This is a genomic window from Piscinibacter gummiphilus, from assembly GCF_032681285.1.
Lineage (GTDB): Bacteria > Pseudomonadota > Gammaproteobacteria > Burkholderiales > Burkholderiaceae_C > Rhizobacter > Rhizobacter gummiphilus_A.
On record NZ_CP136336.1, the window covers coordinates 2,002,902 to 2,115,802 of the forward strand.

A 112,901-nucleotide genomic window follows, 5' to 3' on the forward strand; every position below is an offset into this window, starting at 1 on the left:
CATCATGACCGTGGCGCGCTCCTTGGCGGTCTTGCTGCGCCAGAGCGGCCAGGCGGCGTTGGCCGCCTCCAGCGCCTTGCGGGTTTCGATGGCGCCGAGGTTCGCCACGTCGACCAGCTTCTGCCCCGTGGCCGGGTCCACCACGTCGAAACGGGCGTTGCCGCCGTCGACCCATTCGCCATTGATGAGGGCATTGCTCCTGAGCAGGCTCTGGTCGGCGAGCTGGGCGAGGGGTGAGGCGTTTCGGTCCATGGTTGATGTCTCCGGGTGAGGCTCGGACCATGATAAGGCGCACGGCCTGGCATCTCCCCGTGCGGGGCTTCGCCAGAGGGGCGCCACCTATAATCGCGACCCCCGGTAAATCAAGCACTTACCGCGGGTTCCTCCCCCGAGAAAGCGATTGGCATGAAAGCCTCTGAAATCCGTTCGCAGTTCCTGAAGTTCTTCGAGTCCAAGGGCCACACCATCGTGGGTTCCAGCCCCGTGGTCCCGGGCGACGACCCGACGCTGCTGTTCACCAACGCCGGGATGAACCAGTTCAAGGACGTCTTCCTCGGCTTCGACAAGCGCCCCTACACCCGCGCCACCACCTCGCAGAAGTGCATTCGCGCTGGCGGCAAGCACAACGACCTCGACAACGTGGGCTACACCGCACGCCACCACACGTTCTTCGAGATGCTGGGCAACTTCAGCTTCGGTGACTACTTCAAGCACGACGCCATCCAGTACGCCTGGGAGCTCCTGACCAAGGTCTACAAGCTGCCGGCCGAAAAACTCTGGGTCACCGTCTATGCCGAAGACGACGAGGCCTACGACATCTGGAACAAGGTGGTGGGCGTGCCGGCCGAGCGCATCGTGCGCATTGGCGACAACAAAGGCGCGCGCTACGCCTCCGACAACTTCTGGATGATGGGCGACACCGGCCCCTGCGGCCCGTGCACCGAGATCTTCTACGACCACGGCCCCGACGTGGCCGGCGGCCCCCCGGGCAGCCCCGATGAAGACGGCGACCGCTACATCGAGATCTGGAACAACGTCTTCATGCAGTTCAACCGCACCGAAGACGGCGTGATGCACAAGCTGCCTAAGCCGAGCGTCGACACCGGCATGGGCCTTGAGCGCATCACTGCGGTGCTGCAGCATGTGCACAGCAACTACGAGATCGACCTCTTCGTGGCGCTGCTCGCTGCCGCGCACAAGGCGGTCGAAGGCGCGGGCGGCAAGGACGTCGACCCGGCCTCGCCCAGCCTGAAGGTGATCGCCGACCACATCCGCGCCTGCACCTTCACCGTGGTCGACGGGGTGATCCCCGGCAACGCGGGCCGCGGCTATGTGCTGCGCCGCATTGCCCGCCGTGCCATCCGCCACGGCTACAAGCTGGGAGCGCGTAAGCCCTTCTTCTACTCGCTGGTGCCGGCGCTGGTCGAGCAGATGGGCGAGGCCTACCCTGAGCTGCGCGCCGGTGCCGCCCGCGCGACCGAAGTGCTGAAGCAGGAAGAAGAGCGCTTCTTCCAGACCATCGAGCGCGGCATGGAGATCCTCGAGACCGCGCTGGCCGCGAAGCCCGCCGTGCTCGATGGCGACACCGCCTTCAAGCTGCACGACACCTATGGCTTCCCGGTCGACCTGACCGGCGACGTGTGCCGTGAGCGCGGCCTGAAGGTCGACGAGGCGCGCTTCCACGTGCTGCTGGAAGAGCAGAAGCAACGCGCTCGCGAGGCCGGCAAGTTCAAGATGGCGCAGGGCCTCGAATACAAGGGCGCGCCCACCACCTTCCACGGCTACGAAGAACTGGCCCATGAAGGCGCGAAGGTCACGGCGGTCTACGTTGACGGCAGCGCCGTCGAGGTGGCCCGCGCGGGCGACGATGTGGTCATCGTGCTCGACCACACGCCGTTCTACGCCGAGAGCGGCGGCCAGGTGGGCGACGCGGGCGAGTTCCGCAACGCGACCACGCGCGTGGTCATCGACGACACGCTGAAGATCCAGGCCGACGTGTTCGGCCACCACGGCCGCATTGCCGAGGGCGAGGTCAAGGTGGGTGACGCCTTCACCGTCAAGGTGGATGTCGAGCGCCGTGCCAGGACCGTGCGCAACCACAGCGCCACCCACCTGATGCACAAGGCCCTGCGCGAGGTGCTGGGCGGCCACGTGCAGCAGAAGGGCTCGCTGGTCAACGCCGACCGCACTCGCTTCGATTTCGCGCACACCGGGCCGTTGACCGAGGAGCAGATCGCCAAGGTCGAGGCCATCGTCAATGCCGAGATCCTGGCCAATGCCGGCGCCAGCGCCGAGGTGATGGCGCTCGACGATGCGCAGAAGAGCGGGGCGATGATGCTCTTCGGCGAGAAGTACGGCGACACCGTGCGCGTGCTGAGCATCGGCAGCAGCAAGGAGCTGTGCGGCGGCACGCACGTGGGCCGCACCGGCGACATCGGCCTCTTCAAGATCGTGGGCGAGGGTGGCGTGGCCGCGGGGATCCGTCGTGTCGAGGCGGTGACCGGCGACAACGCACTGGCCTACCTGCGCAACCTCGAGCACACGGTGAACGGCCTGGCCGGCTCGCTGAAAGTCTCGCCGCAAGACGTGCCATCCCGCGTGGCCAGCGTGCTCGACCAGGTGCGCGCGCTCGAGAAGGAAGTGGCGGCGTTGAAGGGCAAGCTCGCTTCGTCCCAGGGCGATGAGCTGCTCGCCAAGGCCGTCGACGTGAAGGGCCTCAAGGTGCTGGCCGCCACGCTCGAAGGCGCTGACGCCAAGGCGCTGCGCGAGACGATGGACAAGCTGAAGGACAAGCTCAAGAGCGCGGCCATCGTGCTGGCGGCGGTCGAAGGCGGCAAGGTCCAGATCGCTGCGGGCGTCACGCCTGACAGCGTCGCGAAGGTCAAGGCTGGCGAGCTCGTCAACTTCGTCGCCCAGCAGGTGGGTGGCAAGGGCGGCGGCAAGCCCGACATGGCGATGGCCGGTGGCACCGACCCGAAGAACCTCGGGGCGGCATTGGCATCGGTGCAGGGCTGGGTGGCCGAGCGGATGTGAGACCGCGGCGTTTGACACCACCGCTTGCAAGCTGATGAAAACGCCCGCTCCATGAGCGGGCGTTTTCGTTTCATCATCGGAGCCAAAGGAGACTTGGCATGAGGTGTGTCATGGGTGTGATGGTGTGGGGCTGGGTGGGCGTGGTGTCGGCGCAGCAGAACCCCGAGCGTCTGTCGGCGTGGGCCACTCCGCAGGGCGCGGCACGCATCTTCGTGCAGGCGTGCGTGCAGACGAATGCGGAAGAGGGCGCCGCCGTCGACTGGGCGCTGTCGCAAGGTTTCGAGCCGGTGGACCCGATGCGCGGCAGCATGGATGGCTTGCTTGCCGGCCAACCGGGCAGCGTGTTGGCTGCCCCTGGCACTCGCGGCCAAGTGCTGCTGGCGGCGGCGACGGGCCGCCAGTGCACCGTGTGGGCCGAGCAGATGCCCGGGCCGCCGGTGCGCACGGCGATGCAAGAGGCTCTGGGCGTGCTGTCGACCCGCGGCGCCAAAGTGCAGCTCGGCGTCGACCGCAACTTCGAGCGGGCCGGGGCCTGGCGCAACCAGCTGCAATGGCGCTATCGGGCAGTCGGGGCCACTGGCGATCTCGGCATCGGCGCCATCACCACCCTGGGCGATGCGCCCGGCACGCAGGGCCTCAACGTGGCGCCTCTGCCGACCACGCCCGCCTTCGCCCCCGACGGAATTCCCGCGCGGTAGCCGCCCGCCATAATCTCGCCCACATGAGCACACCCCTCGACTTGCAAGGCCGACACATCGTTCTCGGCCTGAGCGGCGGCATCGCCTGCTACAAGAGCGCCGAGCTGGCGCGCGGCCTCGTCAAGGCCGGCGCGACGGTGCAGGTCGTGATGAGCGAAGCCGCGGAGCAGTTCATCACCGCTGTCACGATGCAGGCGCTGACGAATCGCCACGTCTACACCAGCCAGTGGGACACGCGCGAGCCCAATGCCATGGCGCACATCAACCTGACGCGCAATGCCGACGCGGTGCTGATCGCGCCGGCCAGCGCCGACCTGATGGCCAAGCTCGTGCAGGGCCGCGCCGACGAGCTGCTGAGCCTCATGTGCCTGGCGCGCCCCATCGAGCGCTGCCCCTTGCTGCTGGCCCCGGCGATGAACCGCGAGATGTGGGCGCACCCGGCCACGCAGCGCAACGCCGCGCAGCTTCGGGCCGACGGCGCCACCATCCTCGGGCCCGGCAACGGCGACCAGGCCTGCGGCGAGATCGGCGACGGCCGCATGCTCGAGCCCGACGAACTGGTGGCCGAACTGACGGCGTTCTTCGTGCCCAAGAATTTTCGCGGCCACCGATTGCTGATCACCGCCGGCCCGACCTTCGAGCCGATCGACCCCGTGCGCGGCATCACGAATCTGTCGAGCGGCAAGATGGGTTTTGCCATCGCACGCGCAGCCCAGGAAGCCGGTGCCGAGGTCACCCTGGTGGCCGGCCCGGTGCACCTGCCTACGCCGCGCGGCGTGCAGCGCATCGATGTGCAGACCGCGCAGCAGATGTACGACGTGGTGCTGCCGCAAGCGCCGCAGCACTCGGTGTTCATCGCCACCGCTGCCGTGGCCGACTGGCGGCCCGCAAGCCTCTCCGATCAGAAGATCAAGAAGAACGGCAACAAGGTCGCGCCGACCTTCGAGCTGACCGAGAACCCCGACATCCTGGCCGCTGTGGCCCGGCTGCCGAAGCGCCCTTATTGCGTGGGCTTTGCGGCCGAGAGCCACGACCTGCTCAAGCACGCCCGCGAGAAGCTCGAGCGCAAGAACGTGCCGCTGGTCGTGGGCAACCTCGGCCCGGCCACCTTCGGCCGCGACGACAACCAGCTCGTTCTCGTCGATGCACAAGGCCACCGCGAATTGCCACGCGCCGACAAACTTTCCCTCGCCCGTGCGCTGGTCAACGAGATTGCCCAGCGCCTCCACGCCAAATCCGCATGACCACGATCGACTTGAAAGTGCTCGACGCCCGCATGGCCGAGCAGCTGCCCGCCTATGCCACCGCCGGGAGTGCCGGTCTCGACCTGCGCGCCTGCCTCGATGCGCCCCTGGTGCTGGAGCCGGGCCAGACGCAACTGATTCCGACGGGCCTCGCCATCCACGTGGCCGACCCGGGCCTTGCGGCCATCATCCTTCCGCGCTCCGGCCTCGGCCACAAGCACGGCATCGTGCTCGGCAACCTGGTTGGCCTGATCGACTCCGACTACCAGGGCCAGTTGATGGTGAGCTGCTGGAACCGCGGCCACGCCACGTTCACCATCCAGCCGATGGAGCGCATCGCACAACTCGTGATCGTGCCGGTGGTGCAGGCGAAGTTCAACGTGGTCGACGAGTTCGGCGCGTCGGACCGTGGGACCGGTGGCTTCGGATCCACCGGCAAGCACTGACGGTCAGTGCAGGTCTGAGCCGCCCGGTGCGGAGTGCAGGATGCTGATGCCGGGCTCGCTCACGCTCCCGGCTTCAATCTCGTCTTCGGTCGCTTCGCGCACGTCGCGCACCGTCACGTCGAGCCGCAGCGCAATGCCGGCCAGCGGGTGGTTGCCGTCGAGCACCACGTGTTCGGGGTACACCTCGGTCACGGTGTAGATCGCGTCGGCCGGAAGGCCTTCGGTGGTGGCGCCTTCGGGCGGGCCTTCGAACTGCATGCCGGGCTGGAGCTTGTCGTCGAACACCGAGGCCGGCTCGAAGAACACGAGCTCAGGGTTGTACTCGCCGAACGCGTGTTCGGGCTCGAGGTGCAGCTGGGTCTGGAATCCGACTTCCTGCCCGTCGAGGGCTTCCTCGACCTTGGCGAGCAGGTCGTCGCCCCCGAAAAAGAACTCGACCGGCGCGGTGAGTTCGTCGATCAACTGGCCTTGGGCATCTTCGAGTCGCCACACGAGGCTGACGACGCAGGGGGCGGAAATGAGCATCGGGCAATGATCGCACAATGACCCCATGACCATCACCGAACCGATGACGCTGCTGGGCGGTTTGTCGCCCGCGAAATTCATGCGCCGCCACTGGCAAAAGCGGCCATTGCTGATCCGCCAGGCGGTGCCGAACCTCACCTCGTTCGTGAGCCGCGCCGAGCTGTTTGGGCTTGCCGGGCAGGAGGGCGTGGAGTCGCGTGTGATCGCGCACACGGGCAAGGCGTGGACGCTCAAGCACGGGCCATTTGCGCGCCGCGCGCTTCCCCCCGTGTCCCGGCCCGCGTGGACGCTGCTGGTCCAGGGTCTCGACACCCACCTCGATGCGGCGAACGAATTGCTCTTGCGTTTCCGCTTCGTGCCCGATGCGCGGCTCGACGACGTGATGGTGTCGTGGGCGAGCGACGGTGGCGGGGTCGGACCGCATGTCGATTCCTACGACGTGTTCCTGCTGCAGATCCACGGCAAGCGCCGCTGGCGCATCGCACCACCGGGGGACGCGACGCTGGTCGAGGGCGTGCCGCTCAAGATCCTCAAGCACTTTGCCCCGCAGGACGATTGGGTGCTCGAACCCGGCGACATGCTGTACCTGCCGCCCGGTTGGGGGCATGACGGAGTCGCGGTCGGCGAGTGCATGACCGCCTCGATCGGCTTTCGCGCCGCTGGCCGTGCCGAGCTGCGCGACGAGGTGCTGCAGCGCATGCTGGATGCCAGCGAGCGGCCCGACCCGGACCCGCTGTACCGCGACCCGAAGCAGCCGGCCACGCAGCAGCCGGCGCTCATTCCCGCCGCACTGCGCGATTTCGCCGCGCGCGAGGTCGCCCGCTGGCTCGCCGAGCCGCGCGCCCTGGCTTGCGCGCTGGGCGAAGTGCTGAGCGAGCCCAAGCCGTCGGTGTGGTTCGACGCGGGCCAGGCATTGGCCTCGGGGCAGGGCGTGCGCCTGGATCGCCGCACACGGATGTTGTATGACGAGCGTCATGTCTTCATCAACGGCGATGCCTTCCGCGCTGCCGGCCGTGATGCAACGCTGATGCGTCGCCTCGCCGACGAGCGCACCCTGCCGGCCGCCCGGGTTGCAGCCCTGAGCGACGACGCCCGAGAATTGCTCGACCAGTGGGCGCAAGCCGGCTGGCTGCATTCGCTTCCCGACTGAAAGGCCAGCCATGGACGACCTGCCGACCTCTCGCATCATCACGTCGCGATCGGAGTTTCACGACGCCTTGAAAGAGGCCTTCGCCTTCGTGGCGGACAAAGGGTGCCGCGAGGTGTTCATCGCCGACCCCAACTTCGCCGACTGGCCGCTGAGCGATCGTGCGGTGATCGAGAACCTCTCGCGCTGGGCCTTCACGCACCGCAAGCTCACGGTGCTGGCCGAGAGCTTCGACGAGTTCCCGCGGCGTCACCCGCGCTGGGTGGAGTGGCGGCGGCAGTGGGCGCACGTCGTCGAGTGCCGCGCGGTGGACGAGGCCGACATCGGCCAGATGAGCGGCCTCTTCCTCGCGCCGGGTCTCATGACGCTGCGTGTGCTCGACGCCGAGCACTACCGTGCGAGCCTGTCGTTCGACCCCACCGATGGCACCCGGATACGCGATGCGCTTGATGCGCTTTTGCAACGGTCCGAGGAGGCCTTTCCTGTCACCACTTTGGGGCTCTAGGGATGTCCCTAACAGCGGATATACTCATGGGCTGGCGTGGAGATGCTCGAGCGTTTCTCGCCTGATACGTTGGGGATCTGCCAGGACGGAGGGTTCCCACAATTACCGGTAATTGTTTGAACCTTTCACTGAGGACAAGTATGAAAAAGTCGCTTCTGATGGCTTCTCTGGTTGCTGCTGTTGCTCTGGCCGCTTGCGGCAAGAAGGAAGAGCCCGCTGCTGCTCCGGCCGCTCCGGCTGCTGCCCCTGCCACCCCGGCCCCGGCTGCTGCTGCTTCTGACGCTGCTTCGGCTGCTGCTACCGCTGCTGTTGCTGCTTCTGACGCTGCTTCGGCTGCCGCCACTGCTGCCAGCAAGTAATCGGTTCTCCGATTCTGAGAAAGCCGCCTTCGGGCGGCTTTTTCATGGCTGCGCAAGACTCAAAGCGCGAGCCAGTCGAACCCCAGCGCTGGATCGGCGACGACGATTTCCGCAGGCGTGCCGCCGAAGACCGCAGCCAGGGCCGCCTGCGCCAAGTCCGGCCGGTTGTTGCGCTCGCTGAGGTGTGCAGCCACCAGGTGCTTCAGGCCGGCGTGCATGCAACCGGCGAGGATCTCCGCCGAGGTGTCGTTGGCAAGATGACCCAACCGCCCGCCGATTCGGGCCTTCAGCGATGCGGGGTAGGCCGAGTTCGCCAGCAGCGTGCGGTCGTGGTTGCACTCGAGCAGCAGCGCCTCGCAACGTTGGAGCTGCGCCAGCAGATGTGGCGTGGCGCAACCGGCGTCGGTCAGCACCCCCAGGCACACCGCGCCATCGCTGGCGCGAAGCTGCAGCGGCTCGTGCGCATCATGCGGCACGGTGTAGGGCGTGAGTTCCAGGTCGCCCAGCCGGATCGGGCTCAGGTCGCGGGCGAAGTGGAGCAGGCCGTCGGGCAGCTCGGGCTGGCCGATGGCGCGCCAAGTGCCGCGGCTCGTCCACACCGGCACCTGGTGCTTGCGGGCGAGGTGGAAGGCGCAGCCAACATGATCGCCATGCTCATGGGTCACGAACACCGCATCGATGTCGCCTGCGGTGAGGCCGCGCACGGTCAGTCGGCGCTCCAGCTCACGCAGGGAAAAGCCGCAATCGACCAGCACCCGAGTGGTCGTGATGCCGGCACTGGCCTCGATCAGCGTCGCATTGCCCGAGCTGCCGCTGCCGAGGCTGCAGAAGCGCATCATCCCGGCACGCCTGCGACTGTCCCCGAGCGGCTTACTTCAGGTCGTCGACCAGCAGCTTGACGATGCGTTGGCCGGCGTCGCCGTTTTCCGGCTGGCCCTTGGCGTCGTACACCGACACGGTGCTGACCTCGCCTTCGGCCTTCACGTTGACGCGATAGCGGATGGGGCCGCTCAGCTTGGCATCGGTGAAGAGCCGGGCGAAGAAGCCGGGTTCCTCCTTGCCGGCCTGGGCCGGGTCGACGTAGCGCACGAAGTAGAGGCCTTGCGCACGGTCGCGGTCTTCCACCGTGAAGCCACTGCGGTCGAGCGCGAGGCCGACACGGCGCCAGGCGCGGTCGAAGCTCTCGTCGAGCTGTAGGGTGGCGGCCGGGCGGCCGGTCAGGGTGCGGGCGCGGGCGGCGGTGCTGGCGGTCGACGTCGCCGCAGCCTGCGCCATCGCGGCCTTGGCCACCTCAGCCTTGGCGCCGAGCTTGATCATCAGGCGCGACAGCATCTCGCCTTCGAGCGTGGGGTCGCTCGGGCGCGGCTTCCAGGTGGTCTGGTCCTTCAGCTGGCTGGAATAGACCTCTTCCATGCCGCGGTGGGAGATGTAGATGTCAGTGCCCCGCTCGCTGCGCTCGACGCGGGTGCGGTACTTGTCGCGCTCGCCGGTGTCGTAGAGCGAGTCGAACACCTTGCCGATGGTTTTGCGGATGATGTCGTCCGACAACTTCGCGCGGTTCTCGGCCCACACGGTTTCCATCACGCCAACATCGGGCTGGTCGACGGTGAGCGCGAGGCCACGTTCCTTCCAGAACTCCTGCAGCTGCGGCCAGAGCTGGTCGGTCGGGATGTTGGTGCTGAGGAAGCGCAGGTTGCCCTGGCGCTCCAGGCGCACGTCACCGAGCGCGGTGGGCGCCACCTGGTTCGTGACCGGGGCGGATGCGGCCACGCCGGGCGCCTGCAGCTGCGCGGCGCTGATGACGCCCGCGGTCGGGGCATAGCGCGGGTCGACGGCGAGCTGGGTCAGGTCGGGCGGGACTTCGAGCGGCGTGGCCTTGGTCTTGGCCGTGCGGTAGTCGACCTTGTCACCGGAGACTGCGCTGTCGAGCGCGGAGCAGGCGGTCAGGGTGCACAGCAGGGCTGTGGCGGTGGCCAGCGAACTGAGGGGAACACGAATCACGTTGAACATCTCCGTAGGGAGCGGGCCGGGCCGGTAGGGCCGTGGAGCCGTGGGTGACAGGGGAATGAATGCCGCGCCCGGGTCACAGGCGGCGGCCTCGGCTCACAACAGACCCGCTTCCCGCAGTGCTTGTTCCACGGCGGACTGGCCGGCCGGGCTCAAAGGCAGGATGGGCAGGCGCACGGTGGCCCCGCAGCGGCCCAGGCGCGACAAGGCCCACTTGGTGGGCGTCGGGCTGGATTCGACGAAAAGATTCTTGTGCAGGCCGAGCAGCTTGAGGTGGATGGCCGTGGCCTCGCGCACCTGGCCGGCCAGCGCCGCCTTGCAGAGCTCGTGCATCGCGCGCGGCGCCACGTTGGCGGTGACGCTCACGTTGCCGTGGCCGCCCAGCAGCATCAGCGCAACGGCGGTCGGGTCGTCGCCGGAATAGATCGAGAAGCCCTTCGGCGCATGCTTGATCAGCTGGCAGGCGCGCTCGATGTTGCCGGTCGCTTCCTTGATGCCGATGACGCCCGGCACCTGCGCCAGCTTGAGCGTGGTCTCGGGCAGCATGTCGGCCACCGTGCGGCCGGGCACGTTGTACAGCACCATCGGCACGTCGACCGCTTCGGCGATGGCCTTGAAGTGCGCGTAGATGCCGTCCTGCGAAGGCTTGTTGTAGTACGGCACGACCGAAAGCGTGCAATCGGCGCCCACCTCCTTGGCGAAGCGCGAGAGTTCGATCGCCTCACGGGTGGAGTTGCCGCCGGTGCCGGCCATGATGGGCACACGGCCCTTGGCGTGCTGAACGGCCACTCGGATGATCTCGCAATGCTCTTCGACCGACACCGTCGGCGATTCGCCGGTGGTGCCAACCACGCCGATGCAATCGGTGCCTTCGGCGATGTGCCAGTCGATCAGGCTGCGCAGGCCGTCGTAGTCGACGCTGCCGTCTTCCTGCATGGGCGTGACGAGCGCCACGATGCTGCCAACGATGGGTTTCATGGGGATTCCTCGGAATCCGGGGATTTTAGCCGCCCGACGCCCCCGGCCCGGACGTCAGCAGATGGCGTGGATGAGGGTCACTTGCGCTTGCCGACCGCAGGGCCGTGATGCGCTGCACGAAGCGCTCGGGGGCATCGAGAAAGCCGTCTTCATAGGCGACGACGCGCAGGCCGTTTGCGGCCCTCAGCAACTCGCCCGGCTGCAGCAGGAAATCGGGCCGTGACGGCTTGCCGACCGTCTGGTTGCCGTCGGCGAAAGTCTCGTAGATCAGCACGCCGCCTTCGGCCACGCTGCCGACAAGCGTGGGCAGGAGGGAGCGCCAGAGGTAGTTGGTGACGACGACGGCATCGAAGCGGCGGCCATCGAACGGCCACGGGCCATCTTCGATGTCTGCGACGACCACCTCGGCCATCGAACGCAAGGGTTCCACGGCGGCGGCATCGCGATCCACCGCGGTGACGCGACAAGCGCGCTGCGCGAACCAGCGCACATGCCGCCCCGAGCCGCACGCCACGTCGAGCACCGTGGCACCCGAAGGCAGCAGGTGCGACCAGCGCTGCACCCAGGGAGACACCGCCAGCGTCATTGCGGTCGGGCGTGCTGGTTCAGCGCCTTGAGCGCGAGCGAATCCACCAGGCCCGGCACCAGCAGCTTCAGCCAGCGGCCGAGCTTGCCCTTGGCCGTCATCACCACCTCGCGGCGGCGCGAGTCGGTGCCGTCGATGATGAGCCGGGCGCAGGTCTCGACGCTCATCGCGCCGCGCTCGTCGAGCCCGCTCTGGCCTGCCGCCTGGCCGTCGGCCTTGAAGCCGCGGTAGCGGATCTCGGTGGCCACGACGCCCGGGTAGGCGAGGGTGACGCTCACCCCGGCCGTGGACAGCTCGGTGCGCAGTGCCTCGAAGAAGCCGGTCATCGCAAACTTGGTCGAGCAATAGGCGGTGCGCCCCGGCACGCCCACCAGCCCGGCGAGGCTCGAGACGGCCACGATGCGCCCTTTCGCTGCCTTGAGATGCGGCAGCGCTGCGTGGGTGCACCACACGCTGCCCCAGTGGTTGATGCGCATCAGCGTCTCGTACCAGGCGAGGTCGGCCACCTCGCTGAGGAGCGCCTGCGCCGACATGCCGGCGTTGTTGACGAGTGTGTCGAGCCGGCCGAAGGTGTTGAGCGTGGCGGTGACGAGCGCCTCGCAGTCGGCCTGAACGCCCACGTCGCAGCGCTGCACCAGCACATGCGCGCTGTGCTGCCGGCATTGCGCCGCGACCTCGTTGAGCTTGTCGACGTTGCGCGCGGCCAGCACGAGCGCCTGTTGCGAGCCGCCGCGTTGCGCCCACTGGCGCGCCATCTCCGCGCCGATGCCCTCGGAGGCGCCGGTGATCACGATCACGTTCATGGTGTGTTCAGAAACAGTTCCAGAGCTGGTTCGCGAGTGTGAACGCGAGATCGGGCCGCAGGTAGGCGGCAAACACCGACAGCAGCACCACGGAGGCGGTGCCCCAGAGTGCGAGTCGCTTGCCGCGGGTCATGGCTCAGGCCGTGGCGGGCGCGCGGCGCACGATGGCCGACTCGCGCACCGGCAGGTTCACGATGGCCGCGAAGATGCCGAGTGCCACCGCGATCCACCACACCACGTCGTAGCTGCCGGTCGTGTCGTAGAGCTTGCCGCCCAGCCACACGCCGAGGAAGGAGCCGACCTGGTGGCTCAGGAAGACGAAGCCGCCCAGCATGGACATGTATTGCACGCCGAAGATCTGGGCAATCACCGCGTTGGTCGGTGGGACCGTCGACAACCAGAGGAAGCCCATGACGGAGGCGAAGATGTACACGCTCCACGGCGTGAGCGGCACGCTGAGGAAGATCACGATGGCCACCGAGCGCAGCGCATAGATCGACGAAAGGATGTACTTCTTCTGCATGCGCTGGCCCAGTGAGCCGGCGGCATAGGTGCCGAAGACGTTGAAGAGGCCGATGAGCGCGAGCGCGGTCGTCGCGACGTTGGGTGTGAGGCCGTTGTCTTTCAGGTAGCTCGGCATGTGCACACCGATGAACACCACCTGGAAGCCACACACGAAGTAGCCGGCCATCAACAACTGGAAGCTCGGGTAGCTGAACGCCTCGCGCAGCGCATGGCCGATGCTCTGGTGATGCGCGCCAGCCTGTGGCGTGGCCTTGGGTTCCTTCAGGCCGAAGGCCAGCGGCGCGATGGCCAGTGCCAGGCAGCCGAGCAGGAAGAGCGCGTTCTGCCAGCCAAAGCTGCCGATCAGCCAGTTCTCCACCGGCACCATCAGGAACTGGCCGAACGAGCCGGCCGCCGCGGCGACACCCATCGCCCAGCTGCGCTTTTCGGGCGCCACGTTGCGGCCGATCACGCCGTAGACCACCGCATAGGTGGTGCCCGACTGCGCCATGCCGAGGATGAGGCCTGCGCTGCCGGTGAAGGCCAGGCCCGAGGTCGACACCGCCATCAGCACCAGCCCCGCCGCGTAGAGCAAGCTCCCTACGATGAGCACTCGAAACGCGCCAAAGCGGTCGGCCAGCATGCCGGCGAACGGCCCGGCCAGGCCCCAGGCCAGGTTCTGGATGGCGAGCGCGAACGCGAAGGTCTCGCGCGACCAGCCGCGGTCCATCGTGATCGGCTGCAGCCACAGCCCGAAGCCGTGGCGGATGCCCATCGAGAGCGTGACGATCAGCGCGCCGCACAGCAGCACCTGTTTCATGGAGAGCGGGGCGGGCGGCGTGGCGGCAATGGCGGTCATCGGGGCACTGTAGCCATTTCAATGGGGCCTTGCTGGGGACACTCCTAGAATCCGCCGCCTATGGCCACCAAACCCAGCGACAACTACGGCGAAGCGTCGATCCGCGTGCTCAAGGGCCTGGAGCCCGTGAAGCAGCGGCCGGGCATGTACACCCGCACCGACAACCCGCTGCACATCATCCAGGAAGTCATCGACAACGCGGCCGACGAGGCGCTCGCCGGCTACGGCAAGCGGATCGACGTCACGCTGCACATCGACACCTCGGTCAGCGTGCAGGACGACGGCCGAGGCATCCCCTTCGGCAAGCACCCGGAAGAGAAGGTGCCGGTCGTCGAGATCGTGTTCACGCGGTTGCACGCCGGCGGCAAGTTCGACAAGGGCTCGGGCGGCGCCTACAGCTTCTCCGGCGGCTTGCACGGCGTGGGCGTGAGCGTGACCAACGCGCTCGCCAAGCGGCTCGAAGTGCACGTGTGGCGCGAAGGCCAGGTGGCCAGCATCACCTTCTCGGGTGGCGACGTGATCGAGCCGCTCAAGGTTCGCAAGGCCACGAACGCCGACCGCAAGTCGGGCACCACGGTGCGCGCCTGGCCCGATGCCAAGTATTTCGAGAGCGCCGACTTCCCCAAGCCCGAGCTGATTCACCTGCTGCGCAGCAAGGCGGTGCTGATGCCCGGCGTGACGGTCACGCTCACGATCGAAAAGACCGGCGAGGTGCTCACCTGGACGTACAAGGGCGGCCTGCGCGACTACCTGATGCAGACGCTGCCGGCCGACCCGGTGATCCCGCTCTTCGAAGGCGAGCACTACGCCGACAAGGGCGAGACCGAGAACTTCGCCGAAGGCGAGGGCGCCGCCTGGTGCGTGGCCTTCACCGAAGACGGCTCGCCGATGCGCGAGAGCTACGTCAACCTCATCCCCACGGTGAACGGCGGCACCCACGAGTCGGGCCTGAAGGACGGCCTCTTCGGCGCGGTGAAGGGCTTCATCGAGTTGCACAGCCTCCTGCCCAAGGGCGTGAAGCTGATGCCCGAAGACGTGTTCTCGCGGGCGAGCTTCGTGCTGAGCGCCAAGGTGCTCGACCCGCAGTTCCAGGGCCAGATCAAGGAGCGGCTCAACAGCCGCGACGCGCTGCGGCTCGTGTCCACCTATGTGAAGCCGGCGCTGGAGCTGTGGCTCAACCAGCACGTGGACCTTGGCAAGAAACTCGCCGAGCTCGTCATCAAGCAGGCGCAGACGCGCCAGCGAGCGAGCCAGAAGGTCGAGAAGCGCAAGGGCTCGGGCGTGGCCGTGCTGCCGGGCAAGCTCACCGATTGCGAGAACCGCGACCTCACGCTCAACGAACTCTTCCTCGTCGAGGGCGACTCGGCCGGCGGCAGCGCCAAGATGGGCCGCAACAAGGAGACCCAAGCCGTGCTGCCGCTGCGGGGCAAGGTGCTCAACGCGTGGGAAGTGGAGCGCGACCGCCTCTTCGCCAACAACGAGATCCACGACATCTCGGTCGCCGTCGGCGTCGACCCGCACGGGCCGAACGACGAGGTCGACCTCTCCGGCCTGCGCTACGGCAAGGTCTGCATCCTGTCGGACGCCGACGTCGACGGCTCGCACATCCAGGTGCTGCTGTTGACGCTCTTCTTCCGCCACTTTCCGAAGCTCATCGAAAAGGGCCATGTGTACGTGGCCAAGCCGCCGCTCTTCCGCGTCGATGCACCGGCCCGCGGCAAGAAGCCGGCTGCGAAGATCTATGCGCTCGACGAAGGCGAGCTCACCGCCACGCTCGACAAGCTGCGCAAGGAAGGCGCGAAGGAAAACAGCTGGACCATCGGCCGCTTCAAGGGCCTGGGCGAAATGAACGCCGAGCAGCTGTGGGACACCACGCTGAACCCCGACACCCGTCGCCTGCTGCAGGTGAACTACGGCGTACTCGACTTCGGCGCCACCACCGATTCGCTGACCAAGCTCATGGGCAAGGGTGAAGCCGCGGCGCGCCGCGAGCTGATGGAGCTGCATGGCGACGACGTCGAAGTCGACGTCTGACGCCCGCCGACAAGATTCCACAACAAAAGGGAGGGTGTCATGAACAAGGATGCGATCAAGCCGCTGCTGGGCACGGGCCTGCAGTACATCGGCGAGGTGGTGAAGTGCGGCGCTGCGGGCGTATTCGTGAGCGGTGCGGTGTTGCTCGGGCTCGTCATGGCGCTGCCCGCGGGTGCCGGCGTGAATGTGCTGGCGATCGTGGGCTGCCTGCTCGCGCTCGTGCTCTACGTCGTGGCCGGGCATCAGCGCGGCGTGATGCGCGTGCTGAGCCAGCTCACGCAGTCGCATGGTGGGCTGCTGTTCGACCAGACCCTGGGGCGTTTCATCCAGATCACCGAAAGCAAGCGCCCCGGCACCGTGGCCGGCCTGTTGGGTACGCCGGGCCGGCTGGCGGCGGCATTCCGCCAGTTCCTCGGCAACGACGAGTCGAAGATCCCGGGCCCGCTGCGCCGGCTGGGCGCACGCTATGTCGACAAGCTCGACCAGAGCCTCGCCGAAAGCGGCCCCAGCGATGCGGTGGTCGGCGGCCAGCTGCGCGAAGAAGCGCTGCGCTCCTGGGCGGTGCAGCGCATGAGCGAGCAGGTGGCGCCGGGCTGGACGCTCTTTTCCATCGTGGCCGTGGCCCAGCTCGTCTTCGCCGTCGGTCTGTGGTGGTGGGCCACACGGGCATGAGCCGATGAACCGCGCCTGGTGCTTCGCCGCGATGGTCAGCATGCCCCTGGCATGCCAGGCGGAGCTCTGGGGCTTTGTCGACGGCAACGGCGTGGCGCACGTGTCGCCGGTGCAGGTCGACTCGCGCTACCACCTCGTGCTGGGCAACGCCGCGAGTGGCGAGCGTGTGCCGGGCAAGAGCGATGGGGCCGGCGGCCTGCTCACCTGGCTCGACTTCGCGCCCGAGGTGAAGTCGCTGCAGGCCCTCTTGCGTGACGCCTCGAAGACGCACGGCGTCGACATCGAATTGCTGAAGGCCATCATCGCCGTCGAGTCGGGCTTCAAGCCGAACGCCGTCTCGCCGCGCGGCGCGGTTGGGCTGATGCAGATCATGCCGGTGGGCAGCACGCCCGCGGCGCGTGCCGAGGAAGCTCAGCGCCTGCTCGACCCGAAGCACAACATCCAGACCGGCGCGCGGATGCTGTCGAAGCTGATGCACCGCTTCGGCCGCATCGACGTGGCGCTCGCCGCGTGGAACGCGGGCGTCGGCACGGTGATGAAACATGGCGGCGGCATGCCGCCGATTGCCGAGACCCAGGCGCATGTGCACCTGGTGCTCGAACTCTATTGGGCGCTGCTGCAGAACAAGATGCCGCGCGGCGCCCGCGAATTGCAGATGCACGGGCCGGCCACCGCATCGGCCCCGACACCGAACTGACATGAGCCCAGACGACACCACCGCCAACCCCGATGCCATCACGCTCGCGCACTATGCCGAGCGGGCTTACCTCGAATACGCACTCAGCGTGGTGAAGGGCCGCGCGCTGCCCGACGTGTGTGACGGCCAGAAGCCCGTGCAGCGCCGCATCCTCTACGCGATGGAGCGCATGGGCCTGAGCTTCACCGGCACTGCCGGCGCGCGCCCCGTGAAGAGCGCGCGCGTGGTGGGCGATGTGCTCGGCAAGTACCACCCGCACGGCGACCAGGCGGCGTATGACGCGATGGTGCGCATGGCGCAGGACTTCTCGCAGCGCTATCCGCTGGTCGACGGCCAGGGCAACTTCGGTTCGCGCGACGGCGACGGCGCGGCGGCCATGCGCTACACCGAAGCGCGGCTCGCACCCATCTCGCGGCTGCTGCTCGACGAGCTGGATGAGGGCACCGTGGACTTCGCGCCCAACTACGACGGATCGGAGCAGGAGCCCAAGCAACTGCCGGCGCGCCTGCCGTTCGTGCTGCTCAACGGCGCGAGCGGCATCGCGGTGGGCCTTGCGACCGAAGTGCCCTCGCACAACCTGCGCGAAGTGGCGGCGGCGGCGGTCGCGATGATCCGCAACGACAAGCTCAACGACGATGAGCTGGCGGCCCTCATCCCCGGCCCCGACTACGCGGGCGGCGGCCAGATCATCAGTGACGCGGGTGACATCCGCGCCGCCTACGCCACCGGCCGCGGCAGCCTCAAGGTGCGGGCGCGCTGGAAGATCGAAGACCTCGCGCGCGGCCAGTGGCAGCTCGTGGTGACCGAGCTGCCGCCCGGCACCAGCAGCCAGAAGGTGCTCGAAGAGATCGAGGAGCTGACCAATCCGAAGGTCAAGGCCGGCAAGAAGGCGCTCGCCGCCGAGCAGGTGCAGCTCAAGACGACGGTGCTGTCGGTGCTCGACGCGGTGCGCGACGAAGCCAGCAAGGACGCCCCGGTGCGCCTCGTCTTCGAACCCAAGACCTCCCGCATCAGCCAGGAGGAATTGATCCAGACGCTGCTCGCCCACACGAGCCTGGAAACGTCTGCCCCCATCAACCTCACAATGATCGGCGCCGACGGCCGGCCCACGCAGAAGAGCCTGCGCCAGATGCTGGCCGAGTGGGTGGCCTTCCGCGCCGAGACGGTGCAGCGGCGCTCGCAGTTCCGGCTCGACAAGGTGCTGGCGCGCATCCACATCCTCGAGGGCCGGCAGCTCGTGCTGCTCAACATCGACGAGGTGATCCGCATCATTCGTCACTCGGACGAGCCGAAGCCGGCGCTGATCGAGCGTTTCAAGCTGAGCGAGATCCAGGCCGAAGACATCCTCGAAATCCGCCTGCGTCAATTGGCGCGGCTGGAGGCCATCAAGATCGAGCAGCAGCTGAAGGAGCTGCGCGAAGAGCAAGGCAAGCTCGAAGACATCCTCAACTCGCCGGCCACGCTCAAGCGCACGCTCATCAAGGAGATCGAGGGCGACGCCAAGCAATACGGCGACGACCGCCGGACGCTGATCCAGGCCGAGAAGAAGGCGGTCGCCGAGATCAAGGTGGTCGACGAGCCGGTGACGGTGGTGGTGAGCTTGAAGGGCTGGGTACGCGCGCTGAAGGGCCACGAGGTCGACGCGGCGGCGCTGGCGTTCAAGGCGGGCGATGGCTTGTATGGCGTGTTCCCGTGTCGCACGGTCGACTCGCTGCTGGTCTTCGGCAGCAATGGCCGTGTCTATTCCACGGCCGTGGCGCAACTGCCGGGCGGCCGCGGCGATGGCCAGCCGATCACGACGCTCATCGAACTCGAGTCGGGCACGCAGCCGCTGCACTACTTCGCGGCGGCGCCCGATACGACCTTGCTGCTGTCGAACACCGGTGGCTTCGGCTTGCTGGCGCAAGTGGGCGACATGGTGAGCCGCCAGCGTGGCGGCAAGAGCTTCCTCACGCTCGAAGCCGACGACAAGGTGTTGCCACCCGTGCCGCTGGTGACGGGGCACTCGCAGGTGGTGTGCCTGTCGATGAGCGGCCGCCTGCTGGCCTTCCCGCTGCAGGAGCTGAAGCTGCAACCCAAGGGCGGGCGCGGCCTCACGCTGATGGACGTGGATGCGAAAGACCCGCTGGTGTCGGTGGCGAGTTGCGCCAACGGCGTGAAGGTGCTGGGCACCGGCCGTGGCGGCAAGGCCAAGGAAGAAGAGCTGAAGGGCGCCTCGCTCGCCGTCTATGCCGGCAAGCGCGCACGCAAGGGCAAGACGCTCGACGCGGGGATGAAGCCGCATCGGGTATTGAGCCTGGGGTAAAAACGAGCCGATGCAGACAACGGCACAGCTCTCGCCCGAATCTCCCTGGGCGCCGCTGAGCCAGCCGGTGTTCCGCATGCTGTGGAGCGTGTGGCTCACGGCGAACATCTGCATGTGGATGAACGACGTGGCGGCGGCGTGGATGATGACCTCGCTGACCACCTCGCCCATCATGGTGGCGCTGGTCCAGTCGGCGTCCACCTTGCCGGTGTTCTTCCTTGGCGTGCCGAGCGGCGCGCTGGCCGACATCCTCGACCGGCGCAAGTACTTCATCTTCACGCAGTTCTGGGTGGCGGCGGTCGGCGTGCTGCTGTGCCTGGCCACTGCGAGCGGCCACATGGGTGCGCCGCTGCTGCTCCTGCTCACCTTTGCCAACGGCATCGGCTTCGCGATGCGCTGGCCGGTGTTCTCGGCGGTGATCCCCGATCTGATTCCGCGGCATCAGCTGCCCTCGGCGCTGGCGCTGAACGGCATCGCGATGAACACCTCGCGCATCTTCGGCCCAATCCTGGCGGGCGCCTTGATCGCGAGCCTGGGCAGTGCGTGGGTGTTTGCGCTGAACGCGGTGCTGTCGGTGATCTCGGGCTTCGTGATCATGCGCTGGAAGACCGAGCCGAAGGCGAGCGCCTTGCCTGCCGAGCGATTCTTCGGCGCGATCCGCGTGGGGCTGACCTACGTTCGGCAATCGCAGGCGATGCATGCGGTGCTGTTTCGCATCACCGCGTTCTTCCTGCAGGCCGTGGCGTTGACTTCGCTCTTGCCGCTGATCGCCAAGCACATGGTGGGCGGCGGGGCGGGCACCTTCACGCTGCTGCTGGCGTCGATGGGGTTCGGCGCGGTGGTCGCCGCGCTGATGATGCGCCGCATCCGCGCCGTGATGGACGGCGACGCCCTGGTGCGCAACGGCACGGTGCTGCAGGCCGTCTCGATGCTGGTCGTTGCCTTCGCCCCCAACATCTATGTCGCCGCGCCGGCCTTGATGGTCAATGGCATGACGGTGATCTCGGTCGCCAACTCGCTGGCGGTGTCGGCCCAGCTCGCCTTGCCCAACTGGGTGCGGGCGCGTGGCATGTCGGTGTACCAGATGGCCTTGATGGGCGGCGGTGGCATCGGGGCGGCGCTCTGGGGCCAGGTGGCCACCTTCAGCGACGTGCGCACGAGCCTCGTGATCTCCGCGGTCGGTGGAGTGGTGCTGATGCTCGCCGTCATCCGCTACCGCCCGCGCGCCGAGGCGGACATGGAAGACCTCACGCCCTCCAGCGCCTGGAAGGCGCCCGAGATGCCGCCCGGTGTGCAAGGCCATGACGGCCCGGTGATGACGACCATCGAGTACCTGATCGACCCCGCGCGTGCCGACGACTTCATGGCGGTGATGCGCGAGACGCGGAGCAGCCGCCTTCGCCAGGGCGCGCTCTCATGCGAGGTCTTCCGCGACGCCACCGTGCCCGGCCGCTACGTCGAGCACATGCTCGACGAATCGTGGATCGAGCACCTGCGCCGCTTCGACCGCGTGACCGCCTACGACGTGGCGCTGCGCGAGCGCCGCCTGTCGTTCCACATCGGCGCGGAGCCGCCGCGCTTGACGCGCAGCCTCGCCGAAGCGATGGATTGATCAGCGCTTGCGTGCGGGAGCGCGCTTGCGCGGCGCCGGCTTCGCGGGCTCGGCCTCGGCGGGCTTGGCCAGGGCCAGCGGTTCGGCGCCGGCCGTCGCGGCCTTCGTGTCGGCCGTGCCGCCGCTCCAGCTTGGCAAGGGCCAGCTGCTCGCGACGGGGAATGCCGACAGCATCATGGTCCACCACGAGTGCGTGGCGCTGAGCATCGCTTCCCAACTGCGGGCTTGCAAGGCGATGGCCTGCTCGGGCGTCCACGGCGCGCGCCACAGCGAAGGGTCGTCGATGGCGGGCGGGTCGCCCGGTGCCGGGGCCCAGAGCGAGTTCCAGTGCCACATCATGGTGCGTGCTCCTCGAGACAACGAATGAGGGCAGCTTACTTGGCGCTCGCGACAAGCGCCAGCATGACCTTGTGTCGCGCTATCGCTTGCGGATGACGGCCACGCTGACGACGGCCAGCACGACGAAGACCGCCAGGCTCCAGAAGTCGTAGGGAATCCCCATCAGCGAGACCGCCGCGTCGGCGCAGCTCGCGCGGGCGAGGAAGACGTCGGGCCAGAGGCTGTCGAGCTTCATCGCGATGACGATCCGGTCGGCCACCGTGAGGGCGCAGGACGACGAGGCTGCGGCCTGGAAGTGCTGCCACAGCGCCGCCGCGATGCCGCACAGCAAGAACACGAGCGCCAGCACCCCGGCGATGCGCGTCGACACGAAGCCCACCCCGCACACCAGCGCGACGGCCAGGAAGATCACCCGCTGCAGGATGCACCACGGGCACGGCTCCATGCCGTAGACGTGCTGCGACACGAGCGCCGCGCCCACGGCGGCGATGCTGAGCACGGCCATGCCGAGCAGCAACAGGCCTGGGCGTTGCAGCAGCGCTTTCATGCCGGGGCCTTCATTCAGCGACTTCGGCGATCAGCTCGATCTCGACGCACGCGCCGAGCGGGATCTGCGCCACGCCGAAGGCGGCCCGCGCATGCACGCCGGCCGGCCCGAACACCTCGCCCAGCAGCTCGCTGCACCCGTTGGTCACGAGGTGGTGCTCGGTGTAGTCGGGCGAGCTGTTGACAAGGCTCACCACCTTGACGATGCGCTTGACCTTGTTCAGATCGCCCACCGCGGCGTGCAGCGTGCCCATCAGGTCGATGGCCACGGCGCGTGCAGCCTCTTTGCCGGTGGCGGTGTCCATGTCGCGGCCGAGCTGGCCGACCCAGGGCTTGCCGTCGCGTTTGGCAATGTGGCCGGAGAGGAAGACGAGCGAGCCGGTGCGCACGAAAGGCACATAGGCGGCAACGGGCACGCCGACGGCGGGCAGCTCGATCCCGAGGGACTTCAGACGGTCGTAGGCGGACATCGCGGTGCAGGCATTCGTGGGGGTCGCAAATCCTACACTGCACCCATGGGAGGAAAACAAAGGGCCCGGCACGCCGCCGGCATGGGCTTGGCATGGCTTGCGGGCGTGGCGGCGCAGCTGCACGAACGCGCGTTGCTGCCGCTCGAGGCCTATCAGACTTTGGTGCTGGGGGCACTGCTCGGCATTGCCGTCGGGTGGCGCTGGCAGCGCCTGCGCGTCTTGTGGATCGTGGCGGCACTCGCCGCCGGCATGGGGGCGAGCGGCTGGCGGGCGACGCTGCGCCTGGCCGATGCCTTGCCGGCGGCGATCGAAGGGCACGACGTGGAGCTGGTCGGCGTGGTCGCGAGCCTGCCGCAGCGGTCGGCGGCGGGCCTGCGGTTTCGTTTCGACGTGGAGTCGGCCACGCTGCAGGGCCAGGCGGTACAGGTGCCGACGAAGGTCGCGCTCGGCTGGTATGTCGGCTGGCACGAAGACGGCGGCCTGAGCGATCCGCAGCTCTCGCTGCGGGCGGGCCAGCGCTGGCGCTTCGTGGCGCGCTTGCGCCAGCCGCACGGCAACGTGAACCCGCACGGGTTCGACTACGAGCTGTACCTCTTCGAACAAGGCCTGCGCGCAACAGGCTACGTGCGGGCGAACGACCGCGCCGCACCGCAGATGCTCGACGCGAGCGCCGGCCGCTGGGTCGACCGCCTGCGCCAGCGGGTGCGCGATGACATCGACGCCCAAGTGAGCGACCCTCGCTCCGCCGGGGTGCTGGCGGCGCTGGCGGTGGGCGACCAGTCGGCCATCGAGCGCGAGGATTGGCAGCTCTTCCGCAACACCGGCGTCGCGCACCTGATGTCGATCAGCGGCTTGCACGTGACGATGTTCGCGTGGCTGGCGGGCCTCGCCGTGGCGGCGGTGTGGCGGCGCAGCGCGCGTGCGGTGCACCTGTGGCCAGCGCCCTGGGCCGGGCGGGTCGGCGGGCTGCTGGCGGCCACGGCCTATGCGGTGTTCGCAGGGTGGGGCGTGCCGGCGCAGCGCACCGTGTGGATGCTTGCCACCGTGACCTTGCTGCACCTGAGCGGGCGGCGCTGGCCGTGGGCGATGGTGCTGCTGGTGGCGGCGGTGGTGGTGAGCGCGCTTGACCCGTGGGCCTTGTTGCAGCCGGGGTTCTGGCTGTCGTTCGTGGCCGTGGGGCTGCTGATGGCCTCGGAGCCGGTGCAGCGGGCCGCCGAGCGTGCCCCGGCGCAGCGCTGGTGGCCGCGGTTGTGGGAGGCGGCGCGAGGCGGCCTGCGCACGCAGCTCGTGGCCACGCTCGGCCTCACGCCGCTCAGCCTGGTGTTCTTCCAGCAGGTGTCGCTCGTGGGGTTCGTGGCCAACCTGGTGGCGATCCCGCTCGTCACGCTCGTCATCACGCCGCTTGCGCTGTTGGGTGTGGCCCTTGCGCCGCTGTGGCGGGTGGGGGCGCTGGTGCAGGAGGCCTTGAGCCAGGGCCTGGCGTGGCTGGGTGCGATGCCCGGCGCGGTGTGGCTGGTGCCGGCCGCGCCCCTGTGGGCGCAGGCCGCGGGGCTGGCCGGCGCGGCGCTCCTCGTGCTGCCGCTGCCGTGGCGCATGCGGCTTTTTGCGGTGCCGCTCGTGATGCCCTTGCTGCTGCCCGTGCCGGCGCGCCCCGAGGCCGGCCGCTACGAGATGCTGGCGGTCGACGTGGGACAGGGCACCGCGGTGCTGGTGCGCACTGCGAAGCACCTGCTGGTCTACGACGCCGGCCCGCAGTACTCGCGCGAAAGCGATGCCGGCGAGCGCGTGCTCCTGCCGCTCTTGCATGCGCGGGGCGAAACGCGCGTCGACCGCCTGGTGCTGAGCCACCGCGACCTCGACCACGTGGGCGGCGCCAGGCCCTTGCTGCACGGGCTGCCGGTCGACGAGCTGCTCAGCTCGCTCGAAGACGCCCACCCGATCCGGGCGCTGGCACGGCGGCCGGTGCGCTGTGCGGCCGGCCAGCGTTGGGCCTGGGACGGCGTGCAGTTCGAGGTGCTGCACCCGCGCGTGGACGACTACGAACGCTCGCTCAAGTCCAACGCGATGTCGTGCGTCGTCAAGGTAAGCGGGCCGCAGGGCACGCTGCTGCTGACGGGGGACATCGAGCGCCAGCAGGAGGGCGAGTTGCTCGCCACAGCCTCCGCCGGAGCCCTGCGCAGCGACGTGCTGCTGGTCCCGCACCACGGCAGCCGCACCTCGTCGACCGCGGCGTTCCTCGACGCGGTGGCGCCCAAGGTGGCGATCGTGCAGGCCGGCTACCGCAACCGCTTCGGCCACCCGGTCGACGAAGTGATCGGGCGGCTGAAGGCACGCGGCGTGCACATCGAGACGAGCGCCGCCTGCGGCGCCTGGCGGTGGAACGGCGCCGACAGCACCTGCGAGCGCGATCGGGCGCGGCGCTACTGGCACCACCCTCTCACCCGAGGCGAGTAACCTCCGGGCGAGCATCGGGCCGCGTGCGCGCCGGGATGGGTGCGAATGGCCTGCGCAATTGGCCTGCTTTTTGCTACCCTGCCTGCGAGGAGACCAAGACCCATGCGACCCAGCTTCGACGAGATGCAGGCCACCAGCACCAGCGTGCGAGACCACTACCGGGTCTACGACCGTTGGCTGGCGCAGCAGCCCCGCGATGTGATGCGCTCGCGGCGTGAAGAAGCCGAGATGATCTTCCGCCGCGTGGGCATCACCTTCGCGGTCTACGGCGCGAAAGACGAAGACGGCTCCGGCACCGAGCGGCTCATTCCCTTCGACCTGATTCCGCGCGTCATCCCCGCGGCCGAGTGGACCGAGATGGAGAAGGGCCTCACGCAGCGCGTGACCGCGCTCAACCGCTTCATCCACGACGTCTACCACGAGCAGGAGATCATCCGAGCCGGCATCGTGCCCGCCGACCAGATCTTCAAGAACGCGCAGTTCCGGCCCGAGATGATGGGCGTCGACGTACCCGGCGGCGTCTATTCGCACATCAGCGGCATCGACATCGTGCGTGCGGCCAATGCCGACGGCAGCGGCAGCTACTACGTGCTCGAAGACAACCTGCGGGTGCCCAGCGGCGTGAGCTACATGCTGGAGAACCGCAAGATGATGATGCGGCTCTTCCCCGAGCTCTTCAGCCAGCATCGCGTGGCGCCGGTCGCGCATTACCCCGACCTGCTGCTCGAGACGCTGCGGGGCGTGGCGCCCGCGGCCGTCAACGACCCGACGGTCGTCGTGCTCACCCCCGGCATGTACAACAGCGCGTACTTCGAGCACGCCTTCCTCGCCCAGCAGATGGGCGTGGAGCTGGTCGAGGGGCAAGACCTCTTCGTCAAGGACAACTTCGTCTACATGCGCACCACGCAGGGCCCGAAGCGGGTCGACGTGATCTACCGCCGTGTCGACGACGACTTCCTCGACCCGCTGGCCTTCCGCGCCGATTCCACGCTCGGCTGCGCGGGCCTGCTGAGTGTGTACCGCGCCGGCAACGTGACGCTGTCGAACGCCATCGGCACCGGCGTGGCCGACGACAAGTCGATCTACCCCTACGTGCCCAAGATGATCGAGTTCTACCTGGGCGAGAAACCAATCCTCAACAACGTGCCCACGCACCTGTGCCGCGAGGAAGAAGACCTCAAGTACGTGCTCGACCACCTGCCCGAACTCGTGGTGAAGGAAGTGCACGGCGCCGGCGGCTACGGCATGCTCGTCGGCCCCGCGGCCACCAAGGCCGAGATCGCCGACTTCCGCAAGGCGCTCGAAGCCAACCCCGCCGGCTACATCGCGCAGCCGACGCTGAGCCTGTCCACCTGCCCCACCTTCGTCGAAAGCGGCATCGCGCCGCGCCACATCGACCTGCGGCCCTTCGTGCTCTCGGGCAAGGAGGTGCAGATGGTGCCCGGCGGGCTCACGCGCGTGGCTCTGAAGGAAGGCTCCCTCGTCGTCAATTCGTCGCAGGGCGGTGGTACCAAGGACACATGGGTGTTGGAGGCCTGAAATGCTGTCAAGAACTGCTGACCACCTCTTCTGGATGGCGCGCTACATGGAGCGCGCCGAGAACACCGCACGCATGCTCGACGTCAACTACCAGACGTCGTTGCTGCCGCAGTCGGCCGACGCCGCCGAGAACGGCTGGCGCGGCCTCTTGAGCATCTCGGAACTGAGCCACGACTACACCACCCGCTATGGCGAGGTCGACGCCCGCAAGGTGATGAGCTACATGGTGAGCGACGAGAAGAACCCGTCGAGCATCTACAACTGCCTGCTCGCCGCCCGTGAGAACGCACGTGCCGTGCGGGGCACGCTCACCACCGAGGTATGGGAGACGCAGAACCAGACCTGGATCGAGTTCCAGCGCATGCTGCGCAACAAGGCCTTCGAACGCGACCCGGGCGATGCCTTCGAGTGGGTGAAGTTCCGCTCGCACCTCTCGCGCGGCGTGACGGTGGGCACCATGCTGCAGGACGAAGCCTTCCACTTCCTGCGCATCGGCAGCTTCCTTGAGCGCGCCGACAACACCGCCCGCATGCTCGACGTGAAGTTCCACGCGGTCGAGAGCGAGTTCTACGGCGCGGGCACCGGCAATGGCGCCGCCTCGCGCGACCAGGAGTACGACTTCTATCACTGGTCGGCGATCCTGCGCTCGGTGTCCGGCTTCGAGGTCTACCGCAAGGCGTATCGCAACGTGATCCGGCCCGAGAAGGTGGCGGAGCTTCTGATCCTGCGCGCCGACATGCCGCGCTCGCTTGCCTGCTGCATGGACGAGGTCGTTGCCAACCTCAAGCGGGTGGCCAACGAGCAATCGCACGAGACGCTGCGGCGCGCCGGCCGCCTGCAGTCTGACCTGCGCTTCGGCCGCATCGACGAGATCCTCGCGACCGGGCTGCACGCCTTCCTCAGCCAGTTCCTCGAACGCGTGGGCACGCTGGGGGTGGGCATCAGCCGTGACTTCCTCGTGCCCGTCGCCGCCTGACGTGAGACGTGCTGGATGAAACTCAGCATCCAACACGTCACGCACTACGACTACAGCGCGCCGCTGCAGTACGCCCTGCAGTCGCTGTGCCTCACACCGCAGGGGAGCGCGCACCAGACGGTGCACGAGTGGTCGGTGAGCGCGCCGGCACCGCTGCACGCGCAGCGCGACGGCTACGGCAACCTGGCCCACACCTGGAGCCTGGCGCGGCGCAGCTACGGCAGCGCGGTGCGCGCGGGCGGCACGGTGGAGACGCACGCCTCGCCCTGGCTGGTGGACCAGGCCACGCCCAGCCAGCTCTACCTGCGCAGCACGCCGCTCACCGCCGCCGACGAGCGGCTGAAGTCTCTCGGCCGTGTGCACCTCGCCGACGGGGTGAGCGAGGCCTCGGCGATGGCGCTGGCGCACGCCGTGCTGAAACGCGTGCGCTACCAGCCGGGCATGACCGATGTGCAGACCACGGCGCAGCAGGCCTGGGAGCAGGGCGTCGGCGTGTGCCAGGACCATGCCCACGTCTACCTCGCCGCCTGCCGTGCCAATGGCGTGGCCGCACGTTACGTGAGTGGCTATTTCTACGCGCCCGATGCGCCGCACCTCGCAAGCCATGCGTGGGTCGACGTGTGCGTCGACACCAATGCCTGCCGCTGGCTCAGCGTCGACATCACCCACGGCTGCCTGATGGACGAGCGCCACGTGCGCCTGGCCGTCGGCCTCGACTACGCCGCCTGTTCGCCCATCCGCGGCGTGCGCGAAGGTGGTGGTGACGAAACCATGCGCGTGCGCATCGACATCCGCCAAGCCGGCGAACCCGCCGCGCCTCCTTTTTCTCAGCAGCAGACCCAAGCCCCGGAGCCCTGAATGTCCATCCACGTCGCGCTCAACCACGTGACCCACTATCGGTACGACCGGCCGATCAACCTGGGGCCGCAGGTGGTGCGGCTGCGCCCGGCGCCGCACTCGCGCACGCGCATCCTCAGCTACTCGATGCGCGTCGAGCCCGCCACGCACTTCATCAACTGGCAGCAGGACCCGCAGAACAACTACCTCGCGCGCCTCGTCTTCCCTGACAAGACCACGAGCTTTTGCATCGAGATCGACCTCGTGGCCGAGATGTCGGTGCTCAACCCGTTCGATTTCTTCCTCGAACCGTCGGCCGAGAATTTCCCGTTCACGTATGACGAATCGCTCGCGCACGAGCTGGCGCCGTACCGGGTGAAGGGTGAGCTCACGCCGGCGCTCGCAAAGTACCTCGCGAGCATCCCGCGCGAGAAGAAGCAGACCACCAACTTCCTGGTCGAACTCAACCAGCGTCTGCAAGGCGACATCGGCTACCTCATCCGCATGGAGCCCGGCGTGCAGACGCCGGAGGAGACGCTCACCAAGAAGAGCGGCTCATGCCGCGATTCGGGCTGGCTGCTGGTGCAGATCCTGCGGCACCTGGGCCTCGCGGCGCGCTTCGTTTCGGGCTACCTGATCCAGCTCAAGAGCGACGTGAAGTCGCTCGACGGCCCGAGCGGCACCGAGGTCGACTTCACCGACCTGCACGCCTGGTGCGAGGTCTACCTGCCGGGCGCCGGCTGGATCGGCCTCGACCCGACTTCGGGCCTTCTCGCCGGCGAAGGCCACATCCCGCTCGCATGCTCGCCCGACCCCTCGTCGGCCGCGCCCGTGACGGGCGCGCTCGACGAATGCGAGACCGAGTTCGAGCACCACATGAAGGTCACCCGCGTTTGGGAAGCGCCGCGCGTGACGCTGCCCTACACCGACGCGCAGTGGGCCGACATCGAAGCCCTCGGCCACGAGGTCGACGCCGACCTGCGCCGCCACGACGTGCGCCTCACGCAGGGCGGCGAGCCCACCTTCGTCTCGGTCGACGACCGCGACGGCGCCGAATGGAACACCGAAGCCCTCGGCCCCACCAAGCGCGTGCTGGCCGCCGACCTGATGGACAAGCTGCGCGCCAAATACGGCGACGGCGGCCTGCTGCACTACGGGCAGGGCAAGTGGTACCCCGGCGAGCAGCTGCCGCGCTGGTCACTCAACCTCTTCTGGCGCAAGGACCGCGAGCCGATCTGGGCCAACCCCGAGCTTTTCGCGAGCGAGCACCACGACTACGGCATCACCGACGTCAAGGCGCAGCAGTTCCTCTCCGGTGTGGCCAAGCGGCTGGCCCTGGACCCGAAGTACGTGTTCCCGGCGTATGAAGACGTCTGGTACTACCTGTGGCGCGAGCGCAAGCTGCCGACCAACGTCGACCCTTTCGATGCGCGCCTGTCCGACGAGCTGGAGCGCGATCGCATCCGCAAGGTCTTCTCGCAAGGGCTCGACAAGGTCGTGGGCCACGTGCTCCCGGTGCTGCGCAACCCGACCGGCGCCACGCGCTGGCAGACGGGCCCCTGGTTCCTGCGCAGCGAGCGCTGCTACCTCGTGCCCGGCGATTCACCGCTCGGCTATCGGCTCCCGCTCGACTCGCAGCCCTGGGCTTCGTCGGCCGATTACCCGTGGACGCACCAGCCCGACCAGACGCAGCCTTTTGCGCCGTTGCCGCCGTACCGGCGCTTGCGCTATGCGATGGCCGATCAAGAGCCGGGCGCAACGGCTGCGTGGCAGGAGCCGGCGACCACGGGCTCGACCTTCGGTGAACGCTCGCGCGCAGCGCTGAACGGCAAGGCCGCCGGTGCCACCGCGACCACGGCCCAGGAGGCGCCTCGCGCGCCGACACGCTTCGAGTCGGCCGGCTGGATCACCCGCACCGCGATGTGCGCCGAGCCGCGCAACGGGCGGCTCTACGTCTTCATGCCGCCGACCTCGGCGCTGGAGGACTACCTCGAGCTCGTCGCCGCCATCGAAGACACCGCCGCCGAGATGAAGCTGCCGGTGATCCTCGAAGGCTACGAGCCGCCGAAGGACCCGCGCCTGTCGACGCTGCGCGTGACGCCCGACCCCGGCGTGATCGAAGTCAACATCCACCCGGCGCACAGCTGGGAAGAGCTCGTCGACCAGACGACGCACCTCTACCAGGCCGCACACGAAACGCGCCTGTCGACCGAGAAGTTCATGGTCGACGGCCGCCACACCGGCACCGGCGGCGGCAACCACTTCGTGCTCGGTGGCGCGACGGTGGCCGACTCGCCCTTCCTGCGCCGGCCCGACCTGCTCGCGAGCATGGTGGCCTACTGGCACAACCACCCAGCGCTGAGCTATCTCTTCTCGGGCCTCTTCATCGGCCCGACGAGCCAGGCGCCGCGCATCGACGAGGCGCGCAACGACTCGGTCTACGAGATCGAGATCGCCTTCGCCGAGTTGCAGCGCAAGACGGCCGAGGGGCCGGGCGCATGCCCGCCGTGGCTGATCGACCGCCTGCTGCGCAACCTCCTGATCGACGTCACCGGCAACACCCACCGTGCCGAGTTCTGCATCGACAAGCTCTACTCGCCCGACGGCCCCACCGGCCGACTGGGGCTGCTCGAGATGCGTGCCTTCGAGATGCCGCCGCATGCGCGCATGAGCCTCACGCAGCAGCTCCTGATGCGCTCGCTCGTGAGCCGCTTCTGGCAGCAGCCCTATCAGCCGCAGCGCCTGAAGCGCTGGGGCACCGAGTTGCACGACCGCTTCATGCTGCCGCACTTCGTGTGGCAAGACCTGTGCGACGTGGTCGAGGAGCTCAACCAGTTCGGCTACGCGATGAAGCCCGAGTGGTTTGCGCCGCACCTCAACTTCCGCTTCCCGCGCCTGGGTGACTTCAACGCGATGGGCGTCGACGTGGAGCTGCGCCTCGCGCTTGAACCCTGGCATGTGATGGGCGAGGAGGGCGCACCCGGCGGCACGGTGCGCTTCGTCGATTCGTCGGTGGAGCGCGTGCAGCTCAAGGCCACCGGGCTGGTGAGCGACCGCCACGTGCTCACCTGCAACGGCCGCGTGGTGCCGATGCAGCCCACCGGCAAGGTGGGGGAGTTCGTGGCTGCCGTCCGCTACCGGGCCTGGGCGCCGCCCTCGGCCCTGCACCCGACCATCGGCGTGCACGCGCCGCTCACCTTCGACCTCGTCGACAGCTGGATGGGCCGCTCGCTCGGCGGCTGCCAGTACCACGTGGCCCACCCGGGCGGGCGCAACTACGACACCGCGCCGGTCAACGCCTATGAGGCCGAGGCGCGGCGCCTGGCGCGCTTCTTCCGCATTGGCCACACGCCGGGCTCCATGCGCGTGCCGAAGGAAGAGCGCAACCCGAACTTCCCGTTCACGCTCGACCTGCGGCGCGCCGTGCACGAGTAGGCGGTACTGCGCTGCTGCACCGGCAGCGCCATCGTTCGATACCCCGGCCCGCCCCCCAAAGGCGGGCCTTTTTCATCGAGGCCCCACCTCCATAATCGGCCGCCAACAAGGCAGGGGGAGACACGATGATGTTCATCTTCGGTGTGATCGGTGCGGTGCTCGGTTTGCTGATGGGCGAACTGATCGGCGGGCTGATCGGGTTGGGCGTCGGCATCGGGATTGCGTCGATGCTGAAGAAGAGCGATGCGTCGGCATCTGCGAAAGACGCACCCCCTGCTGCCGTCAAACCACCCGCCCCCGCAGCCGTTCCGATGGAAACGCGGGTCGCGCGACTGGAGCAGGAGGTCGCCCTGCTGCGGGCCGAGGTGAAGCGCCTCTCCAGCGCGCCACCGGCTGCGGTGACGAGCAAGGTCGCCGAGCCGGCCGAGGAGCCGATGGCGTTCGACCTGCCCGATCTGGAACCCGCCGCACCTGCGCCGCTGCCGGCACCTGCACCCTTCGTGCTGCCACCGGCTCCGGTAGCCGCCCCCATCGCGCAGGCGGCCCCCGCGGTGGCGGCGGTGCCGGTTCCCGTTCCTGCTGCCGTGACCGCTCCCGTTCCCGCGGCTGCACTGGCGCCGGCACCACGGCCGGCCCCCAGCCCGCGGCCTGCACCCGCGCCGCAGCCCACGCTCGAAGAGCGCATGCCGCCGCTGCTGCGCAAGCTCGTCTTCGGTGGCAACACCATCGTCAAGGTGGGTGTGCTGATCCTTTTTCTCGGCCTGGCGTTCCTGCTGCGCTATGCGGCCGAGCGCGTCACCGTGCCGGTGGAGCTGCGCTATGCCGGCGTGGCGCTGCTCGGTGGCGTGCTGCTGGTGCTGGGCTGGCGCCTGCGTGAGCGCAAGGATGGCTATGGCCTGATCCTGCAAGGCGCGGGCATCGGCGTCTTCTACCTCACGACGCTCGCGGCCTTGAAGATCAGCCAGCTGCTGCCGCCCGAGCTGGCGTTCGGCTTCCTCTTCGCCGTGACGCTCCTGAGTGCCGTGCTCGCGATGGCGCAGAACGCGCCGTGGCTCGCCTACGTGGCGGCGGCCGAAGGCTTCGCGGCGCCGGTGCTGGTGTCGACGGGCAGCGGCAACCACATCGCGCTCTTCAGCTACCTTGCCATCCTCGACATCGGCATCTTCCTGATGGCGTGGTTCCGGGCATGGCGGCCGCTCAACCTCATCGGCGCGGTCGGCACCTTCACGCTGGCCGGTGCCTGGGCGCACAAGCACTACACCGACGCGCTCTACCCGAGCGTGCAGGGGTTCCTGTTGTTTTTCTTCGTGCTCTTCACGCTGGTAGGCGTGCTGTTCGCGCGCCGCGCGCTCGCGCTCGGCAGCGAGCCCGACCTGCGCCACCCGCTCGGGCAGCGCGCCGCGCAGACGCTGGCACAGGTGGGCCGTGTCGACAGCACGCTGGCCTTCGGCGTGCCGCTGGCGAGCTACGGTCTGCAATACCTGCTGGTGCGCGGCTGGGAGTTCGGCCCCGCGTGGGCGGCGCTCGGTTTCTCGCTCTTCTACCTGCTGCTCGGCGGCGTCTTGCTGCGCGGTGGGAACGTGCGCTACGCGCTGCTCGGCGAAGCCTATGTGATCGTCAGCGTGATCTTCGGCACGCTGGCCATTCCGCTGGCACTCGAAGGCGAGTGGACGGGGGCCACCTGGGCCGTGGAAGCCGCGGGCATGTACTGGCTCGGCGTGCGCCAGGCGCGCCGCTACGCGCGGGCCTTCGCGCTGCTGGTGCTGGGCGCGGCCACGGTGCGGCTCGTGAGCGCGCTCGGCTTCGACTTCACGCCCGGCACGCCGCTCTTCACCGGCTCGGTGCTGGGGGTGCTGCTGCTGGCGGTCAGCGCCGGGCTGATGTTCGTCTTGGGCCGCCGCGCCGGGGTCGACCGACAGGGCGACTGGGAGGCCGCCGGCGTGATCGGCCAGCTTTGGATTGGCCTGGCAGCGCTGGCGCTCTCGGCCTGGCTTGTGCTCGTGCCGCAGTGGGCCTGCGTCGCCACCTCGCTGCTGGCCTTCGCGTGTGCCTGGGTGCAGGCGCGCAAGCCCTTGCCGGCCCTGCAATGGGCCAGTGCCGTGCTGCATGCGGTGGCGCTGGCGGGCTTTGCCACCACGCTGCATGCCGTGCACGGCGAGGCCATGCTCAGCAATGGCTGGCAGGGCTTGGTCGCGGCCTGCGTGATCGGCGTGAGCCTCCTGGTCAGCACCTGGCTGCCGCTGAGCGCGGCATTGCGTGAAGCCGAGGCGCGGCAGACCACGCCGCAGTGGTCGCTGGGCAGCAGCATCGGCTTGCTGGCGGGCATCGCGGTGCTCGCGGGCAGCCTGCTCTTCGTGATGCCGGCCGACATCGCGGCGCGTGTCTGGCCTTGGTTGGGCGTGCTGGCGCTCTGGCTGGGCCTGCGCCTGCACCACCCGGCACTCGCCGTGGCGTGGGCGGCGTTGCAGGTCGCGGCCGCGCTCGCCTTCGGTGTCTATGGCCCTGAACTGTGGGCCGACACAGGGGCGGGCCTCACGCTGTGGACGCCGCTGATCCTGTCGCTCGCCGGCTTCATCTCGGGCGACGCCTTGCAGCGCTCGGCGCGTCAGCCGCGCGCCGCCGCGTGGCAGGGTGCCGTGGGCCTGCAATGGGGCGTGGTGGTGTGGAGCCTCGTGTGGTGGTTGCAGACACTGCTGCCCGATCTCTACCGCCACCTGCAGCACACGCAGAAGGCCTGGGTGTTGATGTGGCCGGCAGCGCTCACCGGCTGGGTGCTCGTCACCTCGCTGCTGATGACCGCCGTGGCCCGCTGGCGCGAGTGGCGCGTGCTCGGGCAGGCGGCGTGGGCCACCGTGCCGGGCTGGGCCATCACCGCGGCGCTGGGCGTCGGGCTGATCGGCTTTGCGCCGCACGAGCACCTGGGCTGGCTGGTGTGGCCGCTGGCACTGCTGTGGCATGTCGTGCTGCTGCGGGCGCTGTCGCGCTGGTGGCCCGAGCCTGTGATCGCGCCTTTGCACGTGGGCGGCTTCTGGCTCTTCCTGCTGCTGGCGGCGCGCGAGGCGCAGTGGCTCACCGCGGGCCTGGGCGATGCCGGTTCCGCCTGGCCGCTGCTGGGCTGGGTGATGGTGCCGGCGCTCGTGCTCTCGCTGATCACGCGGCCCTCGGTGCTGCAACGCTGGCCGCTCGCGAGCTTCCGCGTGCCCTACCTGCTGGTGGCCTGCGTGCCGGTGGCCGTGTACCTGCTGCTGTGGCTGTGGGCGAGCAACACGCGATCGGGTGAGGCCGCGCCGCTGCCGTATGTGCCGCTGCTCAACCCGCTGGAGATCGGCCACGGGCTCGTGCTGCTGGCGCTCTTCCTCTGGCACCGCGCCTTGCCGGCCGGCACGCAGCTGCCGCGCCAGGCACTGCTGGCCGGCCTGGGCGCCACCGCCTTCGCGCTCTACACCGGCATGGTGCTGCGCACCTGCCACCACTGGGGCGGCGTGCCGTGGGAGAGCGGGGCGCTGATGGCGTCGACGCTCACGCAAGCCGCGCTGTCGGTCGCCTGGGCGATCGTGGGTGTGGCGCTGATGATGCTGGGCCACAAGCGCGTCGAGCGCGCGGTGTGGGTCGTGGGCGCGGCGCTGCTGGGTGTGGTGGTGCTCAAGCTCTTCTTCGTGGAGCTGGCCGACAGCGGCGGCCTGTACCGCATCGTGTCGTTCATCGTCGTCGGGCTGTTGCTGCTGCTCGTGGGCTACTTCGCCCCGGTGCCGCCCAGCCGCAAGGAGGCTGCGCATGCGGCGTGAACTGATCGCGGCCGTGCTGGCCTGTGCGATGCCCGCCTGGGCCGGTGAAGCGCCGCTGGCCGTGCAGGGCCAGGCCGCCTACTACGGCGTGACGCTGCCCTTGGCGGTGCTCGCCCAAACGCGGCAGGCCGACCTGGTCGACATCCGCGTGCTCAACGCGCGCGGCGAGCCGGTCCCGCACGCGTGGGTCGAGGGGCCTGCACCGACCGTTGCCGAAGCGCAGCAGCACACCGTGCCGTTCTTCCAGGCGCCGGCCGCGGCCTCGGCCACCACCGCGTCGCAACAGGGCGGCTGGATCCTCGACCTGCGCAAGGTGACGGGCGCGATGCTCGAGCTGCGGCTGAGCGTGGCGCCCGGCACGCACGGTGTCTACAGCTTCGCCATCGAGGCCAGCGACGACCTGCAACGCTGGCGCGTGCTCGACGGTGCGGCGCAACTGCTCTCTTTGCAACACCAGGGCCGGCGCCTGGAGCACACGAGCTTCGACCTGGCCGGCGTGCATGCGCGGTACCTGCGCCTGCGCCCGCAGGCCGGAAGCCCCGTGCCGCCGCTGAACGGCGCACAGGTGCGCAGCGTCACCCATGACCAGCCGGTGCCGCCGTTGCAGTGGAGCGAGCCCATCGGGCCGACGCAATGCACCGCGCAGTACTGCGACTACGCCGTGCCGCGTCACCTGCCGCTGGAGCGGCTGGAGTGGCAGCTGTCGGCCGCCAACACGCTTGCGCCGGTCGACCTGCTGGTGCAGTACGAGCGAGGCGATGCCACCTCGACGCCACAGCATTCGCGCCGCCACCGTTTGCGCGACCAGCTGCGCGGCGTTCGCCACAAGGATGCGCCGGTCGATCCGGCCAGCACCTGGAGCCCGCTGCTGCGCACCACGGCGTACTGGCTGCGCCTGCCCGAGGGTGAGCTGCGCTCGCCGGCCCTGCGGCTCGATGCCGGCGCGGTGACGCAGCTGCGCGTGCAGCCGGTCGGCGGCATGGTGCAGCTGGGCTCGCAGCCGCCGACGATCCGCATCGGCGCGCAGGCGGCGCGGCTCGTGTTCCTGGCGCGCGAGCCCGCGCCGTACCGACTGGCCTGGGGTGGTGAGGCGGCCCCGGCAACCTCGCTCGGCCAGCTCATGCCCACGCGCAAGGCCCACGATCCACTGCCCGTCGACACGGCCACCGTGGTGATGACGCCAGCGCCCGCGGCGGCACCCGTCGCTCCGGAGGCCAGCGTGGCACCGGCGGCGCCTGCGCCGTCGCGCAAGCTGTGGCTGTGGGGCGTGCTGCTCGCCGCCTTGTCGGTGATGGGCGTCATGGCCTGGCAACTGCTGCGCCCCGCGAAGACCGGCTGAAGCTTGACGGCATGGGGTGCGTGGCAGACTCGCCCCATGCCCATTGCCGTTGCCCGCGTGCTGGCCGTCATCCCGCCGATGACGCAGCTCAACACGCCGTATCCGTCCACCGCTTACCTCACCGGCTTTCTGCGCTCGCGTGGCGTCGATGCGGTGCAGGAAGACCTCGCCTTGGCGCTCGTGCTCAAGCTACTGTCGGCCGAAGGGCTGGTGCAGGTCCGCGCCGAGATCGAGGCCATGCCGGCGTCGAAACGAACACGGCAGGTCCTGACATTCATCGAGCAGTTCGACCGCTACCGCACCACCATCGGGCCGACCATCGCCTTCCTGCAAGGCCGCGACCCGACGCTTGGCCACCGCATCGCGAGCCGCGGCTACCTGCCCGAAGGAGCACGCTTCGAGTCGCTCGACGTCTACATCGATGAAGACGGCGGCGACCCGCTCGCCTGGGCCTTCGGCGCGCTCGGCATGCAAGACCGCGCACGGCACCTCGCCACGCTGTACCTCAACGACCTGGCCGACGTGCTGCGCGATGCCATCGACCCACGCTTCGAGTTCGTGCGCTACGCCGAGTCGCTCGCGCAGAGCCAGCCGAGCTTCGACCCGCTGGCCGAGGCGCTGGCCCAGCCGCTCAACCTGGTCGACCGAACGCTGGTCGACCTGACCCTGGCCGCCGTGGCGCGGCACCAGCCGGATGTGCTGCTGCTGTCGGTGCCGTTCCCGGGCTCGGTGTACGCCGCCTTCCGCATCGCCCAGGCGGTGAAGGCACGGCACCCGCACATCACCACCGCACTCGGTGGCGGTTTCGTCAACACCGAGCTGCGCGAGCTGAGCGAGCCGCGGGTCTTCGACCATTTCGACTACGTCACGCTCGATGCCGGCGAGCGCCCCTTGCTCGCGCTGCTGGAGCACCTGCAAGGCAAACGATCACGGCAGCGCCTGGTGCGCACCTTCCTGCGCGAAGAAGGGGTGGTGCGCTACGTCAACATGATGGAGCCCGACATCGCCTTCGCCGAGGTCGGCACGCCCACGTGGGACGGGCTGCCGCTGCAGCATTACCTCTCGCTGCTCGACATGCTCAACCCGATGAACCGGCTGTGGAGCGACGGGCGCTGGAACAAGCTCACCGTGGCCCACGGCTGCTACTGGAAGAAGTGCAGCTTCTGCGACGTGAGCCTCGACTACATCTCGCGCTACGAGGGCGCTTCGGCCGCCCTGCTGGCCGACCGCATGGAAGCCATCGTGCGCGAGACCGGGCAGACCGGCTTCCACTTCGTCGACGAAGCCGCGCCACCCAAGGCGCTGAAGGCGCTCTCGGCCGAGCTCATCGCGCGCCAGCTGTCGGTCTCGTGGTGGGGCAACATCCGCTTCGAGAAATCGTTCAGCCCCGAGCTGTGCCAGCAGATGGCCGACAGTGGCTGCATCGCGATCTCGGGCGGCCTGGAGGTGGCGTCCGATCGGCTGCTCAAGTTGATGAAGAAGGGCGTGTCGGTCGAGCAGGTGGCGCGGGTCACCAAGTCGTTCACCGACGCGGGCATCCTGGTGCACGCGTACCTGATGTATGGCTTCCCCACGCAGACCGTGCAAGACACGGTCGACGCGCTCGAATACGTGCGCCAGCTCTTCGAGCAGGGTTGCATCCAGTCGGGCTTCTTCCATCGCTTCGCCTGCACCGTGCATTCGCCCGTCGGCCAGCACCCGGAGGAATACGGTGTGACGCTGCAGCCGCTGCCGCCCGTGAGCTTTGCCAAGAACGACATCGGGTTCATCGACCCCACCGGCACCGACCACGACGCCCTGGGCGTGGGGCTGAAGAAGGCGCTCTACAACTTCATGCACGGCATCGGGCTGGAAGACGACGTGCGCATGTGGTTCGACTTTCCGGTGCCCAAGCCCAAGGTGCCGCGGCACTACATCGCGCGCGCCTTGGCCCTGGCTTAGGCCTTTCGCTTCGGGGCGGCCTCGATGCCCTGCGTGGCGAATGCCATCGCGGCCTGGGCCGCATAGCCGGCCGGCATCACGTTGGCCGCGGCGCTCGACAGCTGGAAGCTGCCTTCCATCAAGGCCACCAGCCCGGCGGCGAGGGTGGGTGCTGGGTCGGTGCTGCGGCGTTTTTCGGCGAGGCAGGCTGACAGCAACCGCGTGAGCAGGGCGAGTTCCTGCGCGATGGCCTGCTCGTAGAGCACACGCACCTCGGGCTGGCGCACGGCCTCGGCGCCGATCATCACCCAGGCGGCCACCATGTCGGGCGCGGCGCCGGTGCCCAGCCCCAGCCGCGCCTGCACGTAGGCCTGCAATCGCTCCATCGGCTCGGCGGCGCTTGCCGATTGGCTTTCGAAGCGCGTGCGGGCGAACTCGACGACCGCCGCCACCAGCGAGACCAGGATCTCCTGCTTGCTCTTGAAGTGGTAGTGCAGGAGCCCCGGCGTCAGGCCCGCCTCGCGGGCGATGGCCTGGATGGTCGCCTTCTCGTAGCCGTGCCGGGCCATGACCGGCAGCATGGCCGCCACGATGGCGGCGCGCCGGCTCTCGGTGTTGGTGGTGCTGGGGGTGCGGGGCATGACGTCGATTAATTGGCTGAATGACCAAATTATCGTTGCAATCGGCGGAGGTGGCCGCTAGAGTGGCGATAAATTGGTTGCGTGACCAAATATGAGAGGGAAGGCGATGACGATTCTCGATGCCGGTGCCGGCTTCTGCGTGGTGATTCCCGACTTCCTGTCGGCGCAGGAGTGCCGCGAGCACATTGCGCGCAGCGAGGCACGCGGGTTCAACGCGGCGGCGAGCCACTACCCGCCCTCGTACCGCAACAACGACCGGCAGGTGGTCGACGACCCCGCGTTCGCGCGCCAGATGGGCGAGCGCCTGGCCGGACACGTGCCCGCACGCCTTGAACACGAGGGGGAGACCTGGGCCTTCGACGGCATCAACGAGCGCTTCCGCTTCTGCCGCTACCGCGCCGGCCAGCAGTTCAACCTGCATCAGGACGGGGTGCATCACCGCGGGCCTGGGTTGCAGTCGCGTCTCACCTTCATGGTCTACCTCACCGATGGCGACGCCTTCGACGGGGGCGACACGCTCTTCTACTCGGCTGGCCCCGCGGGCGACGCGAACGGTGCCCCGGCGCGGCTGATCGGCCGGGTGCGGCCGCGTGCGGGCAGCCTCATCCTCTTCGACCACCGCCTGTGGCATTCGGGCGAGACGGTGAGCCGCGGCGTGAAGCACATCCTGCGCAGCGACGTGATCTATCGCCGGCACGAGGCCGCCCCCGCGCCGAGCCCGCGCCCCTTCGAGCCGGGACACCAGGGCTACGTCTGGGCCCTGGCACGCCTGGGCGACGACCTGCTCGCCAGCAGCGGGCGCGACACCTCCATCCGCCTGTGGCGCGACGATGGCCGTGCCGCGGGCCAGCTTGTCGGGCATCGCCAATCGGTGCTGGGGCTCGCGGCCTTGCCCGGTGGCCGGCTGGCGTCGATCTCGCGGGACGGCGACCTGCGCTTGTGGTCGGTGGCCGACCGCGCCTGCATTCGCACGGTCCCGGCCCACGAGGGCAGCGGGCTCACGGTGGCCGCGCTGCCCGACGGCGCGCTTGCGAGCGGCGGTGCCGATGCGCAGGTGCGTCTCTGGCGTGCCGACGGCGAGCCGCTTGCCACGCTCAGTGGCCACACGGACTGGGTGTGGTCGGTCGCCGCCGTCGGCCGCGGACTCCTGGCCTCGGCCAGCGAAGACGGGACGGTGAGGCTGTGGGATCGTGCTTCCGGCCGTTGCGTGGGCACGCTGCCCGGCGCGTCGCCGTTGCGCGACCTGCTCGTGCTGCCCGGCGGCGATCAACTCATCTGCGCCGACATCGAAGGCCGCCTCGACACCTGGGCGCGCAGCGGCAGCACCTGGACGCAGACGCACACGATGCAGGCGCACGGCGCCGCCGTGCGGCGGCTGCGCTGGCTCGGCGACGGCATGCTCGCGAGCGCCGGTGAAGACAACCGCGTGCGCGTGTGGCGCCTGGCCGACCGCACCTTGCTGGCCGAGTCGTGCCACGACAATTTCGTGACCGACGTGCTGCCGCTGCCGGGCGCCTACCTCAGCTGCTCCTACGATGGCCGCATCGCACGGCACGCACCACCCGAGGTTCACGCATGAACGATCTCTTGTCTTCCTGGCAATCGGCCTGGGGCCTCGTCGGCCTGGTCGAGCCGCCCCGCAGCACGTTCGACGCGCTGTGCCGGGCCTACGCCGAGCCGCAGCGCCACTACCACACGCTGCAGCACCTGCGGGAGTGCCTGGCCCAGGACGGCGAGATCGAGCGGCTGGCCGAACGCCCGGGCGAGGTGCTGCTTGCACTGTGGTTCCACGACGCCGTGTACGACACGCATGCCCGCGGCAACGAGGCCGCCAGTGCCGAGTGGGCGCGCGACACCGTGGCCGCCGCTGGCAGCCGCGAAGCGGGCGACCGAGTGCATGCGCTCATCATGGCGACCGAGCACCACGCGGTGCCCTCGACTCGCGATGCCAAGGTCATGGTCGACGTGGACTTGTCGATCCTCGGCGCCGATGCCGCGCGCTTCGATGAATACGAGCGCCAGGTGCGCGAGGAGTACCGCCACGTGCCCGAGCTCCTCTTTCGCACCAAGCGGCGTTCGGTGCTGCAAGGCTTCCTCGCGCGGCCCAGGCTCTACAACACCGAGGCCTACGTCGACCGGCTGGAAGCGAAAGCTCGCGAGAACCTGCGCCGTTCCGTCGAGAGGCTTTGAGCGCGCCTGCTCCTGGGACTTGTTGAAGAGAGCCCTCGCGGCCCTCTGTCACACGCAGCTGCGTGCGACCAGTTGGCCCTTGAGGTAGGCCCGCCGCACGGTGCCGGCCGCGATGGCTGCGGCCACGTCCTTCGAGTAGCGCTCGGCACCGCTCAGCTTGCGCACCCACTTGCGATAGGGCACCACGCCTTCGGCGGCGCTGCGCACGCTGCCGATGGCTTCGTTGGTGGCGAGCGTGACGCCGCGTTCGATGAGGCTCGGGTTGGCAGCGGTGGGGGGTGTGTCGAGGTCGGCCCCGAGCAGTTCGTCGAGCGCCTTGATCTCCGCTGCGAGCGCGGTGCAGCTCGCGTCGATGGGCGGGGCATACGGGCGCGCCGCCACGGCCACCAGCAGCGGCGGGATGGGCGCCTGCACGAGGTTGAGGTCGTTGAGCGGCGTGATGGCCGCATCGGTCACCGGCTTGGTGTCGACCTGGGCGCAGGCGCCCAGCAGCAGGGTGATGGTGAGGGCGAGGGCGAGGGTGGGGCGTGGGGTGTTCATGCGGCGCAGGGTACCAGCGGCCCGCGTGCACGGCGAGCGTCGAAACCCCAGGGTGCCAGCGTCACACCGGCAGCAGCGAGACCTGGTCGCGGCCGGCTTTCTTGGCGCCGTGCAACTGCGCATCGGCCTGTGCGTAGAGCTGTTCGCGGCTCAGCGGCGAGCCGAGTGGCTGGCCCCACCATGCCACCCCGAAGCTGGCGGTGACGATCCCGGTCGGGCTGCCCGGGTGCGTGATGTGCAGCTGGCGGATGGCATGGCGCAGCCGCTCGACGAACTGCCGTGCGCCTTCCTTCGTGGTCGCGGTGAAGAGCAGCCCGAACTCCTCGCCGCCGAGGCGGAAGAGCAGGTCGCCCGAGCGGCGCAACTCGGCACGCACCGCACCCGAGACGGCGCGCAGGACCTGGTCGCCCGCAGCCTGGCCGAGCAGGTCGTTGAAGGCCTTGAAATGGTCGAGGTCGAAGATGCAGAACGCCAGCGGCTCCTGGCGTGGCGCGTAGTCGAGCAACTGGGCGCAGAAGTCGTTGAAGTGACGGCGGTTGAAGGCGCCGGTCAGCTCGTCGGTGACCGACACCTCGTACAGGCGGCGGTTGGCGGCATCGAGTGCTTGGGCACGCTCTTTCAGCTGGGCTTCGAGCTTGCCGACCAGCGCCTGCTGGGCCAGACGGGCGCGGCGCTCGACGGCCACCTTTTCGAGGCCCAGCGCGTCGAGCATGTCGGACAGGCCCAGCGCGAGCAGCAACATCGCGAAGGTGGCCCCGATCTCGATCCCCCAGGTGCTGAACCCGTTGATGGGCACGAGCGCGGTGACCTGCGCGAAGTAGCCCAGCGCGCCCAGGCACAGCAGCGCGAAGGCGGCGACGTAGAAGCGCGCCGGGCGATGGCCGTGCAGCGCCAGCCGCGTGGCGAGGGCCAGCGTCAGGCTGCTCAGCAGCAGGCTGGTGACCCAGCCGAGCATCACGGTGAGGGCGTGGTACCCGGTCAGCGCCAGCAGGGCAGCGCCCACGTTGAGCGCGACCAGCACCTGCACCGCCATCAGCCACGGCCGGATCAGGTGATCGCGCAAGCGCAGATACGAGAGGGCGAAAAGGCCCATCGCGGCGAAGGCGGCGCTGCTGGTGAGGGTCAGGAAGCCGTTGTTGAAGTCGGGTGCGCCGGGCCACACGTGCTGCCAGACCTTGCCGTGCGAGGTGAGGCTCCACAGCAGGAGCCAGCCGGCGCAGTGTGCGTAGTGGCCGATGGCCTTCTGGCGCGTGACGCCGAAGAGCAGCAGGTGAAAAAGGCCGAGCGCCAGCACGCTGCCGTGGAAGAGCGTGAGGAGGGTGTCTTCGCGCACCATCGCGGCGTCGAAGCTGCTGCGGCTGTGCAGTGTGATGGGCAAGGGCTCGAAGAGGCCGTCGTGCGTCGACAGGCGCAGCCACACTTCGACCGTTTCGCGCGGCGCGAGCTGCAAGGGCAGGGCGATGTGACGCTGCGGCAATGGTTGTTGAGCGAAGGGCAGGCGATCACCGCCATGCACCTGCTCGACCCGGCTGCCGCCCAGGCGCAGCACGTGCCAGTGCGCATGGTCGTGGCGGGGGTGGCCGAGGTCGATCACCGCATCGGCGGGCTGAGGGCTGGTGTTGGTGATGCGCCAGCGCACCCAGAAGGCCGAGGGCTTGTAGCCGAAGGCCAGTGCGTTGCCGCGGCCGTATTGCCAGCCGCCGGCGGCACGGGCGCCGTTCAGGTCGAGGCGGGTGCTACGGTCTTCCAGCCACTCCGCTTGCGGCACCAGGTTGAGCGCCGAGGCCTGGGGCTGCCAGGGCAGGGCTTCCAGAGCCTGGGCGCCGGCCAGGCCGACGAGCCCGGCCAGGCCGATGGCGAGTCGCGCCACGGCCCGACGCCAACCCCCAAGCCCAGGCACGCGTGCAGACATGACGGCTTATCGACCCGGCCCGGCCGCGGTTGAGCGCCCAGGCGCGCGCCGGGGTTGGGGCTGTGCGGTTCACCACGCGGGTATTGTTTTTGCACGACAGCCCCGGGTTACGGTGGCCCTGCCGCGCTGCACCAATCTAAGAGAATCGCCCATCCATGTTGAAGAGGCTGCTCTCCGCTTACTCCGCCCTCGAAGGCCGCTACGACGAGCTGCTGGCCGCCTCGGGTGACCCGCGTCCGCACTGGGATGCCTTCCTGCACGCGCTGGCCGAGCGCGAAGGCGCGGGCGTGAGCGACACCCTGGCGCTGATGGAGCGCCAGGTGCGCGAGAACGGCATCACCTACAACGTGTACGCCGACCCGAAGGGCGCCGACCGGCCCTGGGAAGTCGACCCGCTGCCGCTGCTGCTCTCGCCACGCGAGTGGGACGAGATCGAAGCCGGCATCGCGCAGCGCGCCGAACTGCTCAACCGCGTGCTGGCCGATGTGTACGGCGAGCAGTCGCTGCTCAGGAGCGGGGCGATCCCGCCTTCAGTGGTGTTCGGGCACGGCGGCTACCTGCACCAGGTGCAGGGCATCCGACCGCCCGGCGGCGTGCACCTCTTCCATTACGCCGCCGATCTCGCCCGCTCGCCCGATGGCCGCTGGTGGGTGGTGAGCGACCGCACGCAGGCACCCTCGGGCGTGGGCTATGCGCTGGAGAACCGGCTCGTCGTCTCGCGTGTGTTCCCGCAGCTCTTTCGCGACCTGCATGTGCAGCACCTGGCTTCGTACTTCTCGCACATGCGCGAGTCGCTGCTGCGCTGGGCGCCGAAGGGTGATGGCGCTCCGCTGATCGCGCTGCTCACGCCGGGCCCGTACAACGAGACCTACTTCGAGCATGCGCTGCTCGCACGCTACCTCGGCTTCGCGCTGGTGGAGGGCACCGACCTGACCGTGCGCGACGGCCGCGTGTGGATGAAGACGGTGGAAGGCCTCAAGCGCGTGCACGCCATCCTGCGCCGCCAGGACGACGACTACTGCGACCCACTGGAGCTGCGCTCCGATTCGGCCCTCGGCGTGGCCGGCCTCACCGACTGCGCTCGGCGAGGCACCGTGCTCGTCGCCAATGCGCTCGGCTCGGGCGTGCTGGAGTCGGGCGCCTTGCTCGGCTACCTGCCCAAGCTCAGCGAGCAACTGCTCGGCGAACCGCTCAAGCTGCCTTCGGTGGCCACCTGGTGGCTGGGCGAGCCGGCCGCGTTCGAAGACGCGTGGAAGCGGCTCGACCACATCCTCATCAAGCCGCTCGAACGGTCGGTGAAGGAGCCGGCTGTGTTTGGCGCCGACCTGTCGGCCGACGAACGCACCGTGCTCAAGGCGCGCGTGGCCGCACGCCCGCAGCGCTACGTCGCGCAGGAGTGGGTGCATGTGTCGCAGGCGCCGGTGCTGGAGCGCGGTGCCGCGCAGCAGGGCGATCACTTGAGCGCACGCACGGTGGGCCTGCGCGTTTTCGCGGTGGCCACGCCGCAGGGTTATCGCGTGATGCCTGGGGGCCTGACGCGCGTGGCCAACGACCGCAACTCGCGCGTTATCGCGATGCAGCGCGGCGGCGGGTCGAAAGACACCTGGGTGCTGTCCGACGGGCCGGTGAACGCGGCGTTCTCGCTCTTGTCGAGCACGGTCACGCCACAGGATCTCGTGACCTCGCGCGGCAACGTGCCCTCGCGCACGGCGGAAAACCTGTTCTGGTTCGGCCGTTATGGCGAGCGCTGCGATGACTCGGCACGTCTGCTGCGCGTGGCGATCGCCACCGTGCTCGGTGCGACCGATGCCAATGCCGATGGCCGCTCCGATGGGCTCGTGCCGGTGCTGGCGCTCGCGCAGCGTGCCGGCCTGATCGATGCGGCCGACAACCCCGGCACCGAGCTGCTGCGCGCCGCCACGCACCCTGACGAAGGCCTGAGCCAGCGGCTCAGGCAGCTCTCGCGCGTGGCGTTCAACCTGCGCGACCGCATGTCGGCCGACAACTGGCGCACGCTCAACCGGCTGATCGGCGACCCCGTGTTCCAGCGCGGAAGCTCGCTGCCGCTCGCCCTTGCCTGGCTCGACCGCGCGGTCACGACCATGATGACGCTCTCGGGCTACGTGCTCGACGGCATGACGCGCGGCACCGGCTGGCGCTTCCTCTCGATCGGCCGGCGCATCGAGCGCCTGTCGAACCTGTGCATGACGCTGCAGGTGGCCACGCACGAAGGCCGTGCCGACGGGCTCGACTGGCTGCTCGAGCTGGCCGATTCGACCGTCACCTACCGCTCGCGCTACCTCGTGGCGCCCGAGTGGCTGCCGGTGCTCGACCTGCTGGTGCGCGACGACACCAACCCCCGCTCGGTGGCCTTCCAGGTGAAAGGGTTGGTGGAGTACATCGACAAGCTCGAGCGCGCACACGGCCGTTTTGCCTCGGACGTGCTGGCCCCGGCGCAAGCGGCGCTGCAGGCCTTGCAGCCGGCCGACCTGCACCCCGAGAGCGAAGCGCTGGCGTCGGCGATCGAGCAGCTCCAGCGTGCGGCGCACACCGTGTCGGACGAACTCACGCTCAAGTTCTTCTCGCATGCGGCCTCGCGCAGCGTGCTGTCGTTGGTGGCCTGAAGCATGACGGCCGCGGAGCGCTACACCGTCGAGCACGAGACGCGCTACGTGTATGCCGCGCCGGTGTCTCAGTCGTGGCAGCTCGCCCGTCTCACGCCGCGCACGCTGCCGTGGCAAAAGCTGCTCGCCTGCGCGATCCAGATCGACCCGCCGCCCGACGAGCGCCACGAAGCGCCCGACAGCTTCGGCAACAGCGTCACCCACTTCGGCCTTCATGGCGCGCACCGCATGCTGCGTGTGCGCATGCAGTGCAGCGTGGAGGTGGGCGACCGGCCGGTGGCCGACGCCACGCCGTTCACGCCGTGGGAAAGCGTGCGCGACATGGTGCGCGAGCAGCCGCAGCTCGATGGCCTGGTGCCCGCGCGCATGGCCGAGCCGACCTCGCTCGTGCCGCTCTCCGAAGGGGCGCGCATGTACGCGCTGGAATCGCTCACGCCCGGGCGCGACTGGCTCGAAGCGGTGACCGACCTGATGCAGCGCATCCACGCCCACTTCGAGTTCGACCCCGGCGCCACGACCGTGAGCACCTCGGTCGACGAGGTGCTGTACCAGCGCCGCGGTGTCTGCCAGGACTTCGCGCACCTGATGCTCGCCTGCCTGCGCGGCCACGGCCTGCCTGCGCGATACGTGTCGGGCTACCTGCTGACCAACCCCCCCGAGGGCCAGCCGCGCCTGATGGGGGTGGACGCCTCGCATGCCTGGGTGGCGGCCTATTCGCCAGCCACGGGCTGGGTGGAGTTCGACCCCACGAACAACCAGCTGGCCGACCACCGCTACATCACGCTCGCGTGGGGCGCCGATTTCGCCGACGTGGTGCCATTGCGCGGCGTGATCCTCGGCGGCGGGGCGCAGGAGATGGACGTCTCGGTGAGCGTCATCCCGGCCTGAACGATGGGTTCAAGGCCCGCCCCCCTGAAAGCGGGCCCTCGGCCTGCGGGATTCTTCTGAGGGTCTCAGCTCACTATCTTTGCAGCCATAGGTGGGATGTTTTCGCGAACCCGGCTTGCGCACACTGCGGCCCAAGCAAAACAGAGGGAGCGAACATGACGACGGCGAGTGCTTGGATGAAGACGAGCGACGTGAGGCACGAGGTGCGGCGCACCGGGACGGGCGAATGGACCGGCGTGAGCTGGACCGATTCGAGCTGGGAGCTGGCGCACGGCCTGGAAGTGGTGGAAGACCTGCCGCCCGATGTGTGGCCCCCCGAATTCCCACCCGGCCAGTTGCCACTGGCGTCGCCACAAGAAAATTGACCGGGCTCAGCCCGGTCGATTCATGAAGCGCTGGAAAGCGCTGATGGTGTCAGCGGCGGAAGCTGCCGTCGTCGCCGATGTACGAGAGGTCGACGTAGTCCAGGCCCGAATGGTCGGTCGGGGTGTACGAGAGTTCGGTGCCGCCGACGCCGCCGCCGATGTCGACCCGGTTGAAGGACTCCAGCGCCTTTTTGAACGAAGCGCGGGTGATGTTGTCCTTGTCCTTCGCCGCGCGGCGCAGCGCCGTCACCAGCACCTTCGACGCGGCATAACCTTCGATCATTGCCGGCGTGAGCTGCTTGATGCCCTTGGTCTGCGCAAGGCGCGCGGCCTCGGCAATCATCGGCGAGGCGAGTCGGCGCTCGGAGGGGAACACCTGGCTCACAATCACGCCCGAGGCGTGCTCGCCCAGCGCATCGATGAAGCCCTTGGCCGCGTTGTTCGACAGCGTGGCCACGGTCACCTTGGAGCCGGCCGCACGCAGTGCCTTGACGCCGGTGGCGACCGATGCCGCGGTGCTGATCATCAGGATGCCCAGCGGCTTGGTCTCCAGCGCCTTGGCAACGCACTTGGAGTAGTCGGGCTTGAATTTGTCGAGCGCCTCGTTGAAGGCGGTCTGCTTGCCGGCGGTCTTGAAGACGTTGAGCGCGCCTTGCAGCGCGTCCTGGCCGAAGGAGTCGTCAACGTAGCAGATGCCCACGCGCTCCAGGCCACCCATGCCGAGGTGGCGGGTCACGTGTTCGGCTTCGCGCTGGTAGGTGGCGCGCACGTTGAACACATACGGGTGCACCGGCTTGTGCAAGGCGATGGCGCCCGTGGAGGGGGCAAGCAGCACGATCTTGGCCTCGCTCAGCAGCGGCATCATGGCTTGCGCATGGGGCGTGCCGCGATTGAGGAACAGCGCCACGACCTTCGGGTCGGCGATCAGCTGCTTGGTGTTCTCGACGGTGTTGGTGACCTGGTTCTTGTCATCCAGCGTCACCACTTCGATCTGCTGGCCGCCGATACCGCCTTCGGCGTTGACATGATCGATATAGAGCATCGCGCCCTGGTTGATCTCTTTCACCGGCCCGGCCGCCGGCCCGGTCACGCCAGTCGTCTGGCCGATGCGGATCTGTGCCGAGACCAGGGTACTGGCAAGCAGACCCATGGCCACCACGGCTGCGCGCAATGCGCTCGCTTTGAAATCCATCACTGAGGACCCCTAATTTTCAAGTTTTGGTCGTGAGACCACCCAACGAAATTTTTGATATTGCAACTCAGTTTATCCGTCGCATTCCACGGAATAGCCTGATTACAGAGTTCTTCTTCTTGAAAGTGTTCGGTAGTGCTATTTTTCCAGCGCGGGGGCATTCGGATAGAGAGTGCTTTCCGGGGGGGTGTCATCGCTGGTGGCGATGGGCTGGGGCACTACGACCTCTTGCACTGCGGGCTTGCGGATCATCAGCACGCAGCCGATGGACCCGAGCAGGGCAAGGGCGCTGGCGAGGAACAGGTGGTGGTAGGAGCTGAGATGGGGCGCTGCTGTGGCCATCAGGAAGCCACCGCCGGCCTGGGCGATCGAGAAGCTGAAGGTCGCCAGGCCCCAGGCGCGGCGGTGCAGCGTCGGGCCGACCGTCTCGAGCGCGTAGGCCGAGATCAGCGCCACGATGCCGGGCGTGAAGATGCCCATCAGGAGCGACGAGACGAAGAGGGCCGGCACGCTGCTGCTCCACCAGGGCATGGCGGCGGCCAGTGACTTCAAGGCGAAGCCGGCGATCAGGCAACGCTTGAGGCCGAACTTGTCGGCCAGGGTGCCGGTGAGCAGCGGGCCGATCGCCGCGCCCACGCCGAACATCGACCACATGAAGCCGCCCATCGCCAGCGAGCGGCCTTGCTCGCGCACGATGTAGTCGACCCAGAACATCGTGTGGGCGAGGTAGCCCATCGCGTTGAGCCCATGGGCGGCGAGGATCAGCCAGACGGTGAGCTTTGCGTCGGCGGGGATCTCGTCTTTCGCCGCCGGCGCGCCGTCGGCTCCGCCCGTGGGCGGCACGCTCGCCTCGGGCGGCCACTGGCGCCAAGCCGAGATGGTGAGCAGCAGGCACACCGCGCCCATGCCGAGCCAGGCCCCTTCGACGCCGCGGAAGGCCAGGGGCCAGACCGTGTCGCCCCAGATCACGCCCACGCCGACACCGGCAATCAGCACCGGCACCAAGAGGCCCGACAGCACCGCGCCGAGGCCGATGCCCGAGAACACGATGCCGCTCGCGCGCCCACGCACGGCGGGGTCGTGTTGAGGCAGCACCACCGGCGCAGGCAGTACCATCAGGATGGCCCCGGCAAAGCCGGCCGCGGTGCGCCAGAGGTAGTACCAGGCGAATGGCGAATCGCGGAAGGCGCAGGCGAAGAAGCTGACCGTGCAGACGAGCATCGACCAGCGCAGCAAGGTCGCCACCGCGTAGCGGCGCCCCAGCCAGTCGGAGACCCACGCGCCGAGCACGTAGCCCACGAGCGTGGCCACGCTCAGCTGCGAGGCTTCTCCCTTGGTGAACCAGCCCGCGTCGATCAGCGCGGGCATCAAGGCGATGAAGGCGAACCGGCCGATGCCGTTGCCGATCAGCGTGGCGGACAGACCGGCAAGGCTCAGGCGGTTCAGCGCGGCTTGCAGCATCGCGGCAAGCCGGTCGAGGTCAGGAAGTGGGGCCCAGGGTCAGGACAACGCGCCATACAGGGAAGCAAAGGCGGAGGCGTACTCCGTCGTCGGAACAGGGGCCTCGATGGGCTCTTCATGCGGTGCAGGCGCGTGGCCGGTGATCAGCGAGATCATCTTGCTGACCGCTCGACCGGCGTCGACGATCGCGGTGGAGTTGACGCCCGAGCGCGGCACCACGAAGGTGTAGAACTTGACGCCCTCGGTCGGAATGCCGAGTGCCCACGCGTTCTCCAGCGTCTGGCCGCTGGCCGTGACCCAGTTGAATTCGCGCGAGACCTCGATGCCGCCGGGGTGGAAACCGCCGTTGTGGAAGAGGCGCACGTAGCCGGCTTTCAACAGGCCGCGCAGCAGCGGAGACGCGTCGTCGGCCGGGCTGTGCATCGAGATGCGCGCCTTGACGAGCACGTCGACCGCCACGCTCCTGTCGGGCCACAGGCTGGAGGTGAGACGAATGCGCTCGCCCGGTCGGCCTGGCTTGCAGGCAGCACCGGGGCCGTAGCTCATCTCCAGCACGCCGGCTTCGACGAGCGCGAGCAGTTCGGCGATGCGCGATGCGGGTGGGCCCACCGCGATGCGGTTCATGATGGGGTTGAACTCCGACAGCAACCAGCGGTGCGAGGCCTCGGTGAGGCCGCCGTGGTCGATGGCGGCGCGCAGGTTGTCGCGCAAATCGCGCACCACGTCGCAGGCGGCCTTGAGCGGGCCTTGCACGTTGCCCTTGTAGGCCTCGCGCAGGTCTTGCCGCAGGTGGTCCATCAGCCACTCGTGGAAGTCTTCCGGGGTGGCGAGCGCGTCGTCGGTGATCGGGTTGACCAGACGATCCCACGAGAAACGGTCGGCTTCGGGCACGTACTGGCAAATCAGCGCCTCGCGGCCGGCCACGTCGGCGCACAGGAACTGGTTGCAGAAGAGCATCGAGGTCACCGGGTCGCGGCGCTCGCGCAGATAGGCCTCGTAGTACGCGAACTGCATGTCGGCCAGCAGCAGCGGGAAGACGTCGGTGACGAAGTCGAGCTTGCGGCCGGCGCGCATGGCGCGCACCTTGTCGGCTTGCAGGAAGCGCGCCTTGTATTGCACCGACACGCCCTTCTGGTTGATGGCGCGCGCGGTGAGCGGCAGGCCGGAGCGGGAATAGGTGACCAGCCGGGGTTCCTGGCCCGAAGGCAGGTAGCGCATGCGGCCGTCTTCGTCTTGGACGAATCGGCCACCGCGGCCGGTGGTGAGTGCGCCCAGCACATCGAACATGGTCAACCCCATGCCCTCGATGGCCACCGTCATGTCGGCCGTGATGGCCGCTGTGGTAGTTTTGATGGGGTATGGGTCGTCAATTACCAGCGTGGTTCCGGGCAGGGGGTTGTTTCCAGTTGCCGGTTTTCCAGCAGGTTTGGTATGCCCGGTGGTGAGAAACAGGTAGTTGACGCAGAAGGAGCCGCTCTTGGTGGAAAGCACCCAGGAATCTTCTGCCAGACGATCGGTGCTCAGGATGGATTCCTGCACCAGGTTTATCTGCACGTGCGACGGGGCCAACGCAGCCAGATAGTGATAAACCCAATACAGGTATCGGCCGAACAGGGCGCGCGAATAGTATTTGTCGGGTGAAACCGGCTGGCCCGCCCAACGGCCGAGCTTGCTGCTGCGCTGCTCTTCGAGCCACTGGTAGAAGGACGGGCCTTCCAGGATCGGGCCGGCACCCACGACCGAATGGTCGGAAAACTGGGTGATCTGGCCGGCCACGGTATTCACGAGCAGGTAATCTTCCTGCTCGGGATCGTGGCAACCCACGCCCGGCGGATGCGGGTCGAAGATGAAGATTTCAATATTGGCCGATTTTCTGACCCGCTCATTGGCGACTATGCGCTCAAGAACCGTCAGGCCACGTGGCCCCATCCCGATGATGCCAATACGCGCTGTTGTCATGGGTTCCTTCTCTCCGGGACCGGCAATTTAACTGAGCGCCGCGACAAATTGATGGCTATTGCTGGGTTGTATCGTTTCGACAACTCTCATCGCAGCCTTGCCAGGTCAGCTCCCGATTCATGACCTGGCTTCGACGGGGTGCACTACCCCCTTGAATAGGGGGTTGCGTGTCGATGATGCGGGTTTTCTCTAGCCTCTTGTGTTTCTTCTTGTAAGCGCGCCAGGCCTTGATCGGGGGCAAAGCAGCGCTGCGACTCGTGCCGGCCCCTCTAGCGGATGCAGATGCGCGGCGGATGGAGAGTCGACGGTCGTATCGCGGCGTGAACCGCCCACGGCGGTGGCGAGATGCCTCTGCCGGCGCTGGTCAGCGGTCGATCTTGTGCTTGATGAGCCCGATCGCTTCGCCGAGGTCGAGCACGGCCATCGCGTAGTAGCTCGACCAGTTGTAGCGGGTGACGGCGTAGAAGTTGGCCGTGCCCGCGACGTAGCTCGGCGGAGCGTCGCCGTTGAAGAGTTCCACCAGCGCGAGCAGGCCGGGGAACTCGCGGCCGGCGGCGGGCAGGCCGGCGCCTCGCTCGCTGAACTGCCGGGCGGTGAAGGTGGGCTTGATGTCGGGTTCGAGCAGGGCCGCCCGGTTCTCCGGATCGACCGGCGGGGCCACGTCGAAGCGGGGCGGCATGCCGCGCTGCCAGCCGAATTCGGCGAGGTAGCGCGCAATGCTGCCGATCACGTCGGCGGGACTGCCGTGCAGGTCGACATGCCCGTCGCCGTCGAAGTCGATGGCGTACTTGTTCCAGCTGCTGGGCATGAACTGGCCCATGCCCATCGCGCCGGCATAGCTGCCCTTCAACTCGCGCGGGTCGATCTTCTCGGCCTGGGCCAGCACGAAGAGCTGCTCCAGCTCGTCGCGGAAGAAGGCGCTGCGGTCCTTGCGGCCGGTGGGGAAGTCGAAGGAGAGCGTGGCCAGGGCGTCGAGCACGCGGAAGTTACCCATGTGCCGTCCGTACAGCGTCTCGACCCCCACCACGCCCACAATCACCTCGGGCGGCACGCCGTAAGTCTCTTCGGCACGCTGGAGCCACTTCTCGTTCTCGCGCCAGAAGGCAAGGCCGGTGCGAATGCGCAGCGGCTCGACGAAGCGCGCGCGGTAGGCCGCCCAGTTCTTCGCCGTGGCGGCGGGCGGCGGCATGATGAACTTGGCCACGTTGGGCACGTAGCGTGCCTCGGCCAGCGTCGCCTTCACCCAGGCCGCGTCGAGCCCACGCCTTTCGGCGAGCTCGGCGGCGAAGCGCATCACGTCGTCACGCTGGCCGTAGGTGACGAGGTCGGCCTCTGCGTCTGACTTGACCTGCATGCGGGGTTTTTTGGCCTCGGCATCGGGCGCCCATGTGCTGCCGATCAGGAGGGCGGCGAGGGCAGGAATCGTGCAGCGCAGGAAGGTCGAACCAGACGTGAGCAACATGCCGCGGATTATCGCGGCGCGTGTTGCGCGCTTCGTCGCAGCGCGCGCACTTCTCCCCGCAGGGCGCGCAGCCATTGCGCCGACGGGTGCGCAAGCGGTGTAGGGCCGTAGCGCTGCCGTTCGAGCGTCAGCAGGCAGCTGGCCACGGCGGCCCCGAGAGGACCGTAACGCTCCTGCACCTGCGACGCCAGCGCCCGCGGCGGGTCGTGCGGCAGGGCGGGCAGGCCGAGAGCCTGCAGGCTGCGGCGCATCTGCTGCGCCTGCCGCGCCCAGGGGTCCTGGCGGTGGCGGTCCCACCAGGCCCACACCGCGCCGAGCAGCGCCAGGCCGCTCAGGATGCCGATCAGCAGCAGGGCCACGTCCTGCCAGCTTGGCGAGTCGAAGCCGATGTTCTTCAGGAGGTCGAGTTGCTGCCCGCGCGAGTAGTTGAGCACCCACTGGTTCCAGCGGTTGTTGAGCAGCTCCCAGCTCGCGCGGAGTTGCGCCATGAGCTCCGGGTTCACATTGGCCATGGCGCCGGCCACGAGGCCGGGGGCGGGTACGAGGTTGCGGCTGCGCACGATGCGGTCCGGGGCGACGGCGGCCGTGGGGTCGGCGCGCACCCACCCCTGGCCTTCGACCCAATACTCGGCCCAGGCGTGCGCGTGGCTCTGGCGCACGATGTAGAAACCGTCGACCGGCGCGGCGTCGGCGCCCTGAAAGCCAGTCACCACGCGCGCGGGCACGCTGAGCGCGCGCATGATCACCACGAAGGCGGCGGCGAAGTGTTCGCAGAAGCCTTCCTTGCGGTCGAGCCAGAACTCGTCGAGTGAGGCCCGCTCGTTGGTCTCGCCGTAGACGCCGGGTGCCAGCGTGTAGGTGAAGCCCGCGGTCGCGATGTGCTGCATGACCGCACGCGCCAGCGCGGGTGCATCGGCGTTGGCCATGCGGGGGTGGTCGCCGAGTTCGCGCGCCCAGGCGAGGGTGCGCGGGTTGTAGCCGGGTGGCAGCTGCACGTTCTCGCGCAGACTGGTGTTGCGCTGGAGGGGACCGTGTTCGAAGCGGGTGTGCGCCGTCGCCTTGAAGCGCACGCGGCCCTGCACCAGGCGGTCGGTGCCCCAGCTCAGGTTGTCGCGGCGGTTGCTGTTCAGGCCGTCGATGGGCTCTATGGCGGTGGTGGCTTCGAGCGTGGGCAGCAGGAAGAGGCGCGTGGGTTCGGCCGTCAGCTCGTATTCGATGGGGGCGCCGTTCAGGCGCAGCGGCTCGCGTGCCGGCCCGCTCGCACCGTAGCCTGCCGTCCAGGTGCGTCCGTCGAAGTTGCTGAGCACCGGCCCCCGGAAGTACAGCGTCTCGGGGGCAGGGGCCGCGCCAAGGAAGCGCACGCGCAAGGCGATGCTGTCGTCGATGGCGATCTCGGCCACGCTGCCCATGCGCATCGTGTTCGACAGCCCGGTCTTCACGAGCCCGTCCTGCGGCACGCCCCACAGCGGCCCCATGCGCGGAAAGAGCACGAAGAGCAGCACCATCACCGGCGCGCCCAACAGGGCCGTGCGCAGCGCAAGCCGGCTGGCGTGTCGCAGGCTCGGCTGGCCCACCGGCATGTGCGCGAGCACGAGCGCGGTGAGCAGCCCCCACACCGACGCGAGCATCGCCACCGCCACCAGCAGCGATTGCGAGAAGAGGAAGTGCGTGAGCACGATGAAGAAGCCGAGGAAGAACACCACGAAGGCGTCGCGCCGGGCCCGCAGCTCCAGCGTCTTCAGCGCCATCAGCACCACCGCCAGCGTGACGCCCGGCTCCTTGCCGAAGATCGAACGGAAGGACCACAGCGTGAGGCCCGCCGCCAGCGCAAGCACCGCGATCAGCACCCAGCGGCCGGGCAGCGGGGCGTTGGTGAGGGCGAGCCGGGTGCGCCACAGCAGCACCGCCGCGGTGAGCACGGAGCACCACAGCGGCAGGTGGCTCACGTGCGGCAGCACGGTCCAGGCGATCACGCCCAGCAGGAAAAGCGTGTCGCGCGCCTCGCGCGGCAGGTGGCGCCAGCGCGCGGCCAAGCCGAGGCGGGGCGCTGTCATGTCCATAGCGCGAGCGCCTCCAGGCAGTGCTTGCGCTGCGCTTCGCCTTGCGCCGGCGCGATCTCGAAGCCCGGCAGGCGCAGGCCGTGCTCGGCTCCGGCGCGGTTGGCGGCGAGCACCCAGGTCGCCAGGCGCGAGAGGCGATCTTCCGGAGCGAGGCCGGCGCACTCTGCCCAGTCGAGCCAGAGCTGATGCTGCACCGACGCGCTGGTGTCGCGGGTCACGAGCTCGCCGGATGTCTCGAGCGTGCGTGCGGCCTTTTTCCACAGCACCATCTTCAGCGGGTCGCCGCGGCGGTAGCTACGCACGCCTTCCACTTCACCGCCGTCGCTGCTGCGGCGAGCGGCCGGGCCGCCGGGCACGGCGTGGGCGGGTGGCAGTGGCGCGGCGGGTTGTTCGAGCTTCGGGTAGACCAACACCTGCGCCGCCGGCCGCCAGACCGACCACGCGCGAAAGAGCCCGAGCGGGAAGCGTGTCTCGATCTGGATCGTCGGCACCGCATGGCGGCCGCGTTGCGCCGGCACGAAGCTCACCTGCGCGCTCGACTGGCCGCCTTCGGGCACGTCGGTCCAGGCCACCGCCTTGCCGGGCGACGACTCCAGCCCGAGCCCAATGCCGAAGCGCGCGCGGCCGGCGCTGGTGAGCGTCACGTCCAGGAGAGCCGGCGTGTTGGCGAACACGGCGGTGGGCGGCCGCAGGTGCAGCGTGAGCCCGCGCAGTGTGTTGTGCGTGATGTGCATCGACACCGCACCGCTGCCCGCCAGCAGGAAGGTCAGCACGTAGCCCAGGCTGAGCTGGTAGTTGATCGACGCCAGCAGCAGCACGATGAGCGTCACGCCGAACATGAGCCCCGCGCGTGTGGGCAGGATGTAGATGTTGCGCTGGGTCAGCAGCAGCGTGTCGGTGCGCGGCAGGCGCGCCTGCCACCAGGCGCGGAAGCGTTTGCGTACCGCCGCGGCGGGGTTCAGCTGGTCGTAGAGCCGAGATGCCGTGGGACTGCTGCTCATCGGGCCCCCGGCTCAGGCGACCGGCACCGCCTCGATCATCGCCCGCACCTGCTCGCGCGCGCCCCGGCCAGCGCCGGCCACCGGCACGAGTCGGTGCGCCACCGTCTGCACGAGGATGGCCTGCACGTCGTCTGGGGCCACGTAGTCGCGCTGGTCGAGCAGCGCATGGGCCTTGGCCGCGCGCAGGACGGCGATGCCGGCACGCGGGCTGAGGCCATCGACGAACCAGGCGCCGCTGCGGGTGGCGGCGATCAGCGCCTGCAGGTAGTCGAGCAGCGCGTCGCTCGCGTGCACCTTCAGCACCTCCTGCTGCGCGGCCATCAGCTCCTCGGGTGTCATCACCGCCTTGAGTTCGGCGATGGCCTCGCGGCGGTCGACGCCGGCCAGCAGCGCACGTTCGCTCGCCTTGTCGGGGTAGCCGAGCGTGAGGCACATGAGGAAACGGTCGAGCTGCGACTCGGGCAGCGGGTAGGTGCCGAGCTGGTCGGTCGGGTTTTGCGTGGCGATCACGAAGAAGGGGCGGGGCAGGGCGCGCGTTTCACCCTCGACCGTCACCTGGTGCTCCTCCATCGCCTCGAGCAGGGCGCTCTGCGTCTTGGGCCCGGCGCGGTTGATCTCGTCGGCCAGCAGCACCTGGGCGAACACCGGGCCCGGGTGGAAGACGAAGGCCTCCTTGCTGCGCTCGTAGACGCTCACGCCGATCAGGTCGGCCGGCATCAGGTCGGCGGTGAACTGGGTGCGCGAGAAGCGCAGCCCGAGCGACACGGCCAGGGCGTGCGCCAGGGTCGTCTTGCCGACGCCGGGCACGTCTTCGATGAGGAGGTGGCCGCCGGCCAGCAGGCAGGCCAGACAGTCGCGCACCTGGGGGCGCTTGCCGACGATGATCGTGCTAATCTGGTCTGTCAGTTGGGTGAGTCGTGTCGCCAGGCTCGTGTTCATGCGGCGCACGATACCCGAAACGATCACGCTGCGAGACATGTCCACCGCCCTCTACACCCACGCCGACTGCCACGCCCATGACATGGGCCACGGCCACCCCGAGTGCCCGCAGCGGCTCGATGCGATCCACGACCATCTGATCGCCTGTGGGCTCGACGTGGCCCTGGAGCACCGAGACGCGCCCTTGGTCGACCTGCGCGATGTGGAGCTGGCGCACAGCGCGCATTACGTGTCGGAGCTGAAAGACCGGCTGGAGCAACTCGCGCTCACCGGCGAATCGCGCGCCTTCGACCCCGACACCGCCGCCAACGCCGGCACCTGGGCCGCCACGCAGCGCGCGGCCGGTGCGGCCGTGGCCGCCACCGATGCGGTGATCGACGGCGAGATCGACAACGCCTTCTGCGCCGTCCGCCCGCCCGGTCACCACGCCACGCGCGACGAGACCATGGGGTTTTGCTTCTTCAACAACGTGGCCATCGCCGCACGCCATGCGCTCGACGTGCGCGGCCTCAAGCGCGTGGCCATCGTCGACTTCGACGTGCACCACGGCAACGGCACCGAAGACATCGTGGCCGGTGACGACCGCATCCTGATGGTCAGCTTCTTCCAGCACCCGCTGTACCCCTACAGCGGCGGCGTGCCCAAGGGCGAGAACATGATCAACCTGCCCATTCCGCCCTACACGCGCGGCATGGAGATCCGCGACATGATCGAGGCGATGTGGATGCCCCGTCTCGAAGCCTTCCAGCCGCAGATGGTCTTCATCTCGGCCGGCTTCGACGCCCACCGCGAAGACGACCTCGGCCAGCTCGGGCTGGTGGAGGCCGACTACGAGTGGATCACGCGGCGCGTGAAAGACGTGGCCGACCGCCATGCGCAAGGCCGCATCGTCTCGTGCCTCGAAGGTGGCTATGCGCTGAGCGCCCTGTCGCGCAGCGTGGCGACGCACCTGCGGGTGCTGGCCGACCTCTGAGCTCCTCTTTGCAAGGCGCAGGCCGGCGGCGCGTCGGCCTGCGGTGTTTGTTTGACAAACGATCAGAACAAGACATGAACGCCACCTACGACCTGCACGAGTTCCAGGACCTGCTGCGCAATCTCGGCACCCAGAGTGCGTTGACGGAGGCGGCGGTGCTGCTGGGTTGCCTCGGGGTGTCGTGGCTGCTGTGTGCGGCGTTGCGGCGCGTGCTGCACATCCAGGGGGCGGTGCTCTTCGGGCGCAGCGTGGTCGATGGCGTGCTGTTCCCGGTCTTCGCGCTGGTGCTGGCGCTGATCGCCAGGCAGTTGCTCGCCAGCGCGGTGACGGTGGCGGTGTTCAAGCTGGCGATTCCGATCCTCGTGTCGCTGGTGCTCATCCGCCTCACGGTGCGAGTTCTGTCGGCGGCCTTCCCGAACAGCCACTGGATGCGCGTCATCGAGCGCACCGTCTCCTGGATCGCCTGGATCGCGGTCGTGCTGTGGGTCACCGGCGTGATGCCGGCGGTGCTGGAGCAGCTCGACGGCGTGCGCTGGAAGGTCGGCGGCGCACAGATCTCGCTGCGCAACCTGATCGAGGGCACGCTCACGGCCGGCGTGGTGATGGTGCTGGCGCTGTGGCTCTCGGCCGCCGTCGAACGCAAGATCATCCGCGGCACCGGCGACGACCTCTCGATGCGCAAGATGGCGGCCAACGTGGTGCGCGCGGTGCTGCTCTTCGTCGGCCTGCTGTTCGCGATGTCGGCGGTGGGCATCGATCTCACCGCGCTCAGTGTGCTTGGCGGTGCGGTGGGCGTGGGCTTGGGCTTCGGCCTTCAGAAGATCGCGGCCAACTACGTGAGCGGCTTCGTGATCCTGGCGGAACGGTCGCTTCGAATCGGCGACATGGTCAAGGTCGACAACTTCGAAGGCCGCATCACCGACATCCGCACCCGCTACACCGTGATCCGCGCGCTCAACGGCCGCGAAGCCATCGTGCCGAACGAGATGCTGATCACACAGCGCGTCGAGAACTCGTCGCTCGCCGACCCACGCGTGCTGATCACGAGCGTCGTGTCGGTGGCCTACGGCACCGACATCCGTGCGCTGCAACCCAAGCTGATCGACGCGATCAAGACGGTGCAGCGCGTGATCGCCGACCCCGCCCCGGGGGTGCAGCTGTCGGCCTTCGGTGCCGATGGCATCGAGCTCACCTTGCAGTACTGGATCCGTGACCCCGAGAACGGGCAGGGTGCAGTGAAGTCGGAGGTGAACTTCGCCGTGCTGGCGGTGCTGGATGCCGAAGGCATCGAGATCCCGTTCCCGCAGCGGGTGGTGCACACCCGCGAAGTGCCCGCCGCAGCCCCCAACAAAAACGCCGGCTGAGCCGGCGTTTTTGTTGTTTCATCAGGCCACGGCGACGGGGATCTTCCCGATCTTGGCCTGCCACTCCTTCGGCCCGGTGATGTGGGCCGAGGTGCCGCCGGCGTCGACCGCCACGGTGACCGGCATGTCCTTCACGTCGAACTCGTAGATGGCTTCCATGCCGAGGTCGGCGAAGCCCACCACCTTGGCCGCCTTGATGGCCTTGGCCACGAGGTAGGCCGCGCCGCCCACGGCCATCAGGTAGGCGCTCTTGTGCTTCTTGATGGCCTCGATGGCGACCGGGCCACGCTCGGCCTTGCCGACCATCGCGATCAGGCCGGTCTGCGCCAGCATCATCTCGGTGAAGCCGTCCATGCGCGTGGCGGTGGTGGGGCCGGCGGGGCCGACCACTTCATCGCGCACCGGGTCGACCGGGCCCACGTAGTAGATGACGCGGTTGGTGAAGTCGACCGGGAGCTTCTCGCCCTTGGCGAGCATGTCCTGGATTCGCTTGTGCGCGGCATCGCGGCCGGTCAGCATCTTGCCGTTGAGCAGCAGCGTGTCGCCGGGCTTCCAGCTGGCCACTTCGGCCGGGGTGAGCGTGTTGAGGTCGACACGCTTGCTCTTGTTGTAGTCGGGCGCCCAATTCACGTCGGGCCAGAGGTCTAGGCTCGGGGCTTCGAGGTAGGCGGGGCCCGAGCCGTCGAGCACGAAGTGTGCGTGGCGGGTGGCGGCGCAGTTTGGGATCATCGCGACCGGCTTGCTGGCCGCGTGCGTCGGGTAGGTCTTGATCTTCACGTCGAGCACCGTGGTCAGGCCGCCCAGGCCCTGCGCGCCGATGCCGAGCGCGTTGACCTTCTCGTAGAGCTCGATGCGCAGTTCTTCGAGCTTGTTGCTCGGGCCGCGCTCCAGCAGCTCGTACATGTCGATGTCTTCCATCAACACTTCCTTGGCGAGCAGCACCGCCTTCTCGGCGGTGCCGCCGACGCCGATGCCCAGCATGCCCGGCGGGCACCAGCCCGCACCCATGGTCGGCACGGTCTTGAGCACCCAGTCGACCAGGCTGTCGTTGGGGTTCATCATGACCATCTTCGACTTGTTCTCGCTGCCACCGCCCTTGGCGGCCACGATCACGTCGACGGTGTTGCCCGGCACCACTTCCATGTGGATCACGGCGGGGGTGTTGTCCTTCGTGTTCTTGCGGGCGAAGAGCGGGTCGTCGAGCACGGACGCGCGCAGCACGTTGTCGGGGTTGAGGTAGCCCTTGCGCACGCCGTCGTTCACCGCATCGGCGATCGAGCCCTTGAAGCCTTCCCAGCGCACGTCCATGCCGATCTTCAGGAACACGTTGACGATGCCGGTGTCTTGGCAGATCGGGCGGCGCCCCTCGGCGCACATCTTCGAGTTGGTGAGGATCTGCGCAATGGCATCCTTGGCCGCAGGGCTCTGCTCGCGTTCGTATGCGCGCGCAAGGTGCTGGATATAGTCGGCCGGGTGGTAGTAGCTGATGTACTGCAGGGCTGCGGCGACGCTCTCGACGAGGTCTGCGTGGCGGATGGTGGTCATGGGGAGGCTCGCGTGGCGGGAGGCGCAGATTTTATCGAAGGGGAACTGCGGTGATCACGGATGCGCTGAAGCGATTCTTCGCGGCTGAATCGGCGAGCGGCATCGTGCTGGCCGTCGCCACCGTGGCGGCACTGCTGCTGAGCAACTCGCCCTGGGGCATCGACTACGAGGCCTTCCGCCAATTGCCCGGCGAGGTGCGCATCGGCAATGACGCGCTGGTGCTCTCCAAGTCGCTGATCCTGTGGGTCAACGACCTGTGGATGGCGGTGTTCTTCCTGCTCGTCGGCCTGGAGATCAAGCGCGAGCTGATGGTCGGAGAGCTCTCGACCTTCCGCCAGGCGCTGCTGCCCCTCGGGGCGGCGATCGGCGGCATGGCGCTGCCGGCCGGCATCTACGCGGCGATCAACTGGCACGACCCGGTGGCGCTGCGCGGCTGGGCCATCCCGGCGGCCACCGACATCGCATTCGCGCTCGGCATCCTGCTGCTGCTGGGCTCGCGTGTGCCGGCCTCGCTGAAGGTGTTCCTCACGGCCGTGGCCATCATCGACGACCTGGGCGCGATCGTCGTGATCGCGTTCTTCTACACCGCCAACCTGTCGTGGGCCATGTTGGCCTCGGCCGGCGTGGGCATCGCCGTGCTGTTCGCGCTCAACCGTTCGGGCGTGAAGAGCGTGCTGCCCTATCTGGCCGTGGGCACGGTGATCTGGCTGTGCGTGCTCAAGTCGGGCGTGCACGCCACGCTGGCCGGCGTGGTGACGGCATTTGCGATTCCCTTGCGCACCGAGGACGACGAGGCCCACTCGCCACTCGAATCGCTGGAGCACGCCTTGCACCCGTGGGTGGCATTCGCCGTGCTGCCGATGTTCGCGTTTGCCAATGCCGGTGTGGTGCTGCAAGGTCTGTCGCCCGACACCCTGACGCAGACCGTGCCGCTCGGCATCGCTGCCGGCCTGGTGCTGGGCAAGGCGGTCGGTGTGTTCGGCGCTTCGTGGCTGCTGGCCGTCACCGGGGCCGCCGAGCTGCCGGACGGGGCCAACCGCTGGCAGTTCTTCGGCGTGTGCGTGCTGTGCGGCGTGGGCTTCACCATGAGCCTCTTCATCGGCGGGCTGGCCTTCGAGGGCCAGGACCCCGCCTACGAGACGCAGGTCAAGCTGGGGGTGCTGGGCGGCTCACTGGTCGCCGGCGTGCTGGGCACCTACATCCTCATGCGCGCCGAGCGGCGCGGCCCGGCGCGGCGCCGGCAGCAGCACCTGCGCGAATCGAGCTTCCACCCGTCGAAGCTTCAGTGATCGCGGCCCGGGGGCGCCGAGAGGATGCGATCGGTCCACGCAATCGCCAGCGCCGAGAACAGGAAGGTCACATGGATGACCGTCTGCGCGATCAGCACCCGGTCGCTCAAGGCCCCGGCGTTGATGAAGGTCTTGAGCAGGTGGATCGACGAGATGCCGATGATGGCGGTCGCAAGCTTCACCTTCAGCACCGACGCATTCACGTGGCTCAGCCACTCGGGCTGGTCGGGGTGGCCTTCGAGGTCCATGCGCGAGACGAAGGTCTCGTAGCCGCCCACGATCACCATGATCAGCAGGTTGGAGATCATCACCACGTCGATCAGGCCCAGCACCACCAGCATGATGGTGGTTTCGGTGAGCTTGCCGCCGGCGGCGGCATCGCCGGTGATGCCCACCGAGGTGTAGATGGCCTGCAGCGCCGTCTTGTCGCCGACGGCGGCCTCGATCAAGTGGACGAGCTCGACCCAGAAGTGGAAGACGTAGACGCCTTGCGCGAGGATGAGTCCCAGATACAGCGGCAGCTGCAGCCATCGGCTGGCGAAGATCAACTGCGGCAGGGTGCGCAGGCGGCGGGAGACTTGGGCTTGAGCGGGCTTCTGGGCGGCCATGGTGCTTGTTCTGGAGCGATTCAGGGATTGTCCGATTGCCGGGGATTCTAGTTGTCACACCATGACTGGACGCCCGTGCGGCACGGGCCTTGCCCCGTCGAGTAAGCCCTTCGTAAGAGCGCCCCCCTATGGTGCTGCCTGCACACCATTCCAGGCCAGGAGACCGCCATGACCGACACCACCAAGCTTTATCTGCCACCCGCCGCCCTCGCCGAGAAGGCACACGTGTCGGGCATGGCCGCATACGACAAGCTGTGCGCCGAGGCTGCGTCCGACTACGAGGGCTACTGGTCGCGCCTGGCACGCGAGTTCGTGAGCTGGAAGAAGCCCTTCACCCAGGCGCTCAACAGCAGCGAGGCCCCGTTCTTCAAGTGGTTCGAAGACGGCACGCTGAACGTCTCGTACAACTGCCTCGACAAGCAGGTCGAAGCCGGCCTCGGCGACAAGGTCGCAATCATCTTCGAGGCCGACGACGGCAAGGTCACGCGGGTGACCTACCGCGAGCTGCTCGCCAAGACCTGCCGCATGGCCAATGTGCTGAAGGCCGAGGGCGTGAAGAAGGGCGACCGGGTCGTCATCTACATGCCGATGTCGGTGGAGGGCGTGGTCGCGATGCAGGCCTGCGCCCGCATCGGCGCCACGCACTCGGTCGTGTTCGGCGGCTTCTCGGCGCAGAGCCTGCGCGACCGCATCGAAGATGCCGGCGCGGTGATGGTGATCACCGCCGACGAGCAGCAGCGTGGCGGCAAGTCGCTGCCGCTCAAGGCCATCGTCGACGAGGCGCTGGGCCTCGGCGGCTGCGACAGCATCAAGAGCGTGATCGTCTACCAGCGCACCGCCGGCAAGATCAACTGGACGGCGCGCGACAAGTGGATGCACGAACTCACCGCCGCGCAGGCCGAGACCTGTGAGCCCGAGTGGGTGGGCGCCGAGCATCCGCTCTTCCTGCTCTACACCTCCGGTTCGACCGGCAAGCCCAAGGGCGTGCAGCACAGCACCGGCGGCTATCTGCTGCACGCGGCACTCACGACGAAGTGGACCTTCGACCTCAAGCCCGACGACGTCTTCTGGTGCACCGCCGACATCGGCTGGGTCACCGGCCACACCTACATCGCCTATGGGCCGCTCGCGCTCGGCGGCACCGAGATCGTGTTCGAAGGCGTGCCGACCTTCCCCGATGCGGGCCGCTTCTGGAAGATGATCCAGGACCACAAGGTCACGATCTTCTACACCGCGCCGACCGCGATCCGCTCGCTCATCAAGGCGGCCGAGTCGAACGAGGCCGTGCACCCGAAGAAGTACAACCTGTCGAGCCTGCGCATCCTCGGCTCGGTGGGCGAGCCCATCAACCCCGCCGCGTGGGAGTGGTACCACCAGCACGTGGGCGGCGGCCGCTGCCCCATCGTCGACACCTTCTGGCAGACCGAGACCGGCGGCCACGTGATCACGCCGCTGCCGGGTGCCACGCCGCTCGTGCCGGGCTCGTGCACGCTGCCGTTCCCGGGGATCATGGCCGCGGTGGTCGACGAGACCGGGAAAGACGTGCCCAATGGCCAAGGCGGCATCCTCGTCATCAAGAAGCCGTGGCCGTCGATGATCCGCACCATATGGGGCGACGCGCCGCGCTTCAAGAAGAGCTACTACCCGGAAGACTTCAAGGGCCAGTACTACCTGGCCGGCGACGGCGCCATCCGCGACGAGAAGACCGGCTACTTCACCATCACCGGCCGCATCGACGACGTGCTCAACGTCTCAGGTCACCGGATGGGCACGATGGAGATCGAATCGGCGCTGGTGTCATGCACCGACCTCGTGGCCGAAGCCGCGGTGGTGGGCCGCCCCGACGACACCACCGGCGAGGCGATCTGCGCCTTCGTCGTGCTCAAGCGCCCGCGCCCGACCGGCGACGAGGCCAAGGCGATCGCCAAGCAGCTGCGCGACTGGGTGGGCAAGGAGATCGGCCCGATCGCCAAGCCCAAGGACATCCGCTTCGGCGACAACCTGCCGAAGACGCGCAGCGGCAAGATCATGCGGCGCCTGTTGCGCTCGGTGGCGAAGGGCGAGGCGGTGACGCAGGACACCTCGACGCTCGAAAACCCCGCCATCCTCGAGCAGCTGGGCCAGGCGTACTGAGCGCTCAGTTGCGACGCGAAGCGAGCAGGTCGATGGCCTGCTCGCCTTCCAGCGGCACGATGCGGCGGGCAGTGAGATCGAACTCGGGCTGCTCGCCGCGCTCCACGCACAGCGCCACCGGGTGCTCCGGTGTGGCCCAAAGGTGGCGCAGCGCCCAGCGCTCGGCGGGGTCCTGCAGCTCGGGCAGCGTCTCGAGCGACACCGCGCCCGGCTCGCGCAGGTCGAACGCGAACTTGTGCAGCGGGATCGACAGGCCCATGCCGCGTGCCTTGATGTAGCTTTCCTTCAGCGTCCACAGCTCGAAGAAGCGGGCGGTGTGGTGTTCGGCCGGCAGGGCCCACAGGTGCTCGCATTCGCTGGGCGCGAAGAAGCGGTCGGCGACGTCGAGCAGCGCGCCGCGGGTGATGTTCTCGGTGTCGACACCGACGGCGCGCTGGCGCGTGACCGCCAGCACCACCAGGTCGCTCGTGTGCGTGAGGTTGAACGACAGGCTCTGTGCCTCGGGCTCCGGGTTCAGGATGACCGGCTGGCCGTAGGCCGTGGCATCGAAGCGCCAGTCGTGCGGCGCGATCGGCGCGTAGCGCGAGAGCACGCTGCGCACGAGCGCGCGTGTCACGCGGTAGCGGGCGCGGTCTTGCTCGAAATAGAAGCGGTCGCCGCGGGCGCGCTCTTCTGGCGTCATCAGCGCGCGGTAGCGCTCGTGCAGCAGTTCGCGGCCCGCATCGGCGCAGAAGGCCAGCCAGAGGTGGACGTCGGATCGGTCGAGCGCGAGGGTCATCGTTCGGCTAACTCTCGTAGACGCACACCAGCTCCTTGCGGGCGATGTGCGCTTCGTGCGGGTAGGCGAAGGCGTTGTTGACGAAGAGCGTGCCGTCGAGTTCCACACGCCGGTTCACGTGGCTGTGGCCGTAGACGTGCACCGCCGAGCCCAGCGCCTTCACCTGCTCGCCGAGCGCGGCACTGCCGAGCACCGGGTAGATGAAGCGCTTGTCGAGCGGGATGCGCGCCGGCATCACGTCGATGCGCGGCAGGAAGTGCGAGTACGACACGATCACCTCGTCGGCCGACTGGCGCCGGTAGCGGTTCATCGCCATGAAGGCCTGGGCGGTGTGGTGCGACTCGAAGCCCTCCGGCCAGCGGCAGGCACGGAAGTCGACCCAGGCCATGCGCAGCTCTTCGCCGGGCTGGCCGAAGGAGCCGTCGTACCACCCGAGCAGCGGCACGATGCTGAGCGGGCCCTTGTGGAACACGTCCATGCTGCCGCCCGCGGCCCGCACCAGCTCGCGGATGCGCTCGAACTTGCCGAAGGAGTCGAGGCCCGGGCCGTCGCGCCGGACCCAGAGGTCGTGGTTGCCCGGCACGAAGAGCACCTGGCGGAATCGCCGGGCGAGTGTCTCCAGGCAGTGCTGCAGCCGCTCTACGTGGTCGGACACATCGCCCGCGACGATCAGCACGTCGTTCTGGTAGTCGACGAGCGACAGCTCCTGCACCCAGCGTGCGTTGGGTTCGTAGTCGACGTGCAGATCGGAGATGGCAAAGACGCGCATGGGCAGCAGTGTGTCGCCAAATGAAAAAGGCCCCGGAGTGGGGCCTTCGAAGCAACCGCCTGGGCGGTGAAGGTCACTTCTTGAGCGACAGGATCCAGGTGACGAGTTGCTTGGCTTCGGCGTCGTTCACCGCGGTGTTGGCCGGCATGGGCACGGGGCCCCACACGCCGGCGCCACCCTTGATGACCTTTTGCGAGAGCTTGTCGACGGCGTCCTTCTGGCCGGCGTACTTCGCGGCCACGTCCTGGTACGAGGGACCGACCACTTTCTTGTCGACCGCGTGGCAGGCCATGCAGTTCTTCTTCTGCGCGAGATCGGCGTTGGCAAAAGCCGGGCCAGCGACGAGTGCCGAAGCGGCAAAAATCAGGGAAAGCAGTGACTTCATGGGTTCCTTTCGGGTGCCGAAGACAAAACGGGTGAATTACATTTCCAGCACTGCCGGAATCAACGCATTCTACGGGCCACCAGTTGACAGCCCGGGCGTGACGGTTAGAGCCTGACGTGGGGTTTTTGCATGTATTTCGTGGTCCTCGGCGTGTTGTTGCTGGTGATGAAGGTGGCCGAATTCGGCCCCGTCGCCCTGTGGTCCTGGTGGGCGGTGCTGTGGCCGTTTGGCGCCGCAGTGGCCTGGTGGGCCTGGGCCGATGCCACCGGCTACACCAAGCGCCGCGAGATGGACAAGATGGACGAGCGCGTGGCCAAACGCCGGGTCGAAAACCTGGCCAAGCTTGGCATGGACCACCGCGGGCGTCGCGGCAAGGCCAAGAAATAAGGTCTTGGCGCCCAAAGCAAAGCGGCCCCGCAGGGCCGCTTTCTTCATGGTCGCGTGAGTGGCGTCATTCGAACTTGTCGAGCACCGCACCGGAGCTGGCGCTTGACGCGTTCTTCGCGAACTTCGCCAGCACGCCGCGGGTGTAGCGCGGAGCGGGGCGCTTCCAGGCCGCGCGGCGCTTGGCGAGTTCGGCCTCGGGCACGTTGAGCTGGAGCACGAGCGTCTTCGCGTCGATGGTGATGGAGTCGCCTTCCTGCACCAGGGCGATGTTGCCGCCCTCGTAGGCCTCGGGTGCCACGTGGCCAACCACCATGCCCCAGGTGCCGCCGGAGAAACGGCCGTCGGTGATGAGGCCCACCGATTCGCCCAGGCCCTGGCCGATGAGGGCGCCGGTGGGGGCCAGCATTTCCGGCATCCCCGGGCCGCCTTTGGGGCCGAGGTAGCGCAGCACCATGACGTCGCCGGCCTTGATCTGGTTGGCCATGATGGCGGCGAGCGCCGATTGCTCGTCGTCGAACACGCGCGCCGGGCCGGTGATGGCCGGGTTCTTGAGGCCGGTGATCTTGGCCACGCAGCCTTCGGGGCTCAGGTTGCCCTTGAGGATGGCGAGGTGGCCTTCGGCATAGATCGGGTCCGACACCGGGCGGATCACCTTCTGGTCCTTCGACAGCTCGGGCACGTCGGCGAGGTTCTCGGCGACGGTCTTGCCGGTGATCGTCATGCAGTCGCCGTGCAGCAAGCCGGCCTTGAGCAGCTCCTTCATCACGGCGGGGATGCCGCCTGCGTGGTGCAGGTCGATGGCCAGGTACTGGCCGCTCGGCTTCAGGTCGCACAGCACCGGGGTGCGGCGGCGCACACGCTCGAAGTCGTCGATGGTCCAGTCGACACCGGCGGCGTGGGCGATGGCGAGGAAATGCAGCACTGCGTTGGTGGAGCCGCCGGTGGCCATGATCACCGCGACAGCGTTCTCGATCGCCTTCTTGGTGACGATGTCGCGCGGCTTGAGGTCCGCCTTCACGGCCTCGACCAGCACCTGAGAGGCGCGGCTCACCATCGCCACGATCTCGTCTTCCACGTTGGCCATCGTCGACGCATACGGCAGGCTCAGCCCCAGCGCCTCGAACGACGAACTCATCGTGTTGGCGGTGTACATGCCGCCGCACGAGCCGCTGCCGGGGATGGCGCGGCGTTCGATCTGGCAGAAGTCTTCCTCGCTCATCTTGCCGGCGCTGAACTGGCCGACCGCTTCGAAGACGCTCACGATGTTCAAGTCCTGGCCCTTGTACTTGCCGGGCAGGATGGTGCCGCCGTAGATGTAGAGCGAGGGCACGTTGGCGCGCAGCATGCCCATCATGCCGCCGGGCATGTTCTTGTCGCAGCCGCCGATGACCATCACGCCGTCCATCCACTGGCCGCCGACGCAGGTTTCCACGCAATCGGCGATGACCTCGCGCGACACCAGCGAGTACTTCATGCCCTCGGTGCCCATGGCCATGCCGTCGCTGATGGTGGGCGTGCCAAAGATCTGCGGGTTGGCGCCGGCCTGCTTGATGCCGATCACGGCCGCGTCGGCCAGCCGCTGCAGGCCCGAATTGCATGGGGTGATCGTCGAGTGGCCGTTGGCGATGCCGATCATCGGCTTCTTGAAATCGCCCTCCTGATAGCCCAGGGCGTAGTACATGGAACGGTTGGGCGCGCGGGCCACGCCCTCGGTGATGTTCTTGGAACGACGGTTGGAACTCATGTGACTTTCCTGGCGATGTGCGGGGAGGTGGGCAGTATCTCGTCGGGGCTGGCCGGCGTCCAATATATATAAAATGCGTCGGTGATATGCCTCTCATATCGAGAGGGGTTCGGTTTTCGATTCGCTTCTTTCATGTCTCTGCAGAACGTCTACGTCACAGGAATTTCCCACTACCTGCCGAACCGCCCCGTAGAAAACGATGCGATGGAGGACTACCTCGGCCTCATCGGTGGCAAGTCGTCGCGCACGAAGGCGATCGTCCTGCGCAACAACGGCATCACGCAGCGCTACTACGCGCTGGAAAAGGGCGGCCACCCGACGCACACCAACGCGCAGATGACGGCCGAAGCGGTGCGGGGGCTCTTCGACGCCCGCTTCACGGCCAGGGACCTCCAGCTGCTCGCCTGCGGCACCGCCTCGCCCGACCAGCTCGTGCCCTCGCACGCGGCGATGGTGCATGGCCTGCTGCCGGTGCCCACCGCGGAGATCGCATCGTTCGCCGGCTCGTGCGCGGCCAGCATGCAGGCACTCAAGCTCGCGCAGATGTCGATTGCGACCGGCAACACCGCCAACGCGGTGTGCACGGGCAGCGAGATGCTGTCGCACTGGATGCTCGCGAAGTTCTTCCAGCCCGAGATCGACCGCGAGCGTCAGCTGAACGCGAACCCGATGCTGTCGTTCGACAAGGAGTTCCTGCGCTGGATGTTGTCCGACGGCGCGGGCGCGCTGCGCCTGGAGAACCAGCCCCGTGGCGACCGCCCGCTGAAGCTCGAATGGATCGACGTGCGCTCGTATGCGAACGAGGCCGAGACCTGCATGTACGTCGGCGCCGAGAAGGCGAAGGATGGCGAGCTGCGCGGCTGGAGCCGCTTCGAGCCCGAGGAGTGGCTGGCCCGTTCGATCTTCTCTGTGAAGCAGGACACGCGGCTGCTCAGCGAACGCATGATCAAGCACGGCATCCAGTTCGCACTCGAGGTTGCGCGCAGGCGTGATTTCGATGTCGCCACCATCGATCACTTCCTCCCGCACCTGTCGTCGGAACTCTTCCGCGAGCCGATGTACGCGGGCCTGCGCGATGCCGGCCTGCACATCCCGAAGGACAAGTGGTTCACCAACCTCTCCCAGGTCGGCAACGTCGCCACCGCATCGTTCATCCTGATGCTGGAAGAGCTGGTGCGCACGCGCGAGCTCAAGTCGGGCCAGCGCATCATGGTCTTCGTGCCCGAGAGCGCACGCTTTTCGTATGCGGCGGCATTGTTGACGGTCTGCTGAGGAGCCCGCGATGAGCGACACCAGCACCCAGATCGAGTTGCGCGTGTGGCGCCAGTTCCTGGTGCTGGCCGAAGTGCTGCACTTCGGCCGTGCCGCCAAGCAGCTCAACATCACCCAGCCACCGCTCACGCTGGCCATCCAGCAACTGGAAGCGCGCCTGGGCGTGCCGCTCTTCGAGCGCACGCGCCGGCAGGTGTCGCTCACGCCGGCCGGGCAGGCGCTGGTCGAGCCGGTGCGGCAGCTGCTGCAGCAGGCATCGGCGCTGTCGTCGATCGCGCGCACGGTGGGGCAGGGAGCCGTCGGGCGCTTGCGGTTGGGCTTCGTCTCGACGGTCGGCTTCGGCCCGCTGCCGGGGTGGCTGCGCGGTTTCCGCGACATCGAACCCGGCATCGAGGTGGTGCTGCGCGAAGCCACCACCGACGTGCAGCTACGCGCCTTCGAACTCGGCGAGGCCGATGCAGGCTTCGTGTTGCATGCGCCGGGGTTCGTGCCGGAAAGCGGCTCGGGGCAGAGCCTCTCGCGCCTGTCGGTGAGCATCGAGCCGATGGTGCTGGCGGTGCCCGAGTCGTCGCCGCTCACCACGGCGCGGCGCTTGACGCTGCCGCAGATCCTGGCGCAGCCGCTCATCATCTTTCCGCGCGAGATCGCGCCTTCGCTCTACGACGCGGTGCTGGCCTTCTATCACCGCCACAGCGCCTCGCTCGTGATCGCGCAGGAAGCGATCCAGATGCAGACCATCGTCAACCTCGTCTCCGCGGGCCTGGGCCTCGCGTGGGTGCCGCAGGCAGTGACCACGCTGCAGCGGCCGGGTGTGGTGTACCGGCGGCTGCCGGTGGCGCTGGGCGCGATGGCACCGCGCGCCGAGACGAGCCTCATGTGGCCATCCGACGCCGGCCCCGTGGTGACGCGTTTCGTCGAGTACGTGCAGCGCACCCTCGGGGACGACGAGCACGACGCCGCACCCGCCTGAGGCGGGCACCGCGGGCGGCTGCGGTATCGTTCGCGCTGCTTTCCGTTCCCCACCCGACAGGCCATGCTCACTCATCCGCAGTTCGACCCCGTCGCCCTCCAGATCGGCCCGGTGGCCATCCACTGGTACGGGCTGACCTACCTGGTCGCCTTCGGGCTCTTTCTCTGGCTCGCGTCGCTGCGGGTCAAGAAGCCGTGGTTCGCCGACGCTGGCTGGACACGGCGCGACGTGGAAGACCTGCTCTTTTACGGTGTGCTCGGCGTGGTGCTGGGCGGTCGCCTGGGCTTTGTGCTCTTCTACAACCTCGGCCATTACCTGCAGAACCCGCTCGAGGTCTTCGCGGTGTGGAAGGGCGGCATGTCGTTCCACGGCGGCATGCTGGGGGTGGCGGTCGCACTCGCCGCGTACTCGTGGACGCGCAAGCGCCCGGTGCTGCAGACCTTCGACGTGATCGCACCCTGCGTGCCGACCGGGCTCGCGTCGGGGCGCATCGGCAACTTCATCAATGGCGAACTGTGGGGCCGTGTGGCCGACCCGAGCCTGCCATGGGCGATGGTCTTCCCGCAGTCGGGCAGCGAGCAGCCGCGCCACCCGTCGCAGCTCTACCAGTTCGCGCTCGAAGGGCTGCTGCTTTTCGCCTTTCTCTGGTTGTATGGCCGCAAGCAGCGCGCGCCGGGCCAAGTGGCCGCGGCCTTCGTGTTCGGCTACGGCGTGTGCCGCTTCGTCGTTGAGTACTTCCGCCAGCCCGACAAGGGCCTGGAGAACCTGCCGCTCGGCCTCAGCATGGGCCAGTGGCTGTGCGTGCCGATGATCCTCGGTGGCGCGCTCTGGTGGTGGTGGGCAGGCCAACGCGCGCAGAAGGCGAACGCCGCATGAGACAGATCTTCTTCGACACCGAAACCACCGGCCTCAGCCCCGAGTCGGGCGACCGCATCATCGAGATCGGGTGCGTGGAGATGGTGAACCGCCGTCTCACGGGCAACAACAAGCACTTCTATCTCAACCCCGAGCGTCCCAACCACGAAGACGCAGTCAAGATCCACGGCCTGACCGACGAGTTCCTCGCCGACAAGCCGCTCTTCGCATCCATCGCCGACGAGTTGCTCGAGTACCTGGCCGGCGCCGAGGTCATCGCGCACAACGCGAGCTTCGACGTGGGCTTCTTCAACGAGGAGCTGAAGCGCCTCGGCCGGGGCAAGTTCACCGAGCACGTGGGCAGCGTGACCGACACGCTGGTGATGGCGCGCGAGATGTTCCCCGGCAAGTCGAACTCGCTCGACGCGCTCTGCAAGCGACTGGAGGTCGACAACTCCAACCGCACCTTGCACGGCGCGCTGCTCGATGCAGGCCTCCTGGCCGAGGTCTACATCAACATGACCCGCGGGCAGGACTCGCTGGTGATCGACGCCACCGAGGCCGCCCAGGGCGACCTGGTGCTCGCCGCCATCGACTTCAGCCAGTTCACGCTCCCCGTGCTGGTGGCCAACGACGAAGAGGCCACGGCGCACGACGCCATCCTTGCCGAACTCGACAAGTCGTCTGGCGGCAAGACGGTGTGGCGCGCGCTTGTGGCATAATCTGCGGCTTCCCGTCGGATTGGGCGGTTAGCTCAGCGGTAGAGCACTGCCTTCACACGGCAGGGGTCGCAGGTTCGAACCCTGCACCGCCCACCAATCGATCGGATGACACGAAAACGGCACCCCAGGGTGCCGTTTTGTTTTGGGGCCTCGATGTTGATCGAGCCTTGTTCAGTGCTTGTTCTTGCGGCTTCTGCGCGCGATGGCCAGCGAGCCGAGCGCGGCAAGCATCAGGGCATAGGTGCCTGGTTCCGGCACCGGCGCGGCGATCGCGGTGGTGACGGCCGTACCCACGTCGCCGTCGCGCACCGCCAGCACATAGCCCGTCATCAGGCCCGTTTCGTCGGTGACGAGGTTGCGGCCGGTGGTGATGTTGCGCAACTCCTGCCAGGCCATGTCGGCCGTCCAGGTGAGGTAGTTGCCGTTCATCACGTTGGAGAACTGGCCGGTGGCGCCCGACAGGAAAGACAACTCGCTCGGGAACTGCCCCGCCTGCGGCGTGGCCTGGATGCACGCGAGCGGGCACGACGGGCTCGGCACGTATCCCACCGGAATCACCCGTTCCGGCAGCCGCCAGTCGCTGACCGACCCGACCACGAGTGCATCGACCCAGCTGATGGCCGTGCTTAGGCGCAGTTCGCCCGCGCCCAGCGTCCCGCCCATGAAGCTGCGCGGGTCTCGATCGGCCGGGCCGCCGAGCGTGGCGTAGAGGTTGGCATCGGCCAGCCAGGTGAGGTTGTGGACGCTGTCGTAGAAGGCATCGGTGACGCCGTCATTCGTCAGGTCCCGTGCCTGGAAGGTTTGGGCCTGGGCAGTGCAGGCCAGCAGCGCGAGGGCTGCAAGAGCGACTTTTTTCACGTTTTCTCCCATGGATGCGCGCAATGTAGAGCGGCCAAGGGCATGGCTAACACCCCTGAGGCACGGGGTCGACACCCGCGCATGGCAAGAAGTGACCATGCTCGCTCCGCTCTAGCGTTGCCACCTCGCCACACGCCTGTAGGTCATCGCCTACAGAAAGTTGGCGACCCCGCTGCTGGCAGGCCCGGCGGGAGCAAACGATGCTCCGGACGGCATTTTTCAAGGAGCAGGCATGGCAGGCGAGTCGGGGCTGGGCGCGTTGGCGGGGCCGCGCGGCGTGGCCGCGCCTGTCGGCCATTCCGACGCGTTGTGGCAGGCCTGCTGGCGCCATGCGCGGCTCCTGGCGAGCGGCGATGAGCGCCGCCTGCACGACGACCAGGGCCACTACTTTCCCGGGCTGAAGCTCAACTACACCGAGAACCTCCTGGCCGGCGACGGCCAGTCTGCCGACGCCATCGCCGTGACCGCCCGCCTGGCCGACGGCAGCCTCTACCGCATGAGCCGGGCCGAGTTGCGCCGCCAGGTGATCGCCCTGGCCCACGCGCTGCGCCAGGGCGGTGTGGCCGAGGGGGACCGCGTGGTGCTCGTGCCTCGAAGCGATGCCCGCGCCGTGGTCGCCGTGCTGGCCGTGGCCGCCATCGGCGCCAGCCTCGCACTGGCGTCGCCCGAGATGGGCCCGTCGCTCGTGGTCGACAGGTTCAAGCCGCTGGCGCCCAGGCTGATCCTGACGCATGCCGGTGCCATGCCGCACGACACGGGCATGCCCTTGGCCGACCGCGTGGCGCAGGTGGTGAAGGCCTTGCCTTCGCTGGAGGCGGCGATCGTGCTCGACGACGCGTCGTCGCTGCTGCCGCCGCTGGGCCTGCCAGTGATCGACCTGTCGCAAGCCCTGGCCGAAGGCCTCGACGAACACGGCGCGGCCACGCCTCTCTGGCCACGATTCCCGTTCCACCAGCCGCTCTTCATCACCCGCACGGCCGGGGCCGACGGGCGGCTGGAGTCGCTGGTGCACGGTGCCGGCGGTGTGCTGCTCGAGCACGTCAAGGAGCACCGGCTGCACCTGGGCATCGACGGCCGCAGCCAGGTGTTCGCCCCGTCGTCGGTGGCGTCCGCCCTCTGGCTCTGGCAGCTGTCGAGCCTGGCCAGCGGTGCCGGCATCGTGCTCTACGACGGCCCGGTGCGCGACGCACGTACGCTGTGGCGCATCGCCCAGGATGGCGGCGCCACCGTGTTCGTGGCCCACGCCTCCTACCTGCGCCTGGGCGAGCACGCCGGTCTCGCGCCTGGGCGTGAGTTCGACCTCGCCGCGCTGCGCTCTCTGCTCTACACCGGCATGACGCTCGACGATGCCGCGGCCCGCTGGGTGCAAGAGAAGGTCAAGCGCCTGCCTCTGCAGGCGCTGTGCATGAACCCCGACCTGCTCGGCTGCCTGCTGCTGCAAGGCGCCGCGCCTTCGCTGGCCCACGCCGACAACCACAGCCTCGGCCTCGGGGTGCGGGTGGCCGAGCGCGGCAACGGGCTGGAAGGCGAGCTGGTGTGCCAGGCGCATTTCCCGTCGCGGCCGTTGGGCTTCCTCGATGACCCGCAGGGCGCCCGCTTCGCTGCCACCTACCTCCAGCGCACCCCCGGGGGCTGGTCGAGCGGTGAACGGGTGGAATGGGCGCCCGACGGCTCCTTGCTGCAGCGCGGTCGTGTCGACGGGCTGATGAACGTGCGTGGCGCGCTGGTGGCGCCGGCCGAGCTGCTGCCGCTGCTGCGTGAGTTCCCCGAGATCCGCGAGTCGGCCGTGGTCGAGCAGCAGCAGGCCGGCCAGCTTGGCGAAGGTCGTGCCGTGCTGCTGCTCGCGCTGCGTGAGGGCGCGAGCCTCGACGGCTCGCTGATCGCCCGCATGCGCCGCCGTTTCGCCGAAGCTGGCTCGCCCGCGCACGTGCCCGACCTCGTGCTGGAAGTGCGCGAGCTGCCGCGCCTGGCCGATGGCAGCGTGTGCATCGCCGCGCTGCGCGACGTGGTCAACGACCGGCCGGTCACCGACATGCGCCGCCTGCTCAACCCCGGCTCGCTGCGCGCCCTGCGCGGCGACCCGGCGCTGCGCCTGCCCACGGTGCCCGCCGGCCCCTTGCCGCCGCCGCCGGCTCCTGGCTGGCGCTCGCGCCAGGACCACGAGGCCTACCTGCAGGCGCTGTGGGAAAAGATCTTCGGCTTCTCGCCCATCGGCCTCGACGACGACTTCTTCGAGATCGGCGGCCACTCGCTGCTGGCCGCGCGCATCTTCACCGACATCCAGCTCTCCACCGACCAGCGCCTGGCGCCCAGCACGCTGCTCAAGGCGCCCACCATCCGCCAGCTCGCCGCGGTGATGGACCAGGCCGCGTGGGACCTGCCGGTGCCGCTGGTGCAGCTGCGCCCGGGCAGCGGCCGGCCCTTCTTCCTGGTGCACAGCCTGGCCGGCACCTTCCTCGAACTGTGGGCGGTGCTGCGGGCGCTCGACACCCAGCGCGCCGTCTACGGCCTGCAGGCCCGCGCGGTCGGTGACGAGAACGCGCCCTACGTCAGCGTGCGCGAGATGGCCGCCGACTACATCGGCCACATGCGCCGCGTGCAGCCCGAGGGGCCGTATGCGGTGGGCGGCTATTCCTTCGGAGGCCTGGTGGCCTACGAGATCGCGCAGCAGCTCAGCCGCGCCGGCGAGCAGGTCGAGCTCGTCACGCTCATCGACACCCACGTGCACGGCCGCTACCTCCCGCTGTGGGAGTGGGCGCGCTATTGCACCGGCTGGCTCGGCGTGACCTTCCGCCGCCTGCGCTCGCTGCCGCTGCGCGGACAGGTCGATTACCTGCGCAAGAAGTCGATGGTGCTGAGCGACCGCTGGCGCGTCGCCATGGGCCTCAACCCCAAGCACCCCGAGCTCGTGGGCGACGTGCTGAAGGAGGCCAACCTGCCGCCGGCCTTGCGCCGCACGCGCGGGGCGATGCTCGTGGCGCTGCGCGAATACCGCCCCGAGCCGTATGCGGGGCGCGTCGTGTTCCTGCGCGCGTCGCGGCCCAGCCCCGGCGACCCGCTGCCGGTGTGGCGCAAGGTCGCACACAAGCTCGAGATCGACGTCACCCCCGGTGACCACGACGAGATGATCAGCGGGGCCAACGCCAAGGCGCTTGCCGTGGCGCTGGCGCGTCATCTCTAGTCGCCTATCACAGCTGCGCACACCGGGCGGGTGCCTGCCGTCCTGTACCCTTGCGCCCGGCAAAAAGCAGAGCACCCTTGGTGGAGACCCTATGTCCTGGATCCGGACCCTCGTTTTCCTGCTGTCGTGTTGGTGGGCGTGCAGCGCCGCCGCACAAGGCATTGAACCGGCGCCCGACTGGAAGAGCGCAGACACCGCGCACTTCCGCATCAACTACCGCGCCGCATGGCGCCCGCAGGCCGAGCGCGTGGCGAAGATCGCCGAGCAGGTCTACCCTCGCATCACCAAGGCACTCGCCTGGGAGCCGCGCGGGCGCACCGAGATCCTGCTGATCGACCAGTACGACCTGGCCAACGGTTTCTCCACGCCGCTGCCCTACAACATCATCGGCGTCTACATGGCGCCGCCCGATTCGGGCGAGTTGCTCGACAACAGCGACTGGCTCGAGCTCCTCATCACCCACGAGTTCACGCACACGGTGCACCTCGACAAGGTGCGCGGTTTCCCCGGCGTGCTGCAAAGCATCTTCGGCCGCCAGCCCTTCTTCTTCCCCAACATCTTCCAGCCCAACTGGATGGTCGAGGGCATCGCCGTCTACACCGAGAGCGAGCCCGGCACCGGCCGAGGCCGCCTGCGCGGGCCGGTGTTCGAGGCCTGGCTGCGTGCCGAGGCGGGCCGTGGCTTCCTCTCGCTGCGGGAGATCAACGCCAACGGGCGTGCGCTGCCGCTGTCGAAGTCCTACCTCTACGGCGCGTACTTCTTCGACTTCCTGGCGCGTCGCTATGGCGCCGAGTCCATCTACAAGGTCGTGGACCACTACAGCGGCAACCCGCCGTTCTGGCCGCGCCTGCACAACAGCCCGGTCGAGGCGACCGGCAAGCAGATGGACGTGCTGTGGGCCGAGTTCCTCGCCGACCTGCAGCAGCAGGTGAAGGAGCGTGCCGCGCCCATCCAGCAGAAGGCCGAGGCCGTGGGCGAGCGCCTGGCCGGGCCGATGTTCGGCGTGGGCGCCGTGGCCGCGCTACCGGGCGGCGACACGCTGGCCGTGCTCGAAGATGGCCTCCACCATGCCAAGCTCGTGAAGATCGGCAAGGACGGCAAGCAGACCGTGCTGGCCGACGTGAACGGCAACGCCGAACTGCATGTGAACGCCAAGGGCGAAGTGCTGATGAGCCAGCCCGACGTGTGCAACTGGCGCTACCTCGCCTACGACGTCTACCGCGTCGACGCCGATGGCGATGTGCACCAGCTCACCCACTGCGCCCGCCTGCGCCGCGCGGTGCAGGCCGGTGGCGGCTTCGTCGCGTTGCAGCAAGGGCAGGGCCTCACCCGGCTCGTGCAGCTCGACGCCAAGGGCCAGCAACAGCGCGTGCTCTGGGAGCCGGCGCCCGAGGTCAACTTGATCGACCTGGCCGCCTCGCCCGACGGGCAGCAGGTGACGGTCGTGAGCAAGCGGGCCGGTGCCTGGCGTGTGGACGCCTTCGACATGGGCCAGCCCGTGCCCACCGCGCGTCTGCTCTTCACGCACGACGCGCCCTTGCATGGCCTGGTGCACGGTCCCAAGGGGCTGGAGTTCATCGCCGTGCGCGACGGGGTGTTCAACGTGTACCGCCAGGAAGGCGCCGCGTGGGTCAAGCTGAGCCACACCCACACGCGCGTCACGGCGCAAGGCGGCACGCAGGACGACGGCTCGCTCGCGATGGCCGTGATCGCCCCGGGTGGCTACGAGTTGCGCCGCATCGGTGCGGCCGCGCCGCTCGACCGGGTGGCCGCAAAAGCGGCGGCGCCGGCGGCCGCGTCCGCCAGCGCACCGGCGGCGGCGCCGGTCGCGGCCGGCTCGGCGCTGGGCGAAGGCCGCTCTTACAGCGCGCTGCGTTCGGTCTACCCGCGCGCCTGGTTCCCCGTCTTCTCCAGCGACCGCGGGCTCGTGAGCGCCGGTGCCAGCGCCTTCGGTGCCGACGCGCTCGGCTGGCACCAGTACGCCGCGACCTTCGCCTACGAGGTGACGCAGAACGAGCCGGTGGGCGCGCTGCAATACCTCTTCCGCGACCAGCACCTCTTCTCGCTGCAGCGCACCCTCACGCCGCGCGCCTGGGTGAACGGCGACGAGACCGAAGAGGTGCGCGCCTTCGACCGCAACACCAGCGCGCAGTGGCTGAGCGTGGTGCCCTGGCTGCGCCTCGACCGGCGCGTGCTCTTCGGCGTGGGCGCCGCGCTCGACCACGTCGAGCGGGTGCACCCCGAGAACTACAGCGCGCCGGTCAACCGCACCGAGCGCCTGCTGGCCGGCCTCTTCGAGTACGACACCACCGGCAGCAGCTGGTGGTCGGAGGGCGACAACCGCGGCCAGAAGGCCACGCTGCTCTACGAGACCTATCGCCCGTTCACCCGCGAAGGCCGGAACGACTACGACGGCGAGGTGGTGCGCCTCGACTGGCGCGGCTTCGTGCCGGTGGGCCGCAGCGTGATCGCCCTGCGCCACACCGAAGCCTGGGCCGAGGGCCTGACGGAGCCGTTCCAGCTCGGCGGCGCGGTCGACCCCCAGCTGCAGCTGGGCCTCGCGCTCAACAACCGCGACATCACCCTGCGCGGCTACCGTGGCAACGAACGCGTGCTGCAAGGCCGCAAGGCGCGCGTCACGAGCTTCGAGTTCCGCACGCCGATCACTGACCTCGACACCCACTTCATGACGCCCGCCGTCGGCATCAACCGCGTCTCGGCGGCGGTCTTCTTTGACATCGGTGGCGCCTGGAACACCGGTCACCGCCCGCTGCACTACAGCCGTGGCGTGGGGGCCGAAGTGCTGGCCGACCTCAAGTTCCTCTACGCGCTGGGCCTGCAGGTGCGCATCGGCGTGGCGCAGGGGCTCGATGAGCCCAAGGGCACGCGCGGCTACGCCACGCTCGGCAGGGCCTTCTGATCACGGGCGGCCCCCAACGGGGCCGCTCAGTGCATCTTGTCGCGCGGCGGCTTCTTGCTGAACGACTTCGGCTTGTAGACGTTGCCCTCCCAGTGGCCATCGTCGCGCGCGCGGCGGATGGCCTCTTCGGCCAGGCGCTCGGCGCTCTTGCGCGAGCTGCGCCAGTGGTAGAGCTGCAGCCACCCGTGCTTCAGCCGCAGCCAGGCGATGCGTGCCCAGGCATCGAGTCGGGCGCGCCGCTGTGTACCGACCAGCAGCCGGATCATGAAGACCACGCAGAGCGTGGCCACGATGCCGGCAGAGACTTTCTCGATCATCGTCAGGAAGGGGTTTCGGGGCGGGATGTTCCGCCCGTGGCGCCATCCTAGCGAGCGGGCAAGACCTTGGCCGCAGAATCGGTTCACGCCGGCCGACGGAAGGCTCAGCGCGTCGATTTCTCCACGCGCCACTGCACGTCGAGGCTCAGCGTTTCACCCGCCGACAGCACCCGCAGCCCCGGCCTGCCCGGCAGGTGGAAGGCGTCGATCGGGTGGGTGACGGGCTCGAAGCAGAAGGCGTTGCCGGCGGGTGGCCGGTACATCAGGCAGTAGCCGTCGTCGCGGCCGCGCCGCAGCGTGGCGAGGTCGCGCATCGTGAGGCGCAGGCCGTGCTCGGGCCAGTCGATGTGGGCTTCGCCCGACCAGCCGGTGTAGCAGTTGTCGACGAAGCTGCCTTGGGCGGGCGCGCCGCGGTTGAAGTCCCAGTCGGCGGGGATTGCTTCGGTGTGGCCGGTGGGCAGCGGGTCGCTGCCGGAGAGCCACACGCCTTTCACCGAGGTGGTGATGCGCGTGCCGGGCGTTCGGGGGAAGTAGGGGTGCAGGCCTGTGCCATAGGGCAGCGGCTCGGCGCCGAGGTGGGTGATGTGGATGGATTGGTCGAGCCCGCCTTCGAGCAGCGTGAAGACCTGTTCGGCGCGGTAGTGGTACGGGTTGCCGTCGTGATGCTTCGATTCGAGCGACAGGCGCAGGGTGCTCACGCGCGGCCGGTCGGCCTGCCAGGCCTGCAGCCAGCCATCGCCGTGGATGGGGTAGGGCTCTCCGGCGCGGTTGGGCGCTACCGGGTGGAAGTGGCCCGCCTGCTCGAAGCCGCCGCGGCTGATGCGGTTGGTCCACGGCAGCATCGCGAAATTGGCGAGCGTGTAGCGGTCGGGCGTGGCGCCGTCCCAGGGGCGCCAGAGGTCGTGCCAGGTGTCCGCGTGCCAGGTCTGCCAGGCGGCGACGCCACCGCCCAGCGTGGGCAGCAGGCCGAGGCGCTGCCCGGCGTGTTCGAGCCAAACGATGTCAGCCTGCATAGAGATTGGGCGCGCGGCCCGCTTGATCGAGGTCGATGGAGAAGAGCGCGCCGGCGAGCGGCTGCGCGGCGAGTTGCGCCTCGCTCAGCTCGAAGCGCGCGGTGGTGATGAAGAGTGTCTTCAGGTCGGGGCCACCGAAACAGCAGTTGCTGACGTGGTCGGTGGGAAGCTCGATGCGGGCCAGCTCTTCGGCCGTCACCGCGTCGTGGCAGGTGACGCAGGCACCGCCCCAGTGGGCGATCCAGAGGCGGCCGTTCGCATCGGTGGTCATGCCGTCGGGGTAGCCATCGTCGTCGGCGAACCGGAGAAAGAGGCGCTGGTTCGAGAGCGCGCCGGTGGCCGGGTCGAGGTCGAAAGCGTGGACCTTCTTCTTCGCCGTTTCGTTGAAGAAGAGCGTGCGGCCGTCGAGCGACCAGGTGGGGCCATTGGTCACCGCGTAGTTCGCGTCGAAGGCAAGGGTGCAGCGGCGCTCGGCATCGAAGCGGTAGAGCTTGCCGGTGGGCGCGGTGCAGGCGAAGTCCATCGTGCCGCCCCAGAAGTTGCCTTGCGCATCGCACTTGCCGTCGTTGAAGCGGTTGCCTTCGATGTGCGGCTCGGGGTCGTGCAGCGGCTCCAGCGTGCCGGTGTCGGGGTCGAAGAAGGCGAAGCCGCTGCGCAGCGTGACGACCAGGCCCGGATGGTTCGCACGTTCGGCGACGGCAGAGATCTCTTCACCGAAAGGCCAGCTGGTGCGCGAGTGGCTCGCCGGCTCGTAGCGGTGCAGCTGGCGCCCGAGGATGTCGACCCAGTACAGCGCCTGCCGCCGTGGCGACCAGAGGGTGCCTTCGCCCAGCGTGGCGTTAGCGGGCCAGAGGCAGCGCAGGTCGGAGGTCGGTCGCGGGGCGTTCATGTCGGCGGGGTCGAAAGTGGAGGCGGCGCGATTGTGGAGGCTCGCGCCGTAACCGCTTTGTTCCTCAGTGCGATTCCCGGGGCACCGCTGCGCCGCTGCTGCCCACCAGGAAATCGAGGTCGGCCCCCAGGTGCGCCTGCTGCACGTGCTCGACGTAGAGCTTGTACCAGCCGCGTTTCGGCACGTCGGGCGCCTGCCAGTCGGCGCGGCGGCGGGCCAGCTCCTCGTCGGAGACTTCGAGGTGCAGGCGCCGCGCGGCCACGTCGAGTTCGATGATGTCGCCGTTCTTCACGAGTGCGAGCGTGCCGCCGGCCGCCGCTTCGGGCGAGGTGTGCAGCACCACGGTGCCGTAGGCGGTGCCGCTCATGCGGCCGTCGCTGATGCGGACCATGTCGGTGATGCCCTTCTGCAGCACCTTCGGCGGCAGCGGCATGTTGCCCACCTCGGCCATGCCGGGGTAGCCACGCGGGCCGCAGTTCTTGAGCACCATCACGCAGTGCTCGTCGACGTCGAGCTCGGGGTCGTCGATGCGGGCGTGGAAGTCTTCGATGTTCTCGAACACCACTGCGCGGCCGCGGTGCTTCAGCAGATGGGCCGAGGCGGCCGAAGGCTTGATCACCGCGCCGTTGGGTGCGAGGTTGCCACGCAGCACCGCGATGCCGGCGTCGGCCATGAAGGGCTCTTCGGGGGTCTTGATGACTTCACGGTCGTAGCAGGCGGCGTTGGCGATGTTCTCGCCGAGCGTCTTGCCGTTGACCGTGGGGGCATCGAGGTGCAGGCGCGAGGCGATCTCGCGCAGCACCGCCGGCAGGCCGCCTGCATAGAAGAAGTCTTCCATCAGGTACTTGCCCGAGGGCTGCAGGTTCAGGATGCAGGGCATCTCGGCGCCGAGCTTGTCGAAGTCTTCCAGCGTGAGCGGGATGCCCATGCGGCCGGCAATCGCCAGCAGGTGCACCACCGCGTTGGTCGAGCCACCGATGGCCGCGTTGGTGCGGATCGCGTTCTCGAAGGCCTGGCGTGTGAGGATCTTCGACATGCGCAGATCCTCTTTCACCATCTCGACGATGCGCCGGCCGGTGAGTTGCGCGAGGCGGTGGCGGCGCGTGTCGACCGCGGGGATGGCTGCGTTCTCGGGCAAGGACATGCCCAGCGCCTCGACCATGCTCGCCATCGTCGACGCCGTGCCCATCGTCATGCAGGTGCCGCTGGAGCGGTGCATGCACGACTCGGCGGCGGTGAACTCCTCCATCGTCATTTCGCCGGCGCGCACCATCTCGCTCATCTGCCACACGCCGGTGCCCGAGCCGACGTCGCGGCCGCGGAACTTGCCGTTGAGCATGGGGCCGCCCGAGAGGCCGATCGTCGGCAGGTCGCAGCTGGCCGCACCCATCATCAGAGACGGGGTGGTCTTGTCGCAGCCCATCAGCAGCACGACGCCGTCGATCGGGTTGCCGCGGATCGACTCTTCCACGTCCATGCTGGCCAGGTTGCGGAAGAGCATCGCGGTGGGCCGCATCTGCGTTTCGCCGAGCGACATCACCGGGAATTCGAGCGGGAAGCCTCCTGCCTCGTACACGCCGCGTTTGACGAACTCCGCCAAGTCGCGGAAGTGGCCGTTGCAGGGGGTCAGCTCGCTCCAGGTGTTGCAGATGCCGATGACCGGGCGGCCATCGAGCAGATCGTGCGGGTAACCCTGGTTCTTGAGCCAGCTGCGGTGCATGAAGCCATCGCGGTCCTGCTTGCCGAACCAGGCCTGACTGCGGCGCACAGGCTTGTCGTCGGGCTTCTTCTTCGAATCCATTCGTTGTCGTCCTCGGTGCTTTTATGTCGCTGGGGCGCGATGGCGCTTGACGCGGCGGATGCTAACAAGGCACATTGATAATAGAAAAATAAAGAAAAGAACTCATGACATATATAGATTGCAATACATCAGGAGATCGCATGCCTTCCCCCTCTCAACTCGCCACCTATCCCAGCCTGCAGGGCCGCACCGTGTTCATCACCGGTGGCGGCAGCGGGATCGGCGCGGCGATGGTCGAGGCCTTCGTTGCGCAGGGTGCGCGCGTGGCCTTCGTCGACATCGACGAAGCCTCGAGTCGCGCGCTCGCGCAGAAGCTCGGCACCGAGTCGCTCTGGTGGCGCCGCTGCGACGTGCGCGACATCCCGGCGCTGCAGGCGGCGATCGCCGATGCGGCGAAGGCGCTGGGCGACTTCGCCGTGCTCGTGAACAACGTGGCGAGCGACGACCGCCACACGCTGGAAGAGATCACCCCCGAGTACTACGACAACCGCATCGCCATCAACCAGCGCCCGGCGATGTTCGCCATCCAGTCGGTGGTGCCCGGCATGAAGCGGCTGGGCTTCGGCTCCATCGTCAACCTCGGGTCCATCGGCTGGCAGACGAAGAACAGCGACTACCCGTGCTACGCGGTGTCGAAGTCGTCGGTCGACGGGCTCACGCGCGGCTTTGCGTCGGGCCTGGGCCAGCATCGCATCCGCGTCAACACGGTGACGCCGGGGTGGGTGATGACCGAGCGGCAGGTCACGATGTGGCTCGACGCGGAAGGCGAAAAGGAGATCGCGCGCAACCAGTGCCTCCCCGACAAGCTGCTGCCGGAGCACATCGCGAGCATGGTGCTGTTCCTGGCCTCCGATGACGCGGCGATGTGCACGGCGCAGGAGTTCACGGTGGATGGCGGCTGGACCTGATGACGGCCCCTCGGCCGCGGGTACGCGGCCGATCCCCCGAGGGGAAGCGGGCCGGCTTGGGGGGCGGCCCGGCGCTCGGCCCGCTCAGTCCAGGTCATCCACAGTAGGCTCGAAGCGCGTGCCGTACACCGTGACGGCCGTGCTCTTCAGCGCCTTCAACATCACCTTCGCCGCCGGCGACAGGAGCTTGTCAGTGCGGGTGATCAGCCCGAACGCATCCATGTGGCAGGGCAGGTCGATCGGCAGGATCGACACGATGCCGTGCGAGGCGTAATAGCGCGCCACGTCGCTCGCCACCACCGCGATCATGTCGCTCTGCTGCAGCATCTTGGTGATGAAGAGCAGGGCGCTCGTCTCGATGATGTTGACCGGCGGCTCGAGGCCTTCTTCCTGGAACATCAGCTCGAAGCGGTGGCGCAGCACGCTGCCCGTGGGCGACACGATCCAGCCCGCGCTCACCACGTCGCGCAGGCCGAGCTGCGACACGTTGAGCAGCGGGTGGCCGGGCCGTGTGATGGCGGCCACCGGCTCTTCGGCCAGCACCTCGTAGCGCAGGTCGCTTTTGTCATGGTTGGCGAAGAGGCGCGACACCAGCATGTCGAGCTTGCCGTGCGAGAGCCGCTCCATCAGCACATCGCTGGTCTCGATCTGCAATGACACGTTGAGGCTCGGGTGCTCCTGCTTCACGAGCGCCACGGCCGGCGGCAGCAACGCGAGGCCGGGCGAGGTGATCGCCCCCACGCTCACCTGGCCGAATCGGCCGGCCTTCAGCGCGGTGAGCTCGTCATGCGCCTGGTTGAGGCTTGCCAGCGCCACGCGGGCGTGGCGAATCATCGTTTCCCCGTACCAGGTGGGCCGCATGCCTCGCGGCAGGCGCTCGAAGAGCGGCACCTCGAGCACGTCCTCCAGGTCTTTCAGGAGCTTCGACGCGGCAGGCTGCGTCATGTTGAGCACCTGGGCCGCGCGGTGGATGTTGCCCTCTTCCGCCAGGGCCACCAGCAGCAACAGCTGGCGGGTCTTGAGCCGGGCGCGGATGAACCAGTGCGTGTAGTTCGTCGTCATGAAACGGGGATTCGGGTTTTCATTGATAAGAAATCGTATATCGATTGCCGGCAAATATCTATTGGGAAGTTATCTGTCGGCTTCGTACCATGCGGCACCTTTGGAAGCCCAGCCCCATGAGACTCATTCAGTTCATCGATGACGACGGCGCCTGCAGCGTGGGCCGCGTCACCGCCGACGGCGTGCGCCGCGTCGGCGGGTTCCGCAGCTGCCATGCGCTGGCCGAAGCGGCACTGTCGCGTGGCATGGGGCTGGAAGCGTTCGCCGAGACCCGCGACACCCCGGGCGCCGTGCTGCCCTACGCGCTGCTCCAACAAGAGAGCCGCCTGCTGCCGCCCGTGACACACCCCGACCCGGCCCACTGCCTGGTGAGCGGCACCGGCCTCACGCACTTGGGCAGCGCCGCCGCGCGCGACGCAATGCACCACAAGCTCGCCGGTGGCGAAGAGACCCTGTCGGACTCGATGCGCATGTTCAAGTGGGGCCTCGACGGCGGCAAGCCGGCCGAAGGCGCCGGCGTGCAGCCCGAGTGGTTCTACAAGGGCACGGGCCACATCGTCGCCGCACCCGGCGCACCGCTCACCATGCCCGACTTCGCGCTCGACGGCGGCGAAGAGCCCGAACTGGTCGGCCTCTACCTGATCGATGCCGACGGCCAGCCGCGCCGACTGGGCTTTGCCATCGGCAATGAGTTCTCCGACCACGTGACCGAGCGCCAGAACTACCTCTACCTCGCCCACTCGAAGCTGCGCGCCTGCGCCATCGGCCCCGAGCTGCGCACGGGCCCCTTGCCGGCGAGCCTCTCCGGCACGAGCCGCATCCGCCGTGACGGGCAGGTGGTGTGGGAGAAGCCCTTCCAGACCGGCGAGGCCAACATGAGCCACAGCATCGCCAACCTGGAGTACCACCACTTCAAATACGCCGAGCACCGCCGCCCGGGCGACCTGCACCTCCACTTCTTCGGCACCGCCACGCTGAGCTTCGCCGACAACATCCGCGTGCAGCCCGGCGACCGTTTCGAGATCGAGCTGCCCGAGTTCGGCGCACCGCTCATCAACCCGTTGGCACTCGCCGAACGTGGCTTCGCCTTCGGTGGCGTGAAACCCCTCTGAGCCGCTCATGTCGCAGCAAACCTTCAAGAACTACATCAACGGGCGCTGGGAAAACGGCGTCACCACCGGCATCAGCGAAAACCCGTCGGACCTCTCCGACGTGGTGGGCGAATACAGCCGCGCCGATGCGAGCCAGACGCAGTCGGCCATCCGTGCCGCGGCCGATGCGCGCAGCGCCTGGGGTCAGAGCACGCCGCAGCGCCGCGCCGATGCGCTCGACCAGATCGGCAGCGAAATCATTGCGAGGAAAGACGAGCTCGGCGAACTGCTGGCCCGTGAAGAGGGCAAGACCTTGCCCGAGGCGATCGGCGAGACGGTACGAGCCGGCAACATCTTCAAGTTCTTCGCCGGTGAAGCCTTGCGCATCGGCGGCGAGAAGGTGGCCTCGGTGCGACCCGGCGTCGATGTGGAAATGAGCCGCGAGCCGGTCGGCGTGGTCGGCATCATCGCGCCGTGGAACTTCCCGCTTGCCATCCCGGCGTGGAAGATCGCGCCGGCTCTGGCCTACGGCAACGCGGTTGTCTTCAAGCCCGCCGAGATCGTGACGGCCTGCGCCTGGTCGCTCGCCGAGATCATCAGCCGCGCCAACCTGCCGGCGGGCGTGTTCAACCTCGTGATGGGCAGTGGGCGCCAGGTCGGCCAGGCGCTGCTCGACAGCACGCTCGTCGACGCGGTGAGCTTCACCGGCTCGGTGGGCGTGGGCGAGCAGGTGCTGAAAGCCACCGCCGCACGGCGCGCGAAGGTGCAGCTCGAGATGGGCGGCAAGAACCCGCTCGTCGTGCTCAACGATGCCGACCTCGAGCAGGCGGTCGAAGTCGCCGTGCAAGGCTCCTACTTCTCCACCGGCCAGCGCTGTACCGCGTCGAGCCGCCTGATCGTCGAAGCCGGGGTGCACGACGCCTTCGTGAGCCGCCTGCGCGATCGTGTGAAAGCGCTGCGCGTGGGCCATGCCCTGAAGCGCGAAACCGAGATCGGCCCCGTGGTCAGCAGCGACCAACTGGCGCAGAACCTGTCGTACGTGGAGCTCGGCCGCACCGAAGGCGCCGAGCACATCTGGGGCGGTGACGTGATCGAGCGCGACACCCGCGGCCACTACATGAGCCCGGCGCTCTTTCTCGCACAGCCGCAGCACCGCATCGCCCGCGAAGAGATCTTCGGCCCGGTGGCCGCCGTGCTGCGCGCCGACGACTACGAACACGCGCTGGCACTCGCCAACGACACGCCCTTCGGCCTGTGTGCCGGCATCTGCACCACTTCGCTCAAGCGCGCCACGCACTTCAAGCGCCACGCCCAGGTCGGCATGGTGATGGTCAATCTGCCCACCGCGGGGGTCGACTACCACGTGCCCTTCGGCGGGCGCAAAGGTTCGAGCTACGGCCCGCGCGAGCAGGGCCGCTACGCCGCCGAGTTCTACACGACCGTGAAGACGGCCTACACGTTCGCTTGAAAGGTTTCCCGAGCAGTTCACACAACAGAAGGTCTTCGACGAAAGACCTTCACTTCGACAAAACGCCGCTTCGTTCCGCCGAACATTCCACCAAGACATCCCCACGAGGAGACAACATGAAACTGCAACGACGCACCCTGATCGCAGCCGCCACCGCCGCACCGCTGGCCGGCCTGCTGCCCACCGCTTTCGCCCAGAAGAAGATCGTGCTGGGCTTCAGCCAGATCGGGGCTGAAAGCGAATGGCGCACCGCCAACACCGAGTCGATCAAGTCGTCGGCCAAGGAAGCCGGCATCGAGCTCAAGTTCTCCGACGCGCAGCAGAAGCAGGAGAACCAGATCAAGGCCATCCGCAGCTTCATCGCACAGAAGGTCGACGTGATCGCCTTCTCGCCGGTGGTCGAGTCGGGCTGGGGCACGGTGCTGCGCGAGGCCAAGGCCGCGAAGATCCCGGTGATCCTGTCCGACCGCGCCGTCGACGAGAAGGACGACAGCCTGTGGGTCAGCTTCATGGGCTCCGACTTCGTGGAAGAAGGCCGCCGCGCCGGCCGCTGGCTGGTGGAGAAGATGAAGGGCCAGAGCGGCACCGTCAACATCGTCGAGCTGCAAGGCACCGTGGGCTCGGCACCTGCGATCGACCGCAAGAAGGGCTTCGAGGAGATCGTCAAGGCCGACCCGAAGTTCAAGATCATCCGCTCGCAGACCGGCGACTTCACCCGTGCCAAGGGCAAGGAAGTGATGGAAGCCTTCCTGAAGGCCGAGGGCAAGAAGATCAACGTGCTCTACGCGCACAACGACGACATGGCCATCGGCGCCATCCAGGCGATCGAAGAAGCCGGCCTCAAGCCCGCGAAGGACATCATCATCATCTCGATCGACGCCGTGAAGGGCGCCTTCGAAGCCATGATCGCCGGCAAGCTGAACGTGTCGGTCGAGTGCAGCCCGCTGCTCGGCCCGCAGCTGATGGCCGCGGTGAAGGACCTGGTCGCCGGCAAGCAGATCCCCAAGCGCATCGTCACCGAGGAAGGCGTCTTCCCGATGGAAGTGGCCGCCAAGGAATTCCCCAAGCGCAAGTACTGATGCGCTGAACCGATGGCGGGCTGCACCCGGGGGTTGCCACACGCAACGCTCCGGGTGGCCCGCTGCATCCCCACAAGAAGGAGACAGACAGCATGCAAAAGATTCGACGCCTCATCGTCGCGGCGCTGGCCACCGGCCTCGTCGCGTGGATGCCCATCGCACAGGCCCAGGAGAAGGGCCTCGTCGGCATCTCGATGCCCACCAAGTCGTCGTCGCGCTGGATCAGCGACGGCCAGAGCATGGTCAAGTACTTCCAGGCCAAGGGCTACAAGACCGACCTGCAGTACGCCGACGACGACATCCCCAACCAGCTCGCCCAGGTCGAGAACATGATCACCAAGGGCTCGAAGGTCCTCGTGATCGCGGCCATCGACGGCACGACGCTGTCCGATGCACTGCAGAAGGCGGCCGACAAGGGCGTGAAGGTCATCGCCTACGACCGCCTCATCCGCGGCTCGAAGAATGTCGACTACTACACCACCTTCGACAACTTCCAGGTCGGCGTGCTGCAGGCGAATTCCATCGTCGACAAGCTCGGCCTGAAGCAGGGCAAGGGCCCGTTCAACATCGAGCTCTTCGGCGGCTCGCCCGACGACAACAACGCCTTCTTCTTCTACAACGGCGCAATGTCGGTGCTCGACCCCTACATCAAGAGCGGCAAGCTCGTGGTGCGCAGCAAGCAGATGGGCATGGACAAGGTCGGCACGCTGCGCTGGGACGGCGCCGTGGCCCAGGCCCGCATGGACAACCTGCTGTCGGCCTACTACACCAATGCGCGCGTCGACGCGGTGCTGAGCCCGTATGACGGCCTCTCCATCGGCATCCTGTCGTCGCTGAAGGGTGTGGGCTACGGCACGCCGAAGCAGCCCTTCCCGGTGGTGAGCGGGCAGGACGCCGAGCTGCCCTCGGTCAAGTCGATGCTGGCGGGTGAGCAGTACTCCACGGTGTTCAAGGACACGCGTGAGCTCGCCAAGGTCACGGTCGATCTCGTCGACGCAGTGCTCGCCGGCAAGCAGCCGCAGATCAATGACACCAAGACCTACAACAACGGCGTGAAGGTCGTGCCCTCTTACCTGCTGAAGCCGGTGAGCGTGGACGCGTCCAACTGGAAGCCGGTGCTCGTGGGCAGCGGCTACTACACCGAGTCCCAGGTCAAGTAAGCGTTCAAGCGGCTTGAGCCTGCGTTCGACCCCGATTCGTCCGCGCAGGCTCTTTTTTGACCTCCAGGCCATGAACATCCTCGAGATGCGCGGCATCACCAAGACCTTCCCGGGGGTGAACGCGCTCAGCAACGTCAACCTCGCGGTGCGCCAGGGGGAGATCCACGCCGTCGTCGGTGAAAACGGCGCCGGCAAGTCGACGCTGATGAAGGTGCTGAGCGGCGTGTACCCGTGCGACACCTGCAGCGGCGAGATCCACTTCCAGGGCGAGCTGCGTCGCTTCAAGAGCATCGCCGACAGCGAGAAGCTCGGCATCATCATCATTCACCAGGAGCTGGCGCTGGTGCCGCTCCTGTCCATCGCCGAGAACCTCTTCCTCGGCAACGAGCCCGCGCGCCACGGCGTGATCGACTGGGGCGAGGCGCACCGCCGCACGCGCGAGCTGCTGGCGAAGGTCGGGCTCAACGAGTCGCCGTCCACGCTGGTCACGCACCTGGGCGTGGGCAAGCAGCAGCTGATCGAGATCGCCAAGGCGCTCGCGAAAGAGGTGAAGCTGCTCATCCTCGACGAGCCCACCGCCAGCCTCAACGAGAGCGACAGCGAAGCGCTGCTCGAACTCTTGCTGCAACTGAAAGGGCAGGGCATCTCGTCGATCCTGATCTCGCACAAGCTCAACGAGATCGCCAAGGTGGCCGACTCGATCACTGTGCTGCGCGATGGCAGCACCGTCGAGACGCTCGACTGCCGCGAGCAGCCGGCGAGCGAAGACCACATCATCCGCTTGATGGTCGGCCGCGAGATGGCCGACCGCTACCCCAAGCGCACACCCAACCCGGGCGACGTGGTGTTCGAGCTGCGCGACTGGCATGTGCACCACCCGCTGCACGCCAACCGCGAAGTGGTGAAGGGCGTGAACCTCACGGTGCGCCGTGGCGAGATCGTCGGCATCGCCGGCCTGATGGGCGCCGGCCGCACGGAGCTGGCGATGAGCCTCTTCGGCCGCGCCTACGGCCAGCGCATCAGCGGCGAGGTGCTGAAGAATGGCCGCCCCATCGACACCAGCACCATCGACCGTGCCATCGCCCAGGGCATTGCCTACGTCACCGAAGACCGCAAGGGCCTGGGGCTGGTGCTGCACGACGACATCCGCCGCAACATCACGCTCGCCAACCTGCGCGCGGTGTCGAAGCGCGGCGTGATCGACGGTGGCCGCGAGCACACGGTGGCGGTGGACTACCGCCGCAAGCTCAACATCCGCAGCTCCGGCGTGCACCAGGCCGTCGTGGATCTCTCGGGCGGCAACCAGCAGAAGGTCGTGCTGAGCAAATGGCTCTTCGCCGAGCCCGAGCTGCTGATCCTCGACGAGCCCACCCGCGGCATCGATGTCGGCGCCAAGTTCGAGATCTACAGCCTGATGGCCCGGCTGGCCGAAGAAGGCAAATGCATCCTGATGATCTCGTCGGAGATGCCCGAGTTGCTCGGCATGTGCGACCGCATCTATGTGATGAACGAAGGTCGCTTCGTGGCCGAGTTCACCTCGGCCGAAGCGTCTCAAGAAAAGATCATGCGCGCCATCGTGAAGTCGGGCAGCGCCATCCACCAAGCAGAAGAGGTCGCCGCATGAGCAGCGTGGCCCCCACCACGATTCCCGCCGCCCGCCAGGAGCGCGGCAACTTTCTCAAGGCCAACATGCGCGAGTACGGCATGTTGCTGTCGCTCGTGGTCATCATGGGCCTGTTCCAGGTGCTGACCGACGGCACACTGCTGCGGCCCCTGAACCTCACCAACCTCGTCCTGCAGAACAGCTACATCGTCATCATGGCGCTGGGCATGCTGCTCGTGATCGTGGCCGGGCACATCGATCTTTCCGTCGGCTCGGTGTGCGGCTTCATCGGCGCGCTCGCCGCGGTGTTGATGGTGCAGATGGGCTGGCACCCGGTGCCCACCACCATCGCCTGCCTGGTCGCCGGCGGCCTGATCGGCGCGGCGCAGGGCTGGTGCGTGGCCTACCGCCGCATCCCGTCGTTCATCGTCACGCTGGCGGGCATGCTGGTTTTCAAGGGCCTGTCGCTCGCGCTGCTCGGCGGCATGTCGGTCGGGCCGTTTCCGGTGGCCTTCCAGCGCCTGAGTTCCGGCTTCATTCCCGAAGTCTTCACCGATGAGGGCATGCGCCTCACCTCGCTCGTGATCGGCGTGATCGCCGCGGTGATCTGGTTTGCCGTGCAGATGCGCGCGCGCCAGCACCAGGCGAAGCACGGCATGGATGAAGAGCCGTACCCGTTCTTCCTCGGCAAGACACTGGTGTTCTCGGCCGCCATCGTGGCGTTCAGCTGGCTCATGGCCTCGTACAAGGGCCTGCCCAACGTGCTGATCGTGATGGTCGTGCTGATGCTGGCCTACGACTTCGTCACCCACCGCACCACGCTCGGCCGCCGCATCTACGCGCTCGGCGGCAACGAGAAGGCCACGCGCCTGTCGGGCATCAAGACCGAGCGGCTCACGCTTTTCGCCTTTGCCAACATGGGCGTGCTGGCCGCTCTCGCCGGCCTGGTGTTCGCCGCGCGCCTCAACACCGCCACGCCCAAGGCCGGCCTCGGCTTCGAGCTCGACGTGATCGCCGCCTGCTTCATCGGCGGCGCCTCGGCCTCGGGTGGCGTGGGCAAGGTGATGGGCGCGGTGATTGGCGCCTTCATCATGGGCGTGATGAACAACGGCATGTCCATCATGGGCATCGGCATCGACTACCAGCAGGTCATCAAGGGGTTGGTGCTGTTGGCGGCGGTGTTCATCGACGTGTACAACAAGAACAAAGCCTGACGTCACTCCCATGGTCTATCGAGAGCACCCCCACGACGATTGCCCGCAGCCGCTGCTGCGGCTGAGTGGCGTATCCAAGCAGTTCTCCGGCGTGCGGGCCCTGCACGACGTCGGCCTGCGCCTCTTCCCTGGCGAAGTGCATGCCCTGATGGGGCAGAACGGCGCCGGCAAGTCCACCCTCATCAAGGTGCTGACGGGCGTGTTCCCGGCCGATGGCGGCGAGATGCTGCTCGGCGGTCAGGCCATCGCGCCCGCTTCGCCGCAAGACGCGCAGGCGTTGGGCATCAGCACGGTCTACCAGGAGGTGAACCTCTGCCCGAACCTCTCGGTCGCGGAAAACATCTTCGCCGGCCGCTACCCGCGCAAGGGCCCGATCGGCGCCTGGCGCATCGACTGGGCCGGCATGAACCGGCAGGCCGAGGAGTGGCTCGCCAAGCTCAACATCCGCATCGACGTGACCCGCCGGCTCGACAGCTATGCGGTCGCCGTGCAGCAGATGGTGGCCATCGCCCGCGCCTTGAGCGTGTCGGCCAAGGTGCTGATCCTCGACGAGCCGACTTCCAGCCTCGACGAAGACGAAGTGGCGCGCCTCTTCGACGTGCTGCGCCGCCTGCGCGGCGAGGGCATGGCCATCCTCTTCGTCACGCATTTCCTGGAGCAGGTCTACGCGATCTCCGACCGCATCACCGTGCTGCGCAACGGCGAGTTGGTGGGCGAGTACCAGGCCGCGATGCTGGGGCCGACGGCACTGATCACCGCGATGGTCGGCCGCGAGCTGGCGGCCAGCCAGGGGCAGGCGCAAGCGCGGCCGGTGCCGGCGGGTGCGGTGCCGGTGCTGGAGATGAAGGGCCTGGGCGAACGCGGCCAGCTGCAGCCGGTCGACCTGAGCGTGCACGCCGGCGAGGTGGTCGGGCTCGGCGGTCTGCTGGGCTCGGGCCGCACGGAACTCGCACGCCTGCTCTTCGGCCTGTCGTCGGCCGACAGCGGCGAGCTGCGTGTCGACGGCCAGGCGGTCGCGTTCAAGACACCGGCGGATGCCGTGCGCCACGGCCTGGGCCTCTGCCCCGAAGAGCGCAAGGCCGACGGCATCGTGGCCGAACTCTCGGTGCGCGAAAACATCGCACTCGCACTGCAGGCGCGTCACGGCATGGGCAAGTTCCTCTCGCGCGAGCAGCAGGCCGAGCTGGCCGAGCGCTACGTGAAGCGCCTGGGCATCAAGACCGCGAGCATCGACACGCCCATCGGCCTGCTCTCGGGCGGCAACCAGCAGAAGGCGATGCTCGCGCGCTGGCTCGCCACCGAGCCGCGACTCTTGGTCCTCGATGAGCCGACGCGCGGCATCGACGTGGCCGCCAAGCAGGAAATCATGGACGAGATCCTCGCGCTCGCCGAAGGCGGCATGGCCGTCGTCTTCATCTCGTCGGAGATGAGCGAGGTGGTGCGTGTCTCCAACCGCATCGCGGTGCTGCGCGACCGCCGCAAGGTCGGCGAGCTGCCGGCCGGCAGCAGCGAGCAAGCCGTCTACCACCTGATCGCGGCCGACGCATGAAGAAGCTCTTCGAACACCGCCTGGCGTGGCCCATCGTCACGCTGCTCCTGCTGCTGATTCTCAACGCAGCGTTCAACCCGAGCTTCCTGCACCTCGAGTGGCGAGACGGGCACCTCTACGGCAGCCTCATCGACATCCTCAACCGCGCCGCGCCGCTGATGCTGGTGGCGCTGGGCATGACGCTCGTGATCGCCACGCGCGGCATCGACATCTCGGTGGGCGCAACGGTGGCGATTGCCGCCGCCATCGCCGCCTGGATGATCGGCGGGGCGCTGGTGGTGCAGAACGGCGTGGCCACGCACGTGAGCCGCTTCCCGATGCCGGTCGCGATTGCCGCGGCGCTGGGCGTCGCGCTCATCTGCGGCCTGTGGAACGGTGTGCTCGTGGCCCGCGTCGGGATGCAGCCCATCGTCGCCACGCTGATCCTGATGGTGGCCGGGCGCGGCATTGCCCAGCTCATCACCGACGGGCAGATCATCACCATCTATTACGCACCGTATTTCTTCATCGGTAGCGGCTACCTGCTGGGCATTCCGTTCTCGCTGTTCATCGTGGCAGCCGTGTTTGCACTGCTGTGGTGGGTGGTCACGCGCACGGCGCTCGGCCTCTTCATCCAGGCGGTGGGCATCAACCCCGCGGCGGCGCGCGTGGCCGGCGTGCGCTCGCGGCTCATCACGCTTTCGACCTACGCCTTCTGCGGCCTCTGCGCTGGCGTGGCGGGGCTGCTCATCAGCTCCAACGTCAAGAGCGCCGACGGCAACAACGCCGGTCAGTTGATGGAGCTCGATGCCATCCTCGCCGTCACCCTCGGCGGCACCTCCCTCAACGGCGGGCGCTTCAGCCTCGCCGGCAGCGTGCTGGGCGCGCTCATCATCCAGACGCTCACCTATGCGATCTATTCCATGGGCGTGCCGCCCGAAGTCAACCTCGTCGTCAAGGCGGTGGTGGTGTTCGTCGTGATGTTGCTGCAGTCGCCCGAATTCCGGCAGACCGTGCGCGGGCTCGTCTTCCGCGCGCCGGTGGGAGCCCGTTCATGAGCGCGTCACCGATGGCCGCGGGCCTGGGCGCGACAGGGCAGGGCGCCATGCTGCGCCGCCCGAAGTTCGACCCGAAGTACCTGCCCCTCACCGTCACCATCGCGCTCTTCTTCGCAATGGCGACCGCGGGCTCGGTCGCCTACACCGGCTTCTTCTCGTCGCAGGTGTTCCTGAACCTGCTGATCGACAACGCCTTCCTCTGCATCGTGGCGGTGGGCATGACCTTCGTGATCCTCTCGGGCGGCATCGACCTTTCGGTGGGCTCGGTGATCGCGCTCACGACGATGGTGTCGGCCTCGCTGGTCGAGAAGCACCAGTGGAGCCCGGTGGTGGTGCTGCCGCTGGTGCTGCTGATGGGCACCGCCTTCGGGGCGCTGCAGGGCTTCCTCATCGAGCGCTTCCGCTTGCAGCCCTTCATCGTGACGCTCGCCGGCATGTTCCTCGCGCGGGGCCTGTGCTATCTGATCAGCATCGATTCGATCAGCATCACCCACCCGACCTACACCGCGATCTCGCAGTGGCGGCTTCCAGTGTGGGGCGAGGCCTCGATCACGTTGAGCGGCCTGATCGCCATCGTGGTGGTGCTGGCGGCGATCTTCACTGCGCACTACACGCAGTTCGGCCGCACCGTGTATGCCGTGGGCGGCAGCGAATACTCGGCCACGCTGATGGGCCTGCCGGTGCGTTCCACCATCGTGGGCGTCTACACGCTCAGCGGCTTCTGCTCGGCACTGGCCGGCGTGGTGTTCACCTTCTACATGCTCTCCGGCTATGGCCTGCACGCGGTGGGGCTGGAGCTCGACGCCATCGCCGCCGTGGTGATCGGCGGCACGCTGCTCACGGGCGGCGTGGGCTATGTCGCGGGCACGCTCTTCGGCGTGCTGATCCTCGGCATCATCCAGACGCTCATCATGTTCGACGGCACGCTCAGCTCGTGGTGGACGCGCATCGTGATCGGCGCGCTGCTTTTCGTCTTCTGCCTGTTGCAGCGGGTGTTCGAATCGAAGCGAAGGCGATGAGGCGCGGTGTGACATGAAGAACGGCGTGATCGGCATCGACTGGGGCACCACTCACCGCAGGGCTTACCTGCTGGGCGAGGGTGGGGCGCTGGTCGAAGAGCGCGCCGACGACCAGGGCCTGCTCGCCGCACGCGGGCGCTTCGCCGAGGCCTTCGACGCCATCGTGCAAGGCTGGCCGCGCGAGTGGCCGGTGGTGATGTCGGGCATGGTCGGTGCTGCCTCTGGCTGGCAGGAGGCACCGTACCTCGAAGCCTCGACACCGCTCACCGCGCTCTCCCGCCATCTCGTGCCGCTGAAGCATGCGCCGCAGGGCCGGCGGATCGCCCTCGTGCCCGGTTACCGCTGGATCGGGCCGAACGGCGAGGTCGACGTGATGCGCGGCGAGGAGACGCAACTGCTCGGCGCGCTGGTGCTCGGCCAGTCGGACGGCTGGGTGGTGCTTCCGGGCACGCACAGCAAGTGGGTGCGCCTCGAGCATGGCGCGATGCAGGGCTGGCGCACCTACATGACGGGCGAACTCTTCGCGCTGCTGGGCCAGCAGGGCACGCTCGCCGGCCTCATCGGGCCCGACGATGTGCCGGCCGCCTTCGAGGCCGGCTTGCTTGCCGCCGGCCGCGGTGCGCTGTCGCACGCGATCTTCGGCTGCCGCGCCAAGGTGGTGACCGGCCGCATGCCCACCGAGTACGCACGTTCGTATCTTTCGGGCCTCTTGATCGGCGCCGAGTGGGGCGACACCCGCCCGTCGCCACGCACGGTGACGGTGGTGGCGGCCGGGGCGCTGGCGTCGGCCTACGGCGAAGCCGCGCGCCACCACGGCAGCACGCCCGTGGTGCTCGAACCGCGGGCGGTGTACCTCGCCGCCCTGGCGACTCTGCAGGAGGGCATGGAAAAGTGACGGAGCTGCAAACCTTCCGGCCGCCGCTGGTGGCCATCCTGCGCGGCCTCGCGCCCGAGCACGCGCGCGCGGCGGCGCTGGTGCTCTTCGAGGCCGGCTTTCGCATCGTCGAAGTGCCGCTCAACCGGCGTGGCGCCCTGTATTGCATCGAGACCATCGCCGCCGCGGCGCCGGCCGATGCGCTGGTGGGCGGCGGCACCATCCTGTCGACACGCGAAGTCGACGAGGTGCATGCGGCCGGTGGCCGGCTGATGGTCGCGCCGAACTGCGATGCCGACGTGATGCGCCGCGCCGCGGAGCGTGGCATGGCCGTGGTGCCTGGCGTGGCCACGCCGACCGAGGCCTTCAACGCGCTGCGCTGGCGTGCCCATGCGCTCAAGGTCTTTCCGGCCGAGATGGTGGGGCAGGCCGGGCTCAAGGCCTTCAAGTCGGTGCTGCCGGAAGGCACGCCGCTGCTGCCGGTGGGCGGCGTGACGCCCGAGAGCATCGCCGGTTGGGTCAAGGCCGGGGCGACGGGCTTCGGCATCGGCGGCCAACTGTTCCAGCCGGGGATGGCGCTCAACGAACTGGGCCGCCGTGCGCGCGAGTTCATCGCGGCCTGGCATGCGGCCACCGCTGTACCCACGGCGACATCGATGCCGTCGGCCGCTCACGCAGAATAGGCCGGCCGGGGATCGCCCGGGCTCATGTGGCGAAGGGCGGGCGCTCAGATGGAACAGGTCGATGCAGTGGTGGTGGGCGCAGGCGTGGTCGGCCTGGCGGTCGGGCGCGCACTCGCGCAACGTGGCCTCGACACCATCGTGCTGGAAGCCGAAACCGCCATCGGCACCGGCGTCAGCTCTCGCAACAGCGAGGTCATCCACGCCGGGCTCTACTACCCCGCCGGCTCACTGAAGGCGCGGCTGTGCGTGCAGGGGCGGCAGATGCTCTATGCGTTCTGCGAGTCGCATGGCGTGGCGCACCAGCGCTGCGGCAAGCTGGTGGTGGCGACCGACGAGACGCAGGTCGCGGGGCTCGACGGGTTGATGAAGAAGGCCGCGGCCAATGGTGTGCACGATTTGAAGCGCCTGACGCGCGACGAAGCCCTGGCGATGGAGCCGCAGCTGCAGTGCGAAGGCGCGATCCTGTCGCCCTCGACCGGCATCGTCGACAGCCACGGCCTGATGCTCGCGCTGCAGGGCGACCTGCAATCGGCGGGCGGAGACGTGGCGCTGTCGTCGCCGGTCGAGTACATCCGGTGCCTCGAAGGCCACCATGTGCTGCACGTGGGCGGCGACGAGCCCATGGAGCTGGCCGCACGCCACGTGGTCAACGCCGCGGGCCTCTGGGCGCCGAAGCTGGCTGCCGCGACCGAAGGTCTCGACAGGGCGCACGTGCCGTCCGCCCACTTCAGCCGGGGTTGCTATTTCTCTCTCGCCGGCCGTGCGCCGTTTTCGCGCCTCGTGTACCCGCTGCCGCAGGACGCCTGGCTCGGCGTGCACCTCACGCTCGACCTCGGAGGCCAGGCGCGCTTCGGCCCCGATGTGGAGTGGCTGCCCGACGGGGTGGCGCAGCACCCGCTCGACTACACCGTCGACCCGGCCCGCGCCGCCGGCTTCTATGCCGACGTGCGCCGCTACTGGCCGGGCCTGCCGGATGGCGCCCTGCAGCCGGCCTACAGCGGCATCCGCCCCAAGATCCACCGGCCCGACGAGCCCGCGCCCGACTGGCGCATCGACGGCCCGGCCGAGCACGGCGTGAAGGGCCTGGTGAACCTCTTCGGCATCGAGTCGCCGGGGCTCACCTCGTGCCTGGCGATTGCCGACGAGGTGGTGGCGCGCCTGGGGGTCTGAGTCTCTTCAGCGGTTGCCCGCCGCCACCGGCGGCAGCGTCTTCAGGTGCAGGTACATCGCCTGCACGTCGGTGTCGTTCATCTCCTTCAGCGCGATGAAGGGCATCACCTTGCTCACCTCGGAGCCGTCGGGCCGCTTGCCGGTCTTCAGCATCGTGGCAAAGGCCTCGGGCGTTGGATAGTGCTTCATCGCGCTGCCGTCGCCCGGCGTGAGGTTGGCCGCGGCAGGCCACTCGGGCGGGGCGCCGGGGATCTTGCCGCCCGAGAGCTTGTTGCCGTGGCAGCCGATGCACGAGTTGATGACGTAGGCGCCGTGCTCGGCGCTGGCCGCCACGGGCACCGGAGCCGAGGGCGGCAGGGTGTGGTCGATGACCTCGGCCGCGTCGTGCACCACGCCGGCGGCGTAGAGCGTCTTCACGAGCGGCGGCAGCTCCAGCACTGCGGCCGTGCCCGTGGCCGGCGGCATCTGGCGCAGGTAGGCCACCATCGCACCGAGGTCGGCGTCGGTGAGGCGGGCGTAGTCTTCGCTCGGCATCACGATGGCCGGGCGGCCATCGGGCTTCACACCGTGGCGCAGGGTGCGCACCCAGTCGGTCACGTCGTACTTGGCGACCACACTGCCCGGCCCTGGCGTGATGTTGGGGGCGCGAACGTGCATGCCCTTGCCGTCGTTGACGACGTCTTTCCCGGCGCCGTCGACCCCGTGGCACTCGGTGCAGCCGCGCGACAGGTAGAGGTAGCGGCCACGTTCGATGCTCGCGGTATCGGTCGGCAGCGTGATGGCTGCCACGTCGACCGACACGATGCGGTTCATCTTGCGCTGGCCGAGCTGCGTGCCGACCACGAGCGTCGAGGCGCCGAGGGCGACGAGGCCCAGCACGGCGAGGCCGCCGCGTTTCACCCATTTGTTCATGTTGTGTCTCCTGGGGAGCGGGTCAGCCGAGGTCGCGCGTGAGCTTCGACCAGTCGTGTGCGGACAGATGCGGGCGCACCGCGTTCAGCACCGCCTGGAACACTTCGGCCGGCGCCCCGGCCTTCATGCCGCCGAGCAGGGCGGTGCGCTGCTGCGGGGTGATGCCCGGCACCATCCAGCGCATCGTGAGCATGGTGTCGGCGGGGCTGATCGTGGCGACCAGGCGGGCCTCCAGGTCCATCAGCTCCTCGTCGGTGTAGTGCTCCCACAGCGCGGCAGTGTTGGCCGTCTCCTCGATGTGCATGTGCTGCAGGTTCTCGGCGATGAAGAGCGCGAGGTGGCGGTACAGGCGCAGTGCGAGCACATGGCGCTGGGCGTCGTCGGCGTCGTAGACGGCGCGGGTCTCCTTGTGCAGCGCGTCGATGCTCTCCAGATGCTCCACGTGGTCTTCGCTGGTGCGGCTGGCCCCGGCCGGCTGGCGGGCCCGGATGGCGGTGTGGATGAAGTCGTTCTCGTGGCGCACGTGCTTGGCGCAGAAGTCGAGCAGCGACTCGACCTGGCTCAGCGCGCCGGCGAGGTCTTCGGCATCGGTCACGTCGACGCGGCCGAGGCGGGAGAGGGTGTCGCCCATGAAGTTGCGCAGCGCCTTGTGGATGGGCTGGTAGATGTCGAATCGCTGCGCCGGGGCGGGGGTGGTGTCTTGCGGGGCGGCGTCGGCGTGGATTGCGGTCGTCATGGGTCTCTCCTGATGGGTTGAAGGGGTGCCGCGGGGTTGGCGGCATGGTTGTCAGTGTTCCGGGGCGGGGCGGGCCGGGCATCGCCTGAAGGAGCCATCGCATGGCCCGCGGCGGGCCACCCCGGATGAGGGGGTGGAGGGGCTCAGCGGGCCACGGGCTCGGCCGTGAAGACGCTCAGCACCCTCAGCGGCAGCGCGCTGTTGTTGGTGATCTGGAAGTCACAGCCGGGGGGCACGACCAGGGTGCACGGTGCCTGGAAGCGCACCGGCCCGCCGTCGAGCAGCAACTTGCCCGAGCCCGAGAACGCGAGGCAGGCGAAGCTGCCGCTGTGGCGCTGGAGCGGCGTGTGGGCGCCGGGCGGCAGGGTGTGCACCCAGACCTGGAAGTCGTGCACGCCGCAGGGCGGGCCAATGGCGCAGAAGTGCTGCTCGCCCTCGCGGTCGTGGGCGAGGCGCATCAGGTGTTGGTGGTGGAAGACATGCATGCCCGGCAGTCTGCGCAGCGGACCCGGCCACGGCATCGCCCAGAAGAGCCATTGGTCACTGGCCGCGCGCGGCGCTTTGGGCAGAATTGCGCGCATGCCTGCCCCCGCCGCCGTTCCGGCGCCGTCGTTCGCCCTTGCCAAGATCCAGCCGCCGCGGCCTCGGGCGGGGCTCGTGGCCCGCCCGCAGCTGGAAGAGGCGCTCGGCCGGGCTTTGATGGAGCAGCGGCTCACGCTGCTGGTGGCGCCGGCCGGCTACGGCAAGACATCGGCGCTCGGGCGCCAGATCCGCCTGCTGCCCGAGGGCCACGAGGGGCTGGCGCTGGCCTGGGTGTCGGTCGACGAAGACGACCAGCTGCCGCGTTTCCTCGCCTGTCTGGCCACCGCGCTGGAGCCTTATGACCTGCCATGGCGTGTGTCGCCCGAAGCGCTGGCCTTGCTGGCGCAGGCCGAACACGGCTTGCGTGACGTGGCCACCGAGCTCGCCAACGCCCTCGCCGGCACCGAGGTGTGGCGAGGGCTCATCGTGCTCGACGACGCCCATCGGCTGAACGACCCACGCATCTTCGAGCTGCTGCAGGCGCTGATCGAGCGGCTGCCGCCGCGCTGGGGCCTGGTCGTGGCGAGCCGGGTGGAGCCGGTGCTTTCGCTCGCGCGCCTGCGGGCCCAGGGCGAGTTGGCCGAGTTCCGCCAGTTCGACCTGCGCTTCAACGAAGCGGAGGTGAGCGCCTTGCTCGACCTCAACGCCGGCAGCGCGTGCACCAGCCCGCGTGAGCTGCTGGAGCGCACCGATGGCTGGGCCGCTGGACTTCGCCTGAGCCTGGCCACGCGGCCGGGCGCGGCGCGCGCGAGCGTGCCCACGCAGCGCCATCTGTTCGACTACTTGGCAACCGAGGTGCTCGACGAGCTGCCCGCCGAGCTGCGCGAGTTCCTGCTGCGCTGCTCGGTGCTGCCCGAGCTGACGGTGGTGCGCTGCGGCCATGTGGCCGAGACGCCGCATGCGGCACGGCTGCTCGAAGACATCGAGCGCCGCGGCCTCTTCGCCAGCGTGATGGAGGCCGATGAGTTCACGCTGCGCCTGCACGACCTTTTCCGCGATTTCCTGGAAGACCGGCTGCAGCGCGACTTCCCCGACGAACTGCCGCGCCTTCTGCGCCGCGCGGCCGAGCACGAGCCCGACCTGTCGCGCGCCGTGGGCTACCTGGCCCGCGCCGGGGCGTGGGACGAGGCCACGGCCGTGCTCGCCCGGCGCGCGCAGGAGCAGCTGGGCATCGGCGCCGGTGCGACGCTGGAACAGCTGCTGACGCTCTTCCCGGAAGACGAACTCGCGCGCCGGCCCGACCTGCAGCTGGTGAAGGGCCTGGCCGCCTGGCCGCACTTCGACTGGTCGACGCTGCTCGTCGCCATGCAGCAGGCCGCAGAGGGCTTCGCCCGCATGGGCCGCCAGCGCGACGCCGTGCTCACGCGGGCCAACGTCTGCTCAGGCCTGTGGCACGCCGGCCGCCTGGCCGAATCGACCCGCGAACTCACGGCGCTGCGCGCGATGCCGCTCGACGATGCGGCGCGCGCCTTCGTCTACTACAGCAGTGCATGGGATGAATTCGTGGCCGCGCGCACCGAGAAGGTCGCCCCCATGTTCGCCGAGATGCTGGCCTCGCTGGAGCGTGTGCCGGTGCCGATGCTGTGGATGCAGTTCCCGGCGCACTGCGTCTTCGTCGGCCTGCCGGGCATGCAGCCGCTGCTCGACCGCTTTGCCCACAGCGCGGTGCGTGTGTGCGGCGATGCGCCCACGCAGCTGCGTGCGGGCGTGGCCAACATCCGCGCCTGGCTGGCGCTCGGGGCGGCCCAGCTCGACGAGGCGGGGCAGTGGCTGCAGCGCTGCGAGGAAGACTGCCACTGGCTCGGCATGCCGCGCATCCTCGCGACCGAGCTGCGCCTGGCGCGCACGCTGTGGCTCGCGCTGCGCGGCGAGCGCGAGGCCTGCCACGCGGTGGGGCGCGAGATGGTCGACGACCTGCGCCTGCACAGCCCCTTGAGCCACCGGCAGGTGCATGAGTCGGAGGTGCTCTTCGTGCACCTGCGCGCGTGCTGGATCCTGCGCGACGACGAGGCGCTGCGCCGTGTGGATGCCGAATTGCAGCGCGCCGGCAACGCCTACGAATGGCCGGGGGCGCCGGCCAACCGCTCGTTCGGCCGGGCGCTGGTCGCGCTGGCCGACGGCCGGCTCGACGAGGCTCGTCCGCTGCTGCAGCCGCTGGCCGACGACGTGAACCGTTCGCTCTTCTACCCGGCCACGCAGGCCCGGGTGATGCTGGCCGACATCCATGTACAGCAAGGTCGCCTCGACCTCGCGGCCATCACGCTGCAAGACTGGTTCGACGAAGTGCGCGACCGGCGCGAGATCGGCGGGGCCCTGTTTGCCGGCCCGCAGGTGCTGGCGCGGCTGCAATCGGCACCGTGGGGCTCGCGCCTGCCAGCGGCCGACCAGGCCTTGCTGGTGCACCTGTCGTCGGTGCTGGGCCTGCAGGCCCCGGTGGTGGCCACGCCGAGTGCGCGACCCGCGGGCGCGTCGGGCCTGAGCGAGCGCGAGACCGAGGTGCTCGCGCGCATCGCCGCCGGCGACAGCAACAAGCTCATCGCCCGTGCCTTCGACCTCAGCCCGCACACCGTGAAGCGGCACGTGGCCAACATCCTCGGCAAGCTGGGCGTCGACACGCGCGGCCAGGCGGCGGCGCGCTGGCGCGAGTTGAACGCTTAGGACTTGTCGAGATCGGCCTTGCGGATGCGCACGGCCACCTTCTTCTTCGGCGCTTCGGCAGGAGCGGCAGCGGCCGTGGCGCTGGCGATGAAGACGTCTTCCGCCGTCGGGGCGGCTTCGCCCGGGGTGCCGGCGGCCGGCGCGTCCTTGATGATGCGGGTGAAGGGCGCGAGGATGTTCACCATCTGCGCATAGATCTTCGGGTTGCCGGCCACCACCTCGCGCTGGTACATGAAGTCGGCCTCGCCCGTGAAGTTGCCGATCAGGCCGCCTGCCTCGGTGATGATGAGCGAGGCGGCAGCGATGTCCCAGGGGTTCAGGCCGGTCTCGAAGAAGGCGTCGTAGTGGCCGGCGGCCACGTAGCAGAGGTCGAGCGCGGCAGCGCCCGGGCGGCGCACGCCGGCGCATGAGGTCATCACCTCGGCAAACATCTTCAGGTAGCGCTGGAAGTTGTCGCCCTTGCGGAACGGGAAGCCGGTGCCGACGAGCGAGTCGCTCAGGCGCGTGCGCTTGGAGACCCGCAGGCGCTTGTCGTTCATGAACGCGCCGCGGCCCTTGGAGGCGTAGAAGAGGTCGTTGCGCGTCGGGTCGTAGACCACGGCCTGCTGGATCTGGTCGCGGAAGGCCAGCGCGATCGAGACGGCGTAGAACGGCAGGCCGTGGATGAAGTTGGTGGTGCCGTCAAGCGGGTCGATGATCCAGACGTATTCGCTGTTCTTCGCGCCATGGGTGCGGCCCGACTCCTCCGCCAGGATGCCGTGGCCGGGGTAGGCGCCGAGCAGGGTCTCGATGATCGCTTCCTCGCAGCGATGGTCCACCTCGGTCACGAAGTCGTTGGCCGACTTGGTGGTCACCTTGAGGATGTCCAGGTCGAGCGAAGCACGGTTGATGATGGTCCCCGCGGTACGGGCCGCCTTGATGGCGACGTTGAGCATGGGGTGAAGCGCTTGCGACATGGGGCGTCCTGCAAAGGAAAAGGAAAGAGGCGGATGGCGGTGAGGAAAGAGCGGGGTGCCTGCGAATCTCGTGAAGAGAGCGGCACGGATAATCGAATTTTAAGCGCGAGCCCATGAACGACACACGTTTCGTCCTCATCAACACCAGCCATCCGGGCAATGTGGGCGCGGCGGCACGGGCGATGAAGGTGATGGGCTTCAGCGATCTGGTGCTCGTGGCGCCGCGATTTGCCGACGTGCTGGTGCAGGAAGAGACGGTCGCGATGGCCAGCGGCGCGGCCGACATCCTGGTGCGCGCACGCGTGGTGGGCACGCTGACCGAGGCCCTCGACGGCGTGACGTATGCCTGCGCCACGGCCATGACGCCACGCGACTTCGGCCCGCCGACCCACGCGCCCCGTGAACTCTTCACGCAGCTTGCCAAGACCGACCACCGCGTGGCCTTCGTCTTCGGCTCCGAGCGTTATGGCATGGGCAACGACGATGTGTACCGCTGCCATGCGTGCCTGAGCATCCCCACCCACCCCGACTACGGCTCGCTCAACCTCGCGCAGGCGGTGCAGCTCATCGCCTACGACTGGCGGCAGGCGCTCGGTGGCTTTGACGTCGCCCCGCGCACGCCCACGGCCGTGCCGGCCGCTGCGAGCGATGTGCAAGGCCTCCTCGACCACTGGAAACGGGCGCTGACGGACGTGGGCTTTCTCGACCCGGCCGCACCCAAGAAGCTGATGCCGCGCCTGAACCAGCTCTTCAACCGCGCCGAGCTGACCGAGGAAGAAATCCACATCCTGCGCGGCATCGCCCGCGCGATGCAGGGCGCCCGCAAGCCCTGACAGCCCGGGCCGAGCAGGCTTGGAAGTCCGTCGCTAAACTGCCTCGCCATGTTCCAGCGCCTACGAGAAGACGTCCATTGCATCCTGGAGCGCGACCCGGCCGCGCATTCGGCGTTCACCGTGCTCACCTGTTACCCCGGCCTGCATGCGCTGGTGATGCACCGCTGGGCGAATGCCTGCTGGGTGCGTGGCTGGAAGTGGGGCGGGCGCTTCATCTCGCAGCTCGCGCGCTGGTTCACCGGCATCGAGATCCACCCCGCCGCGAAGATCGGCCGGCGCGTCTTCATCGACCACGGCATGGGCGTGGTGGTGGGCGAGACGGCCGAGATCGGCGACGACTGCACCATCTACCAGGGCGTGACCCTCGGTGGCACCTCGCTCACGCGCGGCGCCAAGCGCCACCCGACCTTGGGCAAAGGCGTGATCGTCGGTGCCAATTCGCAGGTGCTGGGCGGGTTCACCGTGCACGACGGTGCCCGTGTCGGCTCGAATGCCGTCGTGCTGAAGGAAGTGCCGCCCGGGGCCACGGCCGTGGGCAACCCGGCGCGCATCATCCACAAGGACGTCGACGCCAAGCGCGAGGAGGCCGCCGCCCGCATGGGCTTCTCGGCCTACGGCATCACCGAGAGCGACGACCCGATGTCGCAGGCAATGAAGGGTCTGATCGACAACGCGGCCGGCAACGCGCACCAGATCGCGCTGCTGTGGGCGGCCATCGAGAAGATCGCGCCGATGCAGAAGGGCGACTGCGTGCCCAGCGATGCGGCGACGAAGGAAGACTTCGACGCCGACCGCCTGAGCCAGCTCGTCAAGTAGCCTTTTCTTTGCCCAGAAGCGCCGCGAACTCGTCGGGCGCCACCGGCTTGCTGAAGTAGTAGCCCTGCATCTCGTCGCAGGCCTGTTCGCGCAGGAAGGTCTGCTGTTCGGCGGTCTCGACCCCTTCGGCCACAACGGTGAGGCTGAGCGTCTTGCCCATCGCGATGATGGCGCTGGTGATGGCCTTGTCTTCCGAATCGGTGGCGAGGTCGCGGATGAACGAGCGGTCGACCTTCAGCGTGTCGATCGGGAAGTTCTTCAGCTGGCCGAGCGACGAGTAGCCGGTGCCGAAGTCGTCGATGGCCAGGCGCACGCCGAGCTGCTTGATGGCGGTGAGCAGCTTGATGGCACGGTCGACGTTGTGGACGATCATGCCCTCGGTGATCTCGAGCTCCAGCAGTGCCGGGTTCATGCCCGTCTCCGCCAGGATGGCGGTCACGTCGGCCAGCAGGTGCTCGTCGGCGAACTGGCGCACCGAGAGGTTCACCGCCATGTTGATCGGCGGTAGCCCTTGCTTCTGCCAGGCCACGTTCTGCAGGCAGGCGGTCTTCATGACCCAGCGGCCGATGTGCACGATGAGGCCGGTCTCTTCTGCCACCGGGATGAAGGTGGCCGGCGACACTGCGCCCAGCTCGGCGTTGTGCCAGCGCAGGAGTGCTTCCACGCCGGTGATGCGCCCGCTCTTGAGGTCGACCTTGGCCTGGTACGCGAGCGAGAACTCCTGGCGCTCGAGCGCGCGGCGCAGGTTCGATTCGAGGGTCAGGCGCTCCAGCGTCTGCGAGCTGATCTCGCTCGAATAGAACTGGAAGTTGTTCTTGCCTTCTTCCTTGGCGTGGTACATCGCGCTGTCGGCGTTCTTCATCAGCGCCTGCTCGTCCTGGCCGTCGCCGGGGAAGAGCGAGATGCCGATGCTCGCTGTGACGCGGCATTCCTGGCCCATCAGCTCGATCGGCTTGATGGCGGCCGAGAGCAGCTTGCGCGCCACGGCGGCGGCGTGCTCGCGGTCGGGCACCTCCTGCACCAGCACCACGAATTCGTCGCCGCCCAGGCGCGCCAACACGTCGCTCGCGCGCACGGCCTGCTTGAAGCGGGCGGTGATCTCCTTGAGCAGCGTGTCGCCGGCCTCGTGGCCCAGCGTGTCGTTGATGAACTTGAAGCGGTCGAGGTCGATGAACATGACCGCGAAGGTGCGCTTGTAGCGTGCGGCCGTCTTCAGGGCGGCGTTGAGCAGGCTGCTGAAGAGCAGGCGGTTGGGCAGCCCGGTCAGGCTGTCGTGGCGCGCCATGTGGTGGATGTGCTCTTCGGCCACCTTCTGCTCGGTGATCTCGCGCGAGATGCCGCGGTAGCCGATGTAGGCGCCCGAGCTGTCGAACATCGGCTCGCCGCTCATGCTGATGTAGTAGGGCGACTTGTTCGGCGCCATGCGCTGCATGACGATGTCGCGGAACGACTGGCGGTCGGCCAGCAGCGCGCGGAAGTCGTCCCACCCGCCGGGCAGGTGGGCCTGCATGGTGCTTTCCCAGATGGCTCGGCCGATCAAGGGGTTGCGGCTCTCGCGCAGCCCGGTCTCGCGGCTTTCGAGCCGGGTGAAGCGGGTCTCGGGGTCGGTCTCCCAGTACCAGTCGGAGGACAGGTTCGTCATTGCGCGGAAGCGTGCCTCGCTCTCTCGCAGGGCCTGGTCCATGCGGCGGCGTTCGGTCACGTCGCGCAGGATGCCGCGGAAGCCCACCGGCTTGCCGTCTTCGTCTTTGACCAGCAGCACCGAGCCCTCGACCTGGATCGTGCTCCCGTCTCGGTGGATGTACTCCCACAGCTGCGAGCGTTTCGACTGGCCGGTGCGGAAGACCTCGTTGAAGGCCTTGAACACCACCTGCGTCATCTCGGGCGTCTGCCGGCTGCGGTAGTCGCGCTCGGCCACGTGATGGTGGTCGTAGCCCAGCATGCGGGCATAGGCGCTGTTGAGGTAGATCGGGTGGCCCTTCAGGTCGACCTCGTAGTAGGCGTCGTCGAGGCTTTCGAGGATGTTGCGGAACTTGTCTTCGCTGCGGCGCAGTGCCGCTTCGGCATGCTGGCGTTCGGCTTCGCGCTCGAAGTTGTCGAGGGCGAAGACGATGTTGCGCGCCATGCGTTCGAGCAGCGCCACGATGCTGTCGCCGAAGGCATCGATCTCGCGCGCATAGAAGAGCATCACGCCATAGGCCTTGCCGCCGCGCACGATGGGGATGGCCGCCCCCGACGCCACGCCCGCCCGGCCGGCCTGGGCGTGCCAGGGCGCGGTGCGCGGGTCCTGCATGAACTGGTTGCTGATGGCGGGCTTGATGCCCCGGTAGGCTTCGCCGACCAGCCCGCGGCCCTCGGCCGTGGTCTCGTCGACCGAGATGCGTGACTCGCGCAGCTGCGAGGCGGCGATACCCGACGCCGCTTCGACGCGCAGCCAGGCGGTGTCGGCATCGGGCGTGGTGACCGCTGCGGTGAGGAACTGATGCCCGTCGACCGCGGCATCGCACACGCGCTGGAAGAGCTCGGTCGGTGTCTTGGCGTACAGCAGCGCCTCGTTGGTGGCGCTGAGCACGGAATACATGGCGACCATGTGCCGTTCGCCGCTGCTGTCGCGGGCGGGCTGTGCGCTCATGCTGTCTCCTGTTGGTCTGTCGTCTCTGGGGTGGCCTGTGTGCAGGCTCTGGTTCCCTCAGCCACGCGGCGGAGGCCGCTGCGCAGATTTGGGTCTGAAGGCTTTGCAGACGGCGTCGTCTGTCTCGAGGTAGGGGCCGCCGATGAGGTCGATGCAATACGGCACTGCGGCGAAGATGCCGTGCACTGGAGGCTGAGCAAGCGGCAGTCCTTCCAGTGTCTCGGCGATCGATTTGGGCTGGCCGGGCAGGTTGATGATGAGCGACTGGCCGCGGATCACGGCCACCTGGCGCGACAGGATGGCGGTCGGCACGAAGCGCAGGCTGATCTGGCGCATCTGCTCGCCGAAGCCGGGCATCTCCTTGTGGGCGACGGCGAGGGTGGCTTCGGGCGTCACGTCGCGCGGCGAGGGGCCGGTGCCGCCGGTGGTGAGCACGAGGTCGCACTTTGCACTGTCGACGAGGTCGATGAGCGTGGCGCTGATGGTGGCCTGCTCATCGGGGATGAGGCGGGTTTCCCATTCGACCGGGTTGCGCAGCGCGCGGGTCAGCCAGTCCTTGAGCGCCGGGATGCCCTTGTCTTCATAGACGCCGGTGGAAGCGCGGTCGCTGATCGACACCACGCCGATGCGCACTCTGTCGAACGGCGCTGCCTCAGTCATGGCCGACGGAATGTTCCTTGATGAACTGGAAGAGCTCGCGGTACGCGCGGCCGTTGCGCTGCTCGGGCGTGGCGGCGGCGTCCTTGCGGGCCGCGCGGATGAGGCTGCGCAGCTGCTGGAGGTCGCTGCCGGCATGCTCGACCATCCAGCGGGTGAGGGCGTCGTCGCTTGCGAGCAGCTCGACGCGCCAGCGTTCGGCTTCGTGCAGGGCCAGCGCATCCTTCGCGCGGCCGAGCTTCATGGCGGCCACCGCTTCGCGGATCGGCTCCACGTCGTTCTTGCGCATCAGCTTGCCGATGTACTGCATCTGGCGGCGCTTGCCTTCAAAGGACTTGGTGCGCTTGTACTCGGCCACCGCATCGCGCAGCGACTCGGAAATGGGCAGGTCGACGACGCGGTCATCGGGCAGGCCGACGAGCGCCTCGCCCAGGTCCTGCAGCTCGTGCATCTCCTTCTTGAGCTGGGTCTTGCTGGGGCGATCGAACTCGGGGGCGCCGTTGTCGTCGGCATGTCCGTCGTCGGCGGAGGGGGAGCGCATGTGGGGCTGAACCATAGGTCGTGGGTATGATAGCCGCGGCCTTTTTGCAGGGCGCCTCGTGTGGGCCCTTTGCTGTGCACGTCACCGTGCATCCCGTCACCAAACGCCGCTGCGCATGAGCTCCTCGCTGACCAGACACCACGGGTTTTCGTATTCGCAGGACGACTTCCGCCAGCTCGTGGACGATGCGCTGGCCATCGCCAAATCGCTCGGCGCGAGCAATGCCGGCGTCGAGGTGTCCGAAGGCGCGGGCCTGTCGGTCTCGGTGCGCAAGGGCGAGATCGAGAACGTCGAACGCAACCGCGACAAGTCGATGGGTGTCACGGTTTACGTGGGCCAGCGCCGCGGCAACGCGAGCACTTCCGACTTCTCGCGCACCGCGCTCGAGCAGACGGTGCGCGCCGCCTACGACATCGCCAAGTTCACCGCCGAAGACCCCGCCGCCGGCCTGCCCGACGAAGCCGACCTCGCGCTCGGCGAGGCCGCGAAGCTCGACCTCGACCTCTTCCACCCCTGGGACATCAACGCCGAGGCCGCGGCCGAACTCGCACTTCGCTGCGAGGCAGCGGCCCTCGGTGTCGACAAGCGCATCACCAACTCCGAAGGGGCCGGCGTCTCGGCCCAGCAGTCGCACTTCTTCGCCGGCAACACGCACGGATTTCGTGGCGGCTACGCCAGCTCGCGGCATTCGCTCTCGGTGGCCCCGATCGCCTCGGTGCCCGGCCCGAACGGCGAAGACATGCAGCGCGACGCCTGGTACAGCTCGATGCGCTCGCCCACCGAGCTGGCCGCACCCGAGGCGGTGGGGCGCTATGCCTCCGAGCGCGCGCTCTCGCGACTCAACGGCCGCAAGATCAAGACCTGCGAAGTGCCGGTGCTCTTCGAGTCGACGCTCGCCGCGGGCCTGCTCGGCGCCTATGTGCAGGCCACGAGCGGTGGGGCGCTGTACCGCAAGTCCTCGTTCCTGCTCGACAGCCTGGGCGAGCAGGTGCTGGCCGAC

The 112,901-nt window shown here is 68.4% G+C and carries 94 protein-coding genes and 1 tRNA gene (2 of these 95 cut by a window edge); 54 read left to right on the forward strand and 41 right to left on the reverse strand.

The annotated features are described in order from the left end of the window. Window positions 1–252 carry the start of an NAD-dependent succinate-semialdehyde dehydrogenase gene (locus tag RXV79_RS09460; protein ID WP_316703178.1) on the reverse strand. 1,230 nt of this gene lie to the left of the window's left edge, so 252 of the gene's 1,482 nt are visible here — the first part of the coding sequence; it begins with the start codon at window positions 250–252; the stop codon falls past the left edge of the window. Between the two features lie 153 nt (window positions 253–405). On the opposite strand from RXV79_RS09460, the gene alaS reads away from it, so the two are divergent. The 4 genes from alaS to dut all read left to right on the forward strand — a co-directional run bounded on the left by alaS (window position 406) and on the right by dut (window position 5,421). Beyond that, the gene (alaS, locus tag RXV79_RS09465) at window positions 406–3,033 is read left to right on the forward strand and encodes an alanine--tRNA ligase (RefSeq protein ID WP_316703179.1); all 2,628 of its coding nucleotides are present in this window, start codon (window positions 406–408) and stop codon (window positions 3,031–3,033) included. A gap of 98 nt (window positions 3,034–3,131) precedes the next feature. Then, window positions 3,132–3,731, forward strand: a complete 600-nt coding sequence (locus RXV79_RS09470; protein ID WP_316703180.1) for an NMCC_0638 family (lipo)protein — start codon at window positions 3,132–3,134, stop codon at window positions 3,729–3,731. A 23-nt stretch (window positions 3,732–3,754) separates the two neighbouring features. After that, window positions 3,755–4,975, forward strand: a complete 1,221-nt coding sequence (gene coaBC, locus RXV79_RS09475; protein ID WP_316703181.1) for a bifunctional phosphopantothenoylcysteine decarboxylase/phosphopantothenate--cysteine ligase CoaBC — start codon at window positions 3,755–3,757, stop codon at window positions 4,973–4,975. Further along, window positions 4,972–5,421, forward strand: a complete 450-nt coding sequence (gene dut, locus RXV79_RS09480; RefSeq protein WP_316703182.1) for a dUTP diphosphatase — start codon at window positions 4,972–4,974, stop codon at window positions 5,419–5,421. The genes coaBC and dut overlap by 4 nt, the downstream gene beginning before the upstream one ends. 3 nt (window positions 5,422–5,424) lie before the next feature. Here the strand turns inward: dut and RXV79_RS09485 are convergent, their stop codons facing one another. Beyond that, the gene (locus RXV79_RS09485; protein WP_316703183.1) at window positions 5,425–5,946 is read right to left on the reverse strand and encodes an FKBP-type peptidyl-prolyl cis-trans isomerase; all 522 of its coding nucleotides are present in this window, start codon (window positions 5,944–5,946) and stop codon (window positions 5,425–5,427) included. A gap of 25 nt (window positions 5,947–5,971) precedes the next feature. Here RXV79_RS09485 and RXV79_RS09490 point away from each other — a divergent pair, with 25 nt between their 5' ends. The 3 genes from RXV79_RS09490 to RXV79_RS09500 all read left to right on the forward strand — a co-directional run bounded on the left by RXV79_RS09490 (window position 5,972) and on the right by RXV79_RS09500 (window position 7,957). Next, on the forward strand, window positions 5,972–7,096 hold the full coding sequence (locus RXV79_RS09490) for a JmjC domain-containing protein (RefSeq protein ID WP_316703184.1): 1,125 nt from the start codon (window positions 5,972–5,974) through the stop codon (window positions 7,094–7,096). Between the two features lie 10 nt (window positions 7,097–7,106). Then, entirely contained in the window at window positions 7,107–7,598 is a 492-nt protein-coding gene (locus tag RXV79_RS09495) for a hypothetical protein (RefSeq protein WP_316703185.1), read from the forward strand. A gap of 140 nt (window positions 7,599–7,738) precedes the next feature. Continuing rightward, a complete protein-coding gene (locus tag RXV79_RS09500) occupies window positions 7,739–7,957 on the forward strand; it encodes a hypothetical protein (protein WP_316703186.1) in 219 nt (72 codons plus the stop codon). Between the two features lie 59 nt (window positions 7,958–8,016). Here the strand turns inward: RXV79_RS09500 and RXV79_RS09505 are convergent, their stop codons facing one another. The 7 genes from RXV79_RS09505 to RXV79_RS09535 all read right to left on the reverse strand — a co-directional run bounded on the left by RXV79_RS09505 (window position 8,017) and on the right by RXV79_RS09535 (window position 13,694). Next, a complete protein-coding gene (locus RXV79_RS09505; protein ID WP_316704057.1) occupies window positions 8,017–8,793 on the reverse strand; it encodes an MBL fold metallo-hydrolase in 777 nt (258 codons plus the stop codon). Window positions 8,794–8,827: 34 nt separating this feature from the next. Next, complete coding sequence (gene bamC, locus RXV79_RS09510; protein ID WP_316703187.1) at window positions 8,828–9,967, reverse strand: NlpB/DapX family lipoprotein; 1,140 nt, start codon at window positions 9,965–9,967, stop codon at window positions 8,828–8,830. 93 nt (window positions 9,968–10,060) lie between these two features. Continuing rightward, window positions 10,061–10,942 carry a 4-hydroxy-tetrahydrodipicolinate synthase gene (dapA, locus tag RXV79_RS09515; RefSeq protein WP_316703188.1) on the reverse strand — a complete coding sequence of 294 codons (882 nt, stop codon included), beginning with the start codon at window positions 10,940–10,942 and terminating at the stop codon, window positions 10,061–10,063. Between the two features lie 25 nt (window positions 10,943–10,967). Continuing rightward, a complete protein-coding gene (locus RXV79_RS09520; RefSeq protein ID WP_316703189.1) occupies window positions 10,968–11,528 on the reverse strand; it encodes a class I SAM-dependent methyltransferase in 561 nt (186 codons plus the stop codon). Then, on the reverse strand, window positions 11,525–12,331 hold the full coding sequence (locus RXV79_RS09525; protein WP_316703190.1) for an SDR family oxidoreductase: 807 nt from the start codon (window positions 12,329–12,331) through the stop codon (window positions 11,525–11,527). Before RXV79_RS09525 ends, RXV79_RS09520 begins: the two co-directional genes overlap by 4 nt. A 7-nt stretch (window positions 12,332–12,338) precedes the next feature. Then, complete coding sequence (locus RXV79_RS09530) at window positions 12,339–12,464, reverse strand: hypothetical protein (protein WP_316703191.1); 126 nt, start codon at window positions 12,462–12,464, stop codon at window positions 12,339–12,341. Between the two features lie 3 nt (window positions 12,465–12,467). Next, window positions 12,468–13,694: an MFS transporter gene (locus RXV79_RS09535; RefSeq protein WP_316703192.1), complete on the reverse strand. Its 1,227-nt coding sequence runs from the start codon at window positions 13,692–13,694 to the stop codon at window positions 12,468–12,470. 60 nt (window positions 13,695–13,754) lie between these two features. On the opposite strand from RXV79_RS09535, the gene RXV79_RS09540 reads away from it, so the two are divergent. The 5 genes from RXV79_RS09540 to RXV79_RS09560 are packed head-to-tail and all read left to right on the forward strand — an operon-like array spanning window position 13,755 to window position 21,014. Next, window positions 13,755–15,728 carry a DNA topoisomerase IV subunit B gene (locus RXV79_RS09540; RefSeq protein ID WP_316703193.1) on the forward strand — a complete coding sequence of 658 codons (1,974 nt, stop codon included), beginning with the start codon at window positions 13,755–13,757 and terminating at the stop codon, window positions 15,726–15,728. Between the two features lie 39 nt (window positions 15,729–15,767). Continuing rightward, window positions 15,768–16,400 carry a hypothetical protein gene (locus RXV79_RS09545; protein WP_316703194.1) on the forward strand — a complete coding sequence of 211 codons (633 nt, stop codon included), beginning with the start codon at window positions 15,768–15,770 and terminating at the stop codon, window positions 16,398–16,400. A 4-nt stretch (window positions 16,401–16,404) separates the two neighbouring features. Then, window positions 16,405–17,097, forward strand: coding sequence for a lytic transglycosylase domain-containing protein (locus tag RXV79_RS09550; RefSeq protein ID WP_316703195.1), 693 nt, complete (start codon window positions 16,405–16,407; stop codon window positions 17,095–17,097). Between the two features lies 1 nt (window position 17,098). Next, window positions 17,099–19,402, forward strand: coding sequence for a DNA topoisomerase IV subunit A (gene parC / locus RXV79_RS09555; RefSeq protein WP_316703196.1), 2,304 nt, complete (start codon window positions 17,099–17,101; stop codon window positions 19,400–19,402). A gap of 10 nt (window positions 19,403–19,412) precedes the next feature. Beyond that, window positions 19,413–21,014 carry an MFS transporter gene (locus RXV79_RS09560; protein WP_316703197.1) on the forward strand — a complete coding sequence of 534 codons (1,602 nt, stop codon included), beginning with the start codon at window positions 19,413–19,415 and terminating at the stop codon, window positions 21,012–21,014. Here RXV79_RS09560 and RXV79_RS09565 read toward each other — a convergent pair whose 3' ends face one another. The 3 genes from RXV79_RS09565 to RXV79_RS09575 all read right to left on the reverse strand — a co-directional run bounded on the left by RXV79_RS09565 (window position 21,015) and on the right by RXV79_RS09575 (window position 22,369). After that, window positions 21,015–21,353, reverse strand: coding sequence for a hypothetical protein (locus tag RXV79_RS09565; RefSeq protein WP_316703198.1), 339 nt, complete (start codon window positions 21,351–21,353; stop codon window positions 21,015–21,017). It abuts the gene before it with no gap. 79 nt (window positions 21,354–21,432) lie between these two features. After that, entirely contained in the window at window positions 21,433–21,900 is a 468-nt protein-coding gene (locus tag RXV79_RS09570) for a disulfide bond formation protein B (protein WP_316703199.1), read from the reverse strand. Between the two features lie 10 nt (window positions 21,901–21,910). Continuing rightward, the gene (locus RXV79_RS09575) at window positions 21,911–22,369 is read right to left on the reverse strand and encodes a RidA family protein (protein ID WP_316703200.1); all 459 of its coding nucleotides are present in this window, start codon (window positions 22,367–22,369) and stop codon (window positions 21,911–21,913) included. Window positions 22,370–22,414: 45 nt separating this feature from the next. On the opposite strand from RXV79_RS09575, the gene RXV79_RS09580 reads away from it, so the two are divergent. The 8 genes from RXV79_RS09580 (at window position 22,415) to RXV79_RS09615 (ending at window position 38,675) form a co-directional block, all read left to right on the forward strand. Continuing rightward, window positions 22,415–24,823 (forward strand): DNA internalization-related competence protein ComEC/Rec2, encoded by a 2,409-nt coding sequence (locus RXV79_RS09580; protein ID WP_316703201.1) that lies wholly within the window; start codon window positions 22,415–22,417, stop codon window positions 24,821–24,823. Between the two features lie 102 nt (window positions 24,824–24,925). Next, window positions 24,926–26,362: a circularly permuted type 2 ATP-grasp protein gene (locus tag RXV79_RS09585; protein WP_316703202.1), complete on the forward strand. Its 1,437-nt coding sequence runs from the start codon at window positions 24,926–24,928 to the stop codon at window positions 26,360–26,362. A 1-nt stretch (window position 26,363) separates the two neighbouring features. Beyond that, a complete protein-coding gene (locus tag RXV79_RS09590; RefSeq protein ID WP_316703203.1) occupies window positions 26,364–27,338 on the forward strand; it encodes an alpha-E domain-containing protein in 975 nt (324 codons plus the stop codon). A gap of 15 nt (window positions 27,339–27,353) precedes the next feature. Beyond that, complete coding sequence (locus RXV79_RS09595) at window positions 27,354–28,196, forward strand: transglutaminase family protein (RefSeq protein WP_316703204.1); 843 nt, start codon at window positions 27,354–27,356, stop codon at window positions 28,194–28,196. Then, window positions 28,197–31,610: a transglutaminase family protein gene (locus RXV79_RS09600; RefSeq protein ID WP_316703205.1), complete on the forward strand. Its 3,414-nt coding sequence runs from the start codon at window positions 28,197–28,199 to the stop codon at window positions 31,608–31,610. Window positions 31,611–31,735: 125 nt separating this feature from the next. Beyond that, window positions 31,736–35,395, forward strand: coding sequence for a DUF2339 domain-containing protein (locus RXV79_RS09605; protein ID WP_316703206.1), 3,660 nt, complete (start codon window positions 31,736–31,738; stop codon window positions 35,393–35,395). Further along, window positions 35,385–36,734 (forward strand): DUF3999 family protein, encoded by a 1,350-nt coding sequence (locus tag RXV79_RS09610; protein WP_316703207.1) that lies wholly within the window; start codon window positions 35,385–35,387, stop codon window positions 36,732–36,734. The genes RXV79_RS09605 and RXV79_RS09610 overlap by 11 nt, the downstream gene beginning before the upstream one ends. Window positions 36,735–36,770: 36 nt before the next feature. After that, a complete protein-coding gene (locus RXV79_RS09615) occupies window positions 36,771–38,675 on the forward strand; it encodes a B12-binding domain-containing radical SAM protein (RefSeq protein ID WP_316703208.1) in 1,905 nt (634 codons plus the stop codon). Here the strand turns inward: RXV79_RS09615 and RXV79_RS09620 are convergent. Then, on the reverse strand, window positions 38,672–39,295 hold the full coding sequence (locus RXV79_RS09620; RefSeq protein ID WP_316703209.1) for a TetR/AcrR family transcriptional regulator: 624 nt from the start codon (window positions 39,293–39,295) through the stop codon (window positions 38,672–38,674). The two genes, RXV79_RS09615 and RXV79_RS09620, sit on opposite strands and share 4 nt — an antisense overlap. 106 nt (window positions 39,296–39,401) lie before the next feature. On the opposite strand from RXV79_RS09620, the gene RXV79_RS09625 reads away from it, so the two are divergent. Together RXV79_RS09625 and RXV79_RS09630 are read left to right on the forward strand one after the other, a co-directional pair. Beyond that, complete coding sequence (locus RXV79_RS09625) at window positions 39,402–40,874, forward strand: 2OG-Fe(II) oxygenase (protein WP_316703210.1); 1,473 nt, start codon at window positions 39,402–39,404, stop codon at window positions 40,872–40,874. Further along, window positions 40,871–41,485: an HD domain-containing protein gene (locus tag RXV79_RS09630; protein ID WP_316703211.1), complete on the forward strand. Its 615-nt coding sequence runs from the start codon at window positions 40,871–40,873 to the stop codon at window positions 41,483–41,485. Before RXV79_RS09625 ends, RXV79_RS09630 begins: the two co-directional genes overlap by 4 nt. Window positions 41,486–41,533: 48 nt before the next feature. On the opposite strand, the gene RXV79_RS09635 is transcribed toward RXV79_RS09630, so the two are convergent. Both RXV79_RS09635 and RXV79_RS09640 read right to left on the reverse strand, forming a co-directional pair. Beyond that, a complete protein-coding gene (locus tag RXV79_RS09635) occupies window positions 41,534–42,025 on the reverse strand; it encodes a hypothetical protein (protein ID WP_316703212.1) in 492 nt (163 codons plus the stop codon). 61 nt (window positions 42,026–42,086) lie between these two features. After that, entirely contained in the window at window positions 42,087–43,895 is a 1,809-nt protein-coding gene (locus RXV79_RS09640) for a diguanylate cyclase domain-containing protein (RefSeq protein WP_316703213.1), read from the reverse strand. A gap of 197 nt (window positions 43,896–44,092) precedes the next feature. On the opposite strand from RXV79_RS09640, the gene RXV79_RS09645 reads away from it, so the two are divergent. The 3 genes from RXV79_RS09645 (at window position 44,093) to RXV79_RS09655 (ending at window position 47,814) form a co-directional block, all read left to right on the forward strand. Further along, entirely contained in the window at window positions 44,093–46,561 is a 2,469-nt protein-coding gene (locus RXV79_RS09645) for a circularly permuted type 2 ATP-grasp protein (protein ID WP_316703214.1), read from the forward strand. A gap of 3 nt (window positions 46,562–46,564) precedes the next feature. Continuing rightward, entirely contained in the window at window positions 46,565–47,449 is an 885-nt protein-coding gene (locus tag RXV79_RS09650; RefSeq protein WP_316703215.1) for a transglutaminase family protein, read from the forward strand. Between the two features lie 155 nt (window positions 47,450–47,604). Beyond that, complete coding sequence (locus RXV79_RS09655; RefSeq protein WP_316703216.1) at window positions 47,605–47,814, forward strand: hypothetical protein; 210 nt, start codon at window positions 47,605–47,607, stop codon at window positions 47,812–47,814. A 49-nt stretch (window positions 47,815–47,863) separates the two neighbouring features. Here the strand turns inward: RXV79_RS09655 and RXV79_RS09660 are convergent, their stop codons facing one another. The 7 genes from RXV79_RS09660 to RXV79_RS09690 form a co-directional block, all read right to left on the reverse strand. Further along, window positions 47,864–49,006 carry an ABC transporter substrate-binding protein gene (locus RXV79_RS09660; protein WP_316703217.1) on the reverse strand — a complete coding sequence of 381 codons (1,143 nt, stop codon included), beginning with the start codon at window positions 49,004–49,006 and terminating at the stop codon, window positions 47,864–47,866. A 138-nt stretch (window positions 49,007–49,144) separates the two neighbouring features. Further along, complete coding sequence (locus RXV79_RS09665) at window positions 49,145–50,467, reverse strand: YbfB/YjiJ family MFS transporter (protein ID WP_316703218.1); 1,323 nt, start codon at window positions 50,465–50,467, stop codon at window positions 49,145–49,147. Window positions 50,468–50,506: 39 nt separating this feature from the next. After that, entirely contained in the window at window positions 50,507–52,426 is a 1,920-nt protein-coding gene (locus RXV79_RS09670; RefSeq protein WP_316703219.1) for an FAD/NAD(P)-binding protein, read from the reverse strand. Between the two features lie 364 nt (window positions 52,427–52,790). Beyond that, on the reverse strand, window positions 52,791–53,888 hold the full coding sequence (gene mltB / locus RXV79_RS09675) for a lytic murein transglycosylase B (protein ID WP_316703220.1): 1,098 nt from the start codon (window positions 53,886–53,888) through the stop codon (window positions 52,791–52,793). Window positions 53,889–53,896: 8 nt separating this feature from the next. Further along, window positions 53,897–55,942, reverse strand: a complete 2,046-nt coding sequence (locus RXV79_RS09680) for a transglutaminase TgpA family protein (RefSeq protein WP_316703221.1) — start codon at window positions 55,940–55,942, stop codon at window positions 53,897–53,899. Continuing rightward, window positions 55,939–56,949 (reverse strand): DUF58 domain-containing protein, encoded by a 1,011-nt coding sequence (locus RXV79_RS09685; protein ID WP_316703222.1) that lies wholly within the window; start codon window positions 56,947–56,949, stop codon window positions 55,939–55,941. The genes RXV79_RS09680 and RXV79_RS09685 overlap by 4 nt, the downstream gene beginning before the upstream one ends. Window positions 56,950–56,961: 12 nt before the next feature. Further along, complete coding sequence (locus tag RXV79_RS09690) at window positions 56,962–57,888, reverse strand: AAA family ATPase (RefSeq protein WP_316704059.1); 927 nt, start codon at window positions 57,886–57,888, stop codon at window positions 56,962–56,964. Window positions 57,889–57,925: 37 nt separating this feature from the next. Here RXV79_RS09690 and RXV79_RS09695 point away from each other — a divergent pair, with 37 nt between their 5' ends. Next, complete coding sequence (locus tag RXV79_RS09695) at window positions 57,926–58,861, forward strand: histone deacetylase family protein (RefSeq protein ID WP_316703223.1); 936 nt, start codon at window positions 57,926–57,928, stop codon at window positions 58,859–58,861. A gap of 74 nt (window positions 58,862–58,935) precedes the next feature. Then, window positions 58,936–60,225 carry a mechanosensitive ion channel family protein gene (locus RXV79_RS09700; RefSeq protein ID WP_316703224.1) on the forward strand — a complete coding sequence of 430 codons (1,290 nt, stop codon included), beginning with the start codon at window positions 58,936–58,938 and terminating at the stop codon, window positions 60,223–60,225. Window positions 60,226–60,246: 21 nt separating this feature from the next. Here the strand turns inward: RXV79_RS09700 and RXV79_RS09705 are convergent, their stop codons facing one another. Further along, the gene (locus RXV79_RS09705; RefSeq protein ID WP_316703225.1) at window positions 60,247–61,770 is read right to left on the reverse strand and encodes a fumarate hydratase; all 1,524 of its coding nucleotides are present in this window, start codon (window positions 61,768–61,770) and stop codon (window positions 60,247–60,249) included. A gap of 53 nt (window positions 61,771–61,823) precedes the next feature. Between RXV79_RS09705 and nhaA the strand changes: the two genes are divergently transcribed. Continuing rightward, the gene (nhaA, locus tag RXV79_RS09710) at window positions 61,824–63,059 is read left to right on the forward strand and encodes a Na+/H+ antiporter NhaA (RefSeq protein ID WP_413816693.1); all 1,236 of its coding nucleotides are present in this window, start codon (window positions 61,824–61,826) and stop codon (window positions 63,057–63,059) included. Here nhaA and RXV79_RS09715 read toward each other — a convergent pair. Continuing rightward, on the reverse strand, window positions 63,053–63,667 hold the full coding sequence (locus RXV79_RS09715; protein ID WP_316703227.1) for a TIGR00645 family protein: 615 nt from the start codon (window positions 63,665–63,667) through the stop codon (window positions 63,053–63,055). The genes nhaA and RXV79_RS09715 overlap by 7 nt on opposite strands. A gap of 168 nt (window positions 63,668–63,835) precedes the next feature. Here RXV79_RS09715 and acs point away from each other — a divergent pair, with 168 nt between their 5' ends. Next, window positions 63,836–65,800: an acetate--CoA ligase gene (gene acs / locus RXV79_RS09720; protein WP_316703228.1), complete on the forward strand. Its 1,965-nt coding sequence runs from the start codon at window positions 63,836–63,838 to the stop codon at window positions 65,798–65,800. Window positions 65,801–65,804: 4 nt separating this feature from the next. Here the strand turns inward: acs and RXV79_RS09725 are convergent, their stop codons facing one another. From RXV79_RS09725 to RXV79_RS09735, 3 genes are all read right to left on the reverse strand, one after another. Further along, window positions 65,805–66,578 carry a 4'-phosphopantetheinyl transferase family protein gene (locus RXV79_RS09725; protein ID WP_316703229.1) on the reverse strand — a complete coding sequence of 258 codons (774 nt, stop codon included), beginning with the start codon at window positions 66,576–66,578 and terminating at the stop codon, window positions 65,805–65,807. Window positions 66,579–66,585: 7 nt separating this feature from the next. Next, window positions 66,586–67,347 (reverse strand): metallophosphoesterase family protein, encoded by a 762-nt coding sequence (locus RXV79_RS09730; protein WP_316703230.1) that lies wholly within the window; start codon window positions 67,345–67,347, stop codon window positions 66,586–66,588. Window positions 67,348–67,420: 73 nt separating this feature from the next. Next, window positions 67,421–67,732 (reverse strand): c-type cytochrome, encoded by a 312-nt coding sequence (locus RXV79_RS09735; RefSeq protein WP_316703231.1) that lies wholly within the window; start codon window positions 67,730–67,732, stop codon window positions 67,421–67,423. Between the two features lie 129 nt (window positions 67,733–67,861). On the opposite strand from RXV79_RS09735, the gene RXV79_RS09740 reads away from it, so the two are divergent. Next, window positions 67,862–68,119: a TIGR04438 family Trp-rich protein gene (locus RXV79_RS09740; RefSeq protein WP_316703232.1), complete on the forward strand. Its 258-nt coding sequence runs from the start codon at window positions 67,862–67,864 to the stop codon at window positions 68,117–68,119. Between the two features lie 64 nt (window positions 68,120–68,183). Here the strand turns inward: RXV79_RS09740 and ilvD are convergent, their stop codons facing one another. Next, window positions 68,184–69,863: a dihydroxy-acid dehydratase gene (ilvD, locus tag RXV79_RS09745; protein WP_316703233.1), complete on the reverse strand. Its 1,680-nt coding sequence runs from the start codon at window positions 69,861–69,863 to the stop codon at window positions 68,184–68,186. A gap of 132 nt (window positions 69,864–69,995) precedes the next feature. Between ilvD and RXV79_RS09750 the strand changes: the two genes are divergently transcribed. The 5 genes from RXV79_RS09750 to RXV79_RS09770 all read left to right on the forward strand — a co-directional run bounded on the left by RXV79_RS09750 (window position 69,996) and on the right by RXV79_RS09770 (window position 73,778). Beyond that, complete coding sequence (locus tag RXV79_RS09750; RefSeq protein WP_316703234.1) at window positions 69,996–71,135, forward strand: beta-ketoacyl-ACP synthase III; 1,140 nt, start codon at window positions 69,996–69,998, stop codon at window positions 71,133–71,135. 10 nt (window positions 71,136–71,145) lie between these two features. Then, window positions 71,146–72,105: a LysR family transcriptional regulator gene (locus RXV79_RS09755; RefSeq protein ID WP_316703235.1), complete on the forward strand. Its 960-nt coding sequence runs from the start codon at window positions 71,146–71,148 to the stop codon at window positions 72,103–72,105. A gap of 63 nt (window positions 72,106–72,168) precedes the next feature. Then, entirely contained in the window at window positions 72,169–72,981 is an 813-nt protein-coding gene (gene lgt / locus RXV79_RS09760) for a prolipoprotein diacylglyceryl transferase (protein ID WP_316703236.1), read from the forward strand. Next, window positions 72,978–73,682, forward strand: a complete 705-nt coding sequence (gene dnaQ / locus RXV79_RS09765) for a DNA polymerase III subunit epsilon (RefSeq protein ID WP_316703237.1) — start codon at window positions 72,978–72,980, stop codon at window positions 73,680–73,682. The genes lgt and dnaQ overlap by 4 nt, the downstream gene beginning before the upstream one ends. A 21-nt stretch (window positions 73,683–73,703) precedes the next feature. Next, window positions 73,704–73,778 (forward strand) — tRNA-Val (locus RXV79_RS09770). Window positions 73,779–73,853: 75 nt separating this feature from the next. On the opposite strand, the gene RXV79_RS09775 is transcribed toward RXV79_RS09770, so the two are convergent. After that, window positions 73,854–74,540, reverse strand: coding sequence for a PEP-CTERM sorting domain-containing protein (locus RXV79_RS09775; RefSeq protein WP_316703238.1), 687 nt, complete (start codon window positions 74,538–74,540; stop codon window positions 73,854–73,856). Between the two features lie 232 nt (window positions 74,541–74,772). Here RXV79_RS09775 and RXV79_RS09780 point away from each other — a divergent pair, with 232 nt between their 5' ends. Both RXV79_RS09780 and RXV79_RS09785 read left to right on the forward strand, forming a co-directional pair. Then, on the forward strand, window positions 74,773–77,721 hold the full coding sequence (locus RXV79_RS09780; protein WP_316703239.1) for a thioesterase domain-containing protein: 2,949 nt from the start codon (window positions 74,773–74,775) through the stop codon (window positions 77,719–77,721). A gap of 91 nt (window positions 77,722–77,812) precedes the next feature. Continuing rightward, window positions 77,813–80,641 (forward strand): BamA/TamA family outer membrane protein, encoded by a 2,829-nt coding sequence (locus RXV79_RS09785; protein ID WP_316703240.1) that lies wholly within the window; start codon window positions 77,813–77,815, stop codon window positions 80,639–80,641. 26 nt (window positions 80,642–80,667) lie between these two features. Here the strand turns inward: RXV79_RS09785 and RXV79_RS09790 are convergent, their stop codons facing one another. From RXV79_RS09790 to RXV79_RS09805, 4 genes are all read right to left on the reverse strand, one after another. Continuing rightward, a complete protein-coding gene (locus tag RXV79_RS09790) occupies window positions 80,668–80,958 on the reverse strand; it encodes a hypothetical protein (protein ID WP_316703241.1) in 291 nt (96 codons plus the stop codon). A gap of 104 nt (window positions 80,959–81,062) precedes the next feature. Next, complete coding sequence (locus RXV79_RS09795) at window positions 81,063–81,971, reverse strand: aldose 1-epimerase (protein WP_316703242.1); 909 nt, start codon at window positions 81,969–81,971, stop codon at window positions 81,063–81,065. Next, window positions 81,961–82,860 (reverse strand): SMP-30/gluconolactonase/LRE family protein, encoded by a 900-nt coding sequence (locus tag RXV79_RS09800; RefSeq protein WP_316703243.1) that lies wholly within the window; start codon window positions 82,858–82,860, stop codon window positions 81,961–81,963. Before RXV79_RS09800 ends, RXV79_RS09795 begins: the two co-directional genes overlap by 11 nt. A gap of 64 nt (window positions 82,861–82,924) precedes the next feature. Next, window positions 82,925–84,661: an IlvD/Edd family dehydratase gene (locus tag RXV79_RS09805; protein WP_316703244.1), complete on the reverse strand. Its 1,737-nt coding sequence runs from the start codon at window positions 84,659–84,661 to the stop codon at window positions 82,925–82,927. Between the two features lie 140 nt (window positions 84,662–84,801). Here RXV79_RS09805 and RXV79_RS09810 point away from each other — a divergent pair, with 140 nt between their 5' ends. Then, on the forward strand, window positions 84,802–85,569 hold the full coding sequence (locus RXV79_RS09810; protein ID WP_316703245.1) for an SDR family NAD(P)-dependent oxidoreductase: 768 nt from the start codon (window positions 84,802–84,804) through the stop codon (window positions 85,567–85,569). Window positions 85,570–85,653: 84 nt separating this feature from the next. Here the strand turns inward: RXV79_RS09810 and RXV79_RS09815 are convergent, their stop codons facing one another. Then, window positions 85,654–86,631, reverse strand: coding sequence for a LysR family transcriptional regulator (locus RXV79_RS09815; RefSeq protein WP_316703246.1), 978 nt, complete (start codon window positions 86,629–86,631; stop codon window positions 85,654–85,656). A gap of 116 nt (window positions 86,632–86,747) precedes the next feature. On the opposite strand from RXV79_RS09815, the gene araD1 reads away from it, so the two are divergent. The 12 genes from araD1 to RXV79_RS09875 all read left to right on the forward strand — a co-directional run bounded on the left by araD1 (window position 86,748) and on the right by RXV79_RS09875 (window position 100,578). After that, the gene (gene araD1 / locus RXV79_RS09820) at window positions 86,748–87,743 is read left to right on the forward strand and encodes an AraD1 family protein (protein WP_316703247.1); all 996 of its coding nucleotides are present in this window, start codon (window positions 86,748–86,750) and stop codon (window positions 87,741–87,743) included. A gap of 7 nt (window positions 87,744–87,750) precedes the next feature. Further along, window positions 87,751–89,190 carry an aldehyde dehydrogenase family protein gene (locus tag RXV79_RS09825; RefSeq protein ID WP_316703248.1) on the forward strand — a complete coding sequence of 480 codons (1,440 nt, stop codon included), beginning with the start codon at window positions 87,751–87,753 and terminating at the stop codon, window positions 89,188–89,190. Between the two features lie 116 nt (window positions 89,191–89,306). Then, entirely contained in the window at window positions 89,307–90,269 is a 963-nt protein-coding gene (locus tag RXV79_RS09830) for an ABC transporter substrate-binding protein (RefSeq protein ID WP_316703249.1), read from the forward strand. Window positions 90,270–90,361: 92 nt separating this feature from the next. Beyond that, complete coding sequence (gene chvE, locus RXV79_RS09835; RefSeq protein WP_316703250.1) at window positions 90,362–91,429, forward strand: multiple monosaccharide ABC transporter substrate-binding protein; 1,068 nt, start codon at window positions 90,362–90,364, stop codon at window positions 91,427–91,429. Between the two features lie 70 nt (window positions 91,430–91,499). After that, window positions 91,500–93,053 (forward strand): multiple monosaccharide ABC transporter ATP-binding protein, encoded by a 1,554-nt coding sequence (gene mmsA / locus RXV79_RS09840; protein ID WP_316703251.1) that lies wholly within the window; start codon window positions 91,500–91,502, stop codon window positions 93,051–93,053. Next, window positions 93,050–94,246, forward strand: a complete 1,197-nt coding sequence (gene mmsB, locus RXV79_RS09845) for a multiple monosaccharide ABC transporter permease (protein ID WP_316703252.1) — start codon at window positions 93,050–93,052, stop codon at window positions 94,244–94,246. Before mmsA ends, mmsB begins: the two co-directional genes overlap by 4 nt. A gap of 10 nt (window positions 94,247–94,256) precedes the next feature. Then, window positions 94,257–95,795: a sugar ABC transporter ATP-binding protein gene (locus RXV79_RS09850; protein WP_316703253.1), complete on the forward strand. Its 1,539-nt coding sequence runs from the start codon at window positions 94,257–94,259 to the stop codon at window positions 95,793–95,795. Continuing rightward, window positions 95,792–96,832, forward strand: a complete 1,041-nt coding sequence (locus tag RXV79_RS09855; protein ID WP_316703254.1) for an ABC transporter permease — start codon at window positions 95,792–95,794, stop codon at window positions 96,830–96,832. The genes RXV79_RS09850 and RXV79_RS09855 overlap by 4 nt, the downstream gene beginning before the upstream one ends. Beyond that, window positions 96,829–97,851: a galactofuranose ABC transporter, permease protein YjfF gene (gene yjfF, locus RXV79_RS09860; RefSeq protein WP_413816675.1), complete on the forward strand. Its 1,023-nt coding sequence runs from the start codon at window positions 96,829–96,831 to the stop codon at window positions 97,849–97,851. The genes RXV79_RS09855 and yjfF overlap by 4 nt, the downstream gene beginning before the upstream one ends. Before the next feature lie 13 nt (window positions 97,852–97,864). Next, the gene (locus tag RXV79_RS09865) at window positions 97,865–98,746 is read left to right on the forward strand and encodes a 2-dehydro-3-deoxygalactonokinase (RefSeq protein ID WP_316703255.1); all 882 of its coding nucleotides are present in this window, start codon (window positions 97,865–97,867) and stop codon (window positions 98,744–98,746) included. Then, a complete protein-coding gene (locus RXV79_RS09870; RefSeq protein WP_316703256.1) occupies window positions 98,743–99,408 on the forward strand; it encodes a 2-dehydro-3-deoxy-6-phosphogalactonate aldolase in 666 nt (221 codons plus the stop codon). The genes RXV79_RS09865 and RXV79_RS09870 overlap by 4 nt, the downstream gene beginning before the upstream one ends. A gap of 48 nt (window positions 99,409–99,456) precedes the next feature. Continuing rightward, window positions 99,457–100,578 carry an NAD(P)/FAD-dependent oxidoreductase gene (locus tag RXV79_RS09875; RefSeq protein ID WP_316703257.1) on the forward strand — a complete coding sequence of 374 codons (1,122 nt, stop codon included), beginning with the start codon at window positions 99,457–99,459 and terminating at the stop codon, window positions 100,576–100,578. A 6-nt stretch (window positions 100,579–100,584) separates the two neighbouring features. Here RXV79_RS09875 and RXV79_RS09880 read toward each other — a convergent pair whose 3' ends face one another. From RXV79_RS09880 to RXV79_RS09890, 3 genes are all read right to left on the reverse strand, one after another. Beyond that, window positions 100,585–101,490 carry a cytochrome c gene (locus tag RXV79_RS09880; RefSeq protein WP_316703258.1) on the reverse strand — a complete coding sequence of 302 codons (906 nt, stop codon included), beginning with the start codon at window positions 101,488–101,490 and terminating at the stop codon, window positions 100,585–100,587. A gap of 22 nt (window positions 101,491–101,512) precedes the next feature. Then, complete coding sequence (locus RXV79_RS09885; RefSeq protein WP_316703259.1) at window positions 101,513–102,226, reverse strand: hemerythrin domain-containing protein; 714 nt, start codon at window positions 102,224–102,226, stop codon at window positions 101,513–101,515. Between the two features lie 143 nt (window positions 102,227–102,369). Continuing rightward, a complete protein-coding gene (locus tag RXV79_RS09890) occupies window positions 102,370–102,807 on the reverse strand; it encodes a cupin domain-containing protein (protein ID WP_316703260.1) in 438 nt (145 codons plus the stop codon). On the opposite strand from RXV79_RS09890, the gene RXV79_RS09895 reads away from it, so the two are divergent. Further along, window positions 102,806–105,466, forward strand: a complete 2,661-nt coding sequence (locus RXV79_RS09895; RefSeq protein WP_316703262.1) for a winged helix-turn-helix domain-containing protein — start codon at window positions 102,806–102,808, stop codon at window positions 105,464–105,466. The two genes, RXV79_RS09890 and RXV79_RS09895, sit on opposite strands and share 2 nt — an antisense overlap. Here RXV79_RS09895 and RXV79_RS09900 read toward each other — a convergent pair. Continuing rightward, a complete protein-coding gene (locus RXV79_RS09900; protein WP_316703263.1) occupies window positions 105,463–106,422 on the reverse strand; it encodes an inositol monophosphatase family protein in 960 nt (319 codons plus the stop codon). The two genes, RXV79_RS09895 and RXV79_RS09900, sit on opposite strands and share 4 nt — an antisense overlap. A 113-nt stretch (window positions 106,423–106,535) precedes the next feature. On the opposite strand from RXV79_RS09900, the gene RXV79_RS09905 reads away from it, so the two are divergent. After that, window positions 106,536–107,255: an RNA methyltransferase gene (locus tag RXV79_RS09905; RefSeq protein WP_316703264.1), complete on the forward strand. Its 720-nt coding sequence runs from the start codon at window positions 106,536–106,538 to the stop codon at window positions 107,253–107,255. Window positions 107,256–107,303: 48 nt separating this feature from the next. Further along, complete coding sequence (gene cysE / locus RXV79_RS09910) at window positions 107,304–108,071, forward strand: serine O-acetyltransferase (RefSeq protein ID WP_316703265.1); 768 nt, start codon at window positions 107,304–107,306, stop codon at window positions 108,069–108,071. Here the strand turns inward: cysE and RXV79_RS09915 are convergent. From RXV79_RS09915 to yjgA, 3 genes are read right to left on the reverse strand one after another with little or no spacing between them, the layout of a single operon-like run. Then, window positions 108,064–110,703 (reverse strand): bifunctional diguanylate cyclase/phosphodiesterase, encoded by a 2,640-nt coding sequence (locus RXV79_RS09915; protein WP_316703266.1) that lies wholly within the window; start codon window positions 110,701–110,703, stop codon window positions 108,064–108,066. The genes cysE and RXV79_RS09915 overlap by 8 nt on opposite strands. A 57-nt stretch (window positions 110,704–110,760) precedes the next feature. Then, window positions 110,761–111,363 (reverse strand): molybdopterin adenylyltransferase, encoded by a 603-nt coding sequence (mog, locus tag RXV79_RS09920; RefSeq protein ID WP_316703267.1) that lies wholly within the window; start codon window positions 111,361–111,363, stop codon window positions 110,761–110,763. Then, complete coding sequence (yjgA, locus tag RXV79_RS09925) at window positions 111,356–111,901, reverse strand: ribosome biogenesis factor YjgA (RefSeq protein ID WP_316703268.1); 546 nt, start codon at window positions 111,899–111,901, stop codon at window positions 111,356–111,358. Before yjgA ends, mog begins: the two co-directional genes overlap by 8 nt. A gap of 115 nt (window positions 111,902–112,016) precedes the next feature. On the opposite strand from yjgA, the gene pmbA reads away from it, so the two are divergent. Next, window positions 112,017–112,901, forward strand: the 5' portion of a protein-coding gene (gene pmbA, locus RXV79_RS09930; RefSeq protein ID WP_316703269.1) for a metalloprotease PmbA. It continues 504 nt past the right edge of the window; 885 of the gene's 1,389 nt are visible here — the first part of the coding sequence; the start codon lies at window positions 112,017–112,019; its stop codon lies beyond the right edge, outside the window.

What these genes read in the sequence shown, in the direction of transcription:
- alaS (WP_316703179.1), top strand. Translation starts at nt 406, where the DNA reads ATGAAAGCCTCTGAAATCCGTTCGCAGTTCCTGAAGTTCTTCGAGTCC.
- RXV79_RS09470 (WP_316703180.1), top strand. Translation starts at nt 3,132, where the DNA reads ATGAGGTGTGTCATGGGTGTGATGGTGTGGGGCTGGGTGGGCGTGGTG.
- coaBC (WP_316703181.1), top strand. Translation starts at nt 3,755, where the DNA reads ATGAGCACACCCCTCGACTTGCAAGGCCGACACATCGTTCTCGGCCTG.
- dut (WP_316703182.1), top strand. Translation starts at nt 4,972, where the DNA reads ATGACCACGATCGACTTGAAAGTGCTCGACGCCCGCATGGCCGAGCAG.
- RXV79_RS09485 (WP_316703183.1), bottom strand. Translation starts at nt 5,946, where the DNA reads ATGCTCATTTCCGCCCCCTGCGTCGTCAGCCTCGTGTGGCGACTCGAA.
- RXV79_RS09490 (WP_316703184.1), top strand. Translation starts at nt 5,972, where the DNA reads ATGACCATCACCGAACCGATGACGCTGCTGGGCGGTTTGTCGCCCGCG.
- RXV79_RS09495 (WP_316703185.1), top strand. Translation starts at nt 7,107, where the DNA reads ATGGACGACCTGCCGACCTCTCGCATCATCACGTCGCGATCGGAGTTT.
- RXV79_RS09500 (WP_316703186.1), top strand. Translation starts at nt 7,739, where the DNA reads ATGAAAAAGTCGCTTCTGATGGCTTCTCTGGTTGCTGCTGTTGCTCTG.
- RXV79_RS09505 (WP_316704057.1), bottom strand. Translation starts at nt 8,793, where the DNA reads ATGCGCTTCTGCAGCCTCGGCAGCGGCAGCTCGGGCAATGCGACGCTG.
- bamC (WP_316703187.1), bottom strand. Translation starts at nt 9,967, where the DNA reads ATGTTCAACGTGATTCGTGTTCCCCTCAGTTCGCTGGCCACCGCCACA.
- dapA (WP_316703188.1), bottom strand. Translation starts at nt 10,942, where the DNA reads ATGAAACCCATCGTTGGCAGCATCGTGGCGCTCGTCACGCCCATGCAG.
- RXV79_RS09520 (WP_316703189.1), bottom strand. Translation starts at nt 11,528, where the DNA reads ATGACGCTGGCGGTGTCTCCCTGGGTGCAGCGCTGGTCGCACCTGCTG.
- RXV79_RS09525 (WP_316703190.1), bottom strand. Translation starts at nt 12,331, where the DNA reads ATGAACGTGATCGTGATCACCGGCGCCTCCGAGGGCATCGGCGCGGAG.
- RXV79_RS09530 (WP_316703191.1), bottom strand. Translation starts at nt 12,464, where the DNA reads ATGACCCGCGGCAAGCGACTCGCACTCTGGGGCACCGCCTCCGTGGTG.
- RXV79_RS09535 (WP_316703192.1), bottom strand. Translation starts at nt 13,694, where the DNA reads ATGACCGCCATTGCCGCCACGCCGCCCGCCCCGCTCTCCATGAAACAG.
- RXV79_RS09540 (WP_316703193.1), top strand. Translation starts at nt 13,755, where the DNA reads ATGGCCACCAAACCCAGCGACAACTACGGCGAAGCGTCGATCCGCGTG.
- RXV79_RS09545 (WP_316703194.1), top strand. Translation starts at nt 15,768, where the DNA reads ATGAACAAGGATGCGATCAAGCCGCTGCTGGGCACGGGCCTGCAGTAC.
- RXV79_RS09550 (WP_316703195.1), top strand. Translation starts at nt 16,405, where the DNA reads ATGAACCGCGCCTGGTGCTTCGCCGCGATGGTCAGCATGCCCCTGGCA.
- parC (WP_316703196.1), top strand. Translation starts at nt 17,099, where the DNA reads ATGAGCCCAGACGACACCACCGCCAACCCCGATGCCATCACGCTCGCG.
- RXV79_RS09560 (WP_316703197.1), top strand. Translation starts at nt 19,413, where the DNA reads ATGCAGACAACGGCACAGCTCTCGCCCGAATCTCCCTGGGCGCCGCTG.
- RXV79_RS09565 (WP_316703198.1), bottom strand. Translation starts at nt 21,353, where the DNA reads ATGATGTGGCACTGGAACTCGCTCTGGGCCCCGGCACCGGGCGACCCG.
- RXV79_RS09570 (WP_316703199.1), bottom strand. Translation starts at nt 21,900, where the DNA reads ATGAAAGCGCTGCTGCAACGCCCAGGCCTGTTGCTGCTCGGCATGGCC.
- RXV79_RS09575 (WP_316703200.1), bottom strand. Translation starts at nt 22,369, where the DNA reads ATGTCCGCCTACGACCGTCTGAAGTCCCTCGGGATCGAGCTGCCCGCC.
- RXV79_RS09580 (WP_316703201.1), top strand. Translation starts at nt 22,415, where the DNA reads ATGGGAGGAAAACAAAGGGCCCGGCACGCCGCCGGCATGGGCTTGGCA.
- RXV79_RS09585 (WP_316703202.1), top strand. Translation starts at nt 24,926, where the DNA reads ATGCGACCCAGCTTCGACGAGATGCAGGCCACCAGCACCAGCGTGCGA.
- RXV79_RS09590 (WP_316703203.1), top strand. Translation starts at nt 26,364, where the DNA reads ATGCTGTCAAGAACTGCTGACCACCTCTTCTGGATGGCGCGCTACATG.
- RXV79_RS09595 (WP_316703204.1), top strand. Translation starts at nt 27,354, where the DNA reads ATGAAACTCAGCATCCAACACGTCACGCACTACGACTACAGCGCGCCG.
- RXV79_RS09600 (WP_316703205.1), top strand. Translation starts at nt 28,197, where the DNA reads ATGTCCATCCACGTCGCGCTCAACCACGTGACCCACTATCGGTACGAC.
- RXV79_RS09605 (WP_316703206.1), top strand. Translation starts at nt 31,736, where the DNA reads ATGATGTTCATCTTCGGTGTGATCGGTGCGGTGCTCGGTTTGCTGATG.
- RXV79_RS09610 (WP_316703207.1), top strand. Translation starts at nt 35,385, where the DNA reads ATGCGGCGTGAACTGATCGCGGCCGTGCTGGCCTGTGCGATGCCCGCC.
- RXV79_RS09615 (WP_316703208.1), top strand. Translation starts at nt 36,771, where the DNA reads ATGCCCATTGCCGTTGCCCGCGTGCTGGCCGTCATCCCGCCGATGACG.
- RXV79_RS09620 (WP_316703209.1), bottom strand. Translation starts at nt 39,295, where the DNA reads ATGCCCCGCACCCCCAGCACCACCAACACCGAGAGCCGGCGCGCCGCC.
- RXV79_RS09625 (WP_316703210.1), top strand. Translation starts at nt 39,402, where the DNA reads ATGACGATTCTCGATGCCGGTGCCGGCTTCTGCGTGGTGATTCCCGAC.
- RXV79_RS09630 (WP_316703211.1), top strand. Translation starts at nt 40,871, where the DNA reads ATGAACGATCTCTTGTCTTCCTGGCAATCGGCCTGGGGCCTCGTCGGC.
- RXV79_RS09635 (WP_316703212.1), bottom strand. Translation starts at nt 42,025, where the DNA reads ATGAACACCCCACGCCCCACCCTCGCCCTCGCCCTCACCATCACCCTG.
- RXV79_RS09645 (WP_316703214.1), top strand. Translation starts at nt 44,093, where the DNA reads ATGTTGAAGAGGCTGCTCTCCGCTTACTCCGCCCTCGAAGGCCGCTAC.
- RXV79_RS09650 (WP_316703215.1), top strand. Translation starts at nt 46,565, where the DNA reads ATGACGGCCGCGGAGCGCTACACCGTCGAGCACGAGACGCGCTACGTG.
- RXV79_RS09655 (WP_316703216.1), top strand. Translation starts at nt 47,605, where the DNA reads ATGACGACGGCGAGTGCTTGGATGAAGACGAGCGACGTGAGGCACGAG.
- RXV79_RS09660 (WP_316703217.1), bottom strand. Translation starts at nt 49,006, where the DNA reads ATGGATTTCAAAGCGAGCGCATTGCGCGCAGCCGTGGTGGCCATGGGT.
- RXV79_RS09665 (WP_316703218.1), bottom strand. Translation starts at nt 50,467, where the DNA reads ATGCTGCAAGCCGCGCTGAACCGCCTGAGCCTTGCCGGTCTGTCCGCC.
- RXV79_RS09670 (WP_316703219.1), bottom strand. Translation starts at nt 52,426, where the DNA reads ATGACAACAGCGCGTATTGGCATCATCGGGATGGGGCCACGTGGCCTG.
- mltB (WP_316703220.1), bottom strand. Translation starts at nt 53,888, where the DNA reads ATGTTGCTCACGTCTGGTTCGACCTTCCTGCGCTGCACGATTCCTGCC.
- RXV79_RS09680 (WP_316703221.1), bottom strand. Translation starts at nt 55,942, where the DNA reads ATGACAGCGCCCCGCCTCGGCTTGGCCGCGCGCTGGCGCCACCTGCCG.
- RXV79_RS09685 (WP_316703222.1), bottom strand. Translation starts at nt 56,949, where the DNA reads ATGAGCAGCAGTCCCACGGCATCTCGGCTCTACGACCAGCTGAACCCC.
- RXV79_RS09690 (WP_316704059.1), bottom strand. Translation starts at nt 57,888, where the DNA reads ATGAACACGAGCCTGGCGACACGACTCACCCAACTGACAGACCAGATT.
- RXV79_RS09695 (WP_316703223.1), top strand. Translation starts at nt 57,926, where the DNA reads ATGTCCACCGCCCTCTACACCCACGCCGACTGCCACGCCCATGACATG.
- RXV79_RS09700 (WP_316703224.1), top strand. Translation starts at nt 58,936, where the DNA reads ATGAACGCCACCTACGACCTGCACGAGTTCCAGGACCTGCTGCGCAAT.
- RXV79_RS09705 (WP_316703225.1), bottom strand. Translation starts at nt 61,770, where the DNA reads ATGACCACCATCCGCCACGCAGACCTCGTCGAGAGCGTCGCCGCAGCC.
- RXV79_RS09715 (WP_316703227.1), bottom strand. Translation starts at nt 63,667, where the DNA reads ATGGCCGCCCAGAAGCCCGCTCAAGCCCAAGTCTCCCGCCGCCTGCGC.
- acs (WP_316703228.1), top strand. Translation starts at nt 63,836, where the DNA reads ATGACCGACACCACCAAGCTTTATCTGCCACCCGCCGCCCTCGCCGAG.
- RXV79_RS09725 (WP_316703229.1), bottom strand. Translation starts at nt 66,578, where the DNA reads ATGACCCTCGCGCTCGACCGATCCGACGTCCACCTCTGGCTGGCCTTC.
- RXV79_RS09730 (WP_316703230.1), bottom strand. Translation starts at nt 67,347, where the DNA reads ATGCGCGTCTTTGCCATCTCCGATCTGCACGTCGACTACGAACCCAAC.
- RXV79_RS09735 (WP_316703231.1), bottom strand. Translation starts at nt 67,732, where the DNA reads ATGAAGTCACTGCTTTCCCTGATTTTTGCCGCTTCGGCACTCGTCGCT.
- RXV79_RS09740 (WP_316703232.1), top strand. Translation starts at nt 67,862, where the DNA reads ATGTATTTCGTGGTCCTCGGCGTGTTGTTGCTGGTGATGAAGGTGGCC.
- ilvD (WP_316703233.1), bottom strand. Translation starts at nt 69,863, where the DNA reads ATGAGTTCCAACCGTCGTTCCAAGAACATCACCGAGGGCGTGGCCCGC.
- RXV79_RS09750 (WP_316703234.1), top strand. Translation starts at nt 69,996, where the DNA reads ATGTCTCTGCAGAACGTCTACGTCACAGGAATTTCCCACTACCTGCCG.
- RXV79_RS09755 (WP_316703235.1), top strand. Translation starts at nt 71,146, where the DNA reads ATGAGCGACACCAGCACCCAGATCGAGTTGCGCGTGTGGCGCCAGTTC.
- lgt (WP_316703236.1), top strand. Translation starts at nt 72,169, where the DNA reads ATGCTCACTCATCCGCAGTTCGACCCCGTCGCCCTCCAGATCGGCCCG.
- dnaQ (WP_316703237.1), top strand. Translation starts at nt 72,978, where the DNA reads ATGAGACAGATCTTCTTCGACACCGAAACCACCGGCCTCAGCCCCGAG.
- RXV79_RS09780 (WP_316703239.1), top strand. Translation starts at nt 74,773, where the DNA reads ATGGCAGGCGAGTCGGGGCTGGGCGCGTTGGCGGGGCCGCGCGGCGTG.
- RXV79_RS09785 (WP_316703240.1), top strand. Translation starts at nt 77,813, where the DNA reads ATGTCCTGGATCCGGACCCTCGTTTTCCTGCTGTCGTGTTGGTGGGCG.
- RXV79_RS09790 (WP_316703241.1), bottom strand. Translation starts at nt 80,958, where the DNA reads ATGATCGAGAAAGTCTCTGCCGGCATCGTGGCCACGCTCTGCGTGGTC.
- RXV79_RS09795 (WP_316703242.1), bottom strand. Translation starts at nt 81,971, where the DNA reads ATGCAGGCTGACATCGTTTGGCTCGAACACGCCGGGCAGCGCCTCGGC.
- RXV79_RS09800 (WP_316703243.1), bottom strand. Translation starts at nt 82,860, where the DNA reads ATGAACGCCCCGCGACCGACCTCCGACCTGCGCTGCCTCTGGCCCGCT.
- RXV79_RS09805 (WP_316703244.1), bottom strand. Translation starts at nt 84,661, where the DNA reads ATGGATTCGAAGAAGAAGCCCGACGACAAGCCTGTGCGCCGCAGTCAG.
- RXV79_RS09810 (WP_316703245.1), top strand. Translation starts at nt 84,802, where the DNA reads ATGCCTTCCCCCTCTCAACTCGCCACCTATCCCAGCCTGCAGGGCCGC.
- RXV79_RS09815 (WP_316703246.1), bottom strand. Translation starts at nt 86,631, where the DNA reads ATGACGACGAACTACACGCACTGGTTCATCCGCGCCCGGCTCAAGACC.
- araD1 (WP_316703247.1), top strand. Translation starts at nt 86,748, where the DNA reads ATGAGACTCATTCAGTTCATCGATGACGACGGCGCCTGCAGCGTGGGC.
- RXV79_RS09825 (WP_316703248.1), top strand. Translation starts at nt 87,751, where the DNA reads ATGTCGCAGCAAACCTTCAAGAACTACATCAACGGGCGCTGGGAAAAC.
- RXV79_RS09830 (WP_316703249.1), top strand. Translation starts at nt 89,307, where the DNA reads ATGAAACTGCAACGACGCACCCTGATCGCAGCCGCCACCGCCGCACCG.
- chvE (WP_316703250.1), top strand. Translation starts at nt 90,362, where the DNA reads ATGCAAAAGATTCGACGCCTCATCGTCGCGGCGCTGGCCACCGGCCTC.
- mmsA (WP_316703251.1), top strand. Translation starts at nt 91,500, where the DNA reads ATGAACATCCTCGAGATGCGCGGCATCACCAAGACCTTCCCGGGGGTG.
- mmsB (WP_316703252.1), top strand. Translation starts at nt 93,050, where the DNA reads ATGAGCAGCGTGGCCCCCACCACGATTCCCGCCGCCCGCCAGGAGCGC.
- RXV79_RS09850 (WP_316703253.1), top strand. Translation starts at nt 94,257, where the DNA reads ATGGTCTATCGAGAGCACCCCCACGACGATTGCCCGCAGCCGCTGCTG.
- RXV79_RS09855 (WP_316703254.1), top strand. Translation starts at nt 95,792, where the DNA reads ATGAAGAAGCTCTTCGAACACCGCCTGGCGTGGCCCATCGTCACGCTG.
- yjfF (WP_413816675.1), top strand. Translation starts at nt 96,829, where the DNA reads ATGAGCGCGTCACCGATGGCCGCGGGCCTGGGCGCGACAGGGCAGGGC.
- RXV79_RS09865 (WP_316703255.1), top strand. Translation starts at nt 97,865, where the DNA reads ATGAAGAACGGCGTGATCGGCATCGACTGGGGCACCACTCACCGCAGG.
- RXV79_RS09875 (WP_316703257.1), top strand. Translation starts at nt 99,457, where the DNA reads ATGGAACAGGTCGATGCAGTGGTGGTGGGCGCAGGCGTGGTCGGCCTG.
- RXV79_RS09880 (WP_316703258.1), bottom strand. Translation starts at nt 101,490, where the DNA reads ATGAACAAATGGGTGAAACGCGGCGGCCTCGCCGTGCTGGGCCTCGTC.
- RXV79_RS09885 (WP_316703259.1), bottom strand. Translation starts at nt 102,226, where the DNA reads ATGACGACCGCAATCCACGCCGACGCCGCCCCGCAAGACACCACCCCC.
- RXV79_RS09895 (WP_316703262.1), top strand. Translation starts at nt 102,806, where the DNA reads ATGCCTGCCCCCGCCGCCGTTCCGGCGCCGTCGTTCGCCCTTGCCAAG.
- RXV79_RS09890 (WP_316703260.1), bottom strand. Translation starts at nt 102,807, where the DNA reads ATGCGCGCAATTCTGCCCAAAGCGCCGCGCGCGGCCAGTGACCAATGG.
- RXV79_RS09900 (WP_316703263.1), bottom strand. Translation starts at nt 106,422, where the DNA reads ATGTCGCAAGCGCTTCACCCCATGCTCAACGTCGCCATCAAGGCGGCC.
- RXV79_RS09905 (WP_316703264.1), top strand. Translation starts at nt 106,536, where the DNA reads ATGAACGACACACGTTTCGTCCTCATCAACACCAGCCATCCGGGCAAT.
- cysE (WP_316703265.1), top strand. Translation starts at nt 107,304, where the DNA reads ATGTTCCAGCGCCTACGAGAAGACGTCCATTGCATCCTGGAGCGCGAC.
- RXV79_RS09915 (WP_316703266.1), bottom strand. Translation starts at nt 110,703, where the DNA reads ATGAGCGCACAGCCCGCCCGCGACAGCAGCGGCGAACGGCACATGGTC.
- mog (WP_316703267.1), bottom strand. Translation starts at nt 111,363, where the DNA reads ATGACTGAGGCAGCGCCGTTCGACAGAGTGCGCATCGGCGTGGTGTCG.
- yjgA (WP_316703268.1), bottom strand. Translation starts at nt 111,901, where the DNA reads ATGCGCTCCCCCTCCGCCGACGACGGACATGCCGACGACAACGGCGCC.